At 46.4% G+C, this 115,343-nt stretch carries 104 protein-coding genes, 3 tRNA genes and 1 pseudogene; 26 read left to right on the top strand and 82 right to left on the bottom strand.

The genetic code is table 11. The features are described from left to right. Window positions 1–496 precede the first annotated feature (496 nt). From B5G04_RS11010 to B5G04_RS10995, 4 genes are all read right to left on the bottom strand, one after another. Window positions 497–569, bottom strand: a tRNA-Trp gene (locus B5G04_RS11010). A 63-nt stretch (window positions 570–632) separates the two neighbouring features. Then, entirely contained in the window at window positions 633–1,220 is a 588-nt protein-coding gene (locus B5G04_RS11005) for a uracil-DNA glycosylase family protein (RefSeq protein ID WP_087397188.1), read from the bottom strand. 1 nt (window position 1,221) lies between these two features. Then, window positions 1,222–1,848: a hypothetical protein gene (locus B5G04_RS11000; RefSeq protein ID WP_087397186.1), complete on the bottom strand. Its 627-nt coding sequence runs from the start codon at window positions 1,846–1,848 to the stop codon at window positions 1,222–1,224. Window positions 1,849–2,059: 211 nt separating this feature from the next. Beyond that, window positions 2,060–2,764 (bottom strand): hypothetical protein, encoded by a 705-nt coding sequence (locus B5G04_RS10995; RefSeq protein WP_087207327.1) that lies wholly within the window; start codon window positions 2,762–2,764, stop codon window positions 2,060–2,062. Window positions 2,765–2,884: 120 nt separating this feature from the next. Between B5G04_RS10995 and B5G04_RS10990 the strand changes: the two genes are divergently transcribed. Then, window positions 2,885–3,847, top strand: a complete 963-nt coding sequence (locus B5G04_RS10990) for a tetratricopeptide repeat protein (protein WP_022040494.1) — start codon at window positions 2,885–2,887, stop codon at window positions 3,845–3,847. A gap of 120 nt (window positions 3,848–3,967) precedes the next feature. On the opposite strand, the gene B5G04_RS10985 is transcribed toward B5G04_RS10990, so the two are convergent. From B5G04_RS10985 to B5G04_RS10875, 24 genes are all read right to left on the bottom strand, one after another. Beyond that, window positions 3,968–7,129 carry an efflux RND transporter permease subunit gene (locus tag B5G04_RS10985; RefSeq protein WP_087397184.1) on the bottom strand — a complete coding sequence of 1,054 codons (3,162 nt, stop codon included), beginning with the start codon at window positions 7,127–7,129 and terminating at the stop codon, window positions 3,968–3,970. After that, window positions 7,126–8,568 carry a TolC family protein gene (locus tag B5G04_RS10980; protein ID WP_239414091.1) on the bottom strand — a complete coding sequence of 481 codons (1,443 nt, stop codon included), beginning with the start codon at window positions 8,566–8,568 and terminating at the stop codon, window positions 7,126–7,128. The genes B5G04_RS10985 and B5G04_RS10980 overlap by 4 nt, the downstream gene beginning before the upstream one ends. Before the next feature lie 28 nt (window positions 8,569–8,596). Next, window positions 8,597–11,674 carry an efflux RND transporter permease subunit gene (locus B5G04_RS10975; protein ID WP_087397180.1) on the bottom strand — a complete coding sequence of 1,026 codons (3,078 nt, stop codon included), beginning with the start codon at window positions 11,672–11,674 and terminating at the stop codon, window positions 8,597–8,599. Between the two features lie 104 nt (window positions 11,675–11,778). Beyond that, entirely contained in the window at window positions 11,779–12,852 is a 1,074-nt protein-coding gene (locus B5G04_RS10970; protein WP_087397178.1) for an efflux RND transporter periplasmic adaptor subunit, read from the bottom strand. 21 nt (window positions 12,853–12,873) lie between these two features. Next, window positions 12,874–13,884, bottom strand: a complete 1,011-nt coding sequence (locus tag B5G04_RS10965; protein ID WP_087397176.1) for a hypothetical protein — start codon at window positions 13,882–13,884, stop codon at window positions 12,874–12,876. Window positions 13,885–14,079: 195 nt separating this feature from the next. Further along, the gene (locus B5G04_RS10960; protein ID WP_158100095.1) at window positions 14,080–15,798 is read right to left on the bottom strand and encodes an O-antigen ligase family protein; all 1,719 of its coding nucleotides are present in this window, start codon (window positions 15,796–15,798) and stop codon (window positions 14,080–14,082) included. Then, window positions 15,780–16,694 carry a signal peptidase I gene (gene lepB, locus B5G04_RS10955; RefSeq protein WP_087397172.1) on the bottom strand — a complete coding sequence of 305 codons (915 nt, stop codon included), beginning with the start codon at window positions 16,692–16,694 and terminating at the stop codon, window positions 15,780–15,782. Before lepB (B5G04_RS10955) ends, B5G04_RS10960 begins: the two co-directional genes overlap by 19 nt. Before the next feature lie 28 nt (window positions 16,695–16,722). Beyond that, window positions 16,723–18,675: a discoidin domain-containing protein gene (locus B5G04_RS10950; RefSeq protein WP_204247012.1), complete on the bottom strand. Its 1,953-nt coding sequence runs from the start codon at window positions 18,673–18,675 to the stop codon at window positions 16,723–16,725. Between the two features lie 29 nt (window positions 18,676–18,704). Beyond that, complete coding sequence (locus B5G04_RS10945; RefSeq protein ID WP_087397170.1) at window positions 18,705–19,745, bottom strand: 6-bladed beta-propeller; 1,041 nt, start codon at window positions 19,743–19,745, stop codon at window positions 18,705–18,707. A 119-nt stretch (window positions 19,746–19,864) separates the two neighbouring features. Next, window positions 19,865–20,914 carry a 6-bladed beta-propeller gene (locus B5G04_RS10940; RefSeq protein ID WP_143270462.1) on the bottom strand — a complete coding sequence of 350 codons (1,050 nt, stop codon included), beginning with the start codon at window positions 20,912–20,914 and terminating at the stop codon, window positions 19,865–19,867. Between the two features lie 71 nt (window positions 20,915–20,985). Then, a complete protein-coding gene (locus tag B5G04_RS10935; RefSeq protein ID WP_022040482.1) occupies window positions 20,986–21,276 on the bottom strand; it encodes an NVEALA domain-containing protein in 291 nt (96 codons plus the stop codon). A gap of 208 nt (window positions 21,277–21,484) precedes the next feature. Then, window positions 21,485–22,669: a 6-bladed beta-propeller gene (locus B5G04_RS10930; RefSeq protein WP_022040481.1), complete on the bottom strand. Its 1,185-nt coding sequence runs from the start codon at window positions 22,667–22,669 to the stop codon at window positions 21,485–21,487. Between the two features lie 158 nt (window positions 22,670–22,827). Further along, window positions 22,828–23,115 carry an NVEALA domain-containing protein gene (locus B5G04_RS10925; RefSeq protein WP_087250518.1) on the bottom strand — a complete coding sequence of 96 codons (288 nt, stop codon included), beginning with the start codon at window positions 23,113–23,115 and terminating at the stop codon, window positions 22,828–22,830. Window positions 23,116–23,455: 340 nt separating this feature from the next. After that, window positions 23,456–24,205, bottom strand: a complete 750-nt coding sequence (locus tag B5G04_RS10920; RefSeq protein WP_087250519.1) for a DUF1573 domain-containing protein — start codon at window positions 24,203–24,205, stop codon at window positions 23,456–23,458. 112 nt (window positions 24,206–24,317) lie between these two features. After that, window positions 24,318–25,943 (bottom strand): hypothetical protein, encoded by a 1,626-nt coding sequence (locus B5G04_RS10915; RefSeq protein ID WP_158100094.1) that lies wholly within the window; start codon window positions 25,941–25,943, stop codon window positions 24,318–24,320. A 191-nt stretch (window positions 25,944–26,134) separates the two neighbouring features. Further along, complete coding sequence (lepB, locus tag B5G04_RS10910; RefSeq protein ID WP_087397164.1) at window positions 26,135–27,049, bottom strand: signal peptidase I; 915 nt, start codon at window positions 27,047–27,049, stop codon at window positions 26,135–26,137. Between the two features lie 32 nt (window positions 27,050–27,081). Continuing rightward, window positions 27,082–29,022, bottom strand: coding sequence for a transglutaminase-like domain-containing protein (locus B5G04_RS10905; RefSeq protein WP_239414085.1), 1,941 nt, complete (start codon window positions 29,020–29,022; stop codon window positions 27,082–27,084). Window positions 29,023–29,394: 372 nt separating this feature from the next. After that, the gene (locus B5G04_RS10900) at window positions 29,395–30,429 is read right to left on the bottom strand and encodes a hypothetical protein (protein ID WP_140406998.1); all 1,035 of its coding nucleotides are present in this window, start codon (window positions 30,427–30,429) and stop codon (window positions 29,395–29,397) included. A 71-nt stretch (window positions 30,430–30,500) separates the two neighbouring features. After that, complete coding sequence (locus B5G04_RS10895) at window positions 30,501–30,752, bottom strand: NVEALA domain-containing protein (protein ID WP_087251651.1); 252 nt, start codon at window positions 30,750–30,752, stop codon at window positions 30,501–30,503. A 259-nt stretch (window positions 30,753–31,011) separates the two neighbouring features. Continuing rightward, window positions 31,012–31,527, bottom strand: a complete 516-nt coding sequence (locus tag B5G04_RS20730) for a hypothetical protein (protein WP_343211170.1) — start codon at window positions 31,525–31,527, stop codon at window positions 31,012–31,014. Beyond that, entirely contained in the window at window positions 31,506–32,963 is a 1,458-nt protein-coding gene (locus tag B5G04_RS10890) for a transglutaminase domain-containing protein (RefSeq protein ID WP_343206236.1), read from the bottom strand. The genes B5G04_RS20730 and B5G04_RS10890 overlap by 22 nt, the downstream gene beginning before the upstream one ends. Window positions 32,964–33,177: 214 nt before the next feature. Beyond that, window positions 33,178–34,257: a BF3164 family lipoprotein gene (locus B5G04_RS10885; protein WP_158100093.1), complete on the bottom strand. Its 1,080-nt coding sequence runs from the start codon at window positions 34,255–34,257 to the stop codon at window positions 33,178–33,180. Window positions 34,258–34,331: 74 nt separating this feature from the next. Next, window positions 34,332–34,499, bottom strand: coding sequence for a hypothetical protein (locus tag B5G04_RS10880; protein ID WP_239414090.1), 168 nt, complete (start codon window positions 34,497–34,499; stop codon window positions 34,332–34,334). Between the two features lie 240 nt (window positions 34,500–34,739). After that, on the bottom strand, window positions 34,740–36,401 hold the full coding sequence (locus tag B5G04_RS10875; RefSeq protein ID WP_143270460.1) for a hypothetical protein: 1,662 nt from the start codon (window positions 36,399–36,401) through the stop codon (window positions 34,740–34,742). Between the two features lie 329 nt (window positions 36,402–36,730). Here B5G04_RS10875 and B5G04_RS10870 point away from each other — a divergent pair, with 329 nt between their 5' ends. Further along, complete coding sequence (locus tag B5G04_RS10870) at window positions 36,731–38,182, top strand: transposase (protein WP_087397158.1); 1,452 nt, start codon at window positions 36,731–36,733, stop codon at window positions 38,180–38,182. Here the strand turns inward: B5G04_RS10870 and B5G04_RS10865 are convergent. From B5G04_RS10865 to B5G04_RS10730, 29 genes are all read right to left on the bottom strand, one after another. Further along, window positions 38,165–38,581 carry a hypothetical protein gene (locus tag B5G04_RS10865; protein ID WP_143270459.1) on the bottom strand — a complete coding sequence of 139 codons (417 nt, stop codon included), beginning with the start codon at window positions 38,579–38,581 and terminating at the stop codon, window positions 38,165–38,167. The two genes, B5G04_RS10870 and B5G04_RS10865, sit on opposite strands and share 18 nt — an antisense overlap. 26 nt (window positions 38,582–38,607) lie before the next feature. Continuing rightward, complete coding sequence (locus B5G04_RS10860) at window positions 38,608–39,684, bottom strand: BF3164 family lipoprotein (protein WP_087251641.1); 1,077 nt, start codon at window positions 39,682–39,684, stop codon at window positions 38,608–38,610. A gap of 126 nt (window positions 39,685–39,810) precedes the next feature. After that, the gene (locus B5G04_RS10855; RefSeq protein WP_087251642.1) at window positions 39,811–40,080 is read right to left on the bottom strand and encodes an NVEALA domain-containing protein; all 270 of its coding nucleotides are present in this window, start codon (window positions 40,078–40,080) and stop codon (window positions 39,811–39,813) included. Window positions 40,081–40,413: 333 nt separating this feature from the next. Beyond that, the gene (locus B5G04_RS10850; RefSeq protein ID WP_087251643.1) at window positions 40,414–41,475 is read right to left on the bottom strand and encodes a 6-bladed beta-propeller; all 1,062 of its coding nucleotides are present in this window, start codon (window positions 41,473–41,475) and stop codon (window positions 40,414–40,416) included. Window positions 41,476–41,570: 95 nt separating this feature from the next. Further along, the gene (locus tag B5G04_RS10845) at window positions 41,571–41,882 is read right to left on the bottom strand and encodes an NVEALA domain-containing protein (RefSeq protein ID WP_087251644.1); all 312 of its coding nucleotides are present in this window, start codon (window positions 41,880–41,882) and stop codon (window positions 41,571–41,573) included. A 311-nt stretch (window positions 41,883–42,193) separates the two neighbouring features. Further along, the gene (locus B5G04_RS10840; RefSeq protein WP_087251645.1) at window positions 42,194–42,451 is read right to left on the bottom strand and encodes a hypothetical protein; all 258 of its coding nucleotides are present in this window, start codon (window positions 42,449–42,451) and stop codon (window positions 42,194–42,196) included. An 8-nt stretch (window positions 42,452–42,459) separates the two neighbouring features. Beyond that, on the bottom strand, window positions 42,460–43,536 hold the full coding sequence (locus tag B5G04_RS10835; RefSeq protein WP_087251646.1) for a 6-bladed beta-propeller: 1,077 nt from the start codon (window positions 43,534–43,536) through the stop codon (window positions 42,460–42,462). Between the two features lie 86 nt (window positions 43,537–43,622). After that, window positions 43,623–43,874: an NVEALA domain-containing protein gene (locus B5G04_RS10830; RefSeq protein WP_087251647.1), complete on the bottom strand. Its 252-nt coding sequence runs from the start codon at window positions 43,872–43,874 to the stop codon at window positions 43,623–43,625. Between the two features lie 314 nt (window positions 43,875–44,188). Further along, complete coding sequence (locus B5G04_RS10825; RefSeq protein ID WP_087397154.1) at window positions 44,189–45,085, bottom strand: DUF1573 domain-containing protein; 897 nt, start codon at window positions 45,083–45,085, stop codon at window positions 44,189–44,191. Window positions 45,086–45,103: 18 nt separating this feature from the next. Further along, window positions 45,104–45,463 (bottom strand): DUF3244 domain-containing protein, encoded by a 360-nt coding sequence (locus B5G04_RS10820; protein ID WP_087397152.1) that lies wholly within the window; start codon window positions 45,461–45,463, stop codon window positions 45,104–45,106. A 103-nt stretch (window positions 45,464–45,566) separates the two neighbouring features. Next, window positions 45,567–47,192: a hypothetical protein gene (locus B5G04_RS10815; protein ID WP_158100091.1), complete on the bottom strand. Its 1,626-nt coding sequence runs from the start codon at window positions 47,190–47,192 to the stop codon at window positions 45,567–45,569. 191 nt (window positions 47,193–47,383) lie between these two features. Further along, entirely contained in the window at window positions 47,384–48,298 is a 915-nt protein-coding gene (gene lepB / locus B5G04_RS10810) for a signal peptidase I (RefSeq protein ID WP_087251515.1), read from the bottom strand. Between the two features lie 133 nt (window positions 48,299–48,431). Then, window positions 48,432–48,929 (bottom strand): hypothetical protein, encoded by a 498-nt coding sequence (locus B5G04_RS10805; protein WP_239414084.1) that lies wholly within the window; start codon window positions 48,927–48,929, stop codon window positions 48,432–48,434. Beyond that, the gene (locus B5G04_RS10800; RefSeq protein WP_239414083.1) at window positions 48,913–49,755 is read right to left on the bottom strand and encodes a hypothetical protein; all 843 of its coding nucleotides are present in this window, start codon (window positions 49,753–49,755) and stop codon (window positions 48,913–48,915) included. Before B5G04_RS10800 ends, B5G04_RS10805 begins: the two co-directional genes overlap by 17 nt. 149 nt (window positions 49,756–49,904) lie before the next feature. After that, window positions 49,905–50,201, bottom strand: coding sequence for an NVEALA domain-containing protein (locus tag B5G04_RS10795; protein WP_087207345.1), 297 nt, complete (start codon window positions 50,199–50,201; stop codon window positions 49,905–49,907). Window positions 50,202–50,318: 117 nt separating this feature from the next. Then, window positions 50,319–50,819, bottom strand: a complete 501-nt coding sequence (locus tag B5G04_RS10790; RefSeq protein WP_140400050.1) for a hypothetical protein — start codon at window positions 50,817–50,819, stop codon at window positions 50,319–50,321. A 12-nt stretch (window positions 50,820–50,831) separates the two neighbouring features. Then, window positions 50,832–51,857 carry a BF3164 family lipoprotein gene (locus tag B5G04_RS10785; protein WP_087251517.1) on the bottom strand — a complete coding sequence of 342 codons (1,026 nt, stop codon included), beginning with the start codon at window positions 51,855–51,857 and terminating at the stop codon, window positions 50,832–50,834. Window positions 51,858–51,934: 77 nt separating this feature from the next. Beyond that, window positions 51,935–52,189, bottom strand: a complete 255-nt coding sequence (locus tag B5G04_RS10780; protein ID WP_087251518.1) for an NVEALA domain-containing protein — start codon at window positions 52,187–52,189, stop codon at window positions 51,935–51,937. 149 nt (window positions 52,190–52,338) lie between these two features. After that, on the bottom strand, window positions 52,339–54,246 hold the full coding sequence (locus B5G04_RS10775; protein WP_087207355.1) for a discoidin domain-containing protein: 1,908 nt from the start codon (window positions 54,244–54,246) through the stop codon (window positions 52,339–52,341). 149 nt (window positions 54,247–54,395) lie between these two features. Next, window positions 54,396–55,550 (bottom strand): 6-bladed beta-propeller, encoded by a 1,155-nt coding sequence (locus tag B5G04_RS10770; RefSeq protein ID WP_087251519.1) that lies wholly within the window; start codon window positions 55,548–55,550, stop codon window positions 54,396–54,398. A 74-nt stretch (window positions 55,551–55,624) separates the two neighbouring features. Beyond that, the gene (locus tag B5G04_RS10765; protein WP_087207358.1) at window positions 55,625–55,888 is read right to left on the bottom strand and encodes an NVEALA domain-containing protein; all 264 of its coding nucleotides are present in this window, start codon (window positions 55,886–55,888) and stop codon (window positions 55,625–55,627) included. Window positions 55,889–55,961: 73 nt separating this feature from the next. Then, complete coding sequence (locus B5G04_RS10760) at window positions 55,962–57,056, bottom strand: 6-bladed beta-propeller (RefSeq protein ID WP_158100090.1); 1,095 nt, start codon at window positions 57,054–57,056, stop codon at window positions 55,962–55,964. A gap of 77 nt (window positions 57,057–57,133) precedes the next feature. After that, window positions 57,134–57,376, bottom strand: a complete 243-nt coding sequence (locus B5G04_RS19345; RefSeq protein ID WP_140400224.1) for an NVEALA domain-containing protein — start codon at window positions 57,374–57,376, stop codon at window positions 57,134–57,136. A 241-nt stretch (window positions 57,377–57,617) separates the two neighbouring features. Next, window positions 57,618–58,670, bottom strand: a complete 1,053-nt coding sequence (locus tag B5G04_RS10750) for a BF3164 family lipoprotein (RefSeq protein WP_158098023.1) — start codon at window positions 58,668–58,670, stop codon at window positions 57,618–57,620. A 70-nt stretch (window positions 58,671–58,740) separates the two neighbouring features. Further along, a complete protein-coding gene (locus B5G04_RS19340; protein WP_140400209.1) occupies window positions 58,741–58,965 on the bottom strand; it encodes a hypothetical protein in 225 nt (74 codons plus the stop codon). Window positions 58,966–58,968: 3 nt separating this feature from the next. Further along, window positions 58,969–59,208, bottom strand: a complete 240-nt coding sequence (locus B5G04_RS10745; RefSeq protein WP_087251521.1) for an NVEALA domain-containing protein — start codon at window positions 59,206–59,208, stop codon at window positions 58,969–58,971. Between the two features lie 314 nt (window positions 59,209–59,522). Continuing rightward, window positions 59,523–60,398 (bottom strand): DUF1573 domain-containing protein, encoded by an 876-nt coding sequence (locus B5G04_RS10740; RefSeq protein WP_087251522.1) that lies wholly within the window; start codon window positions 60,396–60,398, stop codon window positions 59,523–59,525. 18 nt (window positions 60,399–60,416) lie between these two features. Then, the gene (locus B5G04_RS10735; RefSeq protein ID WP_087249560.1) at window positions 60,417–60,776 is read right to left on the bottom strand and encodes a DUF3244 domain-containing protein; all 360 of its coding nucleotides are present in this window, start codon (window positions 60,774–60,776) and stop codon (window positions 60,417–60,419) included. A 103-nt stretch (window positions 60,777–60,879) separates the two neighbouring features. Further along, window positions 60,880–62,505: a tetratricopeptide repeat protein gene (locus tag B5G04_RS10730; protein ID WP_143270457.1), complete on the bottom strand. Its 1,626-nt coding sequence runs from the start codon at window positions 62,503–62,505 to the stop codon at window positions 60,880–60,882. Between the two features lie 385 nt (window positions 62,506–62,890). Between B5G04_RS10730 and B5G04_RS10725 the strand changes: the two genes are divergently transcribed. Together B5G04_RS10725 and B5G04_RS19860 are read left to right on the top strand one after the other, a co-directional pair. Next, window positions 62,891–63,733 carry a DUF3737 family protein gene (locus B5G04_RS10725; protein WP_087249564.1) on the top strand — a complete coding sequence of 281 codons (843 nt, stop codon included), beginning with the start codon at window positions 62,891–62,893 and terminating at the stop codon, window positions 63,731–63,733. Window positions 63,734–63,832: 99 nt separating this feature from the next. Then, complete coding sequence (locus B5G04_RS19860; protein WP_158100089.1) at window positions 63,833–64,003, top strand: hypothetical protein; 171 nt, start codon at window positions 63,833–63,835, stop codon at window positions 64,001–64,003. 38 nt (window positions 64,004–64,041) lie between these two features. Here B5G04_RS19860 and B5G04_RS10720 read toward each other — a convergent pair whose 3' ends face one another. After that, complete coding sequence (locus B5G04_RS10720) at window positions 64,042–64,860, bottom strand: carboxymuconolactone decarboxylase family protein (protein WP_204247016.1); 819 nt, start codon at window positions 64,858–64,860, stop codon at window positions 64,042–64,044. Window positions 64,861–65,122: 262 nt separating this feature from the next. Here B5G04_RS10720 and B5G04_RS19335 point away from each other — a divergent pair, with 262 nt between their 5' ends. From B5G04_RS19335 to B5G04_RS10710, 3 genes and pseudogenes are all read left to right on the top strand, one after another. Further along, window positions 65,123–65,350, top strand: a complete 228-nt coding sequence (locus B5G04_RS19335; RefSeq protein ID WP_140406921.1) for a hypothetical protein — start codon at window positions 65,123–65,125, stop codon at window positions 65,348–65,350. Window positions 65,351–65,474: 124 nt separating this feature from the next. After that, a pseudogene (locus B5G04_RS10715) lies at window positions 65,475–65,843 on the top strand (SUMF1/EgtB/PvdO family nonheme iron enzyme); the annotation flags it as partial. 239 nt (window positions 65,844–66,082) lie between these two features. Then, on the top strand, window positions 66,083–66,889 hold the full coding sequence (locus B5G04_RS10710; protein ID WP_239414082.1) for a recombinase: 807 nt from the start codon (window positions 66,083–66,085) through the stop codon (window positions 66,887–66,889). Window positions 66,890–66,963: 74 nt separating this feature from the next. Here the strand turns inward: B5G04_RS10710 and B5G04_RS10705 are convergent, their stop codons facing one another. Beyond that, entirely contained in the window at window positions 66,964–67,527 is a 564-nt protein-coding gene (locus B5G04_RS10705) for a Crp/Fnr family transcriptional regulator (protein ID WP_087212931.1), read from the bottom strand. Window positions 67,528–67,683: 156 nt separating this feature from the next. On the opposite strand from B5G04_RS10705, the gene B5G04_RS10700 reads away from it, so the two are divergent. The 5 genes from B5G04_RS10700 to B5G04_RS10685 all read left to right on the top strand — a co-directional run bounded on the left by B5G04_RS10700 (window position 67,684) and on the right by B5G04_RS10685 (window position 71,455). After that, entirely contained in the window at window positions 67,684–68,010 is a 327-nt protein-coding gene (locus B5G04_RS10700) for a multidrug efflux SMR transporter (RefSeq protein ID WP_021928755.1), read from the top strand. 15 nt (window positions 68,011–68,025) lie between these two features. Then, window positions 68,026–69,207 carry an MFS transporter gene (locus B5G04_RS10695; protein WP_087397354.1) on the top strand — a complete coding sequence of 394 codons (1,182 nt, stop codon included), beginning with the start codon at window positions 68,026–68,028 and terminating at the stop codon, window positions 69,205–69,207. A gap of 219 nt (window positions 69,208–69,426) precedes the next feature. After that, a complete protein-coding gene (locus tag B5G04_RS19855) occupies window positions 69,427–69,594 on the top strand; it encodes a hypothetical protein (protein ID WP_158098138.1) in 168 nt (55 codons plus the stop codon). Between the two features lie 579 nt (window positions 69,595–70,173). Next, window positions 70,174–70,758 (top strand): immunoglobulin-like domain-containing protein, encoded by a 585-nt coding sequence (locus B5G04_RS10690; protein ID WP_087397146.1) that lies wholly within the window; start codon window positions 70,174–70,176, stop codon window positions 70,756–70,758. A 7-nt stretch (window positions 70,759–70,765) separates the two neighbouring features. After that, complete coding sequence (locus B5G04_RS10685) at window positions 70,766–71,455, top strand: SIMPL domain-containing protein (protein ID WP_022041111.1); 690 nt, start codon at window positions 70,766–70,768, stop codon at window positions 71,453–71,455. Window positions 71,456–71,656: 201 nt separating this feature from the next. Here the strand turns inward: B5G04_RS10685 and B5G04_RS10680 are convergent, their stop codons facing one another. Then, a complete protein-coding gene (locus B5G04_RS10680; protein WP_013619157.1) occupies window positions 71,657–71,983 on the bottom strand; it encodes a multidrug efflux SMR transporter in 327 nt (108 codons plus the stop codon). 110 nt (window positions 71,984–72,093) lie between these two features. Between B5G04_RS10680 and B5G04_RS19850 the strand changes: the two genes are divergently transcribed. Then, window positions 72,094–72,264 (top strand): hypothetical protein, encoded by a 171-nt coding sequence (locus tag B5G04_RS19850; RefSeq protein ID WP_158098033.1) that lies wholly within the window; start codon window positions 72,094–72,096, stop codon window positions 72,262–72,264. A 308-nt stretch (window positions 72,265–72,572) separates the two neighbouring features. Here B5G04_RS19850 and meaB read toward each other — a convergent pair whose 3' ends face one another. The 6 genes from meaB to B5G04_RS10655 all read right to left on the bottom strand — a co-directional run bounded on the left by meaB (window position 72,573) and on the right by B5G04_RS10655 (window position 85,292). After that, window positions 72,573–73,664, bottom strand: coding sequence for a methylmalonyl Co-A mutase-associated GTPase MeaB (gene meaB, locus B5G04_RS10675; RefSeq protein ID WP_087397144.1), 1,092 nt, complete (start codon window positions 73,662–73,664; stop codon window positions 72,573–72,575). Window positions 73,665–73,813: 149 nt separating this feature from the next. Further along, window positions 73,814–74,890 (bottom strand): DUF1573 domain-containing protein, encoded by a 1,077-nt coding sequence (locus B5G04_RS10670; protein WP_162612726.1) that lies wholly within the window; start codon window positions 74,888–74,890, stop codon window positions 73,814–73,816. 12 nt (window positions 74,891–74,902) lie between these two features. Continuing rightward, complete coding sequence (locus B5G04_RS19845) at window positions 74,903–75,187, bottom strand: hypothetical protein (RefSeq protein ID WP_158100088.1); 285 nt, start codon at window positions 75,185–75,187, stop codon at window positions 74,903–74,905. 82 nt (window positions 75,188–75,269) lie between these two features. Next, window positions 75,270–80,951: an alpha-2-macroglobulin family protein gene (locus B5G04_RS10665; RefSeq protein WP_087397140.1), complete on the bottom strand. Its 5,682-nt coding sequence runs from the start codon at window positions 80,949–80,951 to the stop codon at window positions 75,270–75,272. Window positions 80,952–81,339: 388 nt separating this feature from the next. Next, window positions 81,340–84,219: a glycoside hydrolase family 2 TIM barrel-domain containing protein gene (locus tag B5G04_RS10660; protein ID WP_087397138.1), complete on the bottom strand. Its 2,880-nt coding sequence runs from the start codon at window positions 84,217–84,219 to the stop codon at window positions 81,340–81,342. 20 nt (window positions 84,220–84,239) lie between these two features. Continuing rightward, entirely contained in the window at window positions 84,240–85,292 is a 1,053-nt protein-coding gene (locus B5G04_RS10655) for a DUF2027 domain-containing protein (protein WP_087397137.1), read from the bottom strand. 183 nt (window positions 85,293–85,475) lie between these two features. On the opposite strand from B5G04_RS10655, the gene B5G04_RS10650 reads away from it, so the two are divergent. Continuing rightward, complete coding sequence (locus B5G04_RS10650; RefSeq protein WP_087397135.1) at window positions 85,476–87,956, top strand: AsmA-like C-terminal region-containing protein; 2,481 nt, start codon at window positions 85,476–85,478, stop codon at window positions 87,954–87,956. 236 nt (window positions 87,957–88,192) lie between these two features. Here B5G04_RS10650 and B5G04_RS10645 read toward each other — a convergent pair whose 3' ends face one another. Together B5G04_RS10645 and B5G04_RS10640 are read right to left on the bottom strand one after the other, a co-directional pair. Further along, on the bottom strand, window positions 88,193–89,140 hold the full coding sequence (locus tag B5G04_RS10645) for a PCMD domain-containing protein (RefSeq protein WP_087397133.1): 948 nt from the start codon (window positions 89,138–89,140) through the stop codon (window positions 88,193–88,195). Window positions 89,141–89,258: 118 nt separating this feature from the next. Then, window positions 89,259–89,759: an SPOR domain-containing protein gene (locus tag B5G04_RS10640; protein WP_022038739.1), complete on the bottom strand. Its 501-nt coding sequence runs from the start codon at window positions 89,757–89,759 to the stop codon at window positions 89,259–89,261. A 205-nt stretch (window positions 89,760–89,964) separates the two neighbouring features. Between B5G04_RS10640 and B5G04_RS10635 the strand changes: the two genes are divergently transcribed. From B5G04_RS10635 to B5G04_RS10615, 5 genes are all read left to right on the top strand, one after another. Beyond that, complete coding sequence (locus tag B5G04_RS10635) at window positions 89,965–90,168, top strand: YtxH domain-containing protein (protein WP_022038740.1); 204 nt, start codon at window positions 89,965–89,967, stop codon at window positions 90,166–90,168. Window positions 90,169–90,244: 76 nt separating this feature from the next. Further along, complete coding sequence (locus B5G04_RS10630) at window positions 90,245–90,616, top strand: phage holin family protein (protein ID WP_087212136.1); 372 nt, start codon at window positions 90,245–90,247, stop codon at window positions 90,614–90,616. After that, window positions 90,613–90,879: a hypothetical protein gene (locus B5G04_RS10625; protein ID WP_022038742.1), complete on the top strand. Its 267-nt coding sequence runs from the start codon at window positions 90,613–90,615 to the stop codon at window positions 90,877–90,879. The genes B5G04_RS10630 and B5G04_RS10625 overlap by 4 nt, the downstream gene beginning before the upstream one ends. A 77-nt stretch (window positions 90,880–90,956) precedes the next feature. Beyond that, window positions 90,957–91,793, top strand: coding sequence for an alpha/beta fold hydrolase (locus tag B5G04_RS10620; protein WP_087397352.1), 837 nt, complete (start codon window positions 90,957–90,959; stop codon window positions 91,791–91,793). A gap of 130 nt (window positions 91,794–91,923) precedes the next feature. Further along, the gene (locus B5G04_RS10615) at window positions 91,924–92,778 is read left to right on the top strand and encodes an AraC family transcriptional regulator (protein WP_087249607.1); all 855 of its coding nucleotides are present in this window, start codon (window positions 91,924–91,926) and stop codon (window positions 92,776–92,778) included. Between the two features lie 179 nt (window positions 92,779–92,957). Here B5G04_RS10615 and B5G04_RS10610 read toward each other — a convergent pair whose 3' ends face one another. The 6 genes from B5G04_RS10610 to B5G04_RS10590 all read right to left on the bottom strand — a co-directional run bounded on the left by B5G04_RS10610 (window position 92,958) and on the right by B5G04_RS10590 (window position 101,534). Beyond that, window positions 92,958–94,610: an AMP-binding protein gene (locus tag B5G04_RS10610; RefSeq protein ID WP_022040132.1), complete on the bottom strand. Its 1,653-nt coding sequence runs from the start codon at window positions 94,608–94,610 to the stop codon at window positions 92,958–92,960. Window positions 94,611–94,657: 47 nt separating this feature from the next. After that, window positions 94,658–94,855: a hypothetical protein gene (locus tag B5G04_RS19840; protein WP_158100087.1), complete on the bottom strand. Its 198-nt coding sequence runs from the start codon at window positions 94,853–94,855 to the stop codon at window positions 94,658–94,660. A 124-nt stretch (window positions 94,856–94,979) separates the two neighbouring features. Then, complete coding sequence (locus B5G04_RS10605; RefSeq protein ID WP_013617556.1) at window positions 94,980–95,555, bottom strand: XRE family transcriptional regulator; 576 nt, start codon at window positions 95,553–95,555, stop codon at window positions 94,980–94,982. 210 nt (window positions 95,556–95,765) lie between these two features. Beyond that, window positions 95,766–97,142 (bottom strand): efflux transporter outer membrane subunit, encoded by a 1,377-nt coding sequence (locus B5G04_RS10600; RefSeq protein WP_087397350.1) that lies wholly within the window; start codon window positions 97,140–97,142, stop codon window positions 95,766–95,768. 113 nt (window positions 97,143–97,255) lie between these two features. Further along, on the bottom strand, window positions 97,256–100,390 hold the full coding sequence (locus B5G04_RS10595; protein WP_087397131.1) for an efflux RND transporter permease subunit: 3,135 nt from the start codon (window positions 100,388–100,390) through the stop codon (window positions 97,256–97,258). 43 nt (window positions 100,391–100,433) lie between these two features. Next, entirely contained in the window at window positions 100,434–101,534 is a 1,101-nt protein-coding gene (locus B5G04_RS10590; protein WP_204247011.1) for an efflux RND transporter periplasmic adaptor subunit, read from the bottom strand. A 195-nt stretch (window positions 101,535–101,729) separates the two neighbouring features. Between B5G04_RS10590 and B5G04_RS10585 the strand changes: the two genes are divergently transcribed. Next, window positions 101,730–102,653, top strand: coding sequence for a helix-turn-helix domain-containing protein (locus B5G04_RS10585; RefSeq protein WP_087397129.1), 924 nt, complete (start codon window positions 101,730–101,732; stop codon window positions 102,651–102,653). A gap of 577 nt (window positions 102,654–103,230) precedes the next feature. On the opposite strand, the gene B5G04_RS10575 is transcribed toward B5G04_RS10585, so the two are convergent. Both B5G04_RS10575 and B5G04_RS10570 read right to left on the bottom strand, forming a co-directional pair. Beyond that, window positions 103,231–104,241 (bottom strand): GGGtGRT protein, encoded by a 1,011-nt coding sequence (locus B5G04_RS10575; RefSeq protein ID WP_087208238.1) that lies wholly within the window; start codon window positions 104,239–104,241, stop codon window positions 103,231–103,233. A 16-nt stretch (window positions 104,242–104,257) separates the two neighbouring features. After that, window positions 104,258–104,959, bottom strand: a complete 702-nt coding sequence (locus B5G04_RS10570) for a hypothetical protein (RefSeq protein WP_087208240.1) — start codon at window positions 104,957–104,959, stop codon at window positions 104,258–104,260. A 375-nt stretch (window positions 104,960–105,334) separates the two neighbouring features. Here B5G04_RS10570 and B5G04_RS10565 point away from each other — a divergent pair, with 375 nt between their 5' ends. The 6 genes from B5G04_RS10565 (at window position 105,335) to metH (ending at window position 111,863) form a co-directional block, all read left to right on the top strand. Next, window positions 105,335–105,856: a DMP19 family protein gene (locus B5G04_RS10565; RefSeq protein ID WP_022038789.1), complete on the top strand. Its 522-nt coding sequence runs from the start codon at window positions 105,335–105,337 to the stop codon at window positions 105,854–105,856. 226 nt (window positions 105,857–106,082) lie between these two features. Further along, window positions 106,083–106,895: a hypothetical protein gene (locus B5G04_RS10560; RefSeq protein WP_022038788.1), complete on the top strand. Its 813-nt coding sequence runs from the start codon at window positions 106,083–106,085 to the stop codon at window positions 106,893–106,895. Window positions 106,896–107,012: 117 nt separating this feature from the next. Continuing rightward, entirely contained in the window at window positions 107,013–107,861 is an 849-nt protein-coding gene (locus tag B5G04_RS10555; RefSeq protein WP_022038787.1) for a hypothetical protein, read from the top strand. A gap of 113 nt (window positions 107,862–107,974) precedes the next feature. Beyond that, window positions 107,975–108,541 (top strand): Yip1 family protein, encoded by a 567-nt coding sequence (locus tag B5G04_RS10550; RefSeq protein WP_087249611.1) that lies wholly within the window; start codon window positions 107,975–107,977, stop codon window positions 108,539–108,541. After that, window positions 108,541–108,999: an SsrA-binding protein gene (smpB, locus tag B5G04_RS10545; RefSeq protein ID WP_013616098.1), complete on the top strand. Its 459-nt coding sequence runs from the start codon at window positions 108,541–108,543 to the stop codon at window positions 108,997–108,999. Before B5G04_RS10550 ends, smpB begins: the two co-directional genes overlap by 1 nt. A 113-nt stretch (window positions 109,000–109,112) precedes the next feature. Next, on the top strand, window positions 109,113–111,863 hold the full coding sequence (gene metH, locus B5G04_RS10540; protein WP_087397125.1) for a methionine synthase: 2,751 nt from the start codon (window positions 109,113–109,115) through the stop codon (window positions 111,861–111,863). A 53-nt stretch (window positions 111,864–111,916) separates the two neighbouring features. On the opposite strand, the gene B5G04_RS10535 is transcribed toward metH, so the two are convergent. The 6 genes from B5G04_RS10535 to B5G04_RS10510 all read right to left on the bottom strand — a co-directional run bounded on the left by B5G04_RS10535 (window position 111,917) and on the right by B5G04_RS10510 (window position 115,148). Beyond that, window positions 111,917–112,651 (bottom strand): nucleotidyltransferase family protein, encoded by a 735-nt coding sequence (locus B5G04_RS10535; RefSeq protein WP_087397122.1) that lies wholly within the window; start codon window positions 112,649–112,651, stop codon window positions 111,917–111,919. Between the two features lie 159 nt (window positions 112,652–112,810). Beyond that, window positions 112,811–114,229, bottom strand: a complete 1,419-nt coding sequence (locus B5G04_RS10530; protein WP_087397120.1) for an RNase adapter RapZ — start codon at window positions 114,227–114,229, stop codon at window positions 112,811–112,813. Between the two features lie 16 nt (window positions 114,230–114,245). Further along, entirely contained in the window at window positions 114,246–114,584 is a 339-nt protein-coding gene (locus B5G04_RS10525; protein WP_087397118.1) for a type II toxin-antitoxin system RelE/ParE family toxin, read from the bottom strand. After that, window positions 114,574–114,858, bottom strand: coding sequence for a hypothetical protein (locus B5G04_RS10520; RefSeq protein WP_022038781.1), 285 nt, complete (start codon window positions 114,856–114,858; stop codon window positions 114,574–114,576). Before B5G04_RS10520 ends, B5G04_RS10525 begins: the two co-directional genes overlap by 11 nt. 107 nt (window positions 114,859–114,965) lie before the next feature. Beyond that, window positions 114,966–115,037, bottom strand: a tRNA-Glu gene (locus B5G04_RS10515). Between the two features lie 39 nt (window positions 115,038–115,076). After that, window positions 115,077–115,148, bottom strand: a tRNA-Glu gene (locus B5G04_RS10510). Window positions 115,149–115,343 lie beyond the last annotated feature (195 nt).

Below are 115,343 nucleotides of genomic sequence, written 5' to 3'. Positions count from 1 at the left end.
ATTACCATTTTGAGACAGCCTCATCAGCTTAGTCCGACAATCCAAGCCACATAGCTATCTTGCTTGTAAGATTATTAATCTTCATGCCGAAAGATTATTAATCTTCACGCTGTAAGATTAATAATCTTACAAGCGATGCAGCTATATTGCGAAAAGACCAAAGCTTACTTGTCATGCCGGATGTATAATCCGGCATAATTGAAGAAACGGATTTACAATCCAGCGTGACACCCTGTCAACAGAAGCGACACCGGAAGTATGTATTCCATTAAAATGCACAATTGCATACCGTCCAAAGTATAAACAACCTTCCCAGTCCTCCCCAATCGGACATCATATTAACAAACTGTTTTGAATTTCTACAAAAAGTTTTTCTCATCTTGATGTATTTGTTCCCGTGTGTGCCTTGGGCGATAAATTCAAAACAGCTTCTTACAAGTCAAGTCTATAAAAAACAAAAGCCACAACGTCATCAGTTGTGGCTTCTTACTTCCTGCACGGGAAGAGAGACTCGAACTCCCGACACTCGGTTTTGGAGACCGATGCTCTACCAACTGAGCTATTCCCGTGTTTGCGGATGCAAAGGTACGACATTTTTTGATATTGCCAAATGCTTTGGCATTTTTTTTGCTTCATGGCATAAAAATACCCGCTTCACACAGCATAGACCGATATATTTCTGCCTTTTTCTCCAACTTGAGCGGATAAGCCCTGCTGGAAGAAGGCATCCGGTAAAGCCAAAGTTGGCGGTCAGCATATTCGAATTTGCTTTTTCCACCTACCGGAGGTTCTTTAATATGCAATTGTGCACATAAGGTATCTGTAGCTTTTTGCCCGGTCGTTACAATAGATTTGCATGTCGGAAGTTGTTTCAGAAGCAAGCCGATGTCCGTAGGCTCCACGATTTCCAGGTATTTGTCTGAAGCATTGCTTTTCAAACGTTTCACTGTGCAAGCCGTATCATAAAGCGCAACGCCTTTTTCTTTCAAGAAGTGTATGAGACGTTCTTTATCGAAAGCCTTTTTACCGGAAAGTACAAAATGTTCTTTATCACCGAAGAAAATCAGTCCGAAAATCCGCCACATGTCATTGTTCCAGTTCGGATAGAAGAAATCCATGCTCCAGCGCTTCTTCTGCGGAGGAAAGCTTCCCAGCATCAGCAAAGTAGCTTCTGCAGGAAGAAACGGTTCCAACGGATGATTTTCGATGAGGCTGTCCATCTTAGCTTTCTTTGGGTTTAGGTTCTTTTTTTGCCAGTACAACGATGTTGTAAACATATTCGTTCATCCAGCTTTCGCTATATCCCAGTGCATGCTGGTATTGGCGGATGTTTACACAAGTCTTTCTCACACTATCATCTTTCCAGTTGGTTTTCGTCAGGATATCGTGAATGGTCTTTTCGGTCATCGAACGCAATAATTTCTTGAACATGCCAGGCATACGGAATTTCCATTGCATCAGATTCCCCACTACCATCATCAAGTCTTGACTGAATCCCTGAAACATAAACAGGTAGTTCTTGATATCATTCACACTCTTGCAGTGCTTTTTGACAGATGTATCTATTTCCTTAAAAAAGAACTCATTAATGCCGTAAATATCCATCAGCATCTTTTTGCATCTGGTACGTTCTGCCACTCCCAGCTTGTTGTTCTGGGTAGGGATTTTCAATGTACGCTTGAATACTGCCATATCAGGCAGGAAATTGATATTGCTGATGCCCAGCTGCGCAGCCATAACGGCTTGGTAGTATACACGTATCAAAGTCATGAAGTCTTCTACACCTCCTACCCGTGCACCTTCTTCTTCAACTTGTTTTTTACCTAATAGTTTCGAAAATATGCTCATAATCTAATCTGTAATAAATTATTATGGGGACAAAGATAAAACAAAAAAGTGAGATAAGGGGCAGTTTATGACAAGATAGTGACAAGAAACTGCTTTGAATGTCTTTCTCTTCCCGATGTATTCGTTTTCGTGTGTGCTTTGGGCGATAAATTCAAAACAGTTTCTAGAAAGTTATCAACTATCAGGTCTTATATAAGCATAGGATACTTCGTTATTTCACGATTTTCACCAGCAGCGTCTTGCCGGCAGGTTTTCCTTTCATATCGTATGATTCCGATTTTACCAGACCTATTCCCTCGGCATACCATTCAGTCACCCGGTGCGTGGTGCTTTTTAACACCACTTTGGTACGTTTCAAGTAAGTAATCTTTATACAGTCGAATTTCCCAGCCGTAGTACTGATTTGCTCCTCTCCCATATAAGCAGCTCCCGAAATCGTAATTTCATTTTTCAGCATCTTCACAATAAGTGCATACGAGCGGTCGGGCATACTTTCTCCTCCCTCGGCATGTTCCTTCAGCACAAACGAGTTGTCGCCTTTATACTTCAATTCTTCACGCATGGCAGTACGTGCCGCCGTATCATACTTATCCGGATCCGAATCCGAATCAATATAAGGTCCATACACCAGATCTTCGGCACACACAGTCTGGTTGCCATCATAACTCCAGTCGAAACGCGTATAGCTGGTATTGTTCTTCAACTTGTTGGTTACAATCTTATTGATATAACAGGCAGTTACCTTACCATCGTTTCTCCCGACAAACGACACGGTAGCAGTCTCATTCGAAACACTTTGTCCCGCCTCATCGTAATTGACATAATGAAGTTCCGTTCCCTCTACCGTACAAAAATATTGTGCATGCAGGCTGAAACAAGCCAACACCGCACAAACAAACAAAAGCATCTTTTTCATGTTACGTTCCTTTTTTTCTAATTACGCCACAAACTTACAAATTTCTTTTCAGCAAATGCAAGCATATACCTGATTTTCTCTATCTTTGTGCCCAACATTCAATCATAAAATACGAAAAACATGGGTTTATTATCAGCAATCTTCGGCAACGGAAAGCCCGAAGAAAACCAACAGGAAAAACAGACACAAAAGAATTTCGAGATTTTAAAATACGATGGCATACGGGCACACAACATGAACCAACTGGCTTACGCCGCCAAATGCCTGGAACAGGCGTCTGCCCTGCGTGACGATGCTGAAACACTCCAGTACCTTGCCGACACGTATGTAAAACTCCAGCGTACCGATGATGCCCGGACAACTTTGGACAAACTGACCGGACTGGAACCGGACAACATACAGGGATATCTGTTCCTTGCCAACGTATGCTTTGCACAAGAAGACTATGACGGTATGGACAAAGCCTGCCAAAAAGCCATCAAGCTGGACGAAAGCAATGCCCATGCCTACTATTTGGCAGCCAGGGCAGCCCACGGACTTCACAACGATTTGCAAGCTATCGTAATGGCTACCAAAGCCATCACACAAGACGAAAGCTTTCTTTCTGCCTACTTGCTCCGTGCCGAAGTGCTTTGGAGCATGAAACAGGCGAAAGAAACACTGGAAGACCTCGATTATATCCTGAATGCAAATCCGGAAGAAGAAGATGCCTTGCTGCTGAAAAGTACCGTCAAAGCCACATTAGGAGAAACCGACGAAGCATATCGGTGTCTGGAGCTGGTCATGGAAACCAATCCTTTCAACGAAAAAGCTTACCTGCTGAAAGGAGAACTGCTCTGTGGGCAGAAAGCATACGGCAAAGCCATCGAACTGTATACCGAAGCCTTGGAACTGATGCCCCAGAACGCTACATTCTACCAGGAACGCGGACGTGTCCGGTTACTGGAAGGAGACAAGAATGGCTCCATCGAAGACTTGAAAAAAGCCATCGAACTGAACCCCGAAAGCGAATCCCAAATAAACGGAACGTTTGATAACCAAGACACCCTTTCCGGCACCCCAAATCCTGCAAGTATTTACTGACTGGAATGCATCTATGTCCGTTGCCTTACGAAGATAAATACACCGGCCTACGGACATAGATGCACAAAGCTACGTACATACGGTTTCCTGAAAAACGGTTTCCAATATTCTATCAGGGTCTTAACACTCCCGCTTCTTCAACAAAAAGAGAGGCAAATAAAAGAAAATGCCTGCAACAGACATTATCAATCCACCTATTGTACCCGCCGCCAAAGAAAACCAGAAACTTTCCTTCTCACCTATCATAAAAGGAATAAAACCCAGTACGGTCGAAGTCACCGTCAGAAATATCGGAACAACCTTCACATTCCATGCCTTGGTGTATGCCTCAACCTTTCCCAGATAAGGGTAACGCCTCCGGATAGCATTATACTCGTTCAGAATATAAATGCTGGCATTGACCGTAATACCACACAGAAGAACAAAAGCAGCGAAACCACCTTGGTCGAACGTGAGTTCGAACAGATAAAAAGTCAGAAACACTCCGATATATGAAATAGGAATCACACCGATAATGGCAAGTGGCTGCTTCAACGAATCGAACAGGATAGCCGAAATAAAGAAAATAATGCCAATCACAATAAGCAACAGCCCGTACTGACCATGGTCATCGTTATGCCAATACCATATATTGCTCTTGTTCTCGATACTATACCCCATCGGGAGAGCAGCCTTCATGACCTCAACATCCTTTGCCAAGATTTTCTGCCCTTGCTGGTGTGCACCGATGTATTCGAATTGCAGACACAATACATACTGCTGGTTCTCTTTCACAATCTTCTTCGACACTTGCTCTTTGCTCACCTTGGCAAAATCGGATAATTTATACTGTCTGCCTCCGAATATAAAAGGTACTTCCATCAGCCCCCATACATCATATTCACCGCTCTGTACCGAAGACAACGAAAGCCGTTCGCTCTGATTATCGTACACAATATTCCCCACACGCTGACCCGACATGAATATCGGCTGCAAAATAGCAAAAAGAGTGCTTGCCGTAAGGTTTTCCTTTGCCATCTTCTCCTTGTCGAACTGCAAGACATACTCGTCATAGTCATCCTTCCAATACGAGAATTCAGCATTGACCTGCACTTCCTTGATACGCCTGTGAGACAGCAACAAACGCTTCATCTCTTCCGCCCAATAAGAAAGTTCGTCATAATTATACCCGTACATCTCCACCTGAAAACTTCCTGCCGTCTCACGCACATCATTCGAAAAGCCCTGGTCTTGCAATCCATACACATTCCAGCTTCCGCCTCCCAACGTAAGAGCCTTACTGATAATGTTCGACTTCAACACGTACGGAAAGCCACTGTGCTCATATTCTTTTTTGAAAAATATCTCGATACCGGCATGACGGGCATCATAGACAGAAGTTTGAAACTGCCTGATTTCCCGAAATTCACTCAGATAAGTTTCCATTTGCTTTATCAGCACATTCATCTGTTCCAGCGTACTGCCATTAGGAAGTGTGGCTGTTACCGAAAGCACCACTTCTTCATCGCGGTTTCCGAAATAACTTCCGTTGTACACCTTTTCCACAAACAGCCGCAACGTACCTCCCAGCCATTTGTCGATCACCGGTTTTATTTCTTCCCTATAAACAGGACGGTCAAACACCTTATTATATAAAGTGGCCCATCCACCTTTCTGTTCTGCATGCTCTATCTTTTCGGGAAGCAGAAATACCGGAAGTCCGAACGCCCATACCAGTACGGCATATGCAATAGCCTTACGCCTGCACAATGCCTTTACCATCCATTTATAACCACGTGTAAAATAAACCACCCCTCGCTTGATACGCGACGAACGCCTAAAGACCGAAGTCCTGCGCAAGCGGATGCGTTCTATCAATGCCGGGACAAAGAACAGTGCCACAAACAATGATACAGCCAGATTGATAATAACTACAGCTGCAAAATCTTGCAGGTTCAAGCGTATCTTCTCGTCCATGAAAAAGATAATGACCAATGCTCCGATAGTAGTCAACGTCGCTGCCAGGATAGACATAAACGCTTTCAGGTTCCGACGGTGCAGGATATGGTCGGTCATCACAATGGTATTATCTATCAACAGGTTCAGCGAAATGGTGATGCCGGCAAGCGAATAAAGCTGAATATCCACTCCGCAGATGTAGTAAAAGATAAAAGCAATAGCCATATTGACAGCCAGACTGGCTACTATCAAAAACAAATAACGCAGATTCAGGGTAATGACTGCCACAAACAACAACAGGATAAGCACAGTTATTGTTGTACGGAAGTAATTTGTATTCAGTTCCTTGCTAATGTATTCCGTAGCATCGTAACTGACATGCACCTCGTACCCCGGAGGCATATTCTGCTGTATCTGCCTCATGGCATCCCTTACCTGGGCTGCCACCCGAAGCTGATTTGCCGTTTCCTCTGCCGTAATGGAAAGATAAATAGAATTAAGCCCGTTGATACGGAAATAGCCGGTAGGTTCTTCCTCTGTATGTGTCACTTTCACCAGTTTGTCCAGCGAAATCAATTTTCCTTCTGACGTACGTAAACTGATATCGGCAGGCCGGAAGCCTTCCCGTCCTTCAGACGAAGTGCGTACCACCCTAACCCATTCATCCCCCACATCTACCTGGCAGATGCCCAAGAATTCATTGTCATAATATTCCTGGATAGCCTGTCCTAGATCTCCTACCGACAGACCAAGATAGCCCAACTGGCTGTTATCGTATGTCAGCCTCCACTCCATGGGGGTAGCACCGCTCAACTCTATCTTATAAATACCTTTAATGGCAGAAAGCAACGGCTTGATATAATTTTCCCCATAATTCTGAATCAGAATCGGGGTAGCCGGTGCATTGAGTGTATAAGTCATGAAAGGCCTTGTCGAGCGGTCGTCCGAACGTTGAGTAGAAATCAAAGGATAACTCACTCCTTCTGGCAATTGCGACCAGACCTGACGGATCACGGTAGAGACTTCAAAGCGTACGATATCCACTTCGCTATGCTTGTCTATCTCAATGCGCAGGCTGCCATATCCATTATCGGAAGTGGAACGGATTTTCCGTACACCTTCTATCCGCGACAAGGCTCCCTCCAGCCGGCTGGTAACTTCTGCTTCGATTACTCTTGCCGAATTGCCTGGCATAGAGAATGAAACCGTCAGTGCCGGAAGTTCATGCGAAGGCGAAAGTTTCACCGGGAGCAGAGGCACCAGCGAAAGTCCCACAATAGCCAGACAAATAAAACTGACTATCAGAGTAAAGGAAGAAGCAGTTTTACGAGATTTCTGTTTCATTGACGGATTCTATTTTTAAAATCAAAACGGTCAGACAAAGAAAAGCCAGTTTCAAAATCATGCAAAGTCAGCTTCCTTATTTTATAATAGCTCAGCCAATAATTCTGCAAAGCCTGAATATAATTCTTCTGCGCTTCCTGCTGCCTGTTCAAGGCAAGGGTCAGACTGTTTACATCACTCTTCCCGATAATAAAACGCTGCCGGGTCTGCTCGTATGCCAGTTCTGCCAGGTCCAAAGCCTCCTCTGCACCTTCTATCAGGTCTTGCTGCACGTTAAAGTCGCTCACGGTCATCACCACATCTTCTTCCAGACTGATTTCTTCCTGCCTTGCCGCAATCTTTACAACGTTCAGATTGTTCTTTGCCATGTTATATTTTCCTTTCCTCACCCCCCAGTCTATCAAAGGGATAGAGACACTGATTGACACCAGGTCTTGCTGCAACAGATTCTTATAAGCAGAACGGATATTATCCGACACCTGATTGAACCCGACACTGGCATTGAAACTGGCACTAAAGCGCGATTCTTTTTTCGTACGGTCTACATCACGCTCCGCTTCCAGTACATTCTGCCGCTGCTCCAGATAAGTCGGATTATTCTCCTTGGCTTTCCGCAAAGCCTCATCCGCCAACACTTCCAGGTGGCGCGGACGTCCCGGCAAGTCCAATTCAATGGTTGTATTCTTATCCATATTCAAGAAAGTAGCCAATGCCGACATCGCCCTTTTCAGTGCAATCCGTGCATTGGTCAATGTATTCTGCGCATTCACTTTATCCAGTTTCAATGTCAGCAGGTCTGCCTGCGAGATAGAAGCAATCTTCTGGCGCTGCATTCCGATGTCACACAATGTATCTGCCGTAACCAGATTATCCTCTGCCAGCTTATAGTCAGCCTGTGCCATCGCCAGACTGAAGAAATAATTGACCGCTTCTTCCGCCACCTCTTCTGTATGATAGATGAACTGCTTTTTCACCTTTTCAAATTTCAACGGTTCTATCTTGCGGTCCCACCGGAAAGCATTATACCCCAATAATTCCTGCTGATACCCGATACGAAAAGGAACAGTAGAGAACTGAGTCGATTTCGTATCACCAAAATTACGCATAAAGTCCAGTTGGGTATCTATATAGAATGTACCTCCCAGCCAGTCGAAATTCTGTGCCAGGCTCAATCCAGCCGTTGCACTGAACATCTGCTGTTCACGGTAAACATCCATATCCTCATTCGAGTCATAGCGTTGGGTAATGTAACGGTAATATTGTGCCGGCGTCAGGTTCAAGGTCAGACTGGGCAAACGGTTCGCTTTAAAAGTACGGTATTCCCAGTAACCGGACAAATACATGTTCTGATAACGGAAAGCCGACAACGAACTGTCATTCGCCAATTCTATCGTTTCCTGCAAATCCAGTTTCACGGTGTGTTGCGCCAACAGCGGCATACAGCTCAGTGCCAGTACCAGGCATATACTAAGATTTCTGCGTTTCATGTTTTCTATAGATTAACCAATATATTAATGGAATAATAAACAAGCTGATAATGGTTCCCAAGGTCATCGCCCCTATCATGGCGATGGAAAGCGGACGTTGCAGTTCCGAACCCATATCGGAAGTAAACAGCAGCGGCACCATGGCAAAGATAGTGGTCAGCGTAGTCATGACAATTGCCCGCAAACGCTTTCTTCCTCCTGTATGGATAGCTTCAGTAAGTGGCATACCGGTTTTTCTCAGTTCGTTGATGGTATCCAGTTTCAAGATAGAGTCGTTTATCACAATACCGCTTGAAATGACAATACCGATAGCCGACATCAGATTCAGCGTATCTCCACACAGCCACAGGCAAAGCAAGGCAAAAGCAATATCCATCGGGATTTCCGCCAAGACAATAAGGGGTTGCAAGAAACTTTCGAACTGGGCACACAAGATGAAGTACATCAGCAAGACCGATATGCACAGTATCACCATCAGTTCACCCATCATCCGCTGGTTCGAAAAGAAACTGCCCGAAAAGTCCACATCCCATTTCCCCGACCGTGCCACCACATCACGTATGCCGGCTATCAGTCCAGGTGCATTGTCCACATCATAAAAACGTAGCGGAATATATTCACCGTTGCTCCCTGCTGTAATGCTTTTCAAGTCTTCAGCCGGTTGTACCGACAGCAGTTCCTTCAACGGGACATAAGCCTGTTCCTCTCCTTCTTGGGGCACATTTTCCACCAGCGTTTCCGCCAGCACCCGTTCAAGTGTACGTTCGTTTCCTGCCACACTGATAGGCAAATACTGCTGGTAAGAACGCAAGACAGATACTTCGTTTTCCTTAAATGCAGTCCGCAACGTGCGTACCACTTCATCGTAATCCACCCGATAAAGCAACAGGCGGTTACGGTCTATTACCAGATTCAGTTGGTTGCGGAAAGCAATAACCTCCGGATATACTCCGGTCTCCTCGGCTATCTGCCTCTCCAGTTCTTTCAGTTCGGCAGGTTGTGGACTCACAGCCTTATTCTTCGACCGGACCTGTGCCACCACATCGGCTTCTCCCGTTACAAATAGTTTTTCAAAGATAGTCATTGGAGGCGAATAAGTGACTGTGGCTTCCGGATAATGCGCCCCGAACCATTTTTTCAGATGCTGCTCTAACGGCAAAATGTCCGAAGGTTTTTCCGTCTTGAAATAAAGTTCAGCCTCACCTGCCGATAAGGCATCATCCGTATTCAGCACATAATCCTGCATACCTACATACGCCGTATGTTCGACGGCAATGCCATCAGTATGTTTCAGCAGTTCATCCACCCTCCGGTTATTTTCCTCCACATGAATATTCTCGTTCCATGCCACTTTCACTATCATTTCGTTCTGGTCTATTTCGGGCATCCGCTCTTTATCCAACACCCCGAACAAAACCACGCATAGCGGAAGGGTAGCCACAGCCACACACAAACTGATACGCTTATGCGAAAATACCCAGTTGATGCCCGCATCGTATCCGCGCTCCAGCCAGTCATTCTTCAGTTTATCCCGAAAATCAAAATTAATCCACCGGTACCTGCGCATTCCCAAACGGAAAAACAAGACATATAGAACCGGCAATAGCATGATGCCTGTAAAGTAAGATACTCCCAACCCAGCCGTAATGGAAAACGCCTGGTCGGTAAAGATGGCACCGGCTATACCGCTCATGAATATCAATGGCACAAATACTGCTACCGTAGTCAGCGAAGAACTCAGCATCGGTGTAATCATCTCACTGGTGCCTATTACCGCCGACCGTTTCAGCGAATAGCCCCGTTCACGGTACTGCGACACGTTTTCGGTCACGATAATTGCATTGTCTATCATCATGCCCACCGCCATAATCAGTCCCGACAGCGATATGACGTTCAGCGAAACCTTGCAGAGATAGAAGAAGAAAAATGTGATTACCACCGATACCACCATCGTAATGCCGATAATCAACGGCGAACGCACATCGCCGATAAAGAACACTGCCACGATAAAGATAAACAGGAAACCCAACGTGAAATTCTGTTGCAGGTTCGAAATGGTATAATCCAACAGTTCTGTCTGGTTGCGCGTAATAGAAAATTCTATATCGGGATACAATGCGGCAAACCGTTCGGTAGTCCGCTGCAATTCCGCCTTCAGGTTATCCATGTTCTCTTCCGATTGCTTGATGATGGCAAATGTCACTGCCCGCTTTCCTCCAGCCAATGAACGTCCTGTCTCATGCTGTGTCACCAGGCTTACCTTACACAGGTCTTTCAGCTGCATGATGCGTCCTCCCTTGTTCAGATAGATGTTCTCTACATCCTCTGGAGTACGCAGGAAAGAAGCGATACGGATGTTATACTCGTAATATCCGTCACGCACCAGCATGCTGCCCGGCTCTGCATTGTTGGCTTCCAGTGTTCGTTCCAAATCATCTATACCGATGCCCAAGCTGTTCATTTTTTCCCTGTCGGGCACTATCTGCAACACCCTTTCAGGCACCCCGGTCATGTCTGCCATGGCTATCTGGGGCAATTGTTCGATACGCCTCCTCACCACGTTTTCTGCCAGTTCAGACAGGTTCAGGAATGCTTGTTCATCTGTATGCTGGTAAGGCTTGTCCTTTTTCAGCGTCATGTTCAGGTAAAACACCGGTATATCCGTTGCACTAGCCTTGATGGCTTTAGGACGTTCGGCATCTTTAGGCAAGCTGTTCATTGCCGCATCTATTTTCTCGTTTACTTCAATAAAAGCAAGGTCAGTATTGGTTCCGAACTCGAATGTCAGATGAATGACTCCCGAACCGTCGCGTGTCTCGCTTCTCATTTCATCCAGCCCCGACACCTGCAGCAAGGCACGCCGCACAGGAGCCACCATTGTATTCTCCATTTCCCGTGCCGACATATTATCCGAAGCCATCCGTACCGTAATCTGCGGAATGTCAATATCGGGCAACAGCGATACCGGGAGCGACCAGTAAGTAACCAGCCCTATGATAAAACAAGCGGTAAACGCCATCAATACGGCTATAGGCCGTTGTATTAAAAACTTAACCATCTTTTTTATTTACGATTTTTCTATTTACAATTTACCATTCAGCCATTTACGGTTTGATAATTAAATCGTACTTCGTAAATCGAAAAATAGTAAATCTCCGCATGTTACTCCACTACTTTCACCGGTGTCTCATGTGCCAGGTTCACATTCCCTGTCGTAATGACTACGGCACCCTCTTCCATGCCGTCACCCGTCACCGTATATTCGGTCATATTCTCCAGTCCGGTCTGCACGTAGTTCCATATCGCTTTTCCGTCTTTCAACGTAAACACCACCTGTTTGCCCGAACGCAATACCACCGCGGTTTTCGGGATAACCAACTGGCCAGGCACCGAACGCTTCACGCTCACCCTTGCGTTCATCCCGTCGAACAGCCTGCCTTTCCCGTTTACCAGTGCTTTTACCTTTACCATCCCGTTTTCGTCTACCGATGGGTTGATTTCTGCAATGCGCCCCTGCAAGCTGCCGGAAGCTATCGTATAGGGCATCACTTCCACCCTGTCGCCCGCTTTTACCAACGGCAGCTCGCTCTCCAGCACCGTAAATGCCACTTCCATATCGGATGTCGAGAGAATGCGGCAGAAGGGTTTCCCGCTTTCCGGTATATTATATTCCTTGCCATCCAGGTCGGCTACGATGCCGTCAAACGGTGCCGTCAGCGTAGCTTGCTCCAGTTCGCGCTTCGCCAGTTCGTAGGAAGCCTTGCTCTGCCCGTATCCGCTTTTGGTGGCAGCTAATTTTTTCACCTCTTCAGGCACGGTTTCCATCCGGTCGGGAGCATACCCTTGCCCTATCAGCACATCCTGCATCTCCAGCCGGGCTTGCTCCAACGTATATTCCGCCTGTGTCAGTTTGTTTTGCAGGGAAAACAGGTCCAGTTCGGCTATCTTCTGCCCCTTCTTTACCCGGTCGCCGTTCTTCACATAGACGCGGGCTACCGGTTCGGTCGCAGTACGGAACTGCAAGGCGGCATACCGCTTGGCTTCCACCTTGCCGTTGCTCACCAGTTCGTGCTCGAAAGCCTGTTTTTTCAAGGTCATCACACTCACCTCCGCCACCCGCGAGGGAAGCACCGTTTCCACTCCCTCCTTTTCGGAGGCATCTTTTTTCTCTTCGCCGCACCCGCTCCATATTCCCGCGGCAAGCAGCAGCATCACATATCCGTAGCGTGCGTTCATATTTATTTATCTTCTATTAATTTACTCCATTCCCGTTTTGCGGTCTAAGGCCGATGCAATATTACACCAAAAAATATGATTATTATCATTCTTTGCCGCAAATATTCTTTTCCCGTCGGCAGATACTGTAAACAAGTTTATTTTATCCGCAACATTAAACCGCGACAATAAATTTCCTTCCCAATCCCACACCTGAAAACAAGTCACATCCGAAGCTTCATTATCGGGAGCATATTTTACGAAAATAAAATCCGCTGTATACGAACATCCCCAGTAATACATACCCTCCCTACGAAAGAACTTATCCGGATCGGATATTTTTTCCCCTACACTACATTCAACTAACAAATTACCGTCAAAATCAAAAAAACGGACATACGGAAACTTGCTATAAAAAAATGCAATGCGTTCTTTATCCGCATTCACCGCCACATTTACTGCCCGATACTGAAAAGCTTGTATCATATCAGCTTCCGGCTCGTCCTCTTGAAAAGGAGAATCAGGCATATCAGACACATCACCGCTTGTCGTATCATACAGGCTCCACCCTCCTTGTCTTTTACCAGGTTGAATCAAGACTTTTCCGTTCTTCAAAGGATACAAATTCTGACAGACATCTTTTTCCCATTCAAGTTGCTTGCGCCCATCTATTTTCAATCCGCCTTCAACATCTACCACAGTAACAAGCGGAACACCTAATCCTATAGCATAAAAACGATGACTGTCAAGAGGCCGTATCCACCTGAAAGGAAGCATGTCATTGGAACCTCCGCCATAAATCAAACCGCTATACCGGTATTCCAAACCGTGAACGTCAAAGACATCAAACAACGTATCTTTATGAAGATTGGATATAATCAGGTAATCCGGAAGAGCAACCATCCCTGTAGCGTTCAGCAAAACACCGCTATCTACACTGTCCATTTCAAACACCTGCACATCAGCCGGCAAAGCGACGCAAATGCCTTTGCTTGGCGACTTCGAACAAGCCGCCAAACAAAGTATGCTTATTATAAATAAAAATACCTTCATCCTTGTCAAGGTTTATAGCTACCTCTCCTTTATTTTTTAGGTTTAACATCGGGTGGAAGATGAATGGACTCTCCACAGTTTAATCCATCTTCTCCCTTCTTATCTTCTCATTTTCGGAAGATACATTTTTCATGCATTTCCCGTTGGCGTCCCCCTGGCGCAAACCATACCGCATCGCCTCACCAGGAACAACACTCATAATTCAATCTGTTTTTCTTCCAATATTTTCCGGGTCTCTTCCTTCATCTGCCTTACCGCCGTCGAAGGCACCTTCGGTTCTTTCGTCAGTACCACCCGCGCCGCTTCACGCAACTTGTCGGGCTGGTAGTTGTCGCGATACGAAAAGAGCTTCACCATCAGGTAATGCGGATAGATGCGCGAAGGCACCCTATCCGCAGCCTTCCGGTAATACCGCTCGGCACTGTCGAAACGGTACATCGCCGACTCATTCTTCCCTATCAGGTTCAGTATCATCGGGTCTCCGCTCACTTTCAGGGCTTCTTTCAAAATAACGGTCGATTCGTCCCACAATCCTATTTTATGCAACGAACGGGCATACTCGAATAGGAAACGGGGATTCCAGTCTACCCACGGATAAGCGTAACACGGATTTTCATAAATCTTACGGTATTCACCCGCTGCCTGTCTATACATTCCCGCCTGATACAATACCTGGCTTTTGCTCCACAAACGGTACTTCTCGGCTATATATTCCTTTTGTAAATGCAATTCGACACACACTATGCAAGTTATCCACGCGATGGAGAAGCACACCAGGTTCTTTATTTTTCCCGGCCGTAACAACCTCACCAAGGCAGGAAACAGCAACAAAGCCAGTGTCGAGACTAAAGCCGGGCACTGAAGCGGATAAGAAGCGAATGCAAAAATAGCAAAAGCAATCAAACCACCGCTCAATCCGCATTCCAAATACTGATGCATGACGTAAATGCCCCATCCTATCACTGCCAATGCCACCACCAATACAGGAATGCCCCATGCCAACGCCACTTGCAGGTATTCGTTGAACACATATTCGGGAGCGTCCGCCACCCGTGCCTCGGTTTCGGTATAATCCCCCTTAGCGAAATAGTCTTCTTGCGCCTGCCCGTACACAGCCGCCACACCGTTCCATCCGTTGCCCGTCAACGGATGTTCCTGCAGGGCGGAAGCAGCCACTTTCCACATCAGCAACCTTCCATCTGCCGAATCCTTCTTCAGATGATACAACCCTGACCCGGCTGCGACAAGGGCTACAAACGCTACCGCTACTATCGTCCACGTAATTTTTTTATAAGGGCCAAACCATTTTGCCATCGTATAGGGAGTCAGCGACACATATACATATCCCGCCGAAACAAGAGCGGCAATCCATGCCGTCCGGCTCATGCCCGCAGGCAATACCAGCAAAAGCGACACCAGCGTGACCCACCCCATGCAACGGAGGAAGTTCCAGCACTTCTTGTCGTACAGATACCAATAGACGCATTCATGAACCGCCACCGGAAAGACGATTGCCAAGAATCCCGAATAAGGCCCCGGATTGGCAAACGAACCGGTCACGGCAAACCTCGCATGATTGGAAGGAATCCAGCCCCACAACTGTGCCAGCCCCCACCACGCTTCGATTATCCCATACAGCATCAATACAGCCGACACGACATCTGCTATACGCGGAAGCGTCTCCGCCTGGAAACGGGGCAAAAAACACCCCATAAGCGGGACAAGCAAGTACACACACCAGCATCCGTACATCCAGCACCACTCCTCTTCCTGCGTTCCCATAGGCATATCGCCCGCATTCAGCAAAATCACGCTGAGCGGAAGCAAGGTCAAAAGAAACCAAATGGTGTACACCGTCTTATCCTTGATTTTCTGCTTCAACCTCCACTTTTCTATCACTCTATCTTCTTCCATACTCTTTCCCAATTTATTGTTTCCGTATACAGGTCTACCGATTTCCATATCCTTGTAGCCTTGCCCACGATGTAACATTCGGGCAACAAGCCCCAGTAACGCGAATCTTGCGAGTTAAAGCAATTGTCGCCGCCCATAAAATAATAATTCTCGCGAAAACGGTAACCCGTTATCCGTTTGCCCTCCAAATAGAAGCCATCGTCCTTTTGCACCAACTTTCCCCTCTGCTCCCATTCTATCAGGTTCCTGTAAAACAGGTAATGGTTCCGGTTCATTTCTATCGAATCGCCACGCGCAGGAACATACAACGGACCGAAATCCTTTACCGTCCAGCCCAGCAACGAATCGTATGGAAACGTGTAATAAGAACGGTTACGCACCATCTCCTCCCTGCCCGATTTTTTGGACAACAGCCGTGAAAGCCGTTCCTGTGCCTCCGTGTTCCCCACCGGGACATCTGTTCCACGCACCAGGTAACATGCATCCCTTATCTCCACCGTATCTCCCGGCACGCCGATGCAACGTTTCACGTAATACAACATGACGTCGAACCCGATGCTGTCCCAACGTTCGGGGTAAGGGAAATTGAATACCAGCACTTCCCCACGGCGGAACTCTTCCAAGCCGGGCAATCTCCGTATCTCAAACGGACGGTGCTCAGCCGCATCCCATACATCGAATATCCGTGCCCCTTTCAGCGGTTTGTTCACCCATACATAGTCGCCCGGACGCAACACAGGCACCATCGAATCGGAAGGGATAGAGAACGAAGCAAACAGGAACACCTGACCTGCGATGCGCAACACAATCCATGCCGCATACAGGCATACCGACCACATCACTGCCGTGTACGCCCTGCCTAACCACTTCTTGAAGTTTATCCGTATCCGTTTCATCCGTCCAATATCAATTTGCCAACTATGCTCACCAGAATATCTGCATCCCGTCGCGGTACTCGAAAATCCGCTCGTCTTGCCCACGCGTATGGTTGCGCAGGTACAGCAGGCTGCCGGCAGGAACACGGTATGCCAGCGAGTCGGACACGGCAGTCATTACACCAGCCGAACGCCACTCGCCGACGCAATAGAACAGTTCGTAACGGTCGCCCCGACGGATGTAGTCGTCACGGTTGCGCGGCGTATAGACGATACTCCTTATTATATAAGGCTTCCCAAGGTCGAGTCCTGTCCAGCCGCCATCGGCTTCCGGATAGTCGAAAGAGGTATAGGGGTCGCCGTCGAAAGCATTCGTATATTCGTGCCCGCTGTTGTCACCCGGCGTGCCGATTACTTTTCCCCTCAACGGCAAGCTATCCGGCTGCACACCGTAAAAGGCTATTTCAGCCACATCGCAATGGCTGCCCGCCTTACCCCGGTAGCGCACATAGCGGTAGGGCTTGCGGTGGTCTGTCTGTACCTTAGTAAATAAACGGTAAGGGCGGTCCTTTACTACAAAAAGTGTATCGGCATGGCGGAAGCGGCTGTCATTGCTGCCTTCGAACACGCCTCCTATCATGCGACCGCTCACACCGTCCAGGTAAAGCGGAAACTTATGGAATACCGTCACCGGCTCTTCCCGTTCTCCGGGCGAGAGGAAACGTATCTCGCCCGTGGGACGCTCCAGCACGAACGGGTCGGAACGCATCTGCAGCTGCCCGCCGGCATACGAGGCAAGCCGGAACACCATCTGTCCCTCCACATCGCGGAACATTGCTTCGCCGTCCGACAAACGGCACCATGCCAGCGGAGTCCAGTCCATCCGGCAAGAAGCGCACAGGTACAACAGTTCGTCTTCCTGTACAGGCGGATAAATCCGGTCCTCCGCTATCCGAACGGTATGGTTCTGTTTGCCAGCATATACAGCGGTCACGTCCTCCATGCAAGGATAACGGAAGGCGGGGGGCAGGTCTTCAGGTGCCGTGCGGAGCGAATCTGTCATCCGCCGGTTCAGGCTGAACGTGGAGCGGTACACTTTCCCTTTCGGATCCCAATACGCATCTGGATTGGCTCCGTCGGTCATGTTGTCAAGCAAAGTGAAATAATACCCACGACCCTCCTTGTCGAACATCACGTTCCAGCTGTGCGGAGCGTTGCGGTTGCCGCGCATCAGCATGATGTCTTTGGCACACGGAAGCCCCACCGCCCTATATACATACAACAACAGGTCGGTAAACTCCTTGCAGCTGCCCGAACGCCATTCCACCGTCTTCGGCCCGATATGCGGACTGGGCTCGAACTGTCCGGTAAAATATATCGGAACCTTGCGCAGCGAGTCGAACAACGCTTCCGACACAAAGCGCGGGTCCTCCGCTTCGGGCAGCTTACGTATGCTGTCCAGCAGCGGGTTATACCGCTCGTAAATCTCTTTACGCCACGATACAAGCCGTTCGTCACCCACCCGGTAAGGCAGGATGTATTCACAGAACAGGCTGAACGGCACGTTCTTGCCCCAAGGCTGCTCACGCCACACCTTGAATGCCCACTCGATGTTCTCTATCAGGTACTCGGGCGAGATGCCCACGTCACTTGTCTGCCGCAGGCTGGAAACGTCCAGCCTGCCGTAAGCGCGTCTGACCGAGTCCAGCACTGCCGCAGGCGTGTACCTGCCGGTGGAGTGCAGCTCGTACAATTTCAATTGCGCGTCCATTGAGGGAGCATCGTTCGTGGCATGATAAGGAAGGTTCGCTATCAGGAACAAGGCGGCACGGTATTTCAGCGAATCGTCCTTGCAGTGGTCAAGCACACGCTGAAGCTGTGGGTTCTCAGCCAACACGTCGTCCACGCCGGGAATAAAAGTCTTCTGCCTGCCGCAGCCACAGAGCAGGAGGAGCGACATCAAAGGGATAAACAAAGGTTTCATCGGTTCGGAATTTTTCATCGGAAAATTTGAAAAGCAAGGAAAACAAATCAATTGGTTCTTATTTTCAGCAGTTTTTCAGGTCCACCAAAAACAAGGCAACCGTCTTTCATGGCAACCAGAGCACCTAAAGAATCCAACGTATCCTTATCAACCTTAAACAATTTAGGAGATGACAAGTCATCATGGCTGAACCGCAACACATAAAAATCTTCCTTACAGAAAAAAGAAACAGCCACATTGTCTCCATCCGAAAGCATGTTGGTGGAATAAATCTTTCCATCAGCTGCGATACTGCGCATCAAATCCAGCGGGTTCTCCTTGGTCATTCCCGAAAAGTCTGGCCACAAACCATGAAAATCCAGTTCGCAAAACACTTCGGCATGTCCGCCATAACATTTATAAATCTTCGGTTCTACAGCAGGCAAGTACAGGATGGTATCATTCGATACACCTACAAACACATTGTAGCTGGCAAACGTCACGTTTTCCACTTCGGAAGGAACCGGCAAGACCGCTTTCCTGTTGCCTCCTTCCACATAAACCAGCTTGTCCTTATTCGGACCATACGCCACATTACCACGGTCATACCACACACCGCCACCGGCACCGGACTCACAGAAGAAATGGTTCGCCTGGGCCTCGGCATCGTCTTTATAGAGAAATGACAAGTTACGGTCCAAATAAATCCGCTGGGAGGTGGAATAGGTATCAAGGAGCACGACTCCTGAAGGTACGACATTGAAATCTACAATCCCGACAAATTCATCCGGGCCGTTTCCTCTCTTGGTATACGAATTTACAAGCACGCCTTCGGAATTATACAGGTAAAGGCCGGGGTCTTTCCAAGAGTCCAGAATCAGTATCGAATCTCCCATCCACTCAATCTTGTTTATGTTACCTGGGAAATGACTTGACAAGGAATCGTTCAGCATAAGTACGTTTATAGATGATGCCGCCTCCTTTAGCGGCAGGGCATCATCAAGATTCACTCGAATCGTACAGGCTTCCACATCTGACTTTTTTTCTGTGCACGACACCATCATTAATGACATAATCATGCTGAACATACTAATTTTTAATAACTTCATATTTCATACAAATTTGTCGTTTCAACTTATCAAATGGAAAGAGAACATATACTTTCATTCTCTTTCCATCCCACTTTTTTAATACAATTCACCTATATAGTTCATGAATTGACTATCGTTTATTCATTCTTTAACGTAAACAGCAAAAGCATATTGCCATATCTTTCTTCTTCACCTTCCGACATATCATCCATCTCTTCATACGAACAAGAACCAATCAGGGTATCCCCTATCTGCCAACGGGGAAAGAAAGGGATTTTCCCATTGCTATCCACCACCATGCCAGTCTTCTGCACAGCCATGTCCGGTGAAGAACAAGCGTAATACCTTTTATCAGCATACAGAAAACTGTTTATCAGAGACGAACCGACCTTGAAAAATTCACAGGGCATGACATCCAATGCCCCTACGGCACCTGCCTGTGTTGCATCCCCCTGATAATTGGCATCCCCATAATCATAAGACACATAAGGAGACAAAAGGTGTGCGGCTGCATCCCAACGGTAAACCGTACGCCCGGAAGGCAAGACACAATATACATCGTCCTCCCCAGATTTCGAAAACAGCTTTGAACCGGTAAATCCGCTGTTCGACACTTCCGAAGCACCAAAAGAATCTACTATCTTGCCTGAATCGTTCACATAAACCACCTGACGCAACGTATCAGACACTGCCAGGTTATAGCACAGGAAACCATCGGACACCCGTACGAAATCCAAGGCAGGAAAACCAAGCCAGACCTTATGTTCAGCCTCCAACTCCTTATTATATACATACACCGAAAGCCCACCCATATCGAGCATATAAAGGCGGCATGAGTCTGAAGAAAGGGCTACCGGCTGTATGTACTCCAACGGACCGTTGCCACGCTGGCATATTTCCCGCTCCAAACGTCCTGTACGTCTGTCAAACTTCGCCATAGACAAAGTCACCTCATCCAGCACATACACCGAATTTCCGATGCCTGCAACATCTTTCACATTTGCCACATAGCCGGACGAATCCGAACGCAACTCCAGCACTTCCGTCCGGAACAACTCATTCAGTTCTTGCTTCTGTCCGGAAAAGTCCGTCACCTCAATCGTACGGACATCCGTTTCCTGGTGGTTAGTATCTTTACAAGCCACCAGACAGAACAATACTCCTACATAAAACAGATTTCGTAACATAATGATTCCTTTACATTCATAATCTACGTCCAATCAGGAACTAAAGAAAGATTTCATCCAAGCAGCTACTTTTAACTACAGCAATATGAACAACCATGGGAATGATATACGCCTTTACCTATCGGACTCCAATAACTTGTCGCAGTACACTTCCCTGTTGAATTGCCATACTTATCAAAACATCTGATATGCATTGAACTATACCCTCCTTCTTCCATTGGATCTTCAATCATCGCCAACGCTTCCACATTGGCAAGAGCCAAGTCAGACATCACTTCTTTATCTTGAGCTTGGTAAGCCATTACTCCGGCGACTACAGCCAAAGCGGCTGCAAACGTGATTTTCAATATATTCTTTTTCATCTTTTGCTAATTTTTTATGTTATTGTTGTTTTTCATTGATACCTGCGAAGCCGCAAATCACCGATTTGCGAATCTTCTGTTTTCTTCTTAACTTTGCAACGGGTCAATTCTCCTTTCTATTTTAGGGTTTGACTGGAGTGGGAACATACAGGTTGTCTTCCAAATACACGCTGTATCGTTTCCACTCTACAATTATACATCCAAGCACTCACTTCAACCTGTATTTGATAATTATCGGATTATCATCTTCTTTTATGCTATTAATCTTGTCCAAATTATCTGCATCCAACAAGTGTTTGTCTATATACCTGTCTATTTCGTACGGATGCATAATTGAATAAAGCTGCTTGCCGTTTAAATGTAAGCAAAAATTAAGACTGGGGTTCTGCTTGTTCGAATGCAATATAATCCGCCCTGACATCCTGTCGTATATAACAGTTTCCCTGCCGCCATTCCTCATTATATAAAAATACAGATACGAATCATCCATCATTTTAATGACCGGAACAGGGTAATCGGAACGGAGAAGATAATCATTTATTTTCTCCATATTTTGAACGGTTTTCTTCAAGCTCTTTTCACTGGTCTTTTTGTCCGACACATCGCCAAAACGTTCTTCCATTTCCTCTTTCCGTACATCTTTTCCACCAAACGAATAGGTGATATATTTATTCAATTGCCGGTTCTCACCAATATTGTATATCGTATAATCCAAACACAAGGGCAAGAAATACAACCGGTCATTCATCTGTACAAAAGGGTTATAATTCATAGTCAACGTACAGACAAAATCATCAATATAAACTTCGGTTGAAGCTATCTCTTGCCTGGAATAATCACAAAAACAAATTACGGCATCTTTCTCTCCAAGCATGGTTGGCAATAAAATATACGAAATGTCATCTAATGGATAAAAACGTGAAAACGTATGGATATTCCCATTTTTCAAATCCTTCTTACCTTGAAATTGGAAGGACAAGTCATACGCATATATAATACCGAACGGATTCAGGATTTCGATGTGCTTGGTATAAGGGTTGTAAACAGCGTCTGTCAATATGGTATATTCATTCGGCCCATTTCCTCTACATGCTTTTGAATTGGAAATGTACCTGCCGTCCGCTGAAAATAAATATACTGTCTGTTTTTTATCTATAATAAGATAAACGCCTATTTCATCGTAAAACGCTATTTTATGAAATTGGTCAATAAGACAAGTGCTGTCTGTTTCAAGCGGCACCACTTCAATAGCGTCAACGAAAGCATTCATCGGTAAATCCTCATTGTCAAGATAATCTATATCAGTAACATCACGGTCGTCGGACGCCTTTTCCACACACGAGAAAAACATTACCGAAAATACGGTTATCAAAAACAGGTTTACTATCTTCATAAAAACAAGCATTTATACTTTTTGTTCTAATATCATTATTCAAACCACTCTTTATCCGCTCCAATCATCATACATGCTCATTACCATTCTACATAATGAATATACATACCGACTGGAACGGAATAAATTCGAGTTATCAAATGGCTCTTTATATCACATTAATTACATTGACTTGAACAACTTGTCCATGTATAACCTACAAACTGACAATAATAATAAGTTGCTTCACCTACAAAACATATCGCTCCACTGCGCATCCAACAAGCACCACCATTCAGACCACAAACAATTTCTATATCACCAGATCCTTCATCTCTAGCCAACGCTTCCACATTGGCAAGAGCCAGATCTGACATCATTTCTTTATCCTGTGCCTGATAAGCCGTTACGCCTGCTACCACAGCCAAAGCGGTTGCAAACGTAATTTTCAATATATTCTTTTTCATCTTTTGCTAATTTTTTATGTTATTGTTGTTTTTCATTGATACCTGCGAAGCCGCAAATCTCCGATTTGCGAATCTTCTGTTTTCTTCTTAACTTTGCAACGGTCTGTCCTCCTTTCTATTTTAGGGTTTGACTGGAGTGGAGATATACAAGCTGTCTTCCTAATGTACCCTGTATCGTTTCTACTCCTTTTATAATATGAATGTTCACATTTCACCTGATTGCCTGTAGGGGCGTATCGCATACGCCCTGAAAAACATCCACTTGAATAAGTATGTGCATTCGGGCGTATGCAATACGCCCCTACATTGGCTGTTTACGGATGTTCATCAAAAGTCATTGTCAATTGTTTACCGCTTCTCCCGTCACGCTGATGCGCAACGGGGCATCTGCCGTGTTGCAATACACGTCTACCGTCTTGCGGAAATGACCTGCCTCATCCGCCTCGTAAACAATCAGCAAGGTGGTTTCCTCGCCCGGACGCAAAGGACACTGGCTGTATTCCACACACGTGCAACCGCAAGAGGTATCCACCCCGTGTATCACCAAAGGAGCATTGCCTGTGTTCTTCAGCGTTACCTTCCGCTCTTTCTTCTCCCCCATCGGGAAAGAACCGAACCGCACATCCTGTTCGCTTAACGAAGCAGAGGTCTGCTTCGTACCGGTTGTTGCGGAACGCTTGCCGCCGATGATGTTCAGGTAAAGTTCCTTCACCTGCGGATTATGGACGGGATTGCCGATGGCAACTACCCGGTTGTCCTTATCAAGGAGGAAAGTCTGCAGAGCCATCTCCGAAGGGAAACGGTTCACGCGGTTGAAAGCATCCTCACGGTCGAAACACACCGGATAGGTAAAGCCATCGCGTCGTGTCAGATAGGTTAACTCGCGTGCATCTTTCGGATGGAAAAAGAACACGTACGACAGCTTGTCCTTCCCAAACAACGAATCGGTCTCCGCTATCAGCTGTTTCCACTTAGGCAGCTGCAGCTTACAACTGGTGCAGCCAATGGAGTCGACATACGTCACGATGCGGTAAGGAGCAGACTGCCAGCGGAAATCCACTGTGTCCCTGCCCTGTACCGTATAAAGCAATCAGTTTTGTTTTCATAAGTATTTCATTTTTTGTTTCCACAAAATTCTGAAAATTGATAAAAACAGCCAAATATTTTGCGTGACAATTTCCGTTACAGCGTTACAACGAGCGTTACACTTCTTCTGTATCTTGCTGGTTTATAGAGGAATGAAAGAAAAGCCCGAATGTCTCTTTTGATAGTTTCTCTTTCAGGCGATGCTTGCGGGTACGCAGGGTGGTTTCCTTACATCCGATGCACGCGGCTATCAGGCTGGTAGGATAATTCATAAGAGAAAGCAGGCAAAACAGCAAGTCATCTTTAGTGATTTGGGGATGCTCCGCTTGCAGCCGTTTCACGAGTTCATCAAACAGGGCGAGGATTTCTTTTTGGAACACTGCCTGTTCTTTTTTCGAGAAAGGCTTGCCGTTGCCTTTCTGTATGGCATTGATTCGCTTTTGCCATGCCGTTTGTTGAAACTGCCCGATAAGTGTTTGCATTTCTATGGCTGCTATCTCTTGGTACATCGCACTCCATTCTTCAGGGTTCCGCCGGTTCTGTTCAGCCACATATTCCTTGATAGCGGCCAATCGGTTTGCGACCAGTTGTTTCTCTAATAGCAGGTAGCGGCGCTTCTTGCGCTGCACGAAGAAGAAAACGCCGGTACCGCACAGCAACAGTGTAATACCGATTCCTCCCCACAGGTAGATGGCATTTTCACGCCGGTCAGCCTCCTCCTTTTGAAGGTCTATCTCTTGCCGATACGCTGCGGTCAGTCTTTCTATCTTGTCTGTTTGCCGCAAGGCGTAAAACGAATCTTTATAGATTTGGAAAGAATCAGCATAGACGAAAGCCAAATCCGGATGTGCTTTCCGATACAGCTGTGACAAGTTTTGAAATGCCATAGCTCGGGTAGAAATTTGAGGATCTTTCGTTGCTTTGAGAAAATAGAAGGAAGCCGAATCGGTGTTCCCCAATTCTTGAAATGATTCAGCTTTCAAATAAGGGTCGGTTGTTGCACGAAGCTCTTCTGCATACCATTGGGCTTGTACTTGATTGCCAGTCAAACGGGCATGTAAGTTCAATTGTCTTAAAATATATCTTTCGTAAGATTCATTTTTTAATTGACGGGCTAATACAATCGCTCCTTGATAATAATGGTAAGCACTGTCGTATCGATTCAGCAGCATAAAGATGTTCCCCATACTATATGCGGTGATGTAGCAATCCAACGTATCGGGATGTGCGTCTACATACTTCTGCATTTCCCGATAGTGCAAAAGGGCTTGCCGGTAGAAACCTTTTTGATGGTAAAGATAACCCAAGTCGTAGTTCACCAACATCCGTGTACGGTCTTGCGTTTGTGAGGGCAAAGCGGCAAGTGCCTGCAGATTGACCTTCAGGGCAAGGGTGTCGTTGCCTTGCTGCTGGTAGATGCGTCCCAAGAGGAAATAGCTTTTGGCAAGCGGGATGCCGGGAGCCTCCTTACTATAATAATCCAGAGCGATCCGTATCAACGAATCGTTCATTCCTATCCGGCCCTGTTTGTTCAGGGCTTCGGTATAGAGCAAGGCATAGCCTGCCCGCGCCTTTCCTTGTAAACGGTCGGGGCGGACTATCTGCCCGAGCAGGTCCATTACCGAATCAGGTTGTGCGGTATGTAGGGAGGCCTCCTGCAGCAAAGCCAGATCGTTCTTGCTCCCTTGGCGGCAGGAACCAAGCAACAGCAGGCAGAGGCTAAGCAGCATTACGTGTTTCATGCCCGCAAATATATGAATTTTCTTCATGACATCCCATACCGGCCAGACAAATATCTTCTACAAATTTTACCTGAAATCTCATTTTAGGTTCAGTTTAGATTCCGTTTATTTTTCTCCTTGTTACATCGTCCATGCAGCCAGGTGCCAAAAACGTTACAATTCGTACATGAATGTTACATACGGGCTATTTTTCACTCGATACGCTTCCATACCCGCCTCCAGTCTACCGAACCCGTATATGGATCGACCGACTTCCATATACGCGTAGCCTTGCCTACGAGGTAAGGTTCGGGAAGCAGCCCCCAATAACGCGAGTCTTGCGAGTTAAAACAATTGTCACCGCCCATAAAATAATAATTCTCGCGGAAACGGTAACCCGTTATCCGTTTGCCCTCCAAATAGAAGCCATCGTCCTTTTGCACCAACTTTCTCCGCTGTTCCCATTCTATCAAGTTCCTGTAAAACAGGTAATGGTTCCGGGTCATCTCTATCGAATCGCCACGCGCGGGAACATACAAGGGGCCGAAGTTGCAGACGTTCCACCCCAACGTAGAGTCATGCGGAAACGTATAGTAGCAATGCTGGCGTATCATCTCCTTCCTGCCAGACTTTTTGGACAACAGCCGTGAAAGCCGTTCCTGTGCATCCGTGTTCCCCACCGGAACATCTGTTCCACGCACCAGGTAACGTGCATCCCTTATCTCCACCGTATCGCCAGGCTCGCCGATGCAACGCTTCACGTAATACAGCATGACATCAAACCCGATGCTGTCCCAACGTTCGGGGTAAGGGAAATTGAATACCAGCACTTCCCCACGGCGGAACTCTTCCAAGCCGGGCAATCTCCGTATCTCAAACGGACGGTGTTCAGCCGCATCCCATACATCGAATATCCGTGCCCCTTTCAGCGGTTTGTCCACCAGCACATAGTCGCCCGGACGCAACACAGGCACCATCGAATCGGAAGGGATGGAAAACGAGGCAAACAGGAACACCTGACCTGCGATGCGCAACACAATCCATACCGCATACAGGCATACCGACCACATCACTACCGTATATACCCTGCCTAACCACTTCTTGAAGTTTATCCGTATCCGTTTCATCCGTCCCAAACCAATTTATCTGTTATTCTTTGTCACCAGAAAACCTGTCTCCTGTCCTTTATCTCGAAAATGCGCTCGTCATGCCCTTCGGTATGGTTTTTCAGATACAACAGGGCACCTTGAGGAACCTCATACTCCAGCACGTCCGAACAGGCTGTCCGCCGCCCCAACGAATGCCAACTCCCCTTATCAAAATAGAACAACTCATAGCACTGCCCTTGCCGCACAAAATTACCACGGTTTCGGGGTACATATACTATCTTTCCCACCTTACGCGGATAGCCTAAGTCAACGCCCGCCCAGCCGCCTTCTGCCTGCTTGTAATCGAATGAAGTGAACGGGTCACCGTCGAACACATTAGTGTATTCATGCGAACCGTCGTTGTCATAACAACCCGGAGTACCGATGACCTTCCCTTTCAGCCTCACCGAATCATCCGGGCATTCGTACAGGTAAAGCTCACCAATGTTGCAATAGCTGTCCTTGCCACCACGGTAACGGATGTAGCGGTAAGATTTCGTCACTTTGGGATAGACCGTTGTAAACAGGCGGTAAGGGAACTCCTTTATATAATAAAGCGTGTCCGCATCCCGGAAGTCACGCCGGTTGCTTCCCTCTACCACACCACCTACCATGCGGTAGACAAGGTCGCCGAAATGAAGGTTGTATTTACAATACACCTGTACGCGTTCTTCCGCACCCTGCGGTGAATAAAAAGACAGTTCCCCCGTTTGCTTGTCTATGCGGAATGGGTCGGTCAGGATTTCCAGTTGCGTTCCTTTCCCTGTAGCCAGAACCGCTACCACACCACCGTCTACATCCGTAAACGTCACTTCTTTCCCCTTACGGTAAGCTATATCTATCGGGGTCCATCGGAGGTGTTCCGACAGGCAGAGATAAACCGGTTCGTCCTTTCCCACTTCCCGGTACATGTCTTCCACATCGATTGCCAGCCGGTTGGAATGCGCCAGATAAAAGCGCGAGACATCCTTAAACAGCGGAAAGCGGAACGTAGGATAGACCGTCTGCATATCGGCTATCTTCCCTGCCAGCTCCCGGTTCAGGCTGTAAGTCATCCGTGCCACCTTTGCCTTCAATACGTTATGTTTCTTCGAACTGATCCATACTTCCGGCTCGGTAATGTAAGTATCGCCGTTCTTATCTATCGTAAACGCCCAAAAGTGCGAAGCGTTGTTATCGCCCCGCTGCAATGTCCTGTCTATCCCGGCAGGTATCCCCAACGCCCGAAGCAGATACACCACCCCGTCCGTATATTCCCGGCAAGAACCCGATTTCCATTCCACTGCCCTTACACCGATATGGGGACCGCTGGGGAAAAGGGAAGTCCAATTATACTCTTTCTTTCCCCAAATGTCCATAACCGCCTGTGCTGCTGCCAGAGGATCATCGGCATTGGCAGTAGCACGCAGGCTGTCAAGCAGCGGGTTATACTTCCGGTAAACAGCCTCACGCCACTTTTCCAATGGTTCATCACCTATCCGGTAAGGCAAAATGTATTCACAAAAGTCAGTAAAAGAAACATTTTTCCCCCACGGTTGTTCCTGCCACACCTTGAATGCCCAGTCGATATGGCAAACCAAGAAAGCGGAATCCACTTCTTCTATATCACGCTTTCTGACTAATGAAGATTCCGAGAACGCCCCGTCCGCTTGCTTTAACGAATCTACCAACCGCTGCGGCTTATAGTTCCCTTTACTGAACAGTTCAAAATATTTCCGGTATTCCTCCAGTGCCTTCCCGTCCTTATAGCCATGATAAGGCATATTCTCTATCAAGAAACAAGCCGCACGGTATTTCAGCGTGTCGCCCTCGTAATGGCGCAACACTTTTTCTAACTCCTCACGGTTACCGCCTGCCAACTCCAATGCCGAGTCTAATCTGGTTTCGTCACGACACAAAGCCATGCAGATACAAACAGTCCCTATCAAGCACGCAACTAAAAGTTTCCTCATCTTATCATTAATTGGAATAAAGAATATGAATATCCGCATTTTGCCATAGCACACAGATGACACAGAAGTTCACAGAGGAACACAGATTTTTATTTTCTATGCAGACATAGCGCAGCCTGAATTTAATCTGTGTAAATCTGTGCGTTTCTGTGTGCTATTGGCACTTTGCGGACATTCATTATAAAGAATGCCAATCAAACAGAAAAGCGGCAATTATTTATCCGGCCAGCCACCACTCAATTTATATCGACATATCGGATTGTCTTCATTAGGACAAATGCATAAAATCAAACCATCTCCAATATTCAGCACTTTCAAGACTTCGCATATTTTCCTTTCATTGTGCCTTCTTTAATCCTATTCCCAAAATTCTTATTCCGTCATATCAAAATAAAACAGATCCGTATTTCCCTCGGATGTACGGGCAATATAAACTATCCGGTGTAATCCCGCATCTACAAGAAAAGCCTGAGAGTAGTGAGGCAAGGAATAAGTTTTCACATAATCCAAGTTCCAATCTAAAACGACAATACGGGATTTCATCTCTGCAGTCGGAGAAAACGAACGTTCTTCCTCCACCGACTGAGCCATCAAATAAATATAATTTTCATCAGACTGGACATCGGTAAAACAAAGCAGGCTCTCCCCCATAACCGAACTGTTTTCATTGCCTAAAACCGGACATACCTCTTTTTCTCCCAAACGAACACTTTTTTGCAAATTGCCTTGCTCATCATAAAGAAACACTCTATTATAATAAAACATAGCCGATACGATTTCTTTCCGGCTTTCACTGTAAGATATCCGATTCATATTCATCACCGAAAAATCCCTTTCCGGCTCCAACAACGAAGACGGAAAATCAATCCAGTCAAACTGACCGGATGACACATCAAACCGGAAAAACAAACCCATCCCATTATCCATATTGCCATAATACACACTGCCTGCCCGAAATAAATCCGGCGAGCCAATGATTTCCTTCGGCAAAGATATAGCTACAACAGCATTTTCCTGTTTATGCAAACATCTGTGTAAATCTATTTCCTTTATTGATGCCAAATTCACATCATACACTTCCAATTTTCCACCTACATAATCTTCCCCTCCAAAGAAAAAAGGGAACAAAAAGTCTGACGGACCATTCCCATTCATTCCAAAACTTCCTTTTATCTGATAACCGTTACGGTCATAAACATAAAAACAAGGTTCATCATCACGTCCGATAACTATCAGAAAAGAATCACATACACACATCTTATCTGCACGAAGCACCTCCGTAATTCCCGTTGCGTGAACTTGAGGATGAACAACACGAGTCTCAGTCAATATGATTTCCGAGTTCTTTTCAGTACAACTGCTAATGATGACTAATGCCAAGACCATATAACTTACAAGCCTATTCATAATATCAAGTACTTATCAATCTAAAGGTGTGCCAGGACATTATATTTCCCGACATACCTAATACTTATTTTTTAAAAGCAAGTCCCTTTATTATAGGTCGATGTATATCCCCAAACACAAGTTCCGCACTTACACATAAATGCATTTCCAGTTCCACCGGAATAACAGGTTATATGATGCCCAGTCTCATTTCTTGCCAACGCTTCCACATTAGCTAACTCTAAATCTGATAATGTTTCCGTCTTCTGTGACTGGCTATAAGCAGTATAACCTGCCGCTACGGCTACTGCCGCAATAAAACTGAATCTTATAATTTTTTTCATATGCTATAATTGTTAAAAATGTTAGTATTTTATCCGTTACTTTCACCTGCAAAGCCGCAAATCCCCGATTTGCGTATCTTCTGTTTTCTTCTTAACTTTGCATCGGTCTATCCTCCTTTCTATTTTAGGGTTTGACTGGAGTGGAGACATACAAGTTTTCTTCTAAACACTTTCTGTATCGTTTCCATTCCTTTTATACTTCTTGCGGCATTATTTGTGCATTTTATGGATGTTATCATGATTATATAATCAACGATTATTACCAGAATACCTGCCTGCCATCTTTTATCTCGAAAATCCGCTCGTCTTTCCCACGGGTATGATTAATCAGATAAAGCAAGCTGTTTTCCGGAACCGTGTAGACCAAAGAATCCGCAACCGCTTTTTGGCGACCGGCTGAATTCCACCGCCTGCCTTTCCAATACAGCAATTCATACACATCACCTTTACGAATAAAATTATCACGGTTGCGGGGCACATACACAATCTTGGCTATACGATGCGCACTCCCCAAATCCAAGCCTGCCCATCCGCCTTCGGCATACTTATAGTTGAATGAAGTATAAGGATCCCCATCAAACACATTGGTATATTCATGGGAACCGTCCTGTTCGAAGCAACCGGGCGTACCGATAACCTTGCCTCGCAATGCCCAACCACTGTCAGACGCATCATAAAACGCAACTTCCGCAATGTTGCAAAAGCTTCCGTCACCTCCTCTGTAACGCACATACCTATAACTTTTCCGGTTGTCTACCCACAGCGTATTATACACCTTTCGGGTACGTCTTTTACCAAAAACAACGTATCGGTATGTCGAAAACCGACATCATTACTTGCTTCGAATACACCGCCAGGCATACGGAATATGAAAGTCTCGTTATACAGATGATATTTAAAATAAAGAGCAACCGTGTCCTGTTTGTTGCCCGGATTGAAGTAACGCAAGTTTCCCGAAGTTTTCTCCAACAATATCGGGTCGGAACACAGTTCCAGCCCCTGCCCGTCCCAAAAGGCAAGCCGGAAAATGATGTCCCCTTCCACATCATGAAAGCGGATACTGTCTGACTCCATGTGGGTATAAGCGACTGGTATCCAACTGTCTCTGCACGAAAGGCACAGATAAACGATATCGGATGTCGTTTTTTCCGAATACAGCACTTCTTTGGGCAACGTCAATGTGCGGTTCCACCTGCCGGCATATTCAGGTGTCACATCCTTGAACAGCGGATAGCGGAAAGTAGGATATACCTCATCCGACGGTTTATCCAAGTCTTCCATCATCGACGTGTTCAGGCTATAAGTTTCCCGATACACTTTCCCTTTGGGGTTCCATAGCTCAGCGGCGGGACGCAACGGAGGGTTGGGATATTCCACTTCATACGTTTTCCCCTCTTGATCCAGCACGAAATTCCAAAAATGAGGGGCGTTATTGTCTCCCCTCATCACCATGACATCCGTTCCGCACGCGATACCCACCGAACGGCATACATAAATGAACAAGTCTGCCAACTCCTTGCAGCTGCCCGAACGCCACTCTACCACTTTCGGCCCTATATGGGGACCCGTAGGGAATGAACTCGTAAAATAAATCCGCTCTTTTATCAGCGTGTCCAGCAAGACCCGTGCCGCAAACAGCGGGTCGGCAGCCTGCGGCATGCCGCGTATGCTGTCCAGCTTCGGGTTATAACGTTCATAAATCCGTTCCCGCCATTCTTCCGGCACTTCATCGCCTACACGATAAGGAAGAATGTATTCACAAAAGTCCTGAAAGCTCACATTCCGTCCCCAAGGTTGCGCTTTCCATACCCGGTAGGCATGGTCGATGTTTTTCACCAAATAGGCAGAATCGATGACCTCGACATCCCTTCTCCGCTGCAGACTGCCCATAAAAAATTCGCCATCCGCCTTCTTCAACGAGTCTATCAGTTCGCTTGACGTTTTCCGGGTATGCGTAAAGCAGGTGAAATATTTTCTGAACTTTTCCAACTCTTTACCGTCATAATACGTATGATAGGGCATGTTCTCTATCAGAAACCGTGCCGCACGGTATTTCAGCGTGTCATCCTCGTAATGACGCAATACTTTTTCCAGTTCAGCACGGTTCTCGCCTGCCAAACTTAAGGCTGCTTCGAGACGTTGATTGTCATGCGTGCAAGATACAGCACACAAAATGATAAATAAAACCCATATTTTCAAGCACCATCTCATTGCTTTCTTGTTTTTCGTATTATCTTCTCATCTTTTTTAATCAATCTCAATGCCAAACTAAATAGTATTGTCAATATTCAAGTAAAATACGACTAAATATTGATTGGATTTTCCAATAAAATCTACAAAAAACGGCTATATTCAATTAGACTTCAAAGCCACTTCTATAATTTATGCTATATACATTATTTTTAAAATACCACCATTATACTTATCAATTTACATTATCATCTATTGAAAAACGAAGCAATTCTGTTTCACCTTTCTCCGCTATGGCATAAATGATTTTATCCTGATCATCCACACAAAAATTCTTTATTGGATAATCCAATTCAAACTTGAAATCTGGCTTGCCATCCCATTTGATACGATAAATGCTATTCCCTTGAAAAGCTTCCAGTTTTGAATCAGCGAAACTTTTTCCGGAATATAACAAATATATGTAAGAGTCTGTTGCATAAGCCGCTAAAAAAGCCTGTTTACAATGGGCACTTACCGGTGCAGAAAATTCATTTTCATTCTCCTCCGGCCTATATTCCGGATATCCTCCTGCAAAATGATAGGTTTCTTCTATCTTGACACTATCAACCGAATAAATGGAAAATATAGGTGCTGACCGGACTGCATAAACTAATTTATCCAACGAAGGATTCATACATAAAGTACCTTGATAGGCCATGCCACGCAAACGGTTGGATATGGAACGTTCTTGTTGGTCTCGATAAGGATATTCTCCCCAATAGGCAACCGCGCCATGCGGGTCGGTCAAGGTTAACATATTGTTATCATAAAAGCCCATCCCTACAAAAGAATTAAAACGGGTAGCATATACTTTAGTGCTAAGCAAACTGTCTTTCTTCACTAAAGAATATTCTTCAATCCCTCTTTTTATATCATGCAGATTGACTTGAACCAATTCATGCTTAAAACAATCATAAATCCCCAGCAAAGAATCCGAAGGCATTCTGGCTAAAGAAAATACTTGCAAGAATTCATTTCCCCCCTGACCTTTCCGGCCAAATGACCATATTCTGCCGTCTTCATGACGCAAATCAATCATTGTAAAAAGAGAATCTGCTATATTATCATAAATCACAAGATTTGAATCCACACAATGCATCAAAAAAGGCTGCCCTAACATAAGCCTTTCCGTAAACAATTGCCGACCTTTTAATTGTTTTACAACAAATGACTTATCAAACTCTTGCATCGACACATCATCTTGCTGCTGACAAGCAGTGATTAAAAATATTTCAACAACTAATGCTACTATTACAAATCTTAATTTAACCATAATTTTCATCTTTTAATTAAGGGACTTTCTGCAAACTTGCTCGTTCTATAGAAAGTCCCACTATTCACTACATCCTATGAATAATGAATGTAACGATCACCTATACAACCGCCCCAACCCCAAAATTTACAAAAATCAAGGGTTTGCGTAAAACAACCACTACAATCATTCCCTACTTCATAAGAAGCCAAAGCTTCCACATTATCCAATGCTATGTCTGACAAAAAAACACGTTGCGACATAAATGATTGATAAATGCCAAATCCACCACAAATAAACATTATCAATCCAATATCATTTCAATTTCGTCTTTGCTTTGAGCGAAGCAGAAAGAAATACTCATCAGCACACACAATAATGTAATCAGTTTTGTTTTCATAATCTTTTTTGTTTTTCGTTTCCGCAAAATTCTAAAAAAGCATGAAAACAAGCAATTTTTTGACGTTACAATTTCCGTTACAGCGTTACAACGAGCGTTACACCTACTCTGTATCTTGCTGGTTATTAGTGAAATGAAAGAAAAATCCGAATATCTCTTTTGATAGTTTCTCTTTCAGGCGGTGCTTGCAGGTACGCAGGGCGTTCTCCTTACGTCCGGTGCACGAGGCTATCAGGCTGGTAGGATAATCCATGAAAGAAAGCAGGCAAAACAGCAAATCGGCTTCGGTGATTTGGGGATATTCCACTTGCAGCCGTTTCACTGGTTCATCAAACAAGGCAAGGGTTTCTTTTTGGAATGCTTCCTGTTCTTTTTTCGAGAAAGGTTTGCCGTTGCCTTTCTGTATGGCATGGATTCGCTTTTGCCATGCCGTTTGTTGAAACTGCCCGATAAGTGTTTGCGTTTCTATGGCTGCTATCTCTTGGCGCATCGTTTTCCATGCTTCAGGGTTCCGCCGGTTCTGTTCAGCTACATATTCTTTGATTGCCGCCAATCGGTCTGTGACTAACTGTTTCTCTAATAGCAAGTAGCGGCGTTCCCGATGCTTGATGAAAAGGAAAATGCCGATGCCGCATAACAGAAGCGTGATGAAGATACCTACACATAAGTAAATGGTGTTTTCACGTCGGTTAGCCTCCGCCTTTTGGCGGCTCATTTGTTGCAGATATTGTTCGGTCAGTCTCCCTATTTTATCGGTTTGCCGCAAGGCATAAAGCGAATCTTTATAAATATGGAAAGAATCGACATAGACGAAAGCCAAAGCCGGGTGTTCTTTCCGATGCAACTGTAACAGATTATAAAATGCCATAGTCCGGGTGATGATTTGCGGATCTTTTGTTGCTTTGAGGAAATAGAAAGAAGCCGAATCGACATTACCTTCTTCTTTGAAAAGCATAGCCTTGTTGTAAAAATCATTGCCGTAAGTATCAACTATTTCCTGCAGGTAAACTTTAGCCTGTTGGCGATTGCCGGTCAAACGGGCATGCAGGCACAATTGCCTGATGATATACCTTTCGTAGGATTTATTTTCTAATTGGCGGGCGAACGAAATGGCTTCCTGATAATAATGGTAAGCACTGTCGTATCGATTCAGCAACATAAAAATATCTCCCAAGCTGTACGCGGTGATGTAACAATCCAACGTATCAGAATGTGTGTCTACATACTTCTGCATTTCCCGGTAATGTAACAAGGCTTGTGAGTAGCAGTCAGTTTTGTGATATAAGTACCCCAAGTCGTAGTTCACCAACATCCGTGTACGGTCTTGTGCCTGTGGGGGCAGTGCGGCAAGTGCCTGCAGATTAACCTTCAGGGCAAGGGTGTCGTTGCCTTGCTGCTGGTAGATGCGTCCCAAGAGGAAATAGCTTTTGGCAAGCGGGATGCCGGGAGCCTCCTTACTATAATAATCCAGAGCGATCCGTATCAACGAATCGTTCATTCCTATCCGGCCCTGTTTGTTCAGGGCTTCGGTATAGAGCAAGGCATAGCCTGCCCGCGCCTTTCCTTGTAAACGGTCGGGGCGGACTATCTGCCCGAGCAGGTCCATTACCGAATCAGGTTGTGCGGTATGTAGGGAGGCCTCCTGCAGCAAAGCCAGATCGTTCTTGCTCCCTTGGCGGCAGGAACCAAGCAACAGCAGGCAGAGGCAAATCTGCATCATGTGTTTCATGCCGACAAAGATACACATTTTTTCAGAAGCAGCCATACTGTGTACGGGATGTATTTGTGCACTTGAAAATCAAACGCAAAGACGCAAAGGCGCAAAGATTTTATATTTAGAGAGGGCAAAGAACACAGAGAGTGGCATCGGTTCGTTAGTTTTCATAGTCCTACATAATTAATCCTCTACTCTATTTTATTTAACCGATATAAATTGCCGTCCATGCGTTCTGTAACGCTTATTACCTTATATAATTCAAGTTTCGCAAGTTAATAGAAACCTTCTTCTTGGGATATAAAAGGGGCACAGGGATTTCCGCATATCGCAGAAAATGAGTAATTTTATAGTTGCAAATCAAAACATTACTCAGCCCTATGCCCTTGCACAAAGTTACAGACTTTCTTTCAGAAATCAGCGCATTTTTTAGAAAAAATGACGCGCATAAAGCGATGTATTCCATACTGGACGTTATCAAATGGTTAAGAATGAATGAATCCACCTTGTTCGGCATGAAGAGCAAGTGCAACAATGTGTATCCGTTGTTGCAGGTGTTCCAGGCTTTGCTGTTGTACCCGTGTTTCATGGTCCGTAACCCTTATCGTTTCACCGGGTCTTCCTTAAGCGGCTTGCTGGGATGCAAGAAAGACGTGTTCTACCGTTTCATGAGTAATCCCAAGATAAACTGGCGGAAGTCCGTCTATCACCTCACCCTCCAGCTTTGGTCGAAGATCAGACTCCGCTCCGGGCGCAAGGAAGGCACGGTCTGTCTGATAGTCGATGACACGGACTATCCCAAGACGGGACGGCGCATGGAGAACATCGGCAGGGTGTTTTCCCATGTCCATCACAGGTGCATCCTCGGTTTCAAGGCATTGTTCCTTGCCGTCACGGACGGGACAACCCAAATGCTTCTGGATTTTGCACTGCTGGGTGAAAAAGGAAAGGATGGAAAGTTCGGGATGTCCGATGAAGAGCTCGCAAGACGTTTCACCAAAGGACGTGACAGCGGCGACGCCTTGCAGGAGCGTATCGGTGAATACACGGCAAAGAAAACCGACCTGATGATTGCCATGATAAGACGCGCCATCCGCAAAGGGGTCAGGTTCAGGTATGTGCTGGCAGACAGCTGGTTCGCCTGCAAGGATGTCATCCGGTTCATCCGCTCCCGCCACGTCAGGTGCGATTACCTGGGCATGATCAAGGTGGGAGAAAACAGCAGGACAAAATACTGTCTGGACGGGAAGCCTTATACCGCGCCGGCCTTGATCAGGCACCTTAACAGGCAAGGCAGGCGGAAGTACAGCAGGAGACTGCGTTGCTATTACATCGTGGCGGACGTGACCTTTGCGGATACCAAGGTACGCCTGTACTTTGTCAGGAGAAGCAAACGGGGCGCATGGAACGGCCTGATGACCACGGACATACGGCTTGAGTTCCTTGAAGCGTACCGGATTTATGCCCAAAGGTGGTCTTTGGAAGTCGTGTTCAAGGAAGCGAAGGGGCTGTTGGGGCTGGGCAAATGCCAGGCCGGCAACTTCGCCTCGCAAATCGCGGCGACATCCCTGACGGCTTTGCAATACAACATCCTTTCCTTAGTGAAGAGGTTTGCAGCCTACGAGACCATGGGAAAGCTCTTTGAAGACGTAACCAAGGATTCTTTGGAACTGTCCGTTGCGGAAAGGATATGGGGCGTCATGCAAGAACTGGTCATTGCGGTTGCGGAACTCTTCGGATTGACTGATGAAGATATCTATCAGGCTATCATCAACAGGGAGGAAGATATGAAACATATTTGCGACATTTATAGATTAAAAGCTGCAAGTTGAACTTGCGAAACTTGAATTATATAATTGCATAGAGCAGTCTCCCTCTACCAAAAAATCAAAGGCAGAACGGGGCAAGGACAAGGTATCCGCACCCGACTCCTTTAACCATCCGGATGTCGCTCCACAGGTGATGACCAACAGTGAATCCGCTTTGCCAGACAACAGACTTTCTTTTTCCGCCGAACCGTCTTCGACAAACAAAAAGTAAGCATACCGCTTCCTGTCATACAAGAAATCAATCTTAGAGTATCGGAAACCGAGCGCATCCTCATTTATCATGCGCTTTTTCGCTAATTCTATCCACACATTGGCAATATAGCCGCTGATGCGGCTCTTATTCGCAACAACAGCCAATGCCGCCAACACTACCAATACGTACCAAACAATTCTTTTTTTCATCGTTTCTATTTATAAAAAACTAAAAATCATTTCAGAGAAATGCTGACCAACCGATAGCCATTTTCTTCATCCAAGGCCATTGCATAAACCACATTCCGTACTTCATCCACACATAAACGAGCCAAACGCCTGTCTGTACGTATTCGTTTTACAGCCTTTCCTTGCCAGTCAAATACAACGATTGAATAAGGCTCCAATGCATCCCCTTTCTCGTGCAACAATGCATAAACAAATCCATTGGTCACATAAACATCTTCAAATCCCAACTGAGTATTTTCATTGCCAACGACAAATACCGGTACGGCTCCTTCAGCCTGTCCATAGACAGGCTCATAGATACACAAGGTAGTATCCGCTAGCAATTCCAAATCTGACCGCACACTAAAATACTCCAATATGCCGCCAATATAAGTAGCATTCAACATTTTAGCATAATCAGGCTTAAAAAGGGTACGTGTATCACTGCTGAATACAGACCAGATTTCTTCTTCTTTGCCGGCTACGTATTCGGTCGGGAAATTGCCATATACAGATTTTATGTCATGTTTGGCCAAATCAAATCTGCCATAACGTAACTGGGGCTGATTGGCTTTCACTAAAAACACACTGTCTTTTACAGGAAGCATATCATATAATACAAAAGGCGTTTCGGATGACGGAAGCATACCATAATCTACCTTATATTCCTGAAAATGCAATTTGCTTATTAAATCTGTATCTAAATGATATACCACTATTTTACGTGAAACGCCATCGTAAACATATAAGACATTTCTACGGACAGACAAATGAAATTGATTGGCTGATAAAAGCTCGCCCGGACCTTGACCTTTATGTGCAAACCGACCGACAGGTTTTCCTGACTGCGTATAGACATGAAAATAATAATCATCCATATCATCCAATACGACAAGACAAGAATCCGTATAGTCCATTTGCAGAGGGAAACGCCACAGAGAAGAATCGTTCAGCGTATGCACCTGCATGTCATAAACACTATCTATACTAATCCCATTAGAATAATAGACAGATTTGCTTTGTTCGGCACACCCTGCCAACAGACCAAGTGCCAACAAAGGTAAACAAAATAATAGGTTCTTCATATTCGCCTGATGTTTCTACTTGATTGAAACTACAATAGAAGAATGTGCTATCATGTAAAAACACTGCAATACAATATAGTTACAAGCATTCACATTTCAGCACATTCAAGATATTACATAATCTCCCTATAAGGAACAAGAATGACTTCCGGTCAACGTTCCTTTAGAAGGTCTTATTTCAGTACCACACAACCCACATTTTGCCCCACATTTATTTACGCTCCCTTTACACGACCAAGTTGTGTGTGTCCCACTTTCATTACCAGCCAACGCTTCCACGTTGGCCAAAGCCAAGTCGGACAACATCGCTTCTTTATCCTGTGCTTGGTAAGCCGTTACACCGGCTGCTACAGCCAAAGCGGCTGCAAATGCCAGCTTCATAAGCTTCTTTTTCATAATTGCTAAAATTTAATGTTATTCTTACTTTGTTTGTTCATTCACTCCGTTCATTCACTCCTGCAAAGCCGCAAATCCACGGTTTGCGTATCTTCTGTTTTCTTCGTAACTTTGCTTCGGTTTAACCTCCTTTCGTTTTAGGGTTTGACTGGAGTGGGAACATATAAAGCTGTCTTCCAAATGAACTCTTTATCGTTTCCACTCCTTATTCTATATTAATACCATTACTTTTGCATACATACACGTTAACATATCCGGCGGGTATCCCCGCCCTTACATTGATTGTTGCAACAATCTTGTTCTAATTTATAAATTTCTATCAACACACTTTACTTATTTCATGCGGTACACACAAAGCGACACCGCATCGCCATCCGTATCGTCAACCGAATAAGTCACCAGACAACCGGGTATATCAGCCGATACCGGATGACCTAAATAGTCCATGCCTACAGACGAAACGTCCAGATTCTTGTAACAAGTCATCACACCGGTACGTTTATCATACAACGAATAGACGGCACGAGGGTCACCGTGCTGCTCCGTCCATATACCGAATATAAAACGAGGGGAACAAGCATAAATCAGGCAAGACCAATAAGAGGACGACACATCCATGCTGTTTTCTACCCCACCAAAAGAACGGGTGCTCTTCTGCAAAGGGTTGACCTGCAGTTCCACGCTGACCGAATCGGCTGTGCAATCATAATGCAGGTAACGGTCGGTGGCGGGACACGAAATGCCTATAACCTGAGAAGAGACGGGATAAAGCCTATCCCAAAAAGCGGAGACCACCGGGTACTTTTCCTTGTATTCCAACAGCACCTTACGCAACCTCCCGTCGGCAGACATCAGCCAAAGACCACACGGGCCGTTGTATATGAAATCTGGAGTAAAGCAGAGGAAACTGCCGTCGGGAAGCAAGGCGATGTTGTTTGCCATGTATTCCGTACGGATTGTACGGAGGAAATCACCCGCAAACGTATAGACATGGATTGCACCCTTTATTTTATCATACACATACAAGGATTCGGAATGCCTGTCAACCATCAGGCGGGTCACCGTAGAATATTCACCGGGACCTTGTCCCCGCCGGTAAATCTTATTGAGGAAAGTGCCTCCTTCTGTAAAATGGTAAATGCTCATCTGAAGCTGGTCGTAAACGAACAGGCAGCTGTCTGCAGTGCAGACCTGGACAGGTCTGCCTATCACTTCACCCTCCGGCAAGTCCAAATGAATTTGCCGCCTGGACGATACAAAAGCAGATAAAGGAAGACTGTCTTCCGCTACCGAAAAATCAATGTCGACCGATGCCTTACACACCCCGTCTTCCATTCGGGAAGAACGGGAACAGGCACAAAGCAGGAACAAGAATATCACATATACATACTTCATCTTTAAACAATATTATGTTGACATGGAGATTACAGGACACATAACCGCACGGAAAGGTCATGCATCCTGATACGCCATTTTTACGAAACACACCATCAAGGGCAAACATCTGTTGCCGAACAAGCACTATACTTATTCCCTGTATATTTACAGCAAGGTATTTCCGTATACATATTAAATTCAGGAATATACAACTTGTAGGTAGAAGCCGCATACCCCTTTTTAAACACTTCATCATCGTTATCATTCCCATGGTCACCTCCTGTATTCTCACCTCCAGCCAACGCTTCCACGTTAGCCAAAACCAAATCAGATAATGTTTCCTTATCCTGTGCATGGTAAGCCGTCACACCGGCTGCTACAGCCAAAGCGGCTGCAAATGCCAGCTTCATAAGCTTCTTTTTCATAATTGCTATACTTTAATGTTATTCTTACTTTGTTTGTTCATTCACTCCGTTCATTCACTCCTGCGAAGCCGCAAATCCCCGATTTGCGTATCTCCTGTTTTCTTCGTAACTTTGCTTCGGTTTAACCTCCTTTCGTTTTAGGGTTTGACTGGAGTGGGAACATATAAAGCTGTCTTCCAAATGAACTCTGTACCGTTTCCACTCCTTATCCTATATGAATACCATTACCTTTGCATACATACACGTTGACGTATCCGGGCGGGCAAACCCCGCCCCTACATTGATATGTTGCAACAATCTTATTGACAATCTCAATGCCGCACGGGTATCACCAAAGGGGCATTGCCCGTGTTCTTCAGCGTCACTTTCCGTTCTTTCTTCTTCCCCATCGGGAAAGAACCGAACTGCACTTCCCGTTCGCTTAAAAAAGCAGTGGTCTGCTTCGCATCCGTAGATGCGGAACGCTTGCCGATGACTATATTCAAGTAGAACTCTTTCACCAACGGATTGTGGACCGAACACTTCATCATCGTTACCTCGGTTTGCGAATCTCCTATATTACTTTGCATCGGGTCCGTTATTCTTTATCAAAAGATTTGAAAGAAAACCTTATTAACAAAGGATTGTCATCTTCCAATCTGCCGCATCGGCGAATCAAATCATGCAGCATCCCCTTTTCTTGAAAAAAGAAAGGATAAAGTATACCATAAAAAGACTCATCGGAAGCGTTTACAACCACTAAGGGAGAATCTTGGTCTTGTTTTCCTGAATATATCCTTTTCATACGCTTGTCTATACAGATATTATACAGTGATAAATCGGGAGACACAGTACTTATAAACAGGTGACTCCCCGTTTCATAAGTGGATAACAAGCATTTAAAATAAGGCTTACTATCCACCGAAGAAAGTTCTGTGGCAGTCTGTGGTATCAAGCTGGAAGGTAATGTCCATTTGCCAAAATCGAAAGCGTATTTCTTCTGTAATTCGTCTCCCACAAGTCGGTCTATCCGGAAATGACCGTAATCGGACAGGCAATTCACTTCTCCTTCCGAATCATAAAAGAACTTTTGAGTGACAAAAGGGAAGCCTTCACGTTTCTTTATGCCGACCATACGGTTATCCGTATAAACATATAAACTATAATCTTGACCAGCCGACCAAAAATAGAAACAATCCTTAGTAGGATTCACAAATTGATAAAAATCGGATGCCATACTGTCTTCAAAAGTCAAACGATATTGATAACGGCCTGTTTCCATATCATAAGCCAATACCGACGCATTGTCTAATATCAAAAGGCTTTTCTTGTCATAACTGAGTGTCATGTCCTTAATGACAGTATATTCCCCTTCACCGCCGCCTAAGGCATCTATTTGGTATAAAAAAGCGCCATGGGAATTAAAGACGAATATCGACTTTTGCTTATCGTCATGGTAAACGATGTAATTGCTTGTTACGATACATTTACGCGCATAACTCAACAACAGGCTATCCGTTGTTTCCAACGGTATGGCCTCTTCCACTTGGACAAGCGAATTCCAATCGAATACAGAATCCTCACGATAATCAATGGCATAAGTATCCCTGTCTGACTCAAAGCGAGAGGTACACGAACCTAACAACAATACTAAAACAAGCCCCATCCATTTCATAAAATACGATATTACTGTTTTGTTTGTAAGCTTCTGCCATCCTTCAAACGAAAGGACAAAAACCTACAAACTTTAGAATCTGACAATCAACAATCTGAAGCAAAACATTCGTCCGGTCCTCCAGGTTTACAACTTACCCATTTCTTATAAGAAACCGGATCCGGACAATTACCTGTTGTTTTGGTAAATCCACCGCTTAATTCACCACCTGCCAACGCTTCCACGTTGGCCAAAGCCAAGTCAGACATCACTTCTTTATCTTGAGCTTGGTAAGCCGTAACTCCAGCTACTACAGCCAAAGCGGCTGCAAATGTTATTTTCAAAAATCTTGATTTCATTTTTTTCTTGTTTTAATTGATTATTACTTTATTTGTTTTTTACCTGCGAAGCCGCAAATCCCCGATTTGCGTATCTTCTGTTTTCTTCGTAACTTTGCTTCGGTTTAACCTCCTTTCTGTTTAGGGTTTGACCGGAGTGGAGACATACAAGTTGTCTTCCAAACACGTGTTGTATCGTTTCCACTCCTTATTCTATATTAATACCATTACCTTTACATACATACACATTGACGTATCTGGGCGGGCAAACCCTACCCCTACATTGATACGTTGCAACAATCTTACTGACAATCCCGATGCCGCACGGGTAATTGTCAATTGTCCATTGTCAATTGTCTATTGTCTACCGCTTCTCCTGAAACATGTATGCGCAACGGGGCATCCGCCGTATTGCAATACACGTCTACTGTCTTATGGAAATGGCCTGCCTCGTCCGCTTCGTAAACAATCAGCAATGCCGTCTCTTCGCCCGGACGAAGCGGACGCTGGCTGTATTCCACACGCGTGCAGCCGCACGAAGTGTCTACGCCGTGTATCACCAAAGGTACTTCGCCCGTGTTCTTCAGCATCACCTGCCGTTCCTGACGCTCCGACATCGGGAAGGAGCCGAACTGCACTTCCCGTTCGCTTAAAGAGGCTGTGGTCTGCTTCGCATCCGTAGACGCGGGACGCTTGCCGCCAACGATGTTCAGGTAGAGTTCCTTCACCAGCGGATTGTGAACCGGATTGCCTATCGCTATCACCCGGTTGTCCTTGTCGAGCAAGAAAGTCTGCAGAGCCATCTCCGAGGGGAAATGGTTCAGGTGATTGAACGCATCCTCACGGTCGAAGCACACCGGATGGGTGAAACCATCACGACGGGTAAGGTAAGACAGTTCGCGCACGTCCTTCGGGTGGAAAAAGAATACATATTCCAGCCGCCCTTTGCCGAACAGCGAATCAGTCTCCGCCATCAGCTGTTTCCACTTGGGCAACTGCAGCTTGCAACTGGCGCAGCCGATGGAGTCGACATACGTCACAATCCGGTAAGGAGCATCCTGCCACCGGAATGACACCGTGTCCCTGCCTTGCACCGTAAACACCGCTTGCGCAGGAAAGGTGATTTCCTTACCCTCCCATTCCTCCACCAAACGCATCAGGCGTTGCTTGTCGGAATCTTGGCAAGCTGCCAGCAAACATAGCATCAACAGCCATACACCTATTTTCTTCATAACTTTGGCAACATTAGGCTACAAACGGAAGGTGCCGGTATAAACGGTTCCGTCCATTTCTATCCGCAACTGATACGTACCTGCAGGCATACCGCTTAGGTCAATCATCATGCCTTGCACATGAAAATAGGCCTGTTGGTAGACTATCCTTCCGTTCAACTGGTTTTGGACGGAAATCACCGCTTCTTTGCTTTCGGGCAGCGAAACAGATAGCCACGGTTGATGAAGGAACGCACGAGGCTCTTCCATTAATGAACTGGGAACAACATTACCCTCTTGCTTTATTACTTTTATCATTTCAATTTCGTCTTTGCTTTGAGCGAAGCAGAAAGAAATACTCATCAGCACACACAATAATGTAATCAGTTTTGTTTTCATAATCTTTTTTGTTTTTCGTTTCCGCAAAATTCTAAAAAAGCATGAAAACAAGCAATTTTTTGACGTTACAATTTCCGTTACAGCGTTACAACGAGCGTTACACCTACTCTGTATCTTGCTGGTTATTAGTGAAATGAAAGAAAAATCCGAATATCTCTTTTGATAGTTTCTCTTTCAGGCGGTGCTTGCAGGTACGCAGGGCGTTCTCCTTACGTCCGGTGCACGAGGCTATCAGGCTGGTAGGATAATCCATGAAAGAAAGCAGGCAAAACAGCAAATCGGCTTCGGTGATTTGGGGATATTCCACTTGCAGCCGTTTCACTGGTTCATCAAACAAGGCAAGGGTTTCTTTTTGGAATGCTTCCTGTTCTTTTTTCGAGAAAGGTTTGCCGTTGCCTTTCTGTATGGCATGGATTCGCTTTTGCCATGCCGTTTGTTGAAACTGCCCGATAAGTGTTTGCATTTCTATGGCTGCTATCTCTTGGTACATCGCACTCCATTCTTCAGGGTTCCGCCGGTTCTGTTCAGCCACATATTCCTTGATAGCGGCCAATCGGTTTGCGACCAGTTGTTTCTCTAATAGCAGGTAGCGGCGCTTCTTGCGCTGCACAAAGAAGAAAACGCCGGTACCGCACAGCAACAGCGTAATACCGATGCCGCCCCACAGGCAGATGGCGTTTTCACGCCGGTCAGCTTCCTCCTTTTGACGGTCTACCTCTTGCCGATACGCTGCGGTCAGTCTTTCTATCTTGTCCGTTTGCCGCAAGGCGTAAAGCGAATCTTTATAAATATGGAAAGAATCTACATAAACGCAAGCCCAATCGGGATGTGCTTTCCGGTGTAATTGGAACAGGTGATAAAACGACATGGCACGGGTAATGATTTGGGAATTTTTTGTTGCTTTGAGGAAATAGAAAGAAGCCGAATCTGCATTTCCTTCTTCTTTGAAAAGCACCGCTTTGTTGTAAAAATCATTGCCGTAAGTATCAACTATTTCCTGCAGGTAAGCTTTAGCCTGTTGGCGATTACCAGTCAAACGGGCATGCAGGCACAATTGCCTGATGATATACCTTTCGTAGGATTCATTTTCTAATTGGCGGGCGAACGAAATGGCTTCCTGATAATAATGGTAAGCACTGTCGTATCGATTCAGCAGCATAAAGATGTCTCCCATACTATATGCGGCGATGTAGCAATCCGTCGTATCGGGATGTGCGTCTACATACTTCTGCATTTCCCGATAGTGCAAAAGGGCTTGCCGGTAGAAACCTTTTTGATGGTAAAGATAACCCAAGTCGTAGTTCACCAACATCCGTGTACGGTCTTGCGTTTGTGAGGGCAAAGCGGCAAGTGCCTGCAGGTTGACCTTCAGGGCAAGGGTGTCGTTGCCTTGCTGCTGGCAGATGCGCCCCAAGAGGAAATAGCTTTTGGCAAGCGGAATGCCGGGAGCCTGTTTGCTGTAATAGCCGAGGGCGAGCTTTATCAGCGAATCGTCCGTGCCTATCCGGTCCTGCTTGTTCAGGGCTTCGGTATAGAGCAAGGCATAGTCTGCCCGCGCCTTTCCTTGCAAACAGTCGGGGCGGACTATCTGCCCGAGCAGGTCCATTACCGAATCAGGTTGTGCGGTATGTAGGGAGGCCTCCTGCAGCAAAGCCAGATCGTTCTTGCTCCCTTGGCGGCAGGAACCAAGCAACAGCAGGCAGAGGCTAAGCAGCATTACGTGTTTCATGCCCGCAAATATATGAATTTTCTTCATGACATCCCATACCGGCCAGACAAATATCTTCTACAAATTTTACCTGAAATCTCATTTTAGGTTCAGTTTAGATTCCGTTTATTTTTCTCCTTGTTACATCGTCCATGCAGCCAGGTGCCAAAAACGTTACAATTCGTACATGAATGTTACATACGGGCTATTTTTCACTCGATACGCTTCCATACCCGCCTCCAGTCTACCGAACCCGTATATGGATCGACCGACTTCCATATACGCGTAGCCTTGCCTACGAGGTAAGGTTCGGGAAGCAGCCCCCAATAACGCGAGTCTTGCGAGTTAAAACAATTGTCACCGCCCATAAAATAATAATTCTCGCGGAAACGGTAACCCGTTATCCGTTTGCCCTCCAAATAGAAGCCATCGTCCTTTTGCACCAACTTTCTCCGCTGTTCCCATTCTATCAAGTTCCTGTAAAACAGGTAATGGTTCCGGGTCATCTCTATCGAATCGCCACGCGCGGGAACATACAAGGGGCCGAAGTTGCAGACGTTCCACCCCAACGTAGAGTCATGCGGAAACGTATAGTAGCAATGCTGGCGTATCATCTCCTTCCTGCCAGACTTTTTGGACAACAGCCGTGAAAGCCGTTCCTGTGCATCCGTGTTCCCCACCGGAACATCTGTTCCACGCACCAGGTAACGTGCATCCCTTATCTCCACCGTATCGCCAGGCTCGCCGATGCAACGCTTCACGTAATACAGCATGACATCAAACCCGATGCTGTCCCAACGTTCGGGGTAAGGGAAATTGAATACCAGCACTTCCCCACGGCGGAACTCTTCCAAGCCGGGCAATCTCCGTATCTCAAACGGACGGTGTTCAGCCGCATCCCATACATCGAATATCCGTGCCCCTTTCAGCGGTTTGTCCACCAGCACATAGTCGCCCGGACGCAACACAGGCACCATCGAATCGGAAGGGATGGAAAACGAGGCAAACAGGAACACCTGACCTGCGATGCGCAACACAATCCATGCCGCATACAGGCATACCGCCACTGCACATACCTTATACGCCAAGCAGAACACCTTTTTCCTGATTATCCGTATCCGTTTCATTCGCTCTATTGATTTACGTAAACTTTAACAGCCCAACCAAACACGTTACAAGCTTATTCCCGTTCTCATATCCTAATTATGAATATCCGCACCCCCTTACAGTTATTAGGTGAAATACGAATATTCAATATTTCTAATTCTCAACTGACTCAATAAAAGAAATGATTTCCTTCTTATCCGAAGTGCCAGGCAATATATAATTTCTTATCGTATTCAAAGAATCCATCAAAATCATGATAGGAGTCGGAATATATTTCAATTCTTTTCGAATCAAATCCTTTGAATCTGCATATACATATTCATAATAAGCATTACGCTTTTGGTAAAAAGAAGAACTGCCCACCGTTGAAATAACTGCAACTTTCCTTTCATGATAAAGAGAATCTATTTCTTTCGTCACAGAAAAACCTAAATCGACACAATTACCGCAATCGTAATAATTAAACACAAAAACGACCCCATACTTTCTATCGGATACAATGGAATCAATAGACGTAATTCTCCTTCCTATCAAATCATATTCATCCTTCTGTATGTTGACTTCCCTTTGTGGCTTATTTTTCTCATTACTGCATCCGAACAAAAAAGGCAGCAATAGCAATACGATAAAAACCTTATCTTTCAGCATCATCACGCAATTTAAATTTTTCAATGGTTGTTTCGTCCACTTCTTGTGCCGCAAACAGATAAGTATCTGAAACACAAAAAGAAGAATAAATATCATGCGGAAGCATATAAGTAGAAACCAACTTCATATCTTCGTCTACAGACAAATCCAAGATTGTATTTACCTTGTACTCGTTTTGGTCTGTACGCGATGAACATAACAGATACAAATGACCATCGGCAAGATAAGCGTCACGAATATAGATGTAAACTGATTTCTCGCGGTTAGCCTGTTTCTCGGATATTTCCATAGCTGCCTTTATGACAGGAATAGATGAAATATCAAACCTCCGGACATATCTCCCGTCAAAGGTATATTGGTCTATATAAGGATAACAATCCGATACCGAGAAAATTCCTTTTCCTTCGGCATAAAGAATATGTTTCCGATTGGATATAACCGTCTTAAATGCTGTCTTTTCCTGTACCACTTCCCCTTTGGGGACTTGCCGGTCAGGATGACGTGTATCAATAAGCAAGAAACTGGTTGAATCAGTATTTGCCGACAAGTATATCAACGAATCACGAAGGCTGAAACGATTCTCATTCGCATTCGAAAGCAAGAAATCGCCGCAGAACGATCCACCATAAAATTTCTTCATAGACTTGGTACCGAAATCCACTACATACACTGTATCATACTGCACATTGAACGTAAAAGGCCAGGTCGTTTCATAAGGCGCTGCCCCATGATGAGTGACATATTCCATCCGTTGCAAGTCATCACTTAACACGACGATGTCCCCCCGCTTTTTGTCTAATACATAAACATTGCCCTTGTCATAAACCATACAAGTTATGTCAGAGAAAAAACTGGAATCCGGATAGGTTTCGATTTGACTCTCAATCTTACAATATGTCAAGTCACTTTGACGCTTGTTCTTTTGACAAGAAACAAGACACAAAAGTATTAAAATCAAAAATAACGCCCTATTCATATTCAGCAAAATGTTTTATTTCCATCACATTCAACATAAGCGCCTCTCGTCCAATCAATCCCCCGACTACATCTTTGACCACTGCAAGACACTGAACCGCCTAAAGGAAGCCCGCAGTCCACAGTTGCTGTACATGAATAGTTGCCGCTACCTCCATTTTCCGGTTGTGCCAATGCTTCTACGTTAGTCAATATAAACTCTGTCATATAAACCTTCTTATCTAACGCAATATACATATTGTAACCTGCCGTTATGGCTACCACTGCGATAAACGTAATTAAAAAAATAAGTTTTTTCATCTTTTATTCGTTTTTTAATGATTAATATTCTGTTTGATTTCTTCTTTGTGAAGCCGCAAATCCCCGATTTGCTTGTCTCCTGTTTTTCTTTTAAATTCGCCATAATGGTAATAGCTACTAATGAATATTTTCTGTTTTCACATATTGAATAATTTGCTCTTTAAACATATTGTCTTTCATGTCACCGGCAAACAAAACCTTTTTCCCATCTAAGAGAAAAGTCCGAACCACATTATCATCAAGTATTTTGTTCCTTGTCCTGAATTTCCTATAAAAATCAAAATAGAAAGGATATTGAAGCAACACCGTATTAAATATGGAATCTTTATAAGAACTGTAACCTACTATTTCAAAAGATATATGACGGTCTGTCAATGCGTGAATAAAAGATTCATTATCCAATATTTCGTATATGCAAGAAGTACAGGTTATATCCATTGTATGAAGCAACTTATACCTACTCTGATTTGCCAATTGACGATTCACCAAATCAGAATCAGGAAAATAAACCAATTCTTTCCCAATATACATGGAACAGATTTTCTCATTAAAAGAAGACCGATGAGAGCAAGAGCAAAAACATCCCAAAATGATAAGCGACAATATATATTTTCTCATTTTCTACCTTTTTTATATTGCGAATGGATAATACCCTACTTCATACTCCCCTGTATCAGGATTACGGGAAATGGCATAAATACGGTTCTGTTTCCGTTCTACACACATAAAAACATTCAACCGATCAGTTTCCAGACATTTCACCTTTTCACCTTTTGTCGTCAAAATGAAAATATGCGAAGCGAGAAAGGTCTCTTCCGGATATTCTTTCAAGGTACGACCGGAAAACAACAGATAAACGAAGTCATTATCCAAATCGGCAGAACTGACTCCGCATGGCGTATTCTCCGTAACAACATCCTCGGCATGTTCTATCGGCATGTATTCGACAAAACGTTGTTTCCACGCATCCCCTGAACGGGCATACAGTTCATAATAATAACCGGTTGGAGAATGATAAAGCAACAGGTTACGGTCTGCATTTATCTGCAAAACCCCTTGAAACAAATAAAATGGAGAACTGCTCATTGTTAGGTCTTTCGGGTAATTTCCCCAATAGGTCACCGTATCTTTTCCGATGCAATAATATTTACCTTGATTACTGTCGCCAAGGCCGATATAAGTGCTGTCCTCCAAATAATAACAATACTGCAATCCTTTTGCTTTTTGAACTGCCAATTCATTATAAAAAAATGAATGCACAGGTATAAACGAACGGCTTTTCAAAATACTGTCTACGTTATATATCAAGACTTTCCCGTTTGACATATCAATCACCTGAAACTCTTTTTCATTAATCTTATCCGTAAACTGTCCGTATAAAACCTCATCCGGACCTGTCCCTTTCTTACCGCCGGAAATCTGCACATCAGGCGAACTGATAGAAAATAGCGTGTAAGTATTTCCTTCTACCGGATCGTGTACCAACAATAAGGAATCAAACACTTCTATTGCGGTTGGTTTAAATAGAAAATCACTTTCAACTGGATGAAAACTGACTTGCTCTACCGTACGGAAACCATACTTCGACATAGGGGATTCTTCCCGCCCGCAACTGAACAAAAACAATAAAGCCAATAATATAACTGAAATCCTCATAACTGAAAATATTTATATTAAATAAGAAGCAGCGCACTTTAGATGATACCTAAATGCACTACTTCAACAAATGCCGCTTATAAAGTGTTAGTCTTATAATAACCTCTACCTGGATGCAAACCGTTACAATAGCAGGACCGCATCAGGTCTGATACGCAATAAAACAATATATCACCCGTTACTGAAACACATTCAAATTGTGCCAACGCTTCCACATTCTCCAATGCTAAATCAGACAAAACTTCTACTTTCTGTGACTGACTATAAGTAGTATAAGCTGAAGCTACGGCTACCGCCGCGATAAACGTAATTTTTAAAATAAGCTTTTTCATCTTTTGTTTATTTTTTAATGATTGATATTCTGTTTGATTTTTCGTCTGCGAAGCCGCAAATCCCCGATTTGCTTGTCTCCTGTTTTTCTTCTTAACTTTGCATCGGCTTAACCTCCTTTCGTTTTATGGGTGGAATGGAAACATGCCAATTACCACCACACTTGTTTCCCTCCTTCATACGTAAAAATCCGTTCTTCTTTGCCTTTACTTAAATTGCGGAGCAACAGCAAGGCGTTCTCCGGTACATTATCATATACTAAACATTGCCGTTCGCCATCGCCTGTCTTCTGCCCTAACGACCGCCAGCCTTTATCCCAATAAAACAGTTCGTACAGTTCGCCCTCGCGGATAAAATTATCATCGTTGCGAGGAAGATAGACCAGCTTTGACAACTCAACGGCTTTACCTAAATCCAGCCCCAACCAAGCGTCTTTTTGCTTGCCGTCTGTACGCGAACAACTCAATACATTTCCGTCAAAAGCCATTCCCATTGCCTGCATCACATCATCCGGTTCTTTCGGATGGAAATTGCCGATAATCTTTCCCTTTACCTGCTTTCCCTGTTTGTCATACAACCTAATTTCAGCTATATTCCCTCCGGTTTTTGCAACAGGGATGAATTTCATATAGCGGTATGGCTTTCCCAATACCACCGTCTGAAAATTGCATTCTGCCAACGTATCAACCCGTATCGTGTCTGCCCGGCGGAACGAAGCGTCACGGCTGAACACAAACCTGCTCCCAGCAAAATTATTCAGCCAAATCCGAGGGAACAAATCCATGAATTTGCGATACAGCTTTACCGACCGCAGCCGTGCCGTATCAGGCTTCAATACATGCAACCCTCCATCCTCATCCACTTTTATGGGATAGTAAGCCGATGCCGTAGACCCTTCTGAATAATACATCGGGAGGTACACCGCTCCTGGTGCCATCCGCTCGAAACGATAGCCTTTCCCTCTCCGTTTGCCATACGCCACGATTTTCCAATTCTGCGCATCGAACACGCCCAAGTAAGCGTAACGGGGAGCATGTGCCTGCGGGAAGCAATCGGGCAAGTTCACGTCAACGGTCTGGATATACTGGTCGGTCACATCCACGATATGAGGGTCGCTGAACAAAGCGGGCACATTCTCTTCATCCTTTATCAGTCCTCCCGTTTCGCCAAACAACTGCCGATAAGCTTTCGAAAGATGATAAGAGTTATGAGCGATGTGTTGTCCGAATGCAACTGCAGACCCCGGCATAATAGGATACGTTTTTCCTTCGGATATAATAGAAAGCCAGTTGTGCCCCATGGCATGATTGGTCCAATTAGGCGTAAAGTCGCAAGCCACCGGCACGCCAATGCTGCGGTACAGATAAGCGCCCATTGCCACAAAAGAAGGACACGATCCATAACGCAAATGCAGCAACGAAGAGGGGCGAAGGTCGGGCACGTAGGAAGGAGTAAAATAGCGGTTCCCTATAATCCGGCGCATAATCACTTCATACACTGAATCTACTTGTTGATGTAACAAAGGCTGCACCAACGGAGCATACGTTTCCTTGTACAAATCGCGCCACAGTTCCAACCGTTCATGTCCTACCCGATAAGGCAAGATGTATTCGCAAAACTCATCAAAGGTCAAGTCTTTCGCCCACGGTGACTTCCAAGCCTCGAAGGCGGCATCGATATGGCTGATCAGGAAATCGGAGCGCACCGCTTTCAAGTCGGGCGTACGTTTTATTCCCGCAAACCGCTGAGGCGTATAAATAGAGTCATAAATCACTTTCAGCGCAGAAACGGCAACATTTGTGTCCCGCTGCAGGCTGTCGGTCAATTCGTAATACGTGTCCATATACGGACAGTCTGCCGTATAGTGCCTCTTCATGTTCCGTATCAGGAATTTAGCTGCCTCTTGCTTTTCCGGCTCACCGGCATAATGGGTTATCACGGCTTCCAGCTGGCTCCGGTTTTCCCCGCTCAGTTCCAGCGACGTGTCCAGGACACGGTCGCATCCGACAGACAGCCATGCCGCTGCTACCCACACACATGTTTTCAGTAACGTTTTCATTCGATTCTTCTTAAACATCTTTTCCATTTCATTTATCCGTATACGGGTCGACCTACTTCCATATCCATACCGTCTTGACCGCAATATAACACTCTGGGAGTAAACCTCAATTGACGTAATTCATATATTTATCAACATGCATTTTTCATTCATTTTTTATCCTGCAATTTAAAATCATAAAACAAAAGCACAGGATTACTCTCTTCTCCCATCCCAGAAGCAATCTTATCAAGCAACTTGCTATTCGAGCCGTATTTTTTATATAAAAAAAGCATTTCTTCCGGATATACCAAACTCAACATCTGAACGGAAGTTTGATCTGTCTCGTAAGCAACCATACGTATGGGAAGTTTATACTTATCCAAATTAAAACTACCACAAAACAAAATAGATCCATCTTTTGAGAAAATCAAATACCTCCGAGGATTATCTGCATAATAGAATGAGCAACACATATAATTATCCCATTTATAAAAAGCGAAAATAGAAGGAGTTAATTCCTTTGCTAATTTTAAAGCTTTGGATGCCGACATACTCAGTTCGATTTTCTGTTTATTCAATGCTACAGACAAATAAGGATTAAGCACCCCGTCTTTGGGGTTTACAACATAGATTGTATCATTGAACGGAAAAAAAGTAAAAATAGAATCTTTATAATGGTAAAAAGCATTATACCCCTCAGCAAATGAATAAGCCTTACCTTGAATATTTTTATTAAAAGGTATATCTTGATATAATAATTCCCCTTCACGACACACAACATAACTGTTATAAGACTTACCACTGCCATTATCAGCACGACCTAATCCTAAATTCAAAGCATAATCTCCATTAGACAAAACCAATAGACCTTCCGCTTTCGGGATTCTTTCTCTGCCACAATACCGGTCTGTCAAATCATACTTTAAGACATATCCGTCAAATTCACCCATCAGATATAACGTATCTCCTTTTATATCGAAATCCCCCAATCCTACATATTCTCCCGGTCCTTGTCCTAAATGTGCATATTGACGGATGTAATTCCCTATGGAGTCGAAAACCACAATCTTATCATCTTTTCCATCCAACACATAGATTTTACCATCATACATCTTTATTTTTTTCGCTTTACCAATCAAAGATGAATCGGTAGTTTCAAGCGTAATGTAGTGACTGAATTGGAAAAAAGAATCAAATTTACCGGTATCATCATTTCTCATTCCGTCTACCGAAACCATATTCAAACCTAAACGCTGCCCCTCCTGCTTATGGCATCCGGCAAGTACACTTAAAAGCAATACGATAAAAAAATACTTACTCATAACCCTTTTACAATTTTACAAAGAGATCCTTATCCTGTAAATACATAATAAGGATCGCTTATTCTAATTTCTATTTAACAATCAAGAGAGCCTTTACCTTCACAAACAGTTATAACTACTTTTTTATAAGTTCCCGATGCATCATCCCAAATTTCCGTAATATCCTGCTTCTGCCTCTCATATTTCATTCCTTGAGATTCACTTTGTGCCAACGCTTCCACATTTTCCAATGCCAAGTCAGACAATGCTTCCGTTTTCTGTGACTGGCTATAAGCAGTATAGCCTGCCGCTACGGCTACCGCTGCAATAAATGTTATTTTTAAGATATTTCGTTTCATAACTGTATTGTTTTTTAATTGATTAGTACTTCATTTACTTTTCTCTGCGAAGCCGCAAATCCTCGATTTGCTTTTAGTTAAATTGCATATCCTTGCATACTGCTTCTAACAGACTAAAATTATTCTCTCCATCGCCCTTATCCGGCACTTGGAACAGCAAAACCGAATCATTATCACTTTCACAACAAGTCAATGTAGCAAGAAAACGGTTGTCATCCGTTTCGCAAATGTCATTGTCTATCGCAGAGAAAGGAATTGTATGGCATTTATCTGAAGAACAAAAAGACAATCCGTATTCCATACCCGGAGCTATCCATTCAAAAACCGCTCCTCCCCGAACCGTACGCACGACCGAAAGCATTACATAATTCTCCATCAGCTTTTTATCTTGCTCCAAATATCCATACTTGTCATAATAATCACGGCTGACTTGAGGAGTCAAGACATTGCCTTCCGCCGGTAATATCGGCTGCAAGCTGCAAGCATCGGCATCAGGGTCGTATACTATCGCTTCAAGCGTATTGCCTAACTGATAGCATATCTTTCCACGGCAAAAAAAGAACTGATTAAACTTATGGATTGAATTTGCCAAATCTTTCTTAAAGTAACGAAAGCGTTCTTTCCCTGTCAAATCGCAAACATGAAACACTTCATCGCCCGAATCGACAAAAAGCAACGTACTGTCATTCACATATTGAAACTGATGTACATAAGAACCAGACAAAACACCTCGTATAAAAGCACCCGATAATGCATCGTACACTTTTATGCCACCAGCACCTGATAACCACAATTCGGTTTTCCCCTCTGAAGAGCTGACTACATCAAAGTCGGAAATGTCAATGTAATCTTCCGGACCACTGCCACGCTTATCAAAACGGCTGATAAAATGTCCGTCATTGTCAAAACTTAAAATTGTGTTTTCCGATTCAATATAAAATGACGAATCCCGTTGAAGCACCTTATTTCCGCGTCCTCCTATCAGCGAAGAATCATTCGTTTCCAAAGGTATCAGCCTATATTCAGCAAACAATGATGACAATTTCACTTTTTCCTGCGACAAATCTGTATATCCTTGCACAGGATAAAGAGCCTCCATTGGCTGGGGAGACCGCGAACAAGAAGCAAAAGCCAATAACATTAAACAATAATACCCAATACGTTTCATACAATTCATAGATAAGTTGAAAGAGGATGCACACTAAAAATGATTGCATATTCCAATATGCATCCTCGTATTTACCATCAAGCTACAGATCCGCAAGAACAAACACTTCCATCACCACCTTGGATACAATAATGCACAGTGCAACCATATTCATCTTTCACTCTTTTCCATCTACATTCAGAACCGCCTTCCCCATTCGCCAACGCTTCCACATTGGCAAGAGCCAAGTCTGACATCACTTCTTTATCCTGTGCCTGATAAGCCGTTACTCCGGCAACTCCCCAACAGCCTACGGGCTTACCGCTTTCACGGTCCATCATCAGGACAGCATCTTCACCCGTATGCTGGAACAAGAGCAGCTTGTCTTTCACTACCGCAAGATTCAACGGATTAGACATAACCAAGTCGTAAGCGTATGGGTGAGCCTCAATGGGGGTTCCTTCGCCAATATCCAGCAACCTCCCCGATGTTTCCCAGAAAGAACAGCCGAAGAGCAGCCATGATAAAATGATTATTCCAAGTATCTGTTTCATTTCTATTTAATCAGAGAAACAACCATTTTTACTTAGACAAATCAATTTTAACCAATGTCGGTTCATTATCTTTAGCTACCGCATATATCATTTCATCTGAATCGGAGACACAAAATGTAGACAAAGCTTTGTCCGATACATATTTACGAACTGGATTACCTTTCCAATCCACTTGATAAATGACATTGCCAGTAAACGCATCAGCTTGATAGTCTTTCATACTTTTACCAGAATACAACAAATACACATAGTTATCAGTAGCGTATGCATAAATAAAACCAACAGGCCTGCTTGCATCAAGTGGTGCAGAACGAGATATCTCGGTTTCTTCCGTGCGATATACCGGATAGCTACCTATCCAGCGATATTGTTCTACAATCTTATCCTTCTCTATAGTATACAACATAAATATAGGAGAAGTATTCATGGCAAACACAAATTTATCTAACGATGGAGCCGAACGTAATGTACCTTGATACGCCATGCCTCTTAACCGATTACTAATTCGACGTTCACGACTGTCACGGTACGGATACTCGTAAAAGAAATCCGTCAGATTTTCTCGTAATAAAGAAAACATTGTATTTTCATAAAATCCCAATCCTATAAAACTTCCGTATTTCGTTGGTAACATATCAATGCTATTCAGGCTGTCTTTTTTCAATACTACATAATCCTTAATACCTTGCTTAACATTCCGGACATCAATCCGGCTCAAAGCATGGCGGTAAAAATCATAAGTACAGATACTAGAATCACTAGCCATTCTATGTAGTGAAGCCACTTGTAAAAACTCATTATTCCCCTGCCCTCTTGTACCAAAACGATACACACAATTCCTTTCAGCCAAATCAACCATAACGAAAAGACTATCACCCAAATCGTCATATATAAACACACATGAATCAGCGTATTCAATAAAAAAAGGGCGTCCTAAAAGCAAATCCGATTTTATACAATTATCAACTATCACTTTACGCACATTCCTAAAAGAAGAATCAAAAGCAGAAAAGCCATCTTGCTCTTGTTTACACCCACCAAAGCTCAAACACAACAATAAACCATATATAATCCGTTTCATGACGAATTCACGTTTTAAAGAGTCAGGAAATGAATAAAACAAAGCCTTACACATTTCCTGACAATAAAAATTAAAATAAAGGAACACCTCTAAGAAATAGCCCATCAGATTCTACAACACAAATAGAACTTGTTACCATACAAAATGGTCCAACTATGATTTCTGGAACAGCGAGCGCTTCCACATTCTGTAGAAGTAACAGTTCTTCTTTTGCATTCTGCTTAGATGACGTTGTTACAAATCCCCAACTAACAATAAACAACAAAGATATTAATACACAACCTACTCTTTTCATAGTTTACAAATATTTTATAGCATTTTTTCCTGTACAACCACCCCATCCCCAGTCTTTACATATACCTGGAGCATAGATAGCACAATCTGAACAATCACCATCACTTTCTCCTCTAGCCAGTGCTTCTACATTAGATAAAGCTATATCAGATAACATCTCTTTTTCTTGTGCACGATAAAGCGTAATGCCTGCTACCACAATCAATGCTGTCGAAAAAATCAATTTCAAAATAGTTGTTTTCATAATTAAATTCGTTTAAAGTTATTATTCAATTCAATTCGTTTTTTCATCTGCGAAGCCGCAAATCACCGATTTGCGAATCTTCTGTTTTCTTCTTAACTTTGCAACGGTCTGTCCTCCTTTCTATTTTAGGGTTTGACTGGAGTGGGAACATACAGGTTGTCTTCCAAACACTTTCTGTATCGTTTCCACTCCTTATTATATATGATATCATTATCTTTTGCATCCGCATGGATTAGTTGGCGCATTCGGGCGTATGCGATACGCCCCTACAACGAATGGAAGAAACCCAATTGTCAATTGTCCATTGTCAATTATCAATTGCTTACCGCTTCTCCCGTCACACTGATGCGCAACGGAGCATCTGCCGTGTTGCAATACACGTCTACCGTCTTGCGGAAATGACCAGCCTCATCCGCCTCGTAAATGATGAGCAAGGTGGTTTCCTCGCCCGGACGCAAAGGACGCTGGCTGTATTCCACACGCGTGCAACCACAAGAAGTATCCACCCCGTGTATCACCAAAGGAGCATCACCCGTGTTCTTCAGCGTCACCTTCCGCTCTTTCTTCTCCCCCATCGGGAAAGAACCGAACCGCACATCCTGTTCGCTTAACGAAGCAGAGGTCTGCTTCGTACCGGTTGTTGCGGAACGCTTGCCGCCGATAATGTTCAGATAAAGTTCCTTCACCTGCGGATTATGGACAGGATTGCCGATGGCAACTACCCGGTTGTCCTTATCGAGCAGAAAAGTCTGCAGAGCCATCTCCGAAGGGAAACGATTCAGGTGGTTAAAAGCATCCTCACGGTCGAAACACACCGGATAAGTAAAAGCATCACGGCGAGTCAGATAGGTTAACTCGCGTGCATCTTTCGGATGGAAAAAGAATACATAAGACAGCTTTTTCTTTCCGAACAACGAATCGGTCTCCACTATCAACTGTTTCCACTTGGGCAGCTGCAGCTTGCAGCTGGCACAACCCAGAGAATCGACATACGTCACGATGCGGTAAGGAGCAGACTGCCAGCGGAAATCTACCGTGTCCCTGCCCTGTACCGTAAACACCGCTTGCGCAGGAAAAGCGATTTCCTTCCCATCCCATTCCTGCACCAGGCGAGTCAGGCGTTCCTTATCAGATTCTTGACAGGCTGCCAGCAAAGACAGCAACAGTAAGAATATACCTGTTTTCTTCATAGCTTTGGTAACATTTGGTTACAAACGGAAAGTACCTGTATAAACCGTACCATCTATTTCTATCCGCAACTGATACGTACCTGCAGGCATACCGCTTAGGTCAATCATCATGCCTTGCACATGAAAATAGGCCTGTTGGTAGACTATCCTTCCGTTCAACTGGTTTTGGACGGAAATCACCGCTTCTTTGCTTTCGGGCAGCGAAACAGATAGCCACGGTTGATGAAGGAACGCACGAGGCTCTTCCATTAATGAACTGGGAACAACATTACCCTCTTGCTTTATTACTTTTATCATTTCAATTTCGTCTTTGCTTTGAGCGAAGCAGAAAGAAATACTCATCAGCACACACAATAATGTAATCAGTTTTGTTTTCATAATCTTTTTTGTTTTTCGTTTCCGCAAAATTCTAAAAAAGCATGAAAACAAGCAATTTTTTGACGTTACAATTTCCGTTACAGCGTTACAACGAGCGTTACACCTACTCTGTATCTTGCTGGTTATTAGTGAAATGAAAGAAAAATCCGAATATCTCTTTTGATAGTTTCTCTTTCAGGCGGTGCTTGCAGGTACGCAGGGCGTTCTCCTTACGTCCGGTGCACGAGGCTATCAGGCTGGTAGGATAATCCATGAAAGAAAGCAGGCAAAACAGCAAATCGGCTTCGGTGATTTGGGGATATTCCACTTGCAGCCGTTTCACTGGTTCATCAAACAAGGCAAGGGTTTCTTTTTGGAATGCTTCCTGTTCTTTTTTCGAGAAAGGTTTGCCGTTGCCTTTCTGTATGGCATGGATTCGCTTTTGCCATGCCGTTTGTTGAAACTGCCCGATAAGTGTTTGCATTTCTATGGCTGCTATCTCTTGGTACATCGCACTCCATTCTTCAGGGTTCCGCCGGTTCTGTTCAGCCACATATTCCTTGATAGCGGCCAATCGGTTTGCGACCAGTTGTTTCTCTAATAGCAGGTAGCGGCGCTTCTTGCGCTGCACAAAGAAGAAAACGCCGGTACCGCACAGCAACAGCGTAATACCGATGCCGCCCCACAGGCAGATGGCGTTTTCACGCCGGTCAGCTTCCTCCTTTTGACGGTCTACCTCTTGCCGATACGCTGCGGTCAGTCTTTCTATCTTGTCCGTTTGCCGCAAGGCGTAAAGCGAATCTTTATAAATATGGAAAGAATCTACATAAACGCAAGCCCAATCGGGATGTGCTTTCCGGTGTAATTGGAACAGGTGATAAAACGACATGGCACGGGTAATGATTTGGGAATTTTTTGTTGCTTTGAGGAAATAGAAAGAAGCCGAATCTGCATTTCCTTCTTCTTTGAAAAGCACCGCTTTGTTGTAAAAATCATTGCCGTAAGTATCAACTATTTCCTGCAGGTAAGCTTTAGCCTGTTGGCGATTACCAGTCAAACGGGCATGCAGGCACAATTGCCTGATGATATACCTTTCGTAGGATTCATTTTCTAATTGGCGGGCGAACGAAATGGCTTCCTGATAATAATGGTAAGCACTGTCGTATCGATTCAGCAGCATAAAGATGTCTCCCATACTATATGCGGCGATGTAGCAATCCGTCGTATCGGGATGTGCGTCTACATACTTCTGCATTTCCCGATAGTGCAAAAGGGCTTGCCGGTAGAAACCTTTTTGATGGTAAAGATAACCCAAGTCGTAGTTCACCAACATCCGTGTACGGTCTTGCGTTTGTGAGGGCAAAGCGGCAAGTGCCTGCAGGTTGACCTTCAGGGCAAGGGTGTCGTTGCCTTGCTGCTGGCAGATGCGCCCCAAGAGGAAATAGCTTTTGGCAAGCGGAATGCCGGGAGCCTGTTTGCTGTAATAGCCGAGGGCGAGCTTTATCAGCGAATCGTCCGTGCCTATCCGGTCCTGCTTGTTCAGGGCTTCGGTATAGAGCAAGGCATAGTCTGCCCGCGCCTTTCCTTGCAAACAGTCGGGGCGGACTATCTGCCCGAGCAAATCCATCACCGAATCAGGTTGTGCGGTATGCAAGGATGCCTCGTGCAGCAAAGCCAAATCGTTCTTACCTCCTCCTTGGCGGCAGGAACAAAACAACAGACAGAAGAAAATCAGTATCACGTGTTTCATGCCTACAAAGATAATCAATAAATAAGTTTGTTTCAGCAGATGCGAATCAATGTATGATTAAAAGGCTCAGTATCTGTCTCAGGCTGTCTTACTTTTACGTTCTCCATATCAAAACCGTACGGTTTCCATATCGAAAACGTACGGTTTCCAATTGGAGAACGTACGGTTTTGATATGGAAACCATAAAAGGATGCTCTCTGGATTGATAATACAACCCGATTAGAGACTTAAACTTTGCGTGGTATGAAATTGTGCATGGTATCATATCAAAATTCTCTGTCCTTTCTGTAATCGAGGTAGTATCATCTGTAATTCATTTACAAAAGAATGGGAAGAATGTTGTAATTTTGCACCCGAAGAAAAACAACCAAATAACAAATATACTATGCAGCTGATTAAAGACAAAGAATTCGGGGGCGAACGCCCGCTGTTCGCCTCGCACGACCTTCACTTGGATAACGTGACCATCCGCGAAGGAGAATCGGGCATCAAAGAGTGCAGCAACATCGTAGCAACCAATTGCCGTTTCGAGGGGAATTATCCATTCTGGCACGTACACGGTTTTACCATTGACAATTGTTACTTTGCCGTAGGCGGACGCTCGGCATTGTGGTATTCCGACCATTTAATCATGAAAGATACCGTAATCGATGCCCCGAAAATGTTCAGGGAGATGAACGACATCACCATCGAAAACGTACAGATGAACGATGCCGACGAAGTGTTCTGGCGGTGCAACCGCATCCGCATAAAGGACCTCAAGCTGCACGACGGTACCTATCCGTTCATGTTCAGCAACGATATTTATGTGGACGGGCTGGAAAGCGACAGCAAGTATGTATTCCAATATGTGAAAAACGTGGAAATCCATAACGCGAAGATTACGACGAAGGACGCTTTCTGGGAAGTGGAGAACGTAACGATTTACGATTCGGAACTGAACGGTGAGTATCTGGGCTGGCACTCGAAGAACCTGCGCCTGGTTAATTGCCACATCTCCGGCGAACAGCCTTTGTGTTATGCCGAAGATCTGGTGCTGGAGAACTGTACTTTCGACCCGTCCTGCGACCGCGCCTTCGAATATTCTACCCTGAACGCCGACATCCGCGGGGCGATCACCAACATCAAGAACCCGATGTCAGGACGCATCATAGCAGACAGTATCGGCTCCATCACACTGGATGAAAACATCAAAGCTCCAGCCGATTGCGTGATAGAAACAAGGTAATGAAGAATTTTCACCACAGATTACACAGATTGATAAAATCATTTCCTCCGTATAATGGAATAATTATTTTTTTAGAAGCTGTTTTGAATTTATCGTGCGATGATTTGGGATGAGTTTTTGAGGCATTTTCGCTTCTGTAATGAGGAAGATAGCGGGCTATCTGACGAAGAACAGAAGCGGAAAGGACCAAAAAATCGCCCAAAGCACACACGAAAACGAACACATCAAGCCAAGAAAAACTTTTTGGAGAAATTCAAAACAGCTTCTTAATCTACGTAATCTGTGGTGAAAAATGAGAATCGCGTTTTTTATTTCAGCTTATCGTATTCCTCGTCCGTAACAGGTTCCAGCCATTCGTTGGAAGTGTTTTCTCCGGGAACTTCGAAAGCGAGGTGTGCAAACCAACTGTCGGCTGCCGCTCCATGCCAGTGCTTTACATTCGCCGGGATGTGTATCACATCGCCCGGAAGCATCTGTACGGCAGGCTTTCCTTCTTCCTGATACCAGCCGCGTCCGGCTACACAAACCAACATCTGACCACCGCCCTTCGTGGCATGATGAATGTGCCAGTTGTTACGGCAGCGCGGCTCGAAGGTCACATTCGAGAAAGGAACTTGTTCACCCGACACACGGGCAAGATAACTGTTTCCGATAAAATACTGTGCGTATGCCGTATTGGGCTCGCCGATAGGGAAAATCATTTCGCGCTGGAAAGCTGCCTTTCCGTTATCGTCCGCCACATCTTTCGCCCATACGTCTTTCGCCAGACGGAAAGCTCCCCATGCATTGGGCCATCCGGCATAGAAAGCCACGTGGGTCAACAATTCGGAAATCTCGGTACGGGTCACGCCGTTGCTCTTGGCAAACTGCAAATGATGCGTAAGTGAAGAGTCGATAATGCCTTTTCCTACCAGTGTAGCAATTGTAATCATGCTGCGGTCGTGCGGACTCAGCCCGGGACGGTTCCATACTTCACCGAAAAGGACGTCATCGTTCACCTTTGCAAATTCGGGAGCAAATTCTCCCAACTGCACACGTCCGGCAGTCTGTGTAATCTTTTCTTGTGCCATAGTCATTTGAATATTAGTTGTTGATACAAGCATCCCCAAAAGGATGACTTTCCTGATGTTCAGTTGAATAGATTTCATAGGAGTCAAGATTTTTATGATTATTACTTGATACAAAAATACCCCCTTTCCCCGATATACCGCCTAACCAAATCACAGATGATTGTACCAGATTTACAGAAATCTATGGAATATTCAAAAAATTGCATGAACGTTTTTTACTTTTATTACTTTGCCGGGTCTTATAAGCAGAACGTCCGCTCAAACGAGCTTACGAACGGGAACGGACAACATGAATGTATAACTTAAAACATTGAACAGTATGAGACTAACTAGAAAACTGGGAATGGCGATAATGGCAATAATGGCATTGACTGCAAGTTCCTGCGTCACATTGCATAGACACCGCCCCCAAAGAAAAGGTAAAGAAGCAATGGAAAAGCTGATAACAGACATTGCGGCTGTGCTGACTTCCGACCAGCAAGTGCTTTACAAACAACTGCAAGAGGAAGCCGCAGCCGAAAGAAAAAAACATACGCGCAAAAACTGAGTGATTGCCACCTCTGGACGCTGACATTGCCTTGGCTGGACGGAGGAAAATCGTATTATTTATTAAGACAAAAGGAAGTCATGAAACAAATCATTTTTAATGATTTGGGCTCAAGGATGCCGAAGCCTACTGCAACTGGCTCTCTGCAAAAGATACCAAGCACGGTTATCGCCTGCCTTCCGAAGAAGAATGGGTGCTTGCCGCCGGACACATGCCCAAGGATGTTTCCATGAATTCCGGTCATGCGGAACGTGGATTGACAACTGTGGATGCATACGCGCAAAGCAAGGGTGCCTGTGGCGGCATTGACTTTTGGGGAAATTGTTGGGAATGGAGTTCCTCGACCAATGCTGACGGACTGCATATTATCAAAGGTGGCAGTTGGGATTCCGACCGTGACGATTGCCGCAGTGAGAAATCCGATGTAGCAAGGGACGGCTCGCAAGGCTATGCCAATGTTGGTTTCCGAGTGGTAAGAATAGATAGCAACTGAACTTATTTGATTTTCGTTATTTTGTTCCATTTATAAACAGAAGAAAGAAAGACATAGATATTCTTTCTTCTGTTCTTATTTTGTACCTTTATTCTACGGAAGGGTTAGCCGAACAAGCAAAGCGATGCAGACCACGGCAAATAGGACAGTTGTCTACTCATTATCCCCAAATGAGGTAATTCTTCTAACTCTTTTGATTGCAAAGAGGAATATCCCTTGTACAGATTTACGCAAAAGCAATGGCGAAATACGGCTTACAGCGTGGCATACGGGGTTCGGAAGCACGGCACACCACCACCGCCCAATACTACCGTGACCTGAAACGGCAGACGGGAGAGCTTGAAGCCAACGTAAGGCAGTTGCAGACCGCACAACAACAGGCTGAACGGCAGCTTGACGAAGTGCGAAAGGAAATCAAGTCGGAGAAGCTGGAAGCCGCCAAAACCGAAGCGAAAACGGCACTCGTGGCAAAGGTCGGTTCTCTTTTGGGCAGCGGCAAGCTAAAAGAACTGGAAGCCGACAACCGCACCCTGCAAGGCGAGGTTGCCGTCCGTAACGAAAGCATCGAACTGTTGCAACGGCAAATGCAGCGGCAGCAGGAGGAACACAGCCGCCAGCTTATGGAACTGCAAGCCAAGCACCGCAGGGAAATGGCGGACAAGGAAGCGGAACACCAAAAGGAAGTGTCATTCCTGAAATCCGTTATTCAGAAAGCCAAGAAATGGTTTCCGCTGTTCCAAGAGTTGGTGTATATGGAGAAGTTCTGCCTCAAAGTCGGCTTCAACGAGAAGCAGACTGCCACGCTTATCAGCGGCAAGCCGTTGTTCTACGAGGGCGAACTCTATTCGGAGGAACACAAGCGGAAGTTTAAGACCGAAAGGGCAGGCTTCCAAGTGGTGAAGGACCCGAAAGACAAATCGAAACTCGCACTTGCCATCAACAGGCAACTGATTGGCGAATGGTTCAAGGAGCAGTTCAACAAGCTGTTCTCATCCATTAGGAGGACGGTTGCACCGCACAGAAAGGACAAAGGCTTGGGTTTGTAAACAATGCCAACGGGAGGGTAGCAAGTTTGTGTTTTGGGCAGACCAAAACCGCTTGCTACCCGCTGATTGAAACGTCACTTTATTTGTGCTCTAATCCTGCTCAAGCTCGCTTGTGTGACACCTAAATAGGTTGCGATACTTCCCAATGGTAACCGTTGCAACAAATCAGGCTCTTTCTCTAACAACTCCTTATACCGTTCCGAAGCGATGGCAGACAACATGGAAATCAATCGTTCCTCAGTGGCAAGTAATTCCATTTCCGCATAACGCCGCCCCCAATTGGCGATGTGCAAGTCTTCTGAAAACAATTCTTTCAGTTTTTTTCTTTCCAATACATACAGGACTGAATCCTCCATCAGCTCCATCGTTTCATATCCCGGCTCATCGTTCACGTATCCTTTCATGGAAACGAGAGTCGCCCCTTCCTTGCCGACCCAAAAGGTAATGTCCTTTCCGTCCACCGAAGTATAGGCGCGGACAATGCCTTTCTTGATGAAAAAGATGTCCTTCTCCACCTTGCCACTTTCCAGCACGCGGAAGCCTTTGGGATAGGAAACTTCCGTCAGGCATTGCCGCAACTTGTCCAAAGACGCATCCGGCATGGCATATCTCAGGTTGATGATTTCCTTTATATCCATAAGTCATTTTGTTGTGGTACAAAATTATAAAATAGCGCACAGAAACAGCTGCTAACGGCTGTTTTTTGTCAAATGCAAAATCCGTTTTTACCAAATGTAAAAAACGGTTAGAAATTACTTGCTTACTTTTGCACCCGAATTTAATAAATCATAGGTATGAATTGGATAATTTTATTTTTGGCAGGATTGTTTGAGGTAAGCCTTACATTCTGCTTGGGAAAAACGAGAGAGGCATCAGGTATTGGTTTTTATCTGTGGGGAAGCGGTTTCTTGGCTTCCACGGTATTGAGTATGGCATTACTTGCCAAAGCGGTTCAGACTTTGCCTTTGGGCACGGCATACGCCATTTGGACGGGTATCGGAGCGGTCGGCACGGTCTTGATTGGGATATTCGTTTTCAAAGAGCCGGCCACTCCCATACGGCTTTTCTTCCTGTTCACGCTCATTGCCTCCTTGATTGGATTGAAAGTTGTGTCATACTGAAAGGAGGAATAAATGATGAAATATGAATTGAGAGAAAACCATGGCATTCCGGCACCTCTGCTGGCTCTGATGGCAGTCGCTACCGGGCTTTCCGTTGCCAACTGCTACTACAACCAGCCTTTGTTGGGCAGCATGGCAAAGGATTTTGGGGTAAGCGACTTTTCTGCCAGCATGGTTGCGACATTGACCCAGATAGGTTATGTAGTCGGACTTGTGTTTGTCATTCCGCTTGGCGATTTGGTTTCACGAAAGCAGCTGATATTGACCAATTATATCGTTTCATCGTGCGCATTGCTTGCCATAGCACTTGCCCCTAACATCTATTGGGTATGGGGTGCATCCTTGCTTGCCGGAGCGTCTTCGGTCATGCCGCAGTTCTTCATCCCGTTGGTGTCTTATCATTCAGCACCCGCACACAAGGTGCGCAACGTGGGGATTATACAATCCTGTCTGCTAATAGGCATTCTTGGTTCACGGGTATTCAGTGGCTTTCTCGCTGATGTTTGGGGATGGCGTTCCGTTTATTTCGTCGCTTGTGCGTTTATGCTTGGATGCTTTCTGATGATTTACAAGATGCTGCCCGTGCTGTCTGCCCGTTCACAAGAAACTTATGCAGGATTGATGAAATCCTTGCTGCGCCTGCTCTACAAATACCCATACTTGCGTATCGCTTCTTTGAGGGCAGCATTGGCTTATGCTTCGTTCTTCGCATTGTGGAGTTGCCTTGCTTTCCGGATGAAACAAGAGCCTTTCTTTGCGAGTGACGATATTATCGGCGCACTCGGTTTGTGCGGATTGGCAGGTGCATCCACGGTGGTTTTCATCAGCGGCTATATCCAAAAGTATGGCGCAAGGTTCTTCTCTATTGCCGGAGGATGTGTGGTATTGGCTGCATGGCTGCTGACATTTTTTGGAAATGACAGCTACTTGTGGATGATAATCGCCATCCTTTTGATTGATGCAGGAATGCAATGCATCCATTTGTCAAATCAGACCAGCGTGGTCTCCCTTGACGCATCCGCTATCAATCGTGTCAATACCGTTTATATGACCATTTACTTCTTGGGTGGCTCTGCTGGTACATTCGTTTCAGGCCTGTTTTGGCAACATTACGGATGGGCAGGTGTGGTTTGGACGGGAATAGCTTTTACCGTGGCTTCCTTGCTCGTTAATTGCTTCAAGCCCAAAACGGCATAAGGGTGGATGCCAAATATCCAGACTGAAATAATTTTTGGAATGATTTTCCAGCCTGAATATTTTTCATACCTTTGTGCCGTAAGAGTTACCCAAACAAGCAAAGCGATGTAGACTGCGGCAATTAGAACGGTTGCCAACTCATTACCCAAAACGAGGTAATCCTTCCAACTCTCTTAATTTCAAAGAGGAATATCCCTTGTACAGATTTACGGAAAATCAATGGAAAAACCAAAGTCCAGCGGATATCGCCACCGTCATCATCCGCACCGGCACCGGTTAGTGGTTGTCGCGGAACAGACTACCGCCACAGAGCAAAACAAGGATGGTATCACCTTTGAAGAATGTTTGGCTATGACAGAACCGGATGCTTATGGAAGCACTGAATGATACGGACATCCTTTCAGCCCTAAAGGATATTCAAAAAAAGACAAATCACTCATTATGCTATCGGTATAGATTTATGCATTTTGTTGATGTCACAATTCCGACATGCTGTCTCCGTCCCGTTCGGCGCACATCACTAAACTGTCTTTATCTCACTCAGATTACTTGAAAGGCTTTCGTTATTATCTTCTTGCCTCAACGCAGATAGCTTCGTCTGGTGTAAGATTAATAATCTTCCGCTTGTAAGATTAATAATCTTGCAGCCTGAAGATTAATAATCTTACAGCAGATGCACCTATATGCGTTTGCCGACACACCTATATCCGCGGGCTTCCGCAACCGGCTGCGTCTTGCTATGATACTATTGAATATCCGCAATGAACCCATGTAGGGGCGGGGTTCGCCCGCCTGTACTCACCTACGTGGATGTATTCGGGCAGGCAAACCCTGCCCCTACAGGTAAATGAAAAAGGCGTGTTGCGGCATATTCTTTTTCCTGAAAAGATATTGCTTTTATCCTGAAAAATAGTGAATAATATTATGTAACTTTGTATTTATCAAACAAAAAGGTGAATATACACTATGAAAAGTATTATCCTGTTTATAACATTATCCAGCGCTATTTGCATAAGTTGTAGCAACAAGCGACAGCAACTACAACCGGAAGCCACACCGGACAAAGATCCGGCTATAACCGGTGGAAACGATACGGCTACAAACATTCGAATAAGCAGTCAAGATACATTGCTAGACAAGGATACCATTGTCTACGACATACCGGAATGCTGCCTTTGGTACGCCAAAGACTTGCCGGATGAATACAAGGATAAGCCTGTTTCCATGTGGGCGGAACATGCTGTATATTGGGAGAATGTGCACGCCGTCAATATATTTGTATCAAATCCAACGAACGCACAACTATCATTCGGGAGGTATTGGGACATAGATGTTTGGAAGGAAGAGAAATGGGTTTCCCCGGAAATGAAAGTTTCCTGCATGATATGGCCTGATGACGAATTTATAATGCATAAAGGCATGTTGTTGCATTGTTTCCGTTTTCCTGTTGGCAAATATTATCATCTGCCCAAAGGGAAATACCGGATAAGCAAACCCTTCGGCTTGGCAGGAAAGAGTATAGAGTTGAATACAGAATTTGAAATCAAATAGTCTTTTTATGAAAACAAACGTGTTAGCATTAGTTATCAGCCTGTGGGCGACCTTTTCGCTGCAAGCGCAGACAAACGAACGTTACATCGAAGTGACAGGTACATCCGAAATCGAGATTGTTCCCGACAAAATCCATTACCTCATCGAAATCCGCGAATACTTCGAAGAAGAGTTTGACGGGAAATCGAAGCCCGAAGAATACCGTACCAAAGTGCCCTTATCGGAAATAGAACAAGGATTGAGGGATGCACTTACCCAAGCTGGCATCTCGCCCAACGCCGTCCGTACACAAGAAATCGGCGACTATTGGCGCCAGCAAGGACAGGACTTCTTAGTTTCCAAGAGCTTTGACATTACACTGACCGACTTCAATCAGATAAATGAAATAGTCAGGCGAATAGATACAAAAGGCATACACACCATGCGTATAGGCGAGTTGGAAAACAAAGACATGCCGGCATATCACCAAAAAGGAAAAATCGAAGCGTTAAAGGCTGCACAACAGAAAGCCGCTTACCTGGTAGAAGCATTGGGCAAGAAATTAGGCAATGTCATACGCATCGTAGAAGAAAGCAGCAACACGGCTTTTCCGTTTGCACAAAGCAATGTGCTTTCTTCCGATGCGGCATCATTCGACAGTTTCCGCACCATCAAGAAAAACTATTCCATGCTCGTGCGTTTTGAAATCATAGATTAGGAACATTTCACCGCAGCGGACACAGAGTTCTACAAAAAAGATAACGAATCCGAAAATAGCCTGTGTAGGGGCGTATCGCATACGCCCGAATAAGCCAACTCATCCACGAAGATGTTTTCTGGGCGTATGCGATACGTCCCTACAGAGGATGTTTGCGGTATTCAATTTTTATTGAACGGTAACTTGAAAGAGAATGGCTCATCAATGTGAGACCAGCTTCAATCCGATAATGGAGGCTATCAAAGTAGAGATGAAGAAAAGACGGAGAAAGGATACCGGCTCGTGAAAGAACACGATGCCAAGAACCACTGTACCTACCGCACCAATACCTGTCCACACCGGATAGGCTGTACCGATAGGCAACGTCTGCACTGCCTTTGCCAACAATACCATACTTAATGTAAGACTCAGCAAGAAACCGGCACCCCAAAGATACCAGTCGGTGCCCGATGCTTCTTTCATCTTACCCAAACAAAAAGCAAAGCCGGACTCAAAGAATCCGGCAACAATCAGAATAATCCAGTTCATACGGCTTTCTTATTTCTTTTAATAAAATGTGGAGGCAAAGATACGATTTTTTATTCACACCACACCTTGCAAACTATTTATTTTAGAAGCTGTTTTGAATTTATCGTGCGATGATTTGGGATGAGTTTTTGAGGCATTTTCGCTTCTGTGATGAGGAAGATAGCGGGCTATCTGACGAAGAACAGGAGCGAAAAGGACCAAAAAATCGCCCAAAGCACACACGAAAACGAATACATCAAGCCAAGAAAAACTTTTTGGAGAAATTCAAAACAGCTTCTTAGTAGATGTTGAGAATTAGTTTATACTTCTCGCAACATTAATTTGTGCATTTTGTATATGCCATGTAGTAGAGACGATGTGCACATCGTCTCTACAGAAACGGTGCGAAATGTTCAAGGAAATGCACAAATTCATACCGTACATGGTATATATAATGTGTCAGTTCAGAAACGCGGATTATTTTAATTTACGATTTGACAATTTACTATCTGCTATTTGAGCATTAAATCGTACTTCGTAAATCGAAAAATAGTAAATCAAAAGAATCTGCGCTAATCTGCGAAAATCTGTGTTTCTGATAATATCACACTTACTTCCCAAAATAAGTATCCAGCAAACGCCGTGCAGCCGAAAACGAGGAGGTCTTGCCCGAAAGCACCTGCTCTTCTTCGTATGCCAAAAGCGAAGATACGGCGGGATTATTGTAGAAGCTATCGCGCAGCTGCTCGTTGATGGATTCGTACATCCAGTATTTTGCCTGCTCGTTACGACGGTGTTCGAAATATCCGTTCGCCTTCACAAATGCAAAGTATTCGTATATCATGTCCCAGATTTCCTTGATGCCAATGCCATAGAAACCGGAATAAGTCAGCACTTTGGGTATCCAGCCGGATTCGGGAGCCGGAAACAGATGCAAGGCATTGCGGAAATGGGCTGCAGCCAACTTCGCCTTTTCAATGTTGTTTCCGTCTGCCTTATTGATGACAATCGCATCTGCCATCTCCATGATTCCACGCTTAATGCCCTGCAGTTCATCTCCCGTTCCGGCAAGCTGGATAAGCAAGAAGAAATCCACCATCGAATGCACTGCCGTCTCGCTCTGCCCTACTCCGACAGTTTCTACAAAGATTTTATCGAAGCCTGCGGCTTCGCAAAGGATAATGGTCTCGCGCGTCTTGCGTGCCACGCCACCCAACGAACCTGCCGTAGGACTGGGACGGATAAACGAATCGGGATGCACCGAAAGTTTCTCCATACGGGTCTTATCACCCAAAATACTTCCTTTCGAACGCTCGCTGCTGGGGTCGATGGCAAGCACGGCAAGCTTGCCTCCCTTCTCCAGGACATGCAATCCGAAAACATCTATCGAAGTACTCTTGCCAGCACCGGGCACACCGCTGATACCTATCCGTACGGAGTTGCCCGAAAATGGCAGGCATTTCTCTACCACGTCCTGTGCCAATGCCTGATGCTCGTGCTTGACACTCTCTATCAGGGTAACCGCCTGGCTCAATACCGTAATGTCTCCCTTGAGAATACCTTCTACATACTCGCCTGCCGTAAACTGGCGGCGTTTCGGACGTTTTCTTGCTTTCAGATACGGGTTTATCGTAGCAGGCTGGTCAATGCCCTTGTTTACCGTCAAACCTTTGTATGCTTCATTGTTTTCGGGGTGTTCCATAGTTTTTTATTTAAGAAGTTAAGAAGTTAAGAAGTTAAAGGAGTTAAGGAGTTAAGAAGTTAAAGGAGTTAAGCCAATAGAGCCGTAAATGTCAGCAAAAGTATCGGCTTAACTCCTTAACTTCTCTAACTCCTTAACTCCTGATTATATCATAGCAATTTCGCCTTCACCCGGATAGTGACCGAAGGCTTTGCCGGGTCGTTCGTTATCATCAACACACGCGGTGTGCCTTTTACGCGCGACAAGTTCTCTGCCAAGACCGTAATCTTCATCTTCGTTGATTCGCCAGGTTTCAAGACCGTTTTTTTCAGGCTTACGGCAAGAGCAATGCTGTTTACCTGCATATCCTGAATCTCCAGATTCGATTTACCGGTATTGGTGATTACCACGCTTTGCGATTTTTTCTGGTTAGGCTTCAACGGCGGAAACTCCAATTCGGTAGCCGAAAGCGAAAGTTGCGGAGGATTGTTCTTCTGCTGCTCGGTCATCTTGGAGAAATCGGGAAGCAAAGCAATGGATACGGGTATCTCATTATCCGCCCCTACTTTATCACCGGGAAAACGTGACAGATAAACGGAAGTCCGGGTAATGCCCAGCTTAGGCAATTTGTCGGTATCCAGTGTCACCACAATCTTTCCGTTCTTGCCACGACCCAACACCTCAGGGGTTGCTTCTGCCGAGAGATAAGGAGGCAAGTGCATCAGCACCGGTGTATACGTCTTGCTGGATGTATTAGCCACCAGAATCGTAAATTCCGGACGGTCGCCCTTATTGACATTCTCAAACTCGATTTCTTCTTGATTCAGGTGCACCGAACCGAATCCGTAAGGATGCGTAAACGAATAGTTCTTGGCATCGGCTGTCACCTCTCCGTTGAACTCCAAATAAACGGGAACAGCACTGGCATTGCAATATACGCCTACTTCCTTATAGAAATGTCCGATGGCTTCGGCATCGAACACTGCGCTAACGGTTCCCTTACCGCCTGCAGGTATGGGATGTTTGGTCCAATCCACCTCAACACATCCGCACGAAGCGGTTACATTCGAAATGACCAACGGTTTGTCACCGGTATTGGTAAACTGGTAAGTAACTGTAGTGGGATTGCGCCAAAGGATGTACCCCAAGTCTTGCTTCTCGCGGTCGAATGTAATTTTCGGCTGGGCGTATGCCGTAAGCGCCACACCAAGCATTATGCTGAATAAAAATAGAATCCGTTTCTTCATCTTTTGCATGTACTAATTTCGAGAGAACAAAGATAAAGAGAAAATCAAAGACAGACAAAAAACCAAGCATCGAAATAAATTTGAAACGCAGATTAACGCGGATTCACGCAAATTATAGAAACTGTTTTGAGAAGCTGTTTTGAATTTCTCCAAAAAGTTTTTCTTGGCTTGATGTATTCGTTTTCGTGTGTGCTTTGGGCGATTTTTTGGTCCTTTCCGCTCCTGTTCTTCGTCAGATAGCCCGCTATCTTCCTCATCACAGAAGCGAAAATGCCTCAAAAACTCATCCCAAATCATCGCACGATAAATTCAAAACAGCTTCTGAATTTATCAATCTGCGAAAATCCGCGTTGTTCTGCGTTTCCTTTATCTCATCCTTTTACTTCACCGTCAAGGTCTCGCCTGCGGTATAGCCGCTATACTCGGGAGCGTATGCCGACTGCACCGTAGCACTTCCTGCCCGATACGTTCCGGCACGGTCGATATAGACGGTATATTCCAACTGGTAGGTTCCCTTCTGCATCCGGTCGATAAAGAACGAAGTAGAAGCATCGCGACTTACCCGGTAATAACCGATACCTCCGCTCCAGCTATATCCGGAGAGCTGCTGCTCGGGCTCCATACAGGCGGCACGCTCGTCTTTCACCTGAACGAAGTCCATATCACGGTCTGCCGAAACAGTCAGACGCACCGTTACCTTATCGCCTACATGCAACTCGGCATTGCGCGAAAGGGCTTTTCCGTCCCGATAAAGCGTACGTTCGATTTGCAGACCGGTTCCTTTCGAAGGCAATACCTTGTCCATATCCTCCAGGTATTGGGCGTAAACGGCTCCCCATCCCAGTCCTTCACCGGTACGGCTGATACGGATATCATCTGCCTCGGCATCGGTTCCGGTAAAGGTCTTCCGTGCATAGCCCAAAGCATCCTGCGGAGTCTGCCAGGTAGTCTTGCCTACCGTAGCTTCCATGCTTCCGCCTTCGCCCAGCGTATCGCTTCCCATACACAAGAAAGCATATACGGCATCAGCAGTCGAAACGGAACTTTCCCACACCTGCACCTGCTTCTGCTTCAAGAGCCATTGCTTCATGCCGTTCAGCATACTGGTGTCCGGCGCAATGCGGTAGATGGCTTCCATTGCCGCCACTTGAGCCGGAATCTTATAGCTTCGCCACGAATAGGCAGCTTTCGGCGTATCGAAATACAAGCCCATTTCTTCGGTGCCTACCAGATATTCCTTAATGGACTGTACCAATTCGGATGCCTGACCAGACTTGCCTGCCCCCTGCATCACCAGGGCAATCATCGCTTTCTCACAGATGGAATAGTCTGCCGAACGGTTTTCCAGTTTCGCGATGAAATAATCATTCACCTGTCCGTCGGCATGATTTGCCGCCAGCTTGTCAATAGCACATATATACAGATAATGTACAATCTGCCCGTCAGGCCATACGGTCAGCTCATTCTCCGCTTCCCGGCGTTTCATCTGTTCGTATTCCTGTTGCGACTCTTTTTTCAAGTAGTCGACAGCACGCACATACATGTTGCCCACGCCTTGGTCCAGCTTCACCTGCATGGCTTGCAGGCGTGCCAGCATCTCGACGATTTGGGTGGTAATATAACGGCTTCCTGTCATTCCCTTGTACCAGCTCCACGAACCGTCAGGCAGTTGCAAGGCTTCCAGTTTACCGATAGCTATCTGCTGGCGGTTCGACATCGTATTCAGGTCGAAAAGCAAGGCAATACGGCGTTTCTGTTCCGCTTCATCGGTCGCCTCGGCAACCCACGGTGTCTCGGCAAGCAAAAGGTTCTTCAGGTCCTGGTTTCGTTCCAGGTTGCTGAGCAAGGTTTCCTTCCCTGCTCCTTCAGCTTTCCACGTACGGAACACTTCTTCGATGCGCGGATTCGAACGGACGATGTGCGCAGCCAATGCATTGGCATAATATGCCGAAGCCCACGACAAGGCATCTTCTTCCGAAGGATTTCCCATCACCGGAAGTGCCTGTACGGCATACCAGTCCGGATTGGCGGTCATCTCTACCGTCAGGCGTTTCTCTGTAGCGGTCTTGCTCTGCTTGTTGAACAATTCCTCGGCAGCTACCGATTTTGTTTCGGTTCCGTCCAGTTGTACGGGTACGGTCTCGGTCATCCATTGCTTATCAGTCAGCACCGGTACGTAATGTTGTTCCCCGTCACTATATTCACCGGCTTCCGCTACGATTTTGCAAACCAGCACATCATAGGTTTCGGGCACTTCGAAAGTGAAATGCACCGTTCCCGTCTCGCCTTCACTTACCGAGAACGATTGCTTATCGTGTGCCACGACCTTTCCTGTAACCGGATCCGACCATTCAATGCGGGCGATTCCGGATACGGTTTCCATTGATAAGTTGACCAGCGAAGCCGCTATCACCGCACGGTCTCCCCTACGGATAAAGCGCGGCAAGTTGGGCTGCACCATAAAGGGTTTCGAGGTCTGGACCGTATCAACCAACAAGCCATAATCCATAGCCCGCGTATGGGCAAAGCCCAAGAAACGCCATTGGGTCAGGGCATCGGGCACGGTAAAGGAGACGCTCACATTGCCCAACGAATCGGTGCGCAAGTTGGGATAGAAGAAAGCCGTCTCGGCAAAGTTCTCGCGCAGGGCAGGCACCGGCACTTGTTCCGCGCCCGCACTGCTTCCACTCTTCACATCGGCGATGCTGATTTGTATTTCACCTCCACCTACATCCCCTTTCTTCATTTGGAAACCGGGAGCCGGTGCAGCCGTAGCATCATATCTTACTTCACGCAAATCAGCTATATCCGCTCCCTCCAATGCACTCAATGGCATTACTTCCATCATTTCTTCCTGAACCGCATTGGCACGACTCAAGAATGTAAATCCTCTCCGGAAACCTCCCAACCACGTAGTATATAGCCTGCTATAGTCTCCATAAAGCAAGTCGAAGCCCTCGCCGGGATAGGTTATCGGGAAATCACCGTACATCCGTAGCCGCTGGAATGCCGAAGCGAAATCGGCACGCACGTACATCGCCCGGCGTGGGAACGAAAGCCCGAAACGCCAGTCGTGCTTGTGCAACACGTCCAAAGAAGCATCGTAGAGTGTAGCCATCAGGTTGGCTTCCGCCGCCATCCCCGAAGGACGGGCGATGTGCAGCGTCCAGGTCTCTTGTCCGCCCGGTTGCAGGCGGTCGCGGAATGTTTCCCATTTCATCATCAACCGCTTATCGGGCACAGGACGAGTCAGGAGCGACTGGTTGGTATACAGGTTTCCTTTGCGCATAAAGGTGAATGCTACGGTCACCGCATCACCATACGCCTCACGATAAGGAAAGCTGAACGCCTTGAGTTCCTTATCCAGCGTCACTTGCCGAGATTCGATACGCCGTTGTCCATCGTATACATCAATGAAAAGGCATACCCCTTCCTCGTTCGTTCCGATATAGAACGTGGGCGGCTCCTGGCTTCCGAAGCTATCGCCGTCTTGATAAAACCAGGCGGTTTCTTCTACCGGCGAGGTGCGGTCTGTCTTAGAGAAGAGCACGAAATCCTGCTCTGCCGTACAAGGACGACCCTTTTCATCTTGTGCCGAGACCTCCATGCGGTACCTGCCCGAAGGCAATGCCCACACGTCCGAAGGCACAAACGATTGCATCGACTCTGCCTTGCCCTCGTAGCGCAAAGCACCTTTCTTGCCCTCCTTGTCCAAGGCATATACCTTGTATGCCACTTCCACCTGCACGGGCTGTCCGTTCAGGTTCATCGCCTGCACCTGGATGCGTTCCTGCTTTTCGCGCATCACATTTGCGTTCAATCCCTTCAGTTGCAAGCCGAGGGTCTGCTCGCCGGCAGGCAAAGCCAGTTCGCCCTGACGGGTCTCGCCGGCACCGTCGGTCACATCCGCCGATACCTTATAGATATAATAGGTATGCTCCGCCTCGTAATCGGGTTCTGTCAGCCTGGCACAGATATAAAACTTGCCATCGGCATCGGTCTGCGTTTCGCCCGAAAGCAATTCTTCCGTTGCTCCTTGCCAGCGGAACCACGACATTTCGGTACGGACAACACGATATTTCACCCGGGCATTGCGCACCGGAGCACCGGCATACGTCTTTGCCTCAGCCGATACCCGCACCGAATCGCCCATCGTATAGGCTTCCTTGTAAGGGTCGAACCGCACCTCGAAAGTAGGCCGTTTGTACTCGTCTACCTGAATCACCACCGACCGGTCATAACCTGACAGGTAATACTGGCCCGGAAGCAAATTATCGGGCAAAGCAAACTCGTGCGAGAAGACCCCGAACTCATCGGTCCACACATCGGCTTCGCCCACATTTTGAGACCCCCGATAGAGCCTCAGCTTATCCTTGGCATACGAAGCCGCACGGATGGAGTCGCCATCCTGCTCGTACACCACACCCGATACATGCACCGTCTGTCCGGGACGGTACAAAGAGCGGTCGGTAAACAGGTCGGCTTGTTTCTTCCAACCAACCGAAGCCGCTCCCACCACACTATCGATTGCACTCAACCGGGTGATAGCCATAAAGTCGTGCCCGGGCGTACGCACATTGTAATAAGCGCCGGTCCGTTTCGGCACTTCAAACGCCGTCCGTCCCTGCGCATCCGTCCGGTGCACGTTCCACAAGGCATAGTCTGCCTTCGCATCGTAGATATTCAGCTGGTAGGTCACTATCTCCGCACCCGGAACAGGACGTCCTGTCAGGCGGTCTACGGCTATAAACTCATGTTGCCTGCCCTGTACCGGTAGCTCGATGGCTTGGTAGGGCGAGACAAACATCACCGCCGAAGCGATGCCTTTTTCCACTCCTTTCGGGATTTGCTTCAGCATATAGATGCCCTCGCCGGGCAATGTATAGCGCAACACGGTATCGCGCCGCTGGTAATCCTCCGTGGCGCGGAGGGCATAGAAGCGGCTGGAAACCTTCGTACCGTATTGCTTGAGCAAGGCATCGCGGTCGGTCTCTTCGCGGAACTGGAGCTGTGCCGCCGTGGGCGCAAGGTTCAGGCGATAGAGTTCGAGCGTAACGCCTTCGATATTGGCATACGTCACGTTCGCATCGGTTTCGTAGTTCGGATAAAGGAAAGGGATATCCACGTTCAGCATCGGACGGGTGATGTAGTCTATCTGCCCCTGCAAGTCCTTTGCCCATTCGCCTTTGGGATACTTCGCCAGCCCTTCGCGAGCCGTCTCTACGGCTTCTTTCAGACGGTTGGCATCGCGGTAAGCCACCACCAGTTTCACGTATGCATCCGCACATGCAGGCAGGTCGGCATACGTATCAATCAACCCGTGCAGGCGGGCAATAAGCTCATCATCCGTGAGGCGGTACGGTTTAAAATTGTCCATCCTCCGTTTCTGGAACCAGAGTTTCGCCACTTCGGTGAGCAGGGCAGCCTCCCGGTTCTGTGCTTGCTTATAATAATCTATCAGCCCGTCATACAGTTCCATGCACGCTTTCGCCTTGGGCAGGTGCGCCGGACTATACAGGGTGGACATCTGCTGGATAGCCGTACGGGTGAGCAAGTCCAGCATATTGTCATTGAAATACCGCTCGCTTTGCTTGCCCGATTCGGTCATCGGGCGGAACTCTTTGGCTGAAGTACGTCCCAGCACCTCCTTGGGAGCCACCGAAGCACGGAAATAAGCGATAGCCGCCTCCATGCTGTCCGGTTCGTTTGCCATCATCCAAGAGCCCACAATGCTATGCAACACGGCACGCCCTACGGTATCTTTTTCCTCCTCCGCCCATTGCTTCAACGCCGCATATTCCACTTCGGCACTATCGGGCGTAAGCGAAACCTGCTGGGAAGCCCGCACCAAGTGCGCCTTCATCAGCTGAGGCAGGTTGCGTTCTGCTTTCGCTTTTGCATAAATCTTCCCTGCCGTAGCGATGACCGACTTAGGCAGGTCTTTCTTCTGATACATTTCCACTTCTTTCCATAGCTGGTCGTAGCTCTGTGCCAGCACCGGAAAGGGCAGCATGCCGATGAATATCACCATCAGCACCTGCAATAGTCTGTTCGTCTCCATATGGTTTTCGTTTGGTTTTTCTAAAGTAACGAAATATTTCCCAAACTCCTGCATCAGTATCCATTAAAATAAACAAAAAACGGAAGAAAAAGCCCATAGGCACCCTTCTCCCGTCTGCTTGCGTAAGGAATATCGTCTGCAAAAATCCAACCAACTATATGCGTCCGGACACGCAAACATTATCTCAGCTAGTTTTATTGCAATGAAACAAAAGTTTCAGTGCACTGAAACCAGCGATGAAAGGGCATGTGTTGCGCAACGGAACAAACCAACCCCCTGAAGGGAGCCGATTACAGCACACGGATGACACAGGCAAATGCCGTGTCATCCGTGTATTAACCTGCGTGCCATGCTGATTTATCCGGCAGCAGTTCTTGGCAAAAGCGTTTTATTTTCTGAAATCGAACATCAGGTTCAAGTGCAAGCCTTCGTCTCCACTCTTGATGCGGATATTGCCCGGCTGGCTGTTCGGTCCCTGCTGTTCGATAGGCTTGAACGACCATATTGCCGGAATATCCAGCAAGAACGAAATGTCACCTTCAGGGAAAGCAGGCATAATCTTCTTTTTCCTGCCTGCTTCTGCCGGCGTAAAGATGCGGTAGAAAATACCATCGTTACGCGAATAGACCGTAAACGGTGTCGTATCGCTCTCCAGCGTTGCCCAATACATATTGGCATGGAATCCCTTAAACTCCGGATAAACCAGATTTTCATAACTCTCGCCGGTCACGGTATTGTTGTAATCCTTGTGCCAGATGTCGTAATTGGTGCCCGGTATGCGGTTCTTCCATACGCGGTACGGGCCACGTCCCATCCATTTCATGCCTGTGCATTGCGTCTCAGGGTAAGAGAAGGTCAAGCCCAGGTTGTACACTTTGGTATCCATAAAGGCATCATCGAAACCACCTCCTCCCGAAGCACGGTTCAGCAGGATAGCATCCATATAAAGCAAACCCTGGTCGGTGAGGCGCCATACGATAGAATCTACACCACCTTTATACTTGGCACAGAACACGGCACCATCGGCGGCACGGCGCACATAGCTCTCCGCCGCCTCGAAACGCATCTTCATACCCACTGCTACCGGACCGTCTTTGAAAGGTATCTCCTTATCGCCCGAATGCACACGGGTAATCATACCTGTCGCAGCATCGAAGGTGACGCTTACCTGCTCGCTCCGCAAAGTAAACGCATTATCTTCTTTCACCGCCTCGGCAGGGCGAACGGCTTGCAAGGTCATCGGTGTAGAAGCAAGGTGACGCTCGAAATAGGGTTTTGCAAAATGAATGGGATAAGTCCAGGTACACATGCTATGTCCGTCCTTATCAAAAGCCTCCAGCTTCAGGACATCTCCTTCACGAAAAGCATCGGGAAGCGCAAAGCGTGCCTTACCTGTTTCGCCGGGATTGAGTGAAGGAAGCTGTACATCACCACTTGCCAGCACAACGGAAGCCCCACCTCCCTGCAAAGGAGTAGGACAAGCCAGCACACTGTATGTCATCCGGCATTCCTTCAGATTGGTATAGGTGTATTCGTTGGTCAGGAAAAACGACCCGTCGAAATGCGGCGTAATCATCAGCGGTTTCAACTGAATGGGAGACCATTGTGCCCGGATGGCATAAAAGCTTCCTTCTTTCTCACGGCGCGGTCCCACAATACCATCCGGCGCATTGGAGCCATCCGAATCCAGAATGCCACCCTTATCGGTGCGCTTGGGAGCCTCATCACTGAACACCCAGATAAAACCTCCGGCAAACAACGGATTGGTGCACCAGCGGTCCCAAAAGTCACGCAAGCCAGCCCCACCTCCCTGGTCGTACATGGCATGCATGAACTCGGTGGGCATAAACACTTTATAACCGTTGGTAAAGCGTCCTACTCCGGTCAGGTAAGCCGGATAATGGTGCGTATCCAAATCGTTGAAGTCTGCCCACGGATGAATGACGTGACGCTTCTGGAAGGGGTCGTGCTTGGCAAACTCACCATCATTGTTCACGTTCCATCCGCCCTCATTACCGTTGCTCCATATAACGATGGAAGGATGATTCACATCGCGCTCTACCATTTCCTTTATCAGTTTGGCACCGATTTTCGTATCATAATGCCCGTGCCAGCCGGAAAGCTCGTCAATGTAGACCAATCCAAGCGAATCACACATATCCAGGAAGTGTTCATCGGGCGGATAGTGCGAACGCACGGCATTCATGTTCATCTCCTTAATCAACAAAGCATCCTGACGGCTCATATCGGCACTGGTGGTACGTCCGCCGTCTACCGAAAACGAATGACGGTTGACACCTTTCACTACCAGCCGCGTACCGTTCAGGTAAAGCCCGTCTTGTGGAAAAAACTCTACGGTACGGAAACCTACACGCTCCTCGCGTGTCTGCACCACTTTGCCGGCAGGGTCTTTCAGTTCCATGTGTGCCACGTAAAGATTAGGTGCCTCGGTAGACCACGTCTTAACATTTGCCCACGCACCTTCCACCTGCTGCTCGGTGCCTGCACCGGAAATGCGGAACGTAAGCTGTTCTTTTCCATCGGCCGTCAACAAGGGCTTCCCATCTTTCAATCCCCGCATAGAAACGGTCCATTCGTAACCTGAAGCATCGACACTCATCCGCAACGAAGCCCGGAAAGTTCCGTCGGCCTGTGCATCCAAGACATAATGGTCGACCGACACGGCAGGCAGAACTTCCAGCCATACCGGACGGTAAATGCCTCCGTACAGCCACCAGTCGGCACGGCGTTCGGCTGCATTGACCGACTTGTCCGCCGATTCTTTCGCCACCTTGACTTCCAGGGTATTCTTTTTGCCCGGCTTCAGAAGTCCGGTTATATCATAGCTGAACCGATAGAAAGCTCCTTGGTGGATGTCCCCGGCAGACTGACCGTTGATTTTCACCTCGGCATCGGTCATCACCCCATCAAAAAACAGTTTGACCCGTTCGCCTTCTTTCCACTTCGGCGCCTTGAACTGATAACGGTAAGTACCGGTCTCCTCACTAGGCTTAGCACCCTTGATGGTATAAAAACGTCCGTAAGTATAGTTGCCAAAACCCTGTAATTCCCAACACGAAGGCACTTCAATCGGTTTCCATTTCCCCGAATTCTGTCCTTCTGAACAAAAGAATTCCCACGTACGGGTATCATCAACTCCTGTCCCCGACAGGTAAATGCGTTCGGGATGAGGAGCCTGAGCCTGCAATGCCATGCCGCCACACAGGCAGCAGGCAAAGAAAGCTTGTCGAAAAATGTTGTTTCTCATGCTAGCTTTTATATTACTTGTTAATGAATGGTCACCATCGTTGCCCCGAATCCGTATTCGCGGAACGAAGCGTCCTGGCTGGAGTAGTTCTTATATTTGCGCTTCAACTCATCCAAGATGGCACGGCGCAACACGCCATCTCCTTTACCGTGGATAAAGACGATGCGCTGCCCTTTCTTGTTCTTGTATTCGTTCAGTGTCTTGTGAAACACATCCAACTGGTAGTTCAGCATCTCGCTATTGCTCATTCCGTTCGTATCATCCAGCAACTCATGGATATGCAAGTCAACTTCCACAATGTCGTTCTTCACCTTGGGCTGGTGCTTTTTCGGTACCTTTGGCTGGTCGGGCACGGTTTTCTGCAACAAAGCTTCCCGGATGTCATCGGCCGAAACAAAGACCTGCTTTACGGATTCATCATCACGCACGACATCATACATCAAGGCCGGTTCGGCAAAGAAATCGGTCTGCTGGAATGTATGAAGCTTGTAGAATTTCACGGTATCGACACGCAACTCCATCGATACGGCATTCTTCAGCAGGAAAGTACAGTCGTCTTTATATGCCAACAACTGTACAGCCACATGCTCCATGCCGTTCAGTGCAGACTTATCAAATTCTTCCAGATGCTGTTTCATATTGGGAGCCACCGTACCCCGGCTTCGTAACGTCCAGCTCTTTCCTTCGGCGGACAGATACAGGTAATCGATGAAATAATTGCTGTCGTTTACCAGATAGGCATCAAAGGCCGTTGCCGAGATTGCCTTTACATCCTGTGGCACGTATGCCAGATATACATTCAGCACATCATTCCCTTTTATTTCACGTGCCCGGTAAGTAATGGGTTTTTCCTCTTCTTCAGGCTCCTCTTCCACCTCCGGAGCTCCCTGCTTCTTACCGGTCTTCAACGGGATATTATAATCATCAGTCTGTATCACCACGCATTCTTTTACCAGCATCGGTATCTCGAATCCGTCTTCATCCTCTACCAAGGCTATGTCTTTACCTTGAAAACCTTTCACGATTCCGCCTCCTACTTCGCTCAGGAAACGTACTTTATCTCCTATTTTCATATCGCTTATCTTTTTTTATGAATTGTCACACAAAGGTAGAAAAATTATTCATTCGATTAACAATTCACATACTTTTGCCCCTATTTTTACGTTTTCTTTACTTGCAAATTCGATTTTTTCTTGATAACTTGCCTTTGATTTTTCAACCAAGCTCTATTTTAATATATAATAAAGGAGGCTATTATGAAAAAAGTATTGAAAATCGCAGGCATCACACTAGGTGTGCTCCTGATCCTGCTTTTGGTACTTCCATTTGCTTTTCAAGGAAAAATAGAAAAACTTGTCAAGCAGGAAGGCAACAAAATGCTGAATGCACAATTCGACTTCAGTGCATTGGACATCAGTCTGATACGCAATTTCCCGTCGGCTTCAATCACCCTGGAAGACTTCTGGCTGAAAGGAGCGGGCGAATTTCAAAACGATACGCTGATTCAGGCGGGCGAGCTGACCGCAGCCGTCAACCTGTTTTCACTCTTCGGCAACAGCGGATACGATATATCCAAAATCATCATCGAAGATACCAAAGTGAAAGCCATCGTCCTGGAGAACGGACACCCCAACTGGGACGTAATGAAGCCTTCTGCCGACACAACCGATACGGAAGAAACCCCAACCGAAAGCGCACCGATACGCATCAAGCTGCAAAAACTTTCGATAAAAGACCTTTCCGTAAGCTACGATGACCGGCAGGGAGGCATGTATGCAGCCATCAACCACCTGAATGCCACATGTTCGGGCGATTTCGGTAGCGAACGTACCACGGTAGACCTGAGTATGGAAACTCCTTCGCTCACCTACCGCACCGGAGGCATCCCCTTCCTGAACAAAGCACGGCTGGAAGCCGATATGAATGTAGATGCCGATTTTGCCAACAACAAGTATACGCTGAAAGACAATACCATCAGCCTGAACGCCATTCAAGTAAACATTGACGGATGGGCAGCCATGCAAAAGAACGGTATCGGCATGGACATGAAACTGAATACAAACGAAGTGGGATTCAAGGAACTGCTTTCGCTTATCCCTGCCATCTATGCCAAAGACTTCCAAGACCTGAAAACGGACGGCAAAGCAAGTCTTACGGCATTTGCCAAAGGTATCTTGGGACAAGACCAAGTACCGCAGTTTGAAGTCGCGCTAGACGTAAAAGACGGAATGTTCCGCTATCCTTCCCTGCCTGCCGGTGTGGAAAACATAAACATCACCGCCAATGTGAAGAATGCAGGGGGAAACATCGATGCAACGGAAATAACAGTCAGCCCCTTCGATTTCGTATTGGCTGGTAATCCGTTCAGCCTGAAAGCCTCGGTAAAAACACCGATGAGCGACCCAGACCTGCAAGCTACCGCCAAAGGTACACTCGACTTAGGCAAAGTGAAAGAAGTATATCCACTGGAAGATATGACCCTGAACGGCACCATTCAAGCCGACATGAACCTTGCCGGAAAACTTTCGTACATCGAAAAAGAACAATACGGCCAGATGAAAGCGGCAGGCAGCATCCGGCTGAACAACATGAAGCTGAACCTACAGGATATGCCGGCCATTGACATCCAACGTTCTACCTTCAGCTTCTCGCCCCGCTACCTGCAACTGAGCGAAACAACCATCAACATCGGACAGAACGACCTGACCGTAGACAGCCGCTTCGAAAACTACCTGGGATATGCATTGAAAGGCTCCACATTGAAAGGAAACCTCAACATCAGCAGCAACCACATTCATGTAAACGACTTCATCAGCAGCGATACAACAACCGTACAGGCCCCGGAAACCCATGATAGCACAACCGTTTCCTCTTCGGAAGCCGGCGTTATCCGTATTCCGGAAAACATCGACTTCACCATGCAGGCAAACCTGAAAGAAGTTTTGTTCGACAAGATGAAACTGGAAACGGTAAACGGTGTACTGACCGTAAAAAACGGTACCGTCGACATGCGTAACCTTTCTTTCAACACCATGGGAGGAAGCATTACGGCAAACGGTGCCTACTCAGCCCCCAAAGGAGTACAACCGCACCTGAACGCCGGATTCGACATGAAAGGCATCGGATTCGCCCAAGCATACGAAGAACTGGGACTGGTACAACAACTGGCACCTATCTTTTCCGGACTGAAAGGCAACTTCTCGGGCAACTTGAAAATAAACACGCCACTTGATGAGAAAATGAGTCCGGTCATGCAACAAGTACAAGGCAGCGGAAGCCTGTCGACCAAAGACCTGAGCCTGAGCGATGTGAAATTTATCAACCAGGTAGCCGACATCGTAAAGAAACCCTCGATGAAAGATATCCAAGTGAAAGACCTGAACCTCGACTTCGAGATAGCCGACGGAAGAGTCACCACCCAGCCATTCGATTTAAAACTGGGTGATTATACCATGAACCTTTCCGGCTCTACCGGACTGGACCAGACCATCGACTACACCGGCAAGATAACTTTGCCTTCAGGAGGTATCGGCTCGAAACTGGGAACCGTAGACATGACCATCGGCGGAACCTTTACCTCGCCCAAAGTAGGCATCGACATGGCGAGCCTTGCCAAAAACGCTGCCGAACAAGCCTTAAAAGGACTGGTAAAAGGAAATGACGAAAACGGTGAAGAAACAAAAGAAAAAGAATCGGTCATCGACAAGGCACTCAACCTGTTCAAGAAAAAGAAATAAGCCAGCCTGGCACAAAGCCTGAAACGGCAAAAGCCGATGCGCATCCCTGCGTATCGGCTTTTCCGAATTACTAATTTAAGTAAAATGCACGACAGGAACGCTTTCCCGTCTTTTTTGATAGAGATATTATCGAAGGGGATTTCTATTCCCTTCTTTCTTATAACACTTCCGGGACTGAAATTGTTTTCAACCATATAAAAAAATATGAATTGGCATTTTGCGGACATTCATTTATCTTAATACACCAGGCAAACGTTATCCACCCACAGTGTATTGCCCGGCGAACCGACAAAGGCACCGCCCAGACTGGACGTAAACTGCAGAATGAGATGAGTAGGTGTTTCATCGGCATCCGCCCATCCGTTTTCCTGAATCAAGACACTCTCACCCTTGCTATTGCGTGCATGATAATTGCCCACACCTAGTTTCATCAGTTCGGCATCGTAATAAGAAGTATGCGATATATCTCCGTAATGAATATCATAAGTCGCCTTGTTGCGCCAGCCTTCAGTCTGCTGATAACGGATAACCGCCGTACCGATACGCTTGGCTATGATATTGCCCTCGGCATCCTCGGTGCGCTTCTGAAGCAAGCAGGTCATAATGGCACAGTCTTGCCCCGGAACAGTGCTTTTCCGGCTGAATCCCGTCTGACGGATGCGGTTCGGCTCACCCGACATTTTTACCTTGTAATCGTAACGGACAGCTTTGGGACGGGAATTAAAACGCACGCCCATATTCAAGGCTTTCTCACCTTCCTTCGTTCCGGTGATAGGTTCTTTCATATCGCCCAGGAACAAGGAGCCGGAAGCCAGCACCGTGATATTCACCACTCCCAAAACCTTGACACTTTCGATATGCGTTTCCAGACGGGCACAATAGCCCCCTTCCCTCTGTTCGGGATAAACACTGGTATTGGTCTTGACAATCCCCATCACCTTTGCCATAACATTGGAATTTCCCCACGGCGAACCTCCCTGGTTCACATACGGGGTATTCCCATCCAGTTCTTTCACAGGCCCTACTTCATAAAGCAGTTTCGTATCGCCGCCAATAATACCCGATTCGTGAATCTTGCGCGTAATCCACTGGTCCATATCACCATATTTCAGAGGAACGACTTTCTCCTGCGCATTCATAAAAAGAGGAAATGCCATCGCCAGCACTCCGAACATCCATTTCATCTTTCTCATGTATTATTCTACCTTATTTTAATTTGCGGGCAAAGTTACAAAAAAAAGCGATAGCCAAAAGGCTACCGCTCTAAATCTGAATTATCGGATATTATTTCCGGTCTATTTACTATTTGGCATAAAGCAGCCACGCACCCTGGAAATCCTTGCGGTCGGGATACTTGGCCTTAAAAGCGTCGCGGGCAGCCGAAGCCTCTTCGTGTGTATCATAAGAAGCCACAATGACGCGGTACATATTCTTTTCAGCATTATATACCACCTTGGCATTATACCCTTCGCCATCCATCTGCCCTTTCAGACCGTCGGCGTTTGCCTTGATACCGAAACTTCCGCATACCACACTGTATGCCTTCAGCCCGTCACCCGAAACCAGTTCTACCTTTTCTTCACGGACCGGCGCCGTAGTCACAGGGGCAGGAGTTGTAGGAGCAGGAGTAACAGGAGCTACCGGAGCAACTGTCTCTGCCGGAGCCTCACTGGTTGCGGCTTCTGCCAATTCTTGTTGTTTCGCTTTTTCATAAGCCTTTTTATAAGCACTTTCGCTTGACTTACAGGATGAGAATGCCAAAGCTACACACAATCCCATTCCCAATACAACAACTTTCTTCATTTGTCTTGAATTTATAAATTTAACTTTTCCGTTTCTTCTCGTTTTATTTTTTGCAAAAGTAGCAATATCTCCCTAGTCTTGCTATTAAAATCTGTTAATAATGCAAGATATTATGGGATTTGTCAAATATTTCGTCCAAAAATGATGCATTATAATCAGAATTTTCTTAGATTTGTAAGCGTAATAACTAAAAAAACGTTTTGATATGAAAGCATTGAATGTAGTAGCTGCATTCTTGGGTGGGATTGCCATTGGTGCAGCAGCAGGTATTTTATTTGCTCCGGAAAAGGGTACCGACACACGTAACAAAATAGCTGAGCTTTTGCGTAAAAAAGGTATCCGTCTGAACCGTGAAGAAATGGATGATTTGGTTGACCAAATCGCATCAGAAGTAAAAGATGCCGACTAATCATGAGCATGAACTTCAAGAGGGTGTGGTAAAAGGAAAATTTTAGCACACCCTCTTTTTTAAACCTCCAGAAACTATGTTTGCTAACGACAAAAGCATTGACAACCTGCAAGACCTCTTCAAGGAATTCAGGAAATACCTTGAACTGCAAGGACAATACCTCCGGCTGGAAGCGATAGAAAAACTCACCATCCTGCTCTCTACACTGATTCTGATTTTCATCCTGGTGACCGTAGGAGTGATGGCTCTTTTCTATTTCTCGTTCATGCTGGTATATGTACTTGCCACCGCCGTGGGAAGCCTGATAGCGGGCTACGCCATTGTAGGCATCCTGCTGATTGCGGTAGCCCTGCTCATCTATCGCTTCCGCGTACCACTTATCTTCCAGCCGATGGTCAATTTCCTGGCACGGCTATTTTTGGATGACACAAAGAAAACAGAACCATGAACAATCTACCACCGAACCATTATACCCTGGAAATGATCCGCCAGCAACGGATAGATAAAAAAAAGGAAATCCTCCAGTCAAAAGAACAGATGCTCCACCTTGCCCATCAACTCTTTGCCCCGCCACAAAGCAAAAACAAATTTGAAGGGATGATGCAACATGTCAACATGGGCATCGCCGCCTACGACGGACTGATGACAGGCATCAAAGTATTACGCCGCGTACGTGCTTTCTTCGGAAGTGGCAAAAGAAAAAGATACTAAGAGCCTGTTTAAATTTATCCGCAAAATGCCAATAGGATGAAGGTGAAATGCATTCATCCATAAATTCTAAAGACAATATGAAACTGAAAAAACTATTCTTTACACTTGCCCTCATGCTGGGCTGCATCACCGCATCGGCACAAACCGATTCTACCTTCTACATCAAAGGGCCGATGGGACGGCTGGCGGCACGCCTGCAGCTCCCCGCACTCCAGCAAGGAGAAAAATGCCCGATGGTCATACTCTGCCACGGATTTACCGCCAATATGCAAGGACCCTTGTTCGACACCATCAGCGACAAGCTGACAGAAGCCGGAATCGGCGTGGTGCGTTTCGACTTCAACGGACATGGAGCAAGCGAAGGTGATTTCATCAATATGACCGTCCCCAATGAAATAGACGATGCACTGGCCGTCATAGCCTTTACACGCAACCTGCCGCAAACCGCCAGCATCTCCCTGCTGGGACATTCGCAAGGAGGGGTGGTTTCGGCAATGACCGCAGGACGACTGGGCAAATATGCCATCCGGAGCGTAGTACTGATGGCACCTGCCGCCGTATTGCGCGATGATGCCCTGCGGGGCAACACAATGGGAGTCGTATACGACCCCTGGCACGCCCCTGAATACATCACCATGCCCTCAGGACACAAACTGGGAAGAAACTACATCCAGACCGCCCTCGAACTCCCCATTTATGAAACGGCAAGCCGGTACGACGGCCCTGTACTTGTGATACACGGAATGGACGACCGGATAGTACCTTACACTTACGGAGAAAGGTTCCACCAGACCATGAAGAAAAGCGAAATGACCCTGATACCGGGAGAAAACCACGGATTCGGCGCCAACTTGCCATATGCCACCTCTGTAGCTTCTTCGTGGCTGATAAAAAAATTGAAAGACGGAAAATAAGAACCCGGCACCACTTGGTGCCGGCTTAACTTCTGCAAAGTTCTTTTAAAGTTCGGAAAAGCAGACGAAGCACATTTGGAACTGAAGCATAAAAAATCTATATTTGCTTGCTAATATTAAGAAGGAAATAATGAAACGAGTAAGTTCACTAACCGCTATACCCGCCGAAACCCACTTCATAGCAGGCATTGATGTAATCGGTAATCTTAAGAAACTTTTCGAAACTCCAGAGCAGATATCAGGGTGCCTGATATTGCTTTGTGTAAGAGGAAAATGCAAAATCACCATCCACCTGACCCAATACGAACTGAAAAAGAATACGATAGCCGTAATCTATCCCAACCAGTTCGTACAGATAACAGAGGATACACCCGATTGCCGGTTCGCCTTTGTCGGATTCTCCTCCACACTGATACAGCACCCTTTCCTGTTTTCCAACACAATACAGTATGCCCCCTCTATTCTGGAAGAACCGGTCATCAGCTTGTCTCCTGAAATGGCAGACCTGTTCGGCGATTATTTCAAAGTACTGATAAAGGCAAAAAGGCTGGGCAATGTGCTGATAAGGGAAGAACAGCTTCCGCTGATTCTGACCGGACTGATTATTGAATTGGGAAATATCAACAGGCAAGAACCACTGGCAAAAAACACCCAGCATTATACACGCAGCCAGGAAATCGTGAAAGAACTGATACGTGTCGTAGTAGAAAACTACAAGACCGAACGGAACATCTCGTTCTATGCCGACAAAATGCATCTTTCGCCCCAACACCTGAGCACCACCATCAAAAAAACAACAGGAAGGACGCTCACCGACATCATCTCGGCATTCGTCATCAAGGATGCACAAGCCAAACTACGCTCCACCGAACTGACCATACAGGAGATTGCCTATTCGCTGAACTTTCCCGACATCTCTTTCTTCGGGAAATACTTCAAGCGCTATACCGGAGTATCGCCCAAACAATACCGCAATATGAGGTAGGGGACTACCAGGGGACTAGGTGACTAGGGACTAGGTGACTAGGTTTCAGATACCATTGGGTCACCTAGTACCTAGTTCCCTAGTCACCTAGTACCTAGTCCCTAGTCACCTAGTACCTAGTCACCTAGTACCTAGTACCTAGTCACCTAGTTCCCTAGTACCTAGTACCTAGTCAAAAACTAAACCACCTCAATCCCCTGCTCCGCGCAAAGCTTGAGGCTCAGTTCTTTCAGCTTGAACTTCTGTATCTTTCCGCTTCCCGTCATGGGGAACTCCTTGACGAAGAAGATATACTTCGGTATCTTGTAGCGGGCAATCTTGCCCTCGCAGAACTCACGCACGTCGAACTCGTTCATCGTGCAGCCCTCGTGCAGGATGATGAAGGCACCTACCGCCTCGCCGTATTTCTTCGACGGCACACCTGCCACCTGCACATCCTTGATGCCCGGCATCTGGTAGAGGAACTCCTCTATCTCGCGCGGATAAATGTTCTCGCCCCCGCGGATTATCATGTCCTTGATGCGCCCCGTGATGCGGTAATTTCCGTGCTCGTCCTTCACGCCCAAGTCGCCCGAGTGCAGGAAACCGTTCCGGTCTATCACCTCGGCGGTGGCCTGCGGGTTCTTGTAATACCCCTTCATGTTGTTGTAGCCCCGGTTGCACATCTCGCCCTGCACGCCTACGGGACATTCCTCGCCCGTCTCGGGGTCGATAACCTTCACCTCGGTAAACTCGAAGTCACGCCCCACGGTGTTGAAGCGCACCTCGGCAGGGTCGTCTATGCGGCTATGCGTCATGCCCGGCGAAGTTTCGGTCAGCCCGTACACGCTGGTCACCTTCATATACATCTTCTCCTCCACCTGCTTCATCAGCTCCACGGGGCAGAGCGAGCCTGCCATGATGCCCGTACGCAGGCACGAAAGGTCGAACATGTCAAACATCGGGTGGTTCAGCTCGGCGATGAACATCGTAGGCACACCGTAAAGCGCCGTACAGCGTTCCTTATGGACGGATGCCAGCACCACCAGCGGGTCGAAACGTTCCACCATCACCTCCGTACAGCCGTGGGTGAGGCAATTCATCGTGGCAAGCACCACGCCGAAACAATGGAACAGGGGCACACATACGCACAGCTTGTCGTCTTGGGTAAACTTCATGTGCTCGCCCGTCAGGAAACCGTTGTTGGCAATGTTGTAATGCGTCAGCATCACGCCTTTGGGGAATCCCGTGGTGCCCGACGTATATTGCATGTTCACCGTGTCGTGGCAATTCACTTTCTTCTTGGCTTCCGCCAGCACATCATCCTCGATGTTGTTCCCCAGGAGCAAGATTTCCGCCGTATTATACATCCCGCGGTATTTCTCCTGCCCGATATAGATAACGTTGCGCATGTAAGGGAAGCGTTTGCTCTTCATGTGCCCGCGCTCGAAAGTCTTCAGTTCGGGCAGCATCTTGTAGGTCATCTCCACAAAATTGCTGTCCCGCTCACCGTCTACGATGCAGAGGGTATGCATGTCCGAGTTCTCGCACAGGTATTCCAGTTCCGCCTGCTTGTAGTTGGTGTTCACCGTAACGGCTACGGCACCTATCTTGGCACAGGCATAGAGGAAGGTCAGCCAGTCGGGCACATTTTTCGCCCAGATGCCCACATGTGTGCCATGGGTCACCCCGATGGCAAGCAGCCCCTTTGCCATGTTGTCCACACGGCGGTTGAACTGGCTCCACGTAAAGCGCAGGTTGCGGTCGGAATAAACCAGGTATTCTTTGTCCGGCGACACGGCAGCCCAGTGTTCCAGCCAGTCGCCCAATGTCCGTTCTGAAAGTTGAATCATAATATTTAAGTTTTCACCACAGATTACACAGATTAAAAATAATCGATTCATTCACCACAGGACACAGATTTAATTAAAGAAGCTGTTTTGAATTTCTCCAAAAAGTTTTTCTTGGCTTGATGTATCCGTTTTCGTGTGTGCTTTGGGCGATTTTTTGGTCCTTTCCGCTCCTGTTCTTCGTCAGATAGCCCGCTATCTTCCTCATCACAGAAGCGGAAATGCCACAAAAACTCATCCCAAATCATCGCACGATAAATTCAAAACAGCTTCTAATAATAAATAACGGCGGATGTTTCCGTTGCCAATTATTAATTGTTAATTATTAATTGATAAAATCTGTGTAATCTGTGGTGAAACATACATCCACCGTCAAACCGGTGTATAAATCACCGCCAGAATCTGTGCCGCCTGTCCTTCGAAGGCATGCACGTGATGCGGCACGATGGAGTCGTAATAAATCGTGTCCCCCTCTTCCAGCAGGTAAGTATATTTCCCGTAATTGATTTCGAGCGTTCCTTTCAGCACCATGATGAACTCCTCCCCTTCGTGTGCCGACAGGGTAAAGGCATCGTTGTTCGCATCGATGTCGATGATGAACGGTTCCATGTGGCGGTCCGCCTTGCTGCGCGAGAGCGAATGGTAGTGCATGTGCTGGCGTGCGTCGACGGCATTGTTCGAAAAGCTGATGGTGTCGTCCGCTTCTCCGCGGCGGCACACCACGGGGCCGTCTTCTTCCGACTGGTCGTCAAGGAAAGTCCCCAGCCGTACACCCAGTGCGCGCGCTATCTTCAGCAGCGGGGCAAGCGAGGGGATGTCAATGTTGTTTTCTATGCGTTCAATCTGTCCGGCGGTAAGCCCTGTACGTTCCGCCAGTTCGTCGATGCTGATTTCCTTGGCGGTGCGCAAATCCTTTATTTTTTCTCCGATAATGTTCGTGCGGTCCATAGTACGAATATTTTTATAAATTATACCACCGACAAAGATAATAAAGTTTTCTTAATTGACAATGAACTGACATGCTAATGTGCCAATGTGTCAATAATAATGAGATAATGTGCCAATAAATTATGAGATAACAAGCCATCCTGCCGGTGTGGCGGGGATGGCTTGAAGGACCGGCTTTCACAAGCAGACCCTACATATAGAGCATGAAAGTCATAAATCTGCCTCTGCGCCTCCACCCAAGGCATGATACAAGTTAATGACACCCTGGATTTCCTGATAACAGTCTGAAGCACAATCCAGCCTTGCAGACAAGAGCGACTGGCGGGCGGTGAGCACTTGCAGGTAATTGGTCGTGCCGTATTCCATCAGCAGTTCAGTGTCGTGAACTGTTGTTTGCAGATGCTTCACCTGTTCCTCGTCCAGCCGGATACGTTCACGGGCGGTTTGCCATTGGATAAGAGCGTTATTCACTTCTTTTCCGGCATCGAGCAGCGATTGACGGAATGTGAGCAAGGCTTCTTCCTGTTGTGCCTTCGCTGTTTTCAGATTGGCAATGTTCTGCCCACGATTGAATATAGGCTGTACTAAAGACCCGATGGCTTGCAGCAGCCAACTCCCCAGGTTTGTAACGACGGCTCCTCCGTTATTGGTCCAGCCTGCCGAACCGCTTAACGTAATGCTGGGATAAAAAGCGGCACGTGCCTGGTTGGTGGCATAAAAAGCCTGTTTCAATGCTGCCTCAGCCTGCCGGATGTCGGGACGGCGGGAGAGCAGTTCGAGAGGTACCCCTGTAGACAGGCGTTGAGGAAACCGCTGATTGCTCAGGTTCCCGCGCTGGATACGGTGAGACACTTCGCCCAAGACGGAAGACAAACTGTTCTCTGTTTCGGCTATTTGTTGTTGCAGGCTGAGCAGGGATGCTTCTGCCGAGGCACGGCTCGCCTCTGCCTGGCTTACGGTGGCACGGTCGGCTTCACCTGCCTGCATCAGTACATAGAGGCTATGGACATAATCTTTCCAGCTTGCAACCGTTTCGGATGTGATGCGCTCCTGTTCGTCCAGCATCAGGAGGGTGTAATAACTGTCTGCTACAGTGGCTATCAGTTGGGTTTGTACAGCTTGACGGTAAGCATCGCTTTCCTCCAGTGCGGCACGTGCGCTGCGTTTGGCATTGGTCAGTTTACCGAAAATATCTATTTCCCAGCTTGCCGAAGCCCCTACCTCATAAGTCTTGCTGGTTTTGCTGCCATCCAGGCTGCTCAGTGTGCCTTGAGGGTCAAGCTGCACGGAAGGGAGGTAAGCAAGTTTGGCAGAGACAAGCTGTGCCTGCATTTCTTTCACTTTCAGGTAAGCGATACGCAGGTCGGTGTTCATTTCCAATGCCTGTTGTATCAAGGCTTGCAGATAAGGGTCGGTGAAAAGTTCTTTCCACGACAGGTCTGCGACCGAAGAAGCGGTATCAGCCTTTACTTCTGTCCGGTAAAGGCTGTCTGCTGCAACGGAGAGTTCCGGGCGTTCGTATCGGTTGTAAATGCCGCAACTTCCCAATAGACATACCGTTGCGGCTGTGAATAATAGTTTTCTCATATATATAAAAGGTGTGTCGAAATAAAAATATATCAGAACATCATACCTTGCTTTTTGCGGGCGCGATACCATAGCGTGTTTGGCGGTGCGCCCACAAATCGCAAAGCAAATAGTTAGTCATCATCGTGCTTTCTTGCAGGCATCAACCGTTCCTGCATGGCTTGGAAGACGATGAACAGTGCAGGTACCGCAAAGAGTAAGGCGAGGGTGCCCACAATCATACCGCCTACCACTCCGGTACCCAACGAAATGTTTCCATTGGCTCCGGCACCCGAAGCGAACACCAAGGGCAGCATACCAATGACCATACAGAGAACGGTCATGATGATGGGGCGCAAGCGGACAGTTGCGGCGGATACGGCTGCCTGGGCAAGACTCATGCCTTGCCGGCGGCGTGTGGCTGCATATTCGGTGACCAGAATCGCTGTTTTTGCCAGCAGTCCGATGAGCATAATCAGTCCGGTCTGCATGTAGATGTTGTTCTCCAGCCCACACAGGTTACTCAGGGTAAAGCTTCCCAACAGCCCAAACGGCACACTCAACATAACCGCCAAAGGAATGAACAGGCTTTCGTAAAGAGCGCAAAGGATGAGGTAGACGAATACGATGCAGATGGCGAACACGATGATGGTATTCGAACCGCTTCCCGCCTCTTCGCGGGTGATGCCTCCGTATTCGTAACCATAGCCCACGGGCAAGGTCTGTTGCGCCACTTCTTCCACCGCCTTGATGACATCGCCCGAGCTGTAGCCGTCGTTCATCATGGCGTTTACCTGGATGCTGCTGTACAGGTTGAAGCGTGCCAGGGTTTCGGGACCATACGTCTTGGTCAGGGTAACGAACTGCCCGATAGGAGCCATTCCCCCCTCATCGGTGCGGACAAACATGTTGTTGAGCGCATCGGTGTTCAGGCGGAAATTCTTGTCTGCCTGCACATAAACGCGGTAGAGCTTGGAGAAACGGTTGAAGTTGGACGAGTAGCTGCCTCCGATATACCCCGACATCACGCTCAACACATCGGTGGGCGACACGCCCATCCGCTTGCACCGTGCGGCGTCCACCTCCACTTTGTATTGGGGAAACTTCGTGTCGGAAGTGGAATAAGCCGTTTGCACTTCGGGACGCTGGTTTAGTGCGGCGATAAACTTGTCGGCATGGCTTTTCAGTGTCGTGATGTCGCCTCCGGCACGGTCTTGGATATAGACTTCCACACCGCTTCCTGTGCTATATCCCATGATGGTGGGTTGGGCAAAGGCGAAAAGTTTGGCACTATGTACGTTGGCGGTACGGCGGTATATCTCCTCGATGACGGCGGTGATGTAGTCTTCGTCCTCCTGCCGTTCGTCCCAATTTTTCAGCTTGACGATGAGCATACCGCCGCTGGCTGCCTGTCCTCCCAACATGCTGTAGCCCGCCACGTTGGAGTAACGCTCTATCTGTGGGATGTCCTTGATGCAGGCTTCCACTTCCTCCATAGCCTTAATGGTTTGCGACAGACTGCTGCCCGGAGGCGTGGTCACGTTGACGAAAACGGTACCCATGTCTTCATCGGGCACCAGTCCGGTTTTGGTGTTTTTCATCAGCACCGCAAGCAGGGCGATGGAAGCGATGACTCCCGCGCCTACCAGCCACTTGCGTCGGAAGAACCATTTCACACCGCTCTTATAACGCAGCACGAGGCGGTTGAACGAGGTTTCGAATGCCTGATGGAACCGGGATGAGAAACTCAGCTTCTGTCCGCTCGCCTTATCGGCATGAGGAGTCATCAGCAGGGCGCAGAGGGCAGGACACAGCGTCAGTGCATTGACGGCGGAGATGCCTACCGCTACCGCCATGGTCAGCCCGAACTGCATGTAGAACGTACCGCTGGTACCACCCATGAACGAAGTGGGGATAAACACCGCCATAAAAACTAATGAGGTAGTGACAATTGCCGTCGCGATGCCGTCCATCGCCCGGTTGGTTGCCTGATAGGGCGAGCGTATGCCTTCATCGAACTGTGCCTGCACCGCTTCTACAACAACAATTGCATCGTCGACCACCGTCCCGATGACCAATACAAGGGCAAACAAGGTCAGCAAGTTCAGCGAGAATCCTGCCACGTAGAGGAAAGCAAATGTTCCCACCAGCGACACGAGAATGGATATGGTCGGGATGATGGTGGAACGGACGCTTTGCAGGAAAACGTACACTACGAGGACGACAAGAATAATGGCTTCTATCAACGTCTTCACCACTTCGTGAATGGAAGCGTCGAGAAACTCTTTCGTACTCATCAGGTCGACCAGCACCAGCCCTTTGGGCAGTTCCTGCTGCACTTCTTCCATCAGTTTGTCTATCTCGCTGATGATTTCATTAGCGTTCGAGCCTGCCGTTTGCGAAATCATGGCGGTGGCTCCCGGATGTCCGTCTACTTCACTGCTGTGGCTGTAGCTTTGCGTCCCCAGTTCCACGGTGGCGATGTCTTTCAGGCGGAGCACTTCACCGCTTTCTAAGGATGTAATGACCAGATTGCCGAACTCTTCGGGCTTCTCGTAGCGTCCGCGGTATTTCAAAGTATATTGGAACGCGTTTTCCGAATCCTCACCCAAAGTACCCGTAGCGGCTTCCACGTTCTGCTCGTCGAGCACAGCCGTCACATCGGCAGGCACCAGTCCGTATTGCGCCATCTTTTGCGGGTCGAGCCAGATGCGCATGGCGTAGTCATCTCCCATGACATTGACGTTTCCCACGCCGCTGATACGCGACAGCCGAGGCTCGATGTTGATTTTGAAGTAGTTGTTGATGAATGTCTGGTCGTACGAGTCATCGGGCGAATAGAGAGCGATGATTTTCAGCATCGAGTTCTGCCGCTTTTCTACCGTTACACCGATTTGGGTCACTTCAGCAGGCAGCAGTCCTTCGGCTTCGCTCACACGGTTCTTGGTGTTGATGGTCGCCATATCGGGGTCGGTACCTTGCTTGAAGTAGACGGTGATGTCGCCGGCACCGGTATTAGTAGAGGTGGAAGTCATGTAAATCATATCCTCTACGCCGTTGATGGCTTCTTCCAGCGGGACGACAACCGATTTCTGTACGGTTTCGGCATTGGCACCGGTGTAAGTGGTCGATACCATGACGGTAGGCGGTGCGATATCGGGGTATTGCTCCATCGGCAGGTTGGCCAAGCCGATAAGCCCCACCAACAGAATAAGCACCGATATCACACAGGCAAGGATGGGGCGGTTTATAAAAGTTTGTAATTTCATAATCGTTTTCCGTTAAAATCATTCATTAGACAAATGTTATCAGTTATTGCTTTCCGATAGCAATCGGTGTACCTTCTTGCAGAAGCCCTGCCCCTTCCGCTACAATAACATCGCCGGCTTTCAGTCCTTGTGTCACGATGTATTCTTTACCGTCGTTGACCGGGAAGACGGTAACAGAAGCCGATGTCGCTTTGCCGTCTACCACGCGATAAACAAACACTTTGTCTTGTATTTCATAGGTTGCCTCCTGCGGCACAACAAGCACGCTGTCCATCTGGTAAGGGAAGACAATGGTTCCGCTTCCTCCGTTCCGCAACATCCGTTCGGGGTTGGGGAAAGTGGCACGCAGGCTGACCGCTCCGGTTCCGGAATCAATGGTGCCGCTTATCGCGTCTATCTTTCCTTTGTGGGTGTACATCAACCCGTCGCTCAGGCGAAGCGATACTTCCGGCATCTGCTTCATTGCCTCTTCCAAGGTCCCGCTCTCGCGCACCAGTGTCAGTATCTGGTTTTCGGTCATCGAGAAATAAACATACATTTCTTCATCATCCGACACCGTGGTGAGCGGTGTGGTAATGGAAGCGTCTACCAGTGCGCCTACACGATAGGGTATCATGCTTGCCACCCCGTCTACCGGACTTTTCACTTCTGTATACGACAAATCATTCCGTGCGCTGGTTTCGGCAGCCTGCGCCTGCTCCAATGCGGCTTCGGCTTCCAGCAACGAGTTGCGTGCCGTTTGCAGGTCGAAAGCCGACACGACGTGTTCCTCAAACAGATTTTCCTTGCTGTTTGCCGTCATCTTAGCGGTGGCAACAGATGCTTCCGCACTCTTTACATTGGCTAGAGCCGTTTGCAATGCCGCCTGATAAGGCACTTGGTCGATAACGAAGAGAGTTTGTCCTTTGCTGACTTTTGCTCCTTCTTCGATGCATACATCTGTGATGGTGCCGCTTACCTGCGGACGTATCTCCACGCTTTGCCGTCCGTTGATGACGGCGGTATAATCGCGCGTCAGCGTACGGCTTTCCACCGCCACAGTCATGGTCTTGTAGGTGCTCTCTCCTGCACCTGCCGGTTTTTCCTTACAGGACGTTGCCAATAGCAGACAACCGATTCCTGCACATGCTAACATTCTTTTCATTCTTAATTTGCTTTGCTTTTTTAACTTAAAATCTGCCGCAAATGTAAACAGTGCTATCGGTATGCTTTTGGTTACGATTCACATATTGTTGGTTTCAATCCGGAGCTTAAGGCTTTTTTGCTTTAATAGTTCTAATAAGTGGAAAAAGGCTTTGGAAGACAACTGGGTTCTGTTATTTTTGCGAAAAATCAAGCAATGATGGAAAGTCTTAAGGAAAAAGTGGTAGCTTGGATTCGCAAAGATCTGTCTTCTGACGGGCAACTGGACTGGGCTGCCTACAACAATAGTCTGGTAATGGTCCGTATGGAGGGAACAGATTTCCGCTTGTCCGGCAAATGGCTGCCTGACGGATGGCATGTGTTCTTACAGGTGCACGAAGGTGAATTGAGGCTGACAGTCAATGGCGAACGTTTGGGATTTGACTCTCCGGTATATGTGGATTTCTTGAGAAACCGCAAATGGGCAAATGTGACGCTGGCAGGGAAATATCGCACCTGTTTCATCGTAATGGAGCAACACTTTTTCATGGAGACCACTCTCCCGATGCGCAATAAAATAGCAGAAGGAATGGAACAATTTGCCAAACATCCTTTTACTTCGGTAAATGCAGATGAAGACCGTGACTTGTCCCGACTGGAAGAAATGATGTTCTCTACCCTGTCGGCAAATTCTCATCTGTTTTGCCGTGAACTGATACAGGCATTGGCTTGTGCCTGGCAGTATGAGTTGTGGAATATCTTTTTTCATCGCCAACAAGATGTCCGTTCCACCATAAATCCGCATTGGAACGATGTTGTTTCGCAATTCTTCTACTTAGCTCACACGTATTGCCGCGAGCAGCACAGAGTAAGCTGGTATGCCGCACAACTGGGCGTATCGGCAGATGCCTTGTCTGCCGCCTTAAAACGGCTGCACGGAAAAACGGCAAGCGTCATCCTGGAAGAATTGCTTGCCGTCGACGCGAAAGTCTGTTTACACAATCCGGCACTGTCTGTGCAAGACGTGGCGGAAATGCTGCACTTCTCCGACCAATCGGCATTCGGAAAATTCTTTAAGCGGCATTGCGGCATATCACCTGCTGTTTTCAAGAAACGGCACATCGAAGAAAACAATTCATGATTGTACTTTAGCGGCATCAAAATGTGCATCTTCTGACTCTGAGAAATGCTTGCCAACCACCGCCCTTCCAGATAATATCATAGCAAGACGCAGCCGGTTGCGGAAGCCTGCGGATATAGGTGCGGCGCCAAACGCATATAGGTTCATCCGCTGTAAGATTATTAATCTTCAGGCTGCAAGATTATTAATCTTACAAGCGGAAGATTATTAATCTTACAACAGACGAGGTTATCCCAATGTTTTAGAAGCTGTTTTGAATTTCTCCAAAAAGTTTTTCTTGGCTTGATGTATCCGTTTTCGTGTGTGCTTTGGGCGATTTTTTGGTCTTTTTCGCTCCTGTTCTTCGTCAGATAGCCCGCTATCTTCCCATAGTAAAGATGCAAGATTTTGCGTCTCTACAAAAACTCATCCCAAATCATCGCACGATAAATTCAAAACAGCTTCTTAATTGCAGCATTTTTGCGAATGGGATTATATATGGGAGTTTTTCTTAAAATTGTAGTAGCTATATAAAAAAGAAAAAGAGGCCATCTCTAGTTTTTTGAGACAGCCTCTTATCTATGTATAGTAACTTATATTACTTATTCAGAGCCAAAGCCACATTCACAGCGCAAGCTACGGTACATCCTACCATCGGGTTGTTACCGATACCGAGGAATCCCATCATTTCTACGTGTGCGGGAACTGATGAAGAACCTGCGAACTGAGCGTCTGAGTGCATACGGCCCATCGTGTCGGTCATACCGTAAGAAGCAGGACCTGCAGCCATGTTGTCCGGGTGAAGTGTACGGCCTGTACCGCCACCTGATGCTACTGAGAAGTAAGGCTTGCCGGCAAGTACACGTTCTTTCTTATATGTACCTGCTACCGGATGCTGGAAGCGGGTCGGGTTAGTAGAGTTACCTGTAATAGATACGTCTACGTTTTCGTGCCACATGATAGCTACACCTTCACGAACATCGTCGGCACCGTAGCATTTTACTTTCGCACGCGGACCGTCTGAATACGGAGTCTCGTTTACGATGTTCAGTTTACCGGTGAAGTAATCGAACTTCGTCTGAACGTATGTGAAGCCGTTGATACGAGAGATAATCATAGCGGCGTCTTTACCCAAACCGTTCAGGATGCAGCGCAACGGGTTCTTGCGGACTTTGTTTGCCATTTCGGCAATCTTGATAGCACCTTCGGCTGCAGCGAATGATTCGTGGCCTGCCAGGAAAGCAAAGCACTGTGTTTCTTCGCGAAGCAGACGGGCTGCCAGGTTTCCGTGACCCAGACCTACTTTACGGTCGTCTGCTACAGAACCCGGAATACAGAATGCCTGCAAGCCGATACCGATAGCTTCGGCTGCGTCAGCAGCGTTCTTGCAGCCTTTCTTCAGTGCGATGGCGCAACCTACCACATAAGCCCACTTTGCATTTTCGAAACAGATACCTTGTGTTTCCTGACAAGTCAGATAGGGGTCGAGGCCTGCTTCGTCACAGATCTTGTTAGCTTCTTCAATGTCTTTGATGCCGTTTTCGTTCAATGCAGCCAGAATCTGCTTCATACGACGGTCTTGACTTTCAAACTGTACTGGTCTAATCATAATCTGTGTCCTCCTATTATTCTTTACGTGGGTCAATATATTTAACTGCGCCTTGTTCGGGTTTGAAGCGGCCGTAAGTTCCGGTAACAGCTTTCAACGCTTCGTTAGCGTCAACACCCTTCTTTACTTGTTCCATGAACTTGCCCATGTGAACATATTCATAACCGATTACCTGGTTGTCCTTATCCAAAGCCATACGAGTGATGTAACCTTCGGTCAGTTCGAGGTAACGGGTACCTTTGGCTTTTGTACCATACAATGTACCGGTCTGGCTGCGGAGACCTTTGCCCAGGTCTTCCAGTCCTGCGCCGATTACCAAGCCGCCTTCTGAGAAAGCTGACTGAGTACGGCCGTAAACAATCTGCAGGAACAGTTCACGCATAGCCGTATTGATAGCGTCGCAAACCAAGTCGGTGTTCAATGCTTCCAGGATAGTCTTGCCCGGAAGGATTTCAGATGCCATGGCAGCAGAGTGAGTCATGCCCGAGCAACCGATGGTTTCTACCAGACATTCTTCGATAACGCCTTCTTTTACGTTCAGCGTCAGTTTGCAAGTACCCTGCTGGGGAGCGCACCATCCCACACCGTGGGTCAAACCTGAAATGTCTTTGATTTCTTTTGCCTGAATCCATTTCCCTTCTTCAGGAATAGGAGCCGGACCGTGGTTAGGTCCTTTTGCGACACAACACATGTGTTCAACTTCGTGTGAATAAGTCATATTCGTTACGTTTTATTGAGTAATAAAAAATAAGTAGTTCTTAGTCGGGTCTCAGAGGCAGTCCCTCTTGATTCCGCACGCAAAGTTAGTTGTTTTATTGATTTATGCAACGGGACGGAACGAACTTTTTGTCGCTTTTTAATGATATTTTTTATGAGACTTGCTGTTTTGTAATGTCAACTTGGCAAAATCTTTTTCGTATATGGCCGAAAAGCCTTATCTTTGCGGCGTGATTTCTATCGTATAATAATCGAACACAGAGACGCAGAGGCACAGAGTTTTTATATTATAGGAATAAAGAGAGTAAAAAGAAAATATTCAGACTTTATTTCTCTGTGTTTCTGTGTCTCTGTGTTCAAAAAGAGAAACAAGAAGATGGAAGAAAAGAAGATTACAGTAAGCGATGAAGCGTTGCGCCAGGCGGCGGGCGAAGGGATGGACGAGTTTTTGCAAGTGTTTACCGACCGCTATCTGGAAGTGACGGGCGGGCAAATCGATGCCGGCACGATGCCTTTGCTCAACGGATGGCAGCATACGCTTTTGGGATACCGCCTGTTTTGCGAAGAAGTGGGCGAGGGCGGTTTTGTACAACTTATCCAGAACGGATACGGTCCTTACATCTTTCTCAACCCTTTTGCGAAGGCGATGCGCCTGATGGGGGCGAAGGAGTTCTCGAAGCTGGTATACGCGGCGCGGAAGATTTACGAGGAAAACCGCGAGGACCTGGAGCGCGAGTGTACCGAAGATGAGTTTATGGCGATGTACGAGCGTTACGAAGTGTTTGATGACCTGGAAGAGCGGTTTGCAGAAATGGAGGAGGAGGTGACCGGGCAGGTGGCGCGGTATGTAGACGAGCACTTAGAGCAGTTTGCCGAAATAGTGAAGGATGAAGAGTGAAGCATGAAGCATTGGCTATGTGCTTTCGTGGGGCGTTGCATATAGGTGCAAGTGCCAGTGCACGTACTTTCATCGGGCGATGAAGATAGGTGTATGGAGCAGTGAAGATGATTGGTTGAAAAATATACGTTAAAAAACGTAAACCGATGCAGTATTTTCAGCATCTTTGCATTCTAGCTAAAAAGTTTATCAAATTAATTGCAAAATCAAATAAAAAAGGAAGAACATGAAAAAGTTTAAATTGAGCGTGCTGGCTATGGCATTGACAACAATGTTGGGATTTACTTCTTGCTTGGATAGTGGAGAACCTGGACCGAGTTCAGCAACATCTTTTCTTAAAGTAAGAACTTCAATGGGATATACTACATTTGAAGATCCATCAGGTTTTCAATATATACCAACTACAACATTGACTACTTCTCCTACTTCGCGTTTGGCATTTCTTTATTTTGAAATAGATACCAGTACATTGACGCAAGAATCAACATCTGCAGATATCACATTATTACAAGATCCTGTTTATTTGAGAGAGATGAATGCGGCATTATCCCCTGTTCCTGCAGAAGAGGAAACTGTTGCATTATATGGTATTCCATCGAATGGATGTGCCGTATGGGGAGCTTTTGAATTTTTGATTATGGCACCGAATTTTAATCTCAAAAAAGGAACTACAACTTCAAATTTAGATTCGGAACTTCCTAATCATCGTTTAGCGGTTTATTATGATTCTACAGAAGAAGGTGTTGCTAATGGAACACTTAGATTGCATATCCGTTATCGCATTACTAATGCTGATATGACAGATGAAAATTGGGGACAAGATTATAATGTCCAATATGGTGAATATGTATTTGTTGATTTAGCATCAATAATATCCGCATATAGAAATAATAATCAAAATGAATATCCGACACGTCTTGAATTGGAATATGAAATGTATAATACTAATTCTGCAACATCGGATCCCGATAAGAAGACTTCTCAGACAATTACTATAGAAAAACAATATTTGCCTGATATGTCGGAAACTGAAGAATAATCAATATTACCTAAGTATAGCCGGGCAATATTTGTCCGGCTTTTATTTTGAAAAGTGCAGGGTTTTCTGCATCTTTGTAGGCGCTAACCCGAATTTGAATTTGTAAAGGAATAGTATATGAAACACATGAAATATGGACTGCTTGTTGCAGGATTGGGTCTTATGTTGGGGGTTACTTCATGCTTGGATGGTGGAGATAACAGTACAACGGTGTCGTATTATGAAATAGTAAAGAAAGATGCTTTAACCGGTACTTATACCAGCCAGATGGGGTATAAGGTTGCTCCGTTAAATCCGCAGGATTTGGAAGACCTGCCTTGGGCTTCCGATTATATTCAGCTGTATTATTCGTACGATTACGGACAGGACATGTCGGGTGGAGAGGTTGATGCGAATGTTTATGGCTATTCGCTGATAAGGGAGGGGCAGTGGCTTCCTCAGTCTCCGGCTGAAGGCGATGCCAATGCGCCGATATCCGATGTGGTATTGGATTCTGGCAATAAGCCATACGACTTTTTTTATAAACAGGACGATATCTTCCTTCCGATAGAGCTTTTTGTGCGTAAAGAAGTGGACACAAATGATTTGGAGCAACGCGAAGCGGAGATGGCACAACACGAGTTTGCCTTGTATTATGATGCCGACAAGGATTTTTCGGAAAGCGGCATGACTCTTTATCTGCGTCATAAGATGCTGAATGTGGAAGAGGATGATGAGTTTACTCAGCTTTCGGGAGGATGGTGGCACTTCAATATTATCGATGCCATGGCACGTTATCAGGAAAAGTACAGCAAGCGTCCGGACAAGATAACGATTTCATTCGAACAGAATACGAAAGACGTAAGTTATGCCGATAATCTGGTTTTGGAAGGAAAGGCAGAGCTTGACTATCAGAAGATTGTCGAATTTAATGAAGCATTGTCGGGAAGCAAGGGGATATCCAAGTTGCTTCGCGGCAAGAGATGAATTTTTTCATCCCAAAGTGCAAAGAAATAAAAATAAAGCCGGGCATTTGGGTGCCCGGCTTTATTTTTAGCACTTTTTTTGTACATTTGCATCCTAAGAAGAGAGAAGTGACTATGTATAAAGGATTATTTCATCAAATCGTCTCCCTGCTTTCGGCACCGGGAGAGGCTTGGGACAAGATAATGGAGCGTGGAGGTGCACGCGACATCCAGTCGGGATTTGTTTATCCGCTTATCGGGCTGTGCGGGTTGTCGGAGTTTATCGGTACGTTCATCGGGAGAGATTTTTCCTCGCTGATGTTCCAGTTGGCACTTACGCGGTGTTGTGCCGTAGCGGTGGCGTTGTTCGGCGGTTTCTTTCTGTCTGCCTATCTGCTCAACAAGCTGGGCATGGGCTGGCTGAAACGGGGTGACGCATACGGAAAGATGCTGGTGTTCGTGGGCTATTCGATGGTAGTCACGTTCGTGCTCGACATCATCAGCGGGCTGGTGTCCATCGACTTGCTCCACTGGATATTGCAAATCTATACCCTCGTGGTGGTGTTCGAGGGAGTGCGTCGCTGGCTGGAAGTACCCGAACGGCAGCAGATGGCATTTACCATTGTGGCCACACTTGTTATACTGATTTGTCCGGCATTGATAGAATATCTGTTTAATCAATTATCTGTAATTTTGAACTGATGAAAACAAACGCAAGCAACATAAATATCAAAAACAAACGTGCCTCGTTCGATTACGAGTTTATCGACACTTATACGGCAGGCATCGTGCTGACGGGTACCGAAATCAAGTCTATCCGTCAGGGCAAGGCGAGCCTGGTCGATACGTTCTGTTTCTTTTCGCGCGGCGAGTTGTGGGTGAAGAACATGCACATCGCCGAATACTTTTACGGTTCGTACAACAATCATGCGGCACGGCGCGACCGCAAGCTCCTGCTTACGAAGAAAGAGCTTCGTAAGCTGGAACGCACTTCGGCAGAGCCGGGATTCACTATCGTGCCTACCCGTATGTATATCAACGAGAAGGGGCTGGCAAAGGTGGTCATCGCCCTTGCCAAAGGAAAGAAGCAATACGATAAGCGCCAGAGCCTGAAGGAGAAAGAAGACAAGCGGATGATGGACCGGATGTTTAAACGATAATTTTAGGGACTAGTTGACTAGGTACTAGGGACTAGATTTTGAATAGTTTCGCTAATTGTATTTATAACCTAGTCACCTAGTCCCTAGTCAACTAGTTCCTAAGAAAAGAAGCAATGAAAACAATACAAGAACAGATAAACGAACGTATCTTGGTGCTGGACGGGGCGATGGGAACCATGATTCAGCAATACGGACTGACGGAAGAGGATTTTCGTGGAGAACGGTTCCGCGAGGTGCCCGGCATGTTGAAAGGGTGCAACGATGTGTTGTGCCTGACCCGTCCGGATGTGATAGCAGATATCCACCGTAAATACTTGGAGGCAGGTGCCGATATTATCGAGACCAATACCTTCAATGCCACCCGTGTGTCGATGGCAGATTATCATTTGGAAGGGTATTGTGCGGAAATCAACCGTGAGGCGGCACGTCTGGCACGCCGGCTTGCCGATGAATATACGGCAAAGAATCCGGAGAAGCCGCGTTGGGTGGCAGGGTCGGTAGGCCCTACCAACAAGACCTGCTCGATGAGTCCCGATGTGAACAATCCTGCTTACCGTGCCCTGACTTTCGACGGGCTTGCCGGGGCTTATCTGGAACAGATGACGGCATTGCTGGAAGGTGGGGTAGACACGATTCTGATAGAAACCATTTTTGATACCTTGAATGCGAAGGCGGCTATCTGTGCCGCAGAACAGGCGATGGAGCGATGCGGACGCAAGGTGCCTCTGATGCTTTCGGTCACGGTCTCGGATACGGGCGGACGTACCCTTTCGGGACAAACGCTTGACGCATTCCTGGCTTCGGTGCAGCATGCCGATATCTTCTCTATTGGGTTGAACTGTTCGTTCGGTGCCAGACAATTGAAGCCATTCCTGGAGCAACTTGCCCGCCGCGCGCCTTATTATATCAGTGCATATCCCAATGCCGGGCTTCCCAATACGCTGGGACAATACGACCAGACTCCCGAAGAAATGGAGGGGGAAGTAAAAGAGTACATCGATGAGGGCTTGGTGAACATCATCGGTGGATGTTGCGGAACGACCGAAGCCTATATCCGGCGGTTTGCTTCGCTGGTGGAAGGCAGAAAACCGCATCAACGGGTGGATGCTTCGAAGTATTTATGGCTTTCGGGCTTGGAGTTGCTGGAAGTTACGCCCGAAATCAATTTCGTCAACGTAGGCGAGCGGTGTAATGTGGCAGGTTCGCGTAAGTTCCTTCGGCTGATTAATGAAAAAAAATACGAGGAAGCTTTGTCCATCGCCCGCAAGCAGGTGGAGGACGGAGCGTTGGTGATTGACATCAATATGGACGACGGTCTGCTGGATGCCGTTCAAGAGATGACCACCTTCCTGAACCTCATCGCATCGGAACCCGATATCGCGCGCGTACCTATTATGATAGACTCGTCCAAGTGGGATGTGATACTTGCCGGACTGAAATGCGTGCAGGGCAAAGGCATTGTCAATTCCATTTCATTAAAAGAAGGCGAAGATGCCTTTATCGGACATGCCCGTACGGTCAAGCAATATGGCGCGGCGGTTATTGTCATGGCTTTTGATGAGAAAGGGCAAGCGGATACCTACGAGCGGAAGATAGAAGTGTGTAGCCGTGCGTATCGGATTTTGACGGAGCAAGTAGGCTTCCGGCCGCAAGACATCATTTTCGACCCCAACGTGCTGGCGGTAGCTACGGGGATGGAAGAACATAATAATTATGCCGTCGACTTTATTCGTGCAACCGGATGGATCCGGAAGAACCTGCCGGGAGCACATGTCAGCGGGGGAGTGAGCAACCTGTCTTTTGCCTTCCGTGGGAATAATTACATCCGCGAGGCGATGCATGCCGTATTCTTGTATCATGCGATAGCACAAGGCATGGATATGGGTATCGTCAATCCGGCATCGTCGGTGCTTTATACCGATATTCCTGCCGATATTTTGGAACGTATCGAAGACGTGGTGCTGAACCGCCGTGCCGATGCTGCCGAACGGTTGATAGAGGTGGCGGAAAAGCTGAAGGCGGAGAAAGAGAATGCCGGAAATGCACAGGCGGCAGATGCTCATTTGGCATGGAGAAACCATGCGGATGTGGATGCGCGCCTGCAATATGCGTTGGTGAAAGGCATCGGCGATTATCTGGAAGAAGACTTGCAAGAGGCTTTAGGAAACTATCCCGATGCGGTAAGCATCATCGAAGGACCGCTGATGAAGGGTATGAACCAGGTAGGGGAACTGTTCGGTTCGGGCAAGATGTTTTTGCCTCAGGTGGTAAAGACGGCACGCACGATGAAGAAGGCGGTGTCCATCTTGCAGCCTTACATCGAAGCGCAGAAGAAAGAAGGGGCGAAGAAGGCAGGAAAGGTGCTGGTAGCTACGGTAAAGGGAGATGTGCACGACATCGGGAAGAATATCGTGTCGGTCGTGATGGCGTGCAACAATTACGAAATCATTGACCTGGGTGTGATGGTTCCCGCCGAGAAGATTGTAGAAACGGCGATACGTGAGAAAGTCGACATCGTAGGATTAAGCGGATTGATAACCCCTTCGTTGGAGGAAATGGTGCATGTGGTGCGCGAGCTCGACCGTGCCGGCGTGCATATTCCGGTGATGATTGGAGGGGCTACGACTTCAAAGCTTCATACGGCACTGAAGATAGCTCCGGTCTATCACGGGCCGGTAATTTATATGAAAGATGCATCGCTGAATGCTCCCGTTGCCGCCCGCTTGCTGAATCCGGCAACGCATGATGCTTTTGTAAAAGAATTGGCAGGTGAATATGAGGCACTGCGTGAAGGTAACAAAGAGAAGCAGGTAAAGTTTGCATCGCTGGAAGAAGCCCGGAAAAACAAGTTGGAGCTTTTTTAAATGAAGAATTAAGAATGAAGAATGCCATTCGGCTGAAGGCAATTCTTCATTCTTCATTCAAAAAGTTTTTCCGCTTGCGCCAATGTTTCCGGTTTTCCGATATCTATCAGGTGAAGATTTTGTGCTATGTATCCACCGATGCGTGCTTCTTTGCAGGTTTGAAGATAGAAGTCGGTAATGGAAAATTTTCCGGTCCAATGTCCGTCCATATACCGGAAAAGGGAAGGTGAGATAACGTGGATGCCGCTGAAGGCATACGCTTCGTGTTGTTCGGGATGATAGGCAAAACCGTTGGGCTTGGTTTGCAGGGTCTGTTTGTTTATCCAGCCGCAAAGGCGGGCATTGTCTTTATCGAACAACAAGTAGCGTGAGGTTTCCCGTTGGCTGACCAATAAGGTTGCATCGTTTGTGCTTTGCCGGTGATAATCGTATAAGGCTTTCAGGTCGGTGTCTGACAATATATCCACATTATGCACCAAAAAAGGCTCATTGCCGCTAAAGAAAGGAATGGCTTTCTTGATGCCTCCGCCTGTATCCAGCAATTCTTCTCTTTCATCGCTGATACGAACCGTAATGCCGAAGTTCTGGTGGGCTTGCAGGAAGCTGATGATTTGTTCGCCAAAGTGGTGGATATTGATGACGATTTCAGTACATCCGGCTTGCTTTAGCTTTAGGATGACATGTTGCAGCATGGGGATTCCGTTTACAGGGACCAATGCTTTGGGTATCCGGTCGGTCAAGGGCTTGAGCCGGGTTCCCAGCCCGGCGGCAAATATCATGGCTTTCATGTTTAAGTAGATGTTGAGAATTAGTTATATCATCTGTCAGTTCAGAAACGCGGATTAACACGGATTTTCGCAGATGATTATTCTATTTATCTGTCCTTAATCTGCGTTAATCCGCGAAAATCTGTGTTTCGAATAGTACCATTTATTTTGTACACTTATTTAGTATTTGTAAGTGATATTTTGTTCGCGGTGGTTCACTTCTACGTTTACTCCGAATTTTTCGTGGATATGCTGTGCCACATGTTCGGCTGCATAAACCGAGCGGTGTTGTCCGCCTGTACATCCGAAACAGATGCTCAGGTGGGTAAAACCTCTTTCCAGAAAGCGTTGCACATGGGCATCGGCCAGTGCGTATACGTGTTCTAAGAAGGTCAGTATCTCTCCGTCTTCTTCCAGGAACCGGATAACCGGCTCATCGCGTCCGGTCAGTTGCTTGTAGGCATCGTATTTGCCCGGATTGTGGATGGCACGGCAATCGAATACATATCCGCCTCCGTTTCCGGACGGGTCTTCCGGAATCCCTTTCTTGTAGGAAAAGCTCATGACCCGCACCGTAAGCTTGCGCTTGTTCAGTTCAGTGGCATATACGGGAAGCCTGGTTAATTGTTTCAGCACTTTGCATAGGTAAGGATATGCCGGAAAATCCTCTTCCAATAATTGGTCCAGGTTTTCGATGGCATACGGGATGCTTTGCAGGAAGTGTGGCTTCTGTTCAAAGTAACCACGGAATCCGTAGGCACCCAATACTTGTAAGGTGCGGAAGAGGACGAATTGCCTTAACTGTTCCCTAAAGTAGGATTCGGGCATGGGGCAATAGGCATGAAGGGCGTCCAGGTAGTCGTGTATCAGCTCTTCACGTAAATGTTGCGGGAATCGTGCTTTGGCTTGCCATAAGAATGAAGCCACATCGTAATAAACGGGTCCTTTCCGTCCGCCCTGAAAGTCGATGAAGTAAGGTTTCCCTTCCCGTATCATTACATTACGGCTTTGGAAGTCGCGGTACATGAAGGTGGAAAATGTATCGGCAAGCAATACTTGCGTCATGTTTTCGAAATCGTCTTCCAGTAAATTTTCCTGAAAGTCAATGCCCGTGGCTTTTAGGAAGCAATATTTGAAATAATTCAAGTCCCACAGGATGCTGCGCCGGTTGAATTCAGCTTGCGGGTAGCAGACGGAGAAATCCATGTCTTCCGCTCCTTCGAATTGTATGCGTGGAAGCAGGCGGATGGTTTGTTTCAGCAAGGATTTTTCTTCGTTGCTGAATGTACCTGTTGTACGTCCGTGCCCAATGGCTTGAAACAGGGAGATGTCTCCCAGGTCTTCTTGCAGGTAAGCCATAGCGTCATCGGTTTGGGCGTAAACGTGTGGAACAGGCAATCCTTTTGCCTCGAAGTGTCGTGCCATGTATAAGAAAGCACGGTTCTCTGCTTCCGATGTGCCATATACGCCTATCAGTTGCGGAGTTCCTTTCAGACGGTAATACTTGCGGTTAGAGCCTGCGCCTGCCAATGGTTCGATGTCTTCGGGGAGATGTCCGGTATATGTTTGGTAAAGTGTTTGTATGTTTTCTTGATGCATAAGTCGTATAGGTGTTTCAGAGTCCGTTTTGTGCAAGGATGGCTTTCAGCTCGGCATCGGTCAGGTTTTCACATTCGGATTTGTCGTATAATGTGAGCAGCAATATATCTGCTTTATCCGATGTTACAAGTAAGGTCAGTGTAATGACTCTTGCCCCACCGCTTTTACCTGTCCCTTTCGAAGTAATAGACATTCTGATTTTGTGTAGTCCTTTACCTAGATCAGTTCCTTGAAATGGATTCTCATGTAATGAAGCAACAAGCAGATTTACGTCTTCTTTTAAAGACCGGTAACGTTTGCTGAGGCGTTTGAGTTCTTTTAGGAAATAGGGAGTCGGTTTTACATTATAGTTCATGATATACTTCTTCCCATGTTTGTAGTTGCAATTTTCCATCTTTATAGTGCTTTGCTTCTTGGCAAGCTTGATTGAATCCTTCTTTCAGTTCTTCTTTCGTGCGATAGGGCACAATGTCTTCTGCCAATGTATCAGTGGCGGTAAGGGGCTGTGCTTTCTCCTTTTGGATAGCAAGTTTCCTGATATAGTCCAATGCTTTCTTCATGCAGTTTTCATCATCGGCGATGTAACTCAACTGGCGGAACAGTTCCGCATTGATGCTTTTGGTACTCATGTGGGTATCTCCTTCTCCTTATTTTATATATGCTTTCCGGCAAAGATAGTGAAATTTTTCCTGAATAAAAAAAGAGTTACCCGATTTCTCGGATAACCCTTCTTAGGTAGCCCGTGGGAGAATCGAACTCCCCTTTCAAGAATGAAAATCTTGCGTCCTAACCGATAGACGAACGGGCCATCTTTCTTTTCTGCCTTGGCAGATGTCGTTTTTGGAAGTAGCCCGTGGGAGAATCGAACTCCCCTTTCAAGAATGAAAATCTTGCGTCCTAACCGATAGACGAACGGGCCATCCTTTGCTGTGTCGAGAAGGCGTTTCTCGAACACGGGTGCAAAGGTACGCATTATTTTTGAATTTGCAAGCGTTTGAGGTGCTTTTTTTGATGAAATTCCACATTTTTTCCATTAAGGCAGAGTCAACCAGCGAGTGCAACATTACGAAATATTTTTGAAAAAGACCTCAGCCGGAGTCAAGAAATTGAGTTT

Source organism: Bacteroides sp. An51A (assembly GCF_002161565.1).
In the GTDB taxonomy this organism is placed as follows: Bacteria; Bacteroidota; Bacteroidia; order Bacteroidales; family Bacteroidaceae; genus Phocaeicola; species Phocaeicola intestinalis.
This window is presented reverse-complemented; position numbering and strand designations above follow the sequence as displayed.

Excerpts from the sequence above, each read along its gene's own strand:
- B5G04_RS11005 (WP_087397188.1), bottom strand. The coding sequence starts at position 1,220 with ATGGACAGCCTCATCGAAAATCATCCGTTGGAACCGTTTCTTCCTGCA.
- B5G04_RS11000 (WP_087397186.1), bottom strand. The coding sequence starts at position 1,848 with ATGAGCATATTTTCGAAACTATTAGGTAAAAAACAAGTTGAAGAAGAA.
- B5G04_RS10995 (WP_087207327.1), bottom strand. The coding sequence starts at position 2,764 with ATGAAAAAGATGCTTTTGTTTGTTTGTGCGGTGTTGGCTTGTTTCAGC.
- B5G04_RS10990 (WP_022040494.1), top strand. The coding sequence starts at position 2,885 with ATGGGTTTATTATCAGCAATCTTCGGCAACGGAAAGCCCGAAGAAAAC.
- B5G04_RS10985 (WP_087397184.1), bottom strand. The coding sequence starts at position 7,129 with ATGAAACAGAAATCTCGTAAAACTGCTTCTTCCTTTACTCTGATAGTC.
- B5G04_RS10980 (WP_239414091.1), bottom strand. The coding sequence starts at position 8,568 with ATGCCGCTGTTGGCGCAACACACCGTGAAACTGGATTTGCAGGAAACG.
- B5G04_RS10975 (WP_087397180.1), bottom strand. The coding sequence starts at position 11,674 with ATGGTTAAGTTTTTAATACAACGGCCTATAGCCGTATTGATGGCGTTT.
- B5G04_RS10970 (WP_087397178.1), bottom strand. The coding sequence starts at position 12,852 with ATGAACGCACGCTACGGATATGTGATGCTGCTGCTTGCCGCGGGAATA.
- B5G04_RS10965 (WP_087397176.1), bottom strand. The coding sequence starts at position 13,884 with ATGAAGGTATTTTTATTTATAATAAGCATACTTTGTTTGGCGGCTTGT.
- B5G04_RS10960 (WP_158100095.1), bottom strand. The coding sequence starts at position 15,798 with ATGGAAGAAGATAGAGTGATAGAAAAGTGGAGGTTGAAGCAGAAAATC.
- lepB (WP_087397172.1), bottom strand. The coding sequence starts at position 16,694 with ATGAAACGGATACGGATAAACTTCAAGAAGTGGTTAGGCAGGGCGTAC.
- B5G04_RS10950 (WP_204247012.1), bottom strand. The coding sequence starts at position 18,675 with ATGAAAAATTCCGAACCGATGAAACCTTTGTTTATCCCTTTGATGTCG.
- B5G04_RS10945 (WP_087397170.1), bottom strand. The coding sequence starts at position 19,745 with ATGAAGTTATTAAAAATTAGTATGTTCAGCATGATTATGTCATTAATG.
- B5G04_RS10940 (WP_143270462.1), bottom strand. The coding sequence starts at position 20,914 with ATGTTACGAAATCTGTTTTATGTAGGAGTATTGTTCTGTCTGGTGGCT.
- B5G04_RS10935 (WP_022040482.1), bottom strand. The coding sequence starts at position 21,276 with ATGAAAAAGAATATATTGAAAATCACGTTTGCAGCCGCTTTGGCTGTA.
- B5G04_RS10930 (WP_022040481.1), bottom strand. The coding sequence starts at position 22,669 with ATGAAGATAGTAAACCTGTTTTTGATAACCGTATTTTCGGTAATGTTT.
- B5G04_RS10925 (WP_087250518.1), bottom strand. The coding sequence starts at position 23,115 with ATGAAAAAGAATATATTGAAAATTACGTTTGCAACCGCTTTGGCTGTG.
- B5G04_RS10915 (WP_158100094.1), bottom strand. The coding sequence starts at position 25,943 with ATGAAACACGTAATGCTGCTTAGCCTCTGCCTGCTGTTGCTTGGTTCC.
- lepB (WP_087397164.1), bottom strand. The coding sequence starts at position 27,049 with ATGAAACGGATACGGATAAACTTCAAGAAGTGGTTAGGCAGGGTATAT.
- B5G04_RS10905 (WP_239414085.1), bottom strand. The coding sequence starts at position 29,022 with ATGAGGAAACTTTTAGTTGCGTGCTTGATAGGGACTGTTTGTATCTGC.
- B5G04_RS10900 (WP_140406998.1), bottom strand. The coding sequence starts at position 30,429 with ATGAATAGGCTTGTAAGTTATATGGTCTTGGCATTAGTCATCATTAGC.
- B5G04_RS10895 (WP_087251651.1), bottom strand. The coding sequence starts at position 30,752 with ATGAAAAAAATTATAAGATTCAGTTTTATTGCGGCAGTAGCCGTAGCG.
- B5G04_RS10890 (WP_343206236.1), bottom strand. The coding sequence starts at position 32,963 with ATGAGATGGTGCTTGAAAATATGGGTTTTATTTATCATTTTGTGTGCT.
- B5G04_RS10885 (WP_158100093.1), bottom strand. The coding sequence starts at position 34,257 with ATGGTTAAATTAAGATTTGTAATAGTAGCATTAGTTGTTGAAATATTT.
- B5G04_RS10880 (WP_239414090.1), bottom strand. The coding sequence starts at position 34,499 with ATGTCGCAACGTGTTTTTTTGTCAGACATAGCATTGGATAATGTGGAA.
- B5G04_RS10875 (WP_143270460.1), bottom strand. The coding sequence starts at position 36,401 with ATGGCTGCTTCTGAAAAAATGTGTATCTTTGTCGGCATGAAACACATG.
- B5G04_RS10870 (WP_087397158.1), top strand. The coding sequence starts at position 36,731 with ATGCCCTTGCACAAAGTTACAGACTTTCTTTCAGAAATCAGCGCATTT.
- B5G04_RS10865 (WP_143270459.1), bottom strand. The coding sequence starts at position 38,581 with ATGAAAAAAAGAATTGTTTGGTACGTATTGGTAGTGTTGGCGGCATTG.
- B5G04_RS10860 (WP_087251641.1), bottom strand. The coding sequence starts at position 39,684 with ATGAAGAACCTATTATTTTGTTTACCTTTGTTGGCACTTGGTCTGTTG.
- B5G04_RS10855 (WP_087251642.1), bottom strand. The coding sequence starts at position 40,080 with ATGAAAAAGAAGCTTATGAAGCTGGCATTTGCAGCCGCTTTGGCTGTA.
- B5G04_RS10850 (WP_087251643.1), bottom strand. The coding sequence starts at position 41,475 with ATGAAGTATGTATATGTGATATTCTTGTTCCTGCTTTGTGCCTGTTCC.
- B5G04_RS10845 (WP_087251644.1), bottom strand. The coding sequence starts at position 41,882 with ATGAAAAAGAAGCTTATGAAGCTGGCATTTGCAGCCGCTTTGGCTGTA.
- B5G04_RS10840 (WP_087251645.1), bottom strand. The coding sequence starts at position 42,451 with ATGCAAAGTAATATAGGAGATTCGCAAACCGAGGTAACGATGATGAAG.
- B5G04_RS10835 (WP_087251646.1), bottom strand. The coding sequence starts at position 43,536 with ATGAAATGGATGGGGCTTGTTTTAGTATTGTTGTTAGGTTCGTGTACC.
- B5G04_RS10830 (WP_087251647.1), bottom strand. The coding sequence starts at position 43,874 with ATGAAATCAAGATTTTTGAAAATAACATTTGCAGCCGCTTTGGCTGTA.
- B5G04_RS10825 (WP_087397154.1), bottom strand. The coding sequence starts at position 45,085 with ATGAAGAAAATAGGTGTATGGCTGTTGATGCTATGTTTGCTGGCAGCT.
- B5G04_RS10820 (WP_087397152.1), bottom strand. The coding sequence starts at position 45,463 with ATGAAAACAAAACTGATTACATTATTGTGTGTGCTGATGAGTATTTCT.
- B5G04_RS10815 (WP_158100091.1), bottom strand. The coding sequence starts at position 47,192 with ATGAAACACGTAATGCTGCTTAGCCTCTGCCTGCTGTTGCTTGGTTCC.
- lepB (WP_087251515.1), bottom strand. The coding sequence starts at position 48,298 with ATGAAACGGATACGGATAATCAGGAAAAAGGTGTTCTGCTTGGCGTAT.
- B5G04_RS10805 (WP_239414084.1), bottom strand. The coding sequence starts at position 48,929 with ATGATGCTGAAAGATAAGGTTTTTATCGTATTGCTATTGCTGCCTTTT.
- B5G04_RS10800 (WP_239414083.1), bottom strand. The coding sequence starts at position 49,755 with ATGGTTTATGACAAGGGCAATGTTTATGTATTAGACAAAAAGCGGGGG.
- B5G04_RS10795 (WP_087207345.1), bottom strand. The coding sequence starts at position 50,201 with ATGAAAAAACTTATTTTTTTAATTACGTTTATCGCAGTGGTAGCCATA.
- B5G04_RS10790 (WP_140400050.1), bottom strand. The coding sequence starts at position 50,819 with ATGAGAAAATATATATTGTCGCTTATCATTTTGGGATGTTTTTGCTCT.
- B5G04_RS10785 (WP_087251517.1), bottom strand. The coding sequence starts at position 51,857 with ATGAGGATTTCAGTTATATTATTGGCTTTATTGTTTTTGTTCAGTTGC.
- B5G04_RS10780 (WP_087251518.1), bottom strand. The coding sequence starts at position 52,189 with ATGAAAAAGCTTATTTTAAAAATTACGTTTATCGCGGCGGTAGCCGTA.
- B5G04_RS10775 (WP_087207355.1), bottom strand. The coding sequence starts at position 54,246 with ATGAAAACGTTACTGAAAACATGTGTGTGGGTAGCAGCGGCATGGCTG.
- B5G04_RS10770 (WP_087251519.1), bottom strand. The coding sequence starts at position 55,550 with ATGAGTAAGTATTTTTTTATCGTATTGCTTTTAAGTGTACTTGCCGGA.
- B5G04_RS10765 (WP_087207358.1), bottom strand. The coding sequence starts at position 55,888 with ATGAAACGAAATATCTTAAAAATAACATTTATTGCAGCGGTAGCCGTA.
- B5G04_RS10760 (WP_158100090.1), bottom strand. The coding sequence starts at position 57,056 with ATGAAACGTATTGGGTATTATTGTTTAATGTTATTGGCTTTTGCTTCT.
- B5G04_RS19345 (WP_140400224.1), bottom strand. The coding sequence starts at position 57,376 with ATGATGGACCGTGAAAGCGGTAAGCCCGTAGGCTGTTGGGGAGTTGCC.
- B5G04_RS10750 (WP_158098023.1), bottom strand. The coding sequence starts at position 58,670 with ATGAAACGGATTATATATGGTTTATTGTTGTGTTTGAGCTTTGGTGGG.
- B5G04_RS19340 (WP_140400209.1), bottom strand. The coding sequence starts at position 58,965 with ATGAAAAGAGTAGGTTGTGTATTAATATCTTTGTTGTTTATTGTTAGT.
- B5G04_RS10745 (WP_087251521.1), bottom strand. The coding sequence starts at position 59,208 with ATGAAAACAACTATTTTGAAATTGATTTTTTCGACAGCATTGATTGTG.
- B5G04_RS10740 (WP_087251522.1), bottom strand. The coding sequence starts at position 60,398 with ATGAAGAAAACAGGTATATTCTTACTGTTGCTGTCTTTGCTGGCAGCC.
- B5G04_RS10735 (WP_087249560.1), bottom strand. The coding sequence starts at position 60,776 with ATGAAAACAAAACTGATTACATTATTGTGTGTGCTGATGAGTATTTCT.
- B5G04_RS10730 (WP_143270457.1), bottom strand. The coding sequence starts at position 62,505 with ATGAAACACGTGATACTGATTTTCTTCTGTCTGTTGTTTTGTTCCTGC.
- B5G04_RS10725 (WP_087249564.1), top strand. The coding sequence starts at position 62,891 with ATGCAGCTGATTAAAGACAAAGAATTCGGGGGCGAACGCCCGCTGTTC.
- B5G04_RS19860 (WP_158100089.1), top strand. The coding sequence starts at position 63,833 with ATGATTTGGGATGAGTTTTTGAGGCATTTTCGCTTCTGTAATGAGGAA.
- B5G04_RS19335 (WP_140406921.1), top strand. The coding sequence starts at position 65,123 with ATGAGACTAACTAGAAAACTGGGAATGGCGATAATGGCAATAATGGCA.
- B5G04_RS10710 (WP_239414082.1), top strand. The coding sequence starts at position 66,083 with ATGGCGAAATACGGCTTACAGCGTGGCATACGGGGTTCGGAAGCACGG.
- B5G04_RS10705 (WP_087212931.1), bottom strand. The coding sequence starts at position 67,527 with ATGGATATAAAGGAAATCATCAACCTGAGATATGCCATGCCGGATGCG.
- B5G04_RS10700 (WP_021928755.1), top strand. The coding sequence starts at position 67,684 with ATGAATTGGATAATTTTATTTTTGGCAGGATTGTTTGAGGTAAGCCTT.
- B5G04_RS10695 (WP_087397354.1), top strand. The coding sequence starts at position 68,026 with ATGAAATATGAATTGAGAGAAAACCATGGCATTCCGGCACCTCTGCTG.
- B5G04_RS19855 (WP_158098138.1), top strand. The coding sequence starts at position 69,427 with ATGGAAAAACCAAAGTCCAGCGGATATCGCCACCGTCATCATCCGCAC.
- B5G04_RS10690 (WP_087397146.1), top strand. The coding sequence starts at position 70,174 with ATGAAAAGTATTATCCTGTTTATAACATTATCCAGCGCTATTTGCATA.
- B5G04_RS10685 (WP_022041111.1), top strand. The coding sequence starts at position 70,766 with ATGAAAACAAACGTGTTAGCATTAGTTATCAGCCTGTGGGCGACCTTT.
- B5G04_RS10680 (WP_013619157.1), bottom strand. The coding sequence starts at position 71,983 with ATGAACTGGATTATTCTGATTGTTGCCGGATTCTTTGAGTCCGGCTTT.
- B5G04_RS19850 (WP_158098033.1), top strand. The coding sequence starts at position 72,094 with ATGATTTGGGATGAGTTTTTGAGGCATTTTCGCTTCTGTGATGAGGAA.
- meaB (WP_087397144.1), bottom strand. The coding sequence starts at position 73,664 with ATGGAACACCCCGAAAACAATGAAGCATACAAAGGTTTGACGGTAAAC.
- B5G04_RS10670 (WP_162612726.1), bottom strand. The coding sequence starts at position 74,890 with ATGAAGAAACGGATTCTATTTTTATTCAGCATAATGCTTGGTGTGGCG.
- B5G04_RS19845 (WP_158100088.1), bottom strand. The coding sequence starts at position 75,187 with ATGATTTGGGATGAGTTTTTGAGGCATTTTCGCTTCTGTGATGAGGAA.
- B5G04_RS10665 (WP_087397140.1), bottom strand. The coding sequence starts at position 80,951 with ATGGAGACGAACAGACTATTGCAGGTGCTGATGGTGATATTCATCGGC.
- B5G04_RS10660 (WP_087397138.1), bottom strand. The coding sequence starts at position 84,219 with ATGAGAAACAACATTTTTCGACAAGCTTTCTTTGCCTGCTGCCTGTGT.
- B5G04_RS10655 (WP_087397137.1), bottom strand. The coding sequence starts at position 85,292 with ATGAAAATAGGAGATAAAGTACGTTTCCTGAGCGAAGTAGGAGGCGGA.
- B5G04_RS10650 (WP_087397135.1), top strand. The coding sequence starts at position 85,476 with ATGAAAAAAGTATTGAAAATCGCAGGCATCACACTAGGTGTGCTCCTG.
- B5G04_RS10645 (WP_087397133.1), bottom strand. The coding sequence starts at position 89,140 with ATGAAATGGATGTTCGGAGTGCTGGCGATGGCATTTCCTCTTTTTATG.
- B5G04_RS10640 (WP_022038739.1), bottom strand. The coding sequence starts at position 89,759 with ATGAAGAAAGTTGTTGTATTGGGAATGGGATTGTGTGTAGCTTTGGCA.
- B5G04_RS10635 (WP_022038740.1), top strand. The coding sequence starts at position 89,965 with ATGAAAGCATTGAATGTAGTAGCTGCATTCTTGGGTGGGATTGCCATT.
- B5G04_RS10630 (WP_087212136.1), top strand. The coding sequence starts at position 90,245 with ATGTTTGCTAACGACAAAAGCATTGACAACCTGCAAGACCTCTTCAAG.
- B5G04_RS10625 (WP_022038742.1), top strand. The coding sequence starts at position 90,613 with ATGAACAATCTACCACCGAACCATTATACCCTGGAAATGATCCGCCAG.
- B5G04_RS10620 (WP_087397352.1), top strand. The coding sequence starts at position 90,957 with ATGAAACTGAAAAAACTATTCTTTACACTTGCCCTCATGCTGGGCTGC.
- B5G04_RS10615 (WP_087249607.1), top strand. The coding sequence starts at position 91,924 with ATGAAACGAGTAAGTTCACTAACCGCTATACCCGCCGAAACCCACTTC.
- B5G04_RS10610 (WP_022040132.1), bottom strand. The coding sequence starts at position 94,610 with ATGATTCAACTTTCAGAACGGACATTGGGCGACTGGCTGGAACACTGG.
- B5G04_RS19840 (WP_158100087.1), bottom strand. The coding sequence starts at position 94,855 with ATGATTTGGGATGAGTTTTTGTGGCATTTCCGCTTCTGTGATGAGGAA.
- B5G04_RS10605 (WP_013617556.1), bottom strand. The coding sequence starts at position 95,555 with ATGGACCGCACGAACATTATCGGAGAAAAAATAAAGGATTTGCGCACC.
- B5G04_RS10600 (WP_087397350.1), bottom strand. The coding sequence starts at position 97,142 with ATGAGAAAACTATTATTCACAGCCGCAACGGTATGTCTATTGGGAAGT.
- B5G04_RS10595 (WP_087397131.1), bottom strand. The coding sequence starts at position 100,390 with ATGAAATTACAAACTTTTATAAACCGCCCCATCCTTGCCTGTGTGATA.
- B5G04_RS10590 (WP_204247011.1), bottom strand. The coding sequence starts at position 101,534 with ATGAAAAGAATGTTAGCATGTGCAGGAATCGGTTGTCTGCTATTGGCA.
- B5G04_RS10585 (WP_087397129.1), top strand. The coding sequence starts at position 101,730 with ATGATGGAAAGTCTTAAGGAAAAAGTGGTAGCTTGGATTCGCAAAGAT.
- B5G04_RS10575 (WP_087208238.1), bottom strand. The coding sequence starts at position 104,241 with ATGATTAGACCAGTACAGTTTGAAAGTCAAGACCGTCGTATGAAGCAG.
- B5G04_RS10570 (WP_087208240.1), bottom strand. The coding sequence starts at position 104,959 with ATGACTTATTCACACGAAGTTGAACACATGTGTTGTGTCGCAAAAGGA.
- B5G04_RS10565 (WP_022038789.1), top strand. The coding sequence starts at position 105,335 with ATGGAAGAAAAGAAGATTACAGTAAGCGATGAAGCGTTGCGCCAGGCG.
- B5G04_RS10560 (WP_022038788.1), top strand. The coding sequence starts at position 106,083 with ATGAAAAAGTTTAAATTGAGCGTGCTGGCTATGGCATTGACAACAATG.
- B5G04_RS10555 (WP_022038787.1), top strand. The coding sequence starts at position 107,013 with ATGAAACACATGAAATATGGACTGCTTGTTGCAGGATTGGGTCTTATG.
- B5G04_RS10550 (WP_087249611.1), top strand. The coding sequence starts at position 107,975 with ATGTATAAAGGATTATTTCATCAAATCGTCTCCCTGCTTTCGGCACCG.
- smpB (WP_013616098.1), top strand. The coding sequence starts at position 108,541 with ATGAAAACAAACGCAAGCAACATAAATATCAAAAACAAACGTGCCTCG.
- metH (WP_087397125.1), top strand. The coding sequence starts at position 109,113 with ATGAAAACAATACAAGAACAGATAAACGAACGTATCTTGGTGCTGGAC.
- B5G04_RS10535 (WP_087397122.1), bottom strand. The coding sequence starts at position 112,651 with ATGAAAGCCATGATATTTGCCGCCGGGCTGGGAACCCGGCTCAAGCCC.
- B5G04_RS10530 (WP_087397120.1), bottom strand. The coding sequence starts at position 114,229 with ATGCATCAAGAAAACATACAAACACTTTACCAAACATATACCGGACAT.
- B5G04_RS10525 (WP_087397118.1), bottom strand. The coding sequence starts at position 114,584 with ATGAACTATAATGTAAAACCGACTCCCTATTTCCTAAAAGAACTCAAA.
- B5G04_RS10520 (WP_022038781.1), bottom strand. The coding sequence starts at position 114,858 with ATGAGTACCAAAAGCATCAATGCGGAACTGTTCCGCCAGTTGAGTTAC.